The organism is Stutzerimonas stutzeri, assembly GCF_002909485.1.
GTDB lineage: Bacteria > Pseudomonadota > Gammaproteobacteria > Pseudomonadales > Pseudomonadaceae > Stutzerimonas > Stutzerimonas stutzeri_AH.
Genome location: NZ_PPXG01000003.1, coordinates 167,585 through 282,927 on the forward strand (window position 1 = coordinate 167,585; position 115,343 = coordinate 282,927).

The window sequence follows — 115,343 nt, forward strand, 5'->3', positions numbered from 1 at the left end:
CCGCATCGAGATGCAGCAACTGATCGAGCGCTTGTGGCAACGGCATGGCTTCACGGTGCTGCTGGTGACCCACGATGTCAGTGAGGCCGTGGCCGTGGCTGACCGCGTCATCCTCATCGAGGAGGGGCATATCGGCCTCGACCTCACTGTTGATATCCCCCGCCCGCGCAATCGCGGCGCGGCTGCCCTCGCGGCGTTGGAGGCACAGGTGCTCAACCGTGTCCTGGCACTGCCGGAGCTACCGCCCCAAGCGGAACCCGTTTCCCCCTTGCCCACGCAGTTGCGCTGGGCGCTTTGACTTGAACGCGAGAAGCAATCCAACTCAGTAGGAGCAATACCATGACAATCAAAGCCATCAACGTACGCAACCAGTTCAGGGGCACGATTCGCGAAATCGTTCACGGTGATGTTCTATCGGAAATCGACGTGCAGACCGCAGCCGGCATCGTCACCTCGGTGATCACCACCCGTTCGGTGAAGGAGCTCGAGTTGGGTATCGGCAGCGAGGTGATCGCATTCGTCAAATCCACCGAGGTTTCGATAGCCAAGTTGTAGCAGACCGCGACCGGACCGGAGATGGCAGCTTGTAGCAACTGAGAGATGAAGGGCTGCGTCCGCACAGACCTGCACATGGGCGTTGCCTTGATAAAGGCTGGCGAGAGGGTGCCAGGTGGCACCCCCATCAACCATATGCTTTCAACCTCTGTATAGCGGGCGAGCGATAGGTGAGGTGGCGTTACACAGCACTATCCGTCTTCAGCATCGACCGAATCCCGCGTAGTGCCTGGCGAATCCGGCTCTGGTTTTCTATCAACGCAAAACGGACGTGGTCGTCTCCGTACTCACCAAAACCAATCCCAGGAGAGACCGCAACCTTGGCTTCTGACATCAGCTTTTTGGCGAACTCCAGTGAACCCAGATGTTGGTATCGCTCAGGGATTTTCGCCCAGACGTACATGGTTGCCTTGGGTTGCTCGACCATCCAGCCGAGCGCGCGCAATCCAGACACCAGAACATCTCGGCGGGCTTGGTAAGTTTTGGAGATTTCCTTCACGCAACTTTGGTCCCCCTCCAGCGCCGCTATTGCGGCGACCTGAAGCGGGGTGAACATGCCGTAGTCGTGGTAGCTCTTGATACGAGCCAGGGCGTTAACGAGTTCGGCATTGCCCACCATGAAACCAACGCGCCATCCGGCCATGTTGTAGCTTTTCGACAGCGTGAAGAACTCGACTGCTACATCCTTGGCTCCAGGTACCTGCATGATCGAGGGGGCTTGCCAGCCATCGAACACGATGTCCGCGTAGGCGAGATCATGCACGACCAAGATGCCGTATTGCTTGGCGAGCGCGATCACCCGCTCGAAGAAATCGAGTTCGACGCATTGCGCCGTCGGGTTCGACGGAAAGCCAAAGATCATCATCTTCGGTGTTGGAATGGATTCACGAATGGCCCGCTCCAGCTCGATGAAAAAGTCCACGCCTGACACAAGTGGAACGGAGCGAACTTGAGCGCCGGCGATCACCGCACCGTAGATATGGATCGGATAGCTTGGATTGGGCACTAGCACCGTGTCTCCGGCGTCCAGCGTAGCGAGCATCAAATGCGCCAGCCCTTCCTTGGAGCCGATCGTCACGATTGCCTCGGTTTCCGGATCGATCTCGACGTCGTATCTGCTCTGGTACCACTGGGTGATCGTGCGGCGCAGCCGGGGAATGCCTTTTGAACTCGAATACCCGTGCGTATCGTCCCGCTGAGCGACCTCACAGAGCTTTGCCACGATATGTGCTGGAGTCGCGCCGTCCGGGTTACCCATGCTGAGATCGACGATATCCTCCCCCCTGCGTCTCGCTTCGAGCTTCAGCTCCGCCGTGACATTGAAAACATAAGCAGGAAGGCGATCGATTCGACTGAACGCCATCTTGGATGGAATGGGGGCTGACTGACTGTTATTGGACATTTGGATCTCGAGAATAAAGGCGGATATCTTGAACGGGAGCTTGTTTTGTAAATCGGCGGGCTAGCGGATGCCAAACACTAACCCCCCGAAAAAGGTCATCAGAGTGAAATTGAAACGGCCTTGCCCTGAGGAAAAGAACAACATGCCAATGCATAGCCGGCCGCGCGCTCAGCCGCTCTCAACGCAAAATCGGCGCTGCGATGTATGTCGCCACTGTTGATGCGAATCTTGCAACTACCGCAGACTCCGGTCCTGCACTGGGTCTTTATCGGAATGCCGTGAGCTTCGAGCCCATCCAACAAGGATTGATCCGATTGCATGACGAGCTCTTTGTCGATGCCCTCGATGTATAGCGTGACGGGGTGGGGACGACCGTCCGTGATTTCTTCAGTTTCCGGAGCGGAGAATGATTCAATGAGATAGTGCGCCCTCTCATATACTTGATTGCATTGCTCGTGAAGCGACTGAGCGAAGCTATGGCCCCCGCAAATAATCACCGTATCCGGCTGCGCATGTTCAGCGAGCAATGAGGCCTGTATGCGACCGCTTCGGAACTGAACAGTACTGTGCCGGATAGGACTGCGGGTGATGAACAAGCGAATGCTGAACCAGTCGGTGCTCATGTCAAGCTTGAGAAGTTCGCCAAGGAAGGGGATATCAGTTACGTCTGGTGCGCTTAGAAAGAGAGTAGTCTTGGGTACGGGAAGGCTCGCGTTGTGAAGCGTCGAGAGGGATTTTATAAGGCCATAAGGAAGCGTGATCCCAATGCCTCCAGCTAGCAGTACCAGCTCTCTAGCGCCAATCAAGGCTTCAGGTGTGATCTCACCAGCGGCGCCCGTCGCGCCAACCACGACCCCTTCCTTGAGATCGGCATGGAGCCTATCCGAAACGCCACCGCGTCCGGTTCGTTGAACGGCTATGACGATCAAGTCGATTTCGGGCTTTTCGATAACTGTATAGTTGCGTTGCTGACGTATTCCGCTGCAGTCGGGGAACACTATGGATATGTACTGCCCTGGTTCTGGGATGGTGCTGTGACTGATATCTAGAATGCGTAACTTAAATGCCTTCACGTTCCTTGCTACTTCGCAAGCCTGTTCGCATCGAAGAAAGATAATGTCTTCCATGGGAGCCTCTATTGGCTGATAATGCCGAATTGTTTTTATGTGCATATATTAGTGCCATGAACGTTAGGGTTAAAGCCCAATGCGTTCAATGAGGTTCTCGACGGAGTCGGTATAGACGTTGATTTCGCCAAGCTCCGCGCTGTCATTGATAATTTCTTGGTAATAAGGAAGGCCAGCAAGTGCAAAAGCATGTTCCCATGCGTTCAGCTCATTGTTGGCGAACATGGAAACGGTTCTCCGTATAATTTTTTCCAGATGGTTTTTTTCCGATAGAGTCAAGCCGTTTACAATGTCGGCTGCCACGAAGCTGAACACACTGGAGTGACTCCACTCGTCCATTGCGTGGGTTTTGGTTACCTGATGGCAGATTTTCTGGATCGAATCATCTTCGGCCATTGTCTTTAGGTAATCGGTGATCAGCGTTTCGCTCGCACATGCGATACCGAAGCGGGTGAGACGCCGCTCCCACTCTGCCGTACAACTCCCGATTACTTCGTTGCGCCATTTGATTAAATTAAAATCGCTGAAGTCGAAATAATCTAGATTTCTGCGGTCATAGATATAATTGCATGCATTCAACGACATTTTTGTATGAAGCGCTTCGTCCAGCAAAGCTTCTGCCATGACGTTCTGGAGAACTGCACGGTTACCTGTGTTGCTAGGAGGTGTTTTGATTATGTCTTCGCACGCTGGAGTGACAATATCGCATTCGATATATATCGTCTTTAAGTTGTATATGATCCATGCATATGACAGGCACTTGGATTTTATCTGTTCTGGTGCGCTGGTCCATGCCCCGTGGTTGCGGAACGGTAGAAGAGACTCGCTGTAGTCATTTCGGCTTGGATCAAAAACAAGTTCATTGTATTTTCCTTGTGGCTTGTTAACGGCTGCCCTTGTTTCCCAAAGCTCTGACAGCTTATTTAACATGTCTGCTACGGAGTTATGCTGTCCTGCGGGTTGCGCTGCGTGCATGATGTTTCTCCTCTTTTAATGATCTCGTAAGTTGAATAGTTGTCTTTATATGTTGCGACTCTGTTACGAGCTGGTGCCGTTTGTCGGTGTCCTTGTTAATTAATTATTTTGGGCGACCGGAACTGCTGGCGAAACAAGTCGCTTCGCCATAGTTGAAGTTAAGGTGTTCTGGTTTTGTGTTGGCTATGCCTCAAATAATATCTGTGGCTTGTAGTCGGGCTCATCAGCAAATGGGAGTTGGGAGGCGTCTAGGACTTCTTGCTCTGTCATCCTCCGGATTGAACAAGCGAGGAGCCAGAAGCTGGCCAACGTCGCAGCCAGCATCATTAAAAAACTCATTAAATTGCCTCGGCAGCAGAAGGGCGTCGGGCCGGGCTCAACTGCTCCGCAGGGATAACTAACGTGCGCCACGCGTTGTAGGCCATCAATATCATCCCGATCACAAAAAGTGATCCGCCTAGAAGGCGCACTACATAACCCGAATGGCTCGCTTCCAACGCTTCAACGAACGAATAGGTCAGGGTGCCGTCGTCATTTACCGCTCGCCACATCAAGCCTTGTGTGATGCCGTTTACCCACATTGAGGCTATGTAAAGAACGGTTCCAGCCGTTGCGAGCCAGAAGTGCACGTTGATGAGCCCGACGCTGTACATTTTTTTCTTGCCCCATAGCTCGGGGATCATGTTGTACAGCGTGCCGATGGAAATCATCGCCACCCATCCTAAAGCGCCTGCGTGGACGTGGCCGATGGTCCAGTCGGTGTAGTGAGAAAGCGCGTTGACGGTCTTTATTGCCATCATCGGGCCTTCAAAAGTTGACATGCCATAGAATGCGAGAGAAACCACCAGGAAGCGAAGGATTGGGTCAGTCCGCAACTTATGCCACGCACCTGAAAGCGTCATCATTCCATTGATCATCCCGCCCCAACTTGGCGCCAGCAGAATAATTGACATGGCCATACCCAAGCTTTGCGCCCAGTCCGGTAGAGCGGTGTAATGCAGATGGTGAGGGCCGGCCCAGATATATAAGCTGATGATTGCCCAGAAATGCACTATTGAAAGTCGATATGAATACACTGGCCGGTCAGCTTGTTTGGGTACGAAGTAGTACATCATGCCCAGAAAGCCGATTGAGAGAATGAACCCGACAACACTGTGACCGTACCACCATTGGATCATTGCATCGGTCGCTCCCGAGTACATGGAGTACGATTTTAATGCGCTGACCGGCACAGCTATGTGATTAATGACGTGGACCATTGCGGTCACGATAATGAATGCGCCAAAGAACCAATTTGCCACATAGATATGCTGGGTCGTTCGTTTAGCGATCGTCCCGAAAAATAAGTAGCAGTATATCGCCCAGACCACCGTAACCCAGACGGCGATCGGCCATTCCATCTCTGCGTACTCTTTGGATGTGGTATAGCCCAGCGCGTAGCTTACGATCATCGCTAGGATCGCTAACTGCCATCCCCAAAATACGAAACTCGCAGCCGCAGAAGAAATAAGCGGGGTTTTGCATGTTCGCTGCACTACGAACAGCGAGGTGGCGAACAGGACACTGCCGCCAAATGCAAAGATGACAAGGTTTGTATGGATCGGACGAATCCGACCGAAACTTGTCCACGGCAAATCGAAGTTCAACTCTGGCCAGACGAGCTGCGCGGCAATGAGTGCACCCATTCCCATGCCCAGTACGCCCCACACAAGTGCCGCCAACGTAAACTGGCGTACCACCTCATAATTCAGCGTTTCGTTAGTGTTGTTCACGTCTTGCCCTCACCGGTGACTCGGTTGAATCGGCGCGCTCTGGGGGACAGCGCGTCATCATGCGATTCGCCTGCATCGAATCCCGGCCCGCTCAGGCGCTTGGCCCAAGACTCAACGGTGCTGGTCCTGATGCGATTTGCCACAATCTTCTCCCAGGAGGGCGGCAATCGAAGCGACTGCAAGCGCGTCAATGCGTCCAGGTCCATCGGGTTCACGTAGAGGAGTTGAAGCACTCTGCGCAGTGGCCACTCGGCGTTCGGCCGGTCGATCAGGTTCAGCGTCGCGCCGACTTCGATTGCCCCAGGCTCGAGCACCCGGTAGTACCAGCCAACCTTGCCGCTGCGTTGCATTTCGAGGGCAACGCCCCTGGCGGCAAACCGATCATCGAGTTTCCAGCAAGGCTGGCGAGTCTGCGAAACCTCCAGCACTGTGGATCCGCACGAGATGATGTCTCCCATGCAGATGTTCTCTTCGGTTAGCCCTACAGTTGATATGTTTTCGCCAAAGGCGCCCGGGGCTTGCAGTAGCTTTCGATCGCCGAACGCTTGTCTCCAGTGGCGATAATGGTCGTACGGGTAGTGGTGGATTGCCTTGTCAGGCCCACCATGAACACGTCGATCTCCTTGCTCGTCACCTTCGAGGCCCTCAAGCCCAACGCCGACCGAGCCTGTGCGCGGTCTTTTGTCGATTCCACTGAAGGTCTCGGGCCGAGTAAATGGCACCGCTGTTCCGGTCATGATGGTTTGAATCGTCCCGAGTAGCATTTATGCGGCTCCGTCAGTTCCTATCCAGCCAGGATGCAAAGATCGTCTGTGCCGCGGCGAGCAGTTCGTCTGCGCATGCCTGCGCCTGCTCTCTGAGCACTCGGGGGTCGAGCTTGATGCTGTCGAGCTCACCTGCGTGGCCGACCAGCCAATGCTCAATACGCTGCGGATTGGCCTCGAGGTGGAACTGAAGGGCTAGAACCGATGTGCCAACCGAAAACGCCTGGTTTGGGCAGATTTCGGTTTCTGCCAGCCGCGTCGCCCCCGCTGGAATTTCGAACTGGTCGCCATGCCAGTGCAGCACCGGTATTCCGCCACTTAGTGGCTCCAGGCAGGACTGCAAGCCCTCGTCGGTTAGCGATATCGGTGCAAAGCCAATCTCTTTTCTCCCCATGGGGCCGACGTTGCTGCCCAGTGCTCGTGCTATCAGCTGAGCGCCAAGGCAAACTCCCAGTATTTTCTTGCCGCACTGAAGCCGCTGTTCGACGAACGAAAGCACGGATTTGAGGAACGGGTACTTCGCTTCGTCAAAAGCACCGATTGGGCCGCCGAGAACAATCACCAAGTCTGGGGCTGACGGATCTTGAATCGCGAACGAGTCGAGGTTCGCGTCCAGTGTTTCGATTTGGTATCCGCGGCTATCAAGAATTTGCTGCAGCGAGCCGAGATCTTCGAAAGCGAGAAAGCGGATGACGAGGGCGGTTTGCATTTATGTACCAATACAATAGAATGAATGTATGAATACAATAGCTAGCGGATCGACCGCTGTCGAGATCGCTGAATCGATCGAGCAGCAAATTCGTTCGGGTTTTTACTCGGATGGCGCCCTGTTGCCTGCCGTCAGATCACTCGCGCAGCAGCTTCAAGTCAGCCCAAACACTGTGGCGGCGGCCTATAAGCTGCTGCGTGATGCGGCCCTGATAGTTACCGACGGACGGCGCGGTACGCGTGTGGCGAGCGAGATGCCGACGGCCGAGACGCAAACCACCATTCCGGAAGGTTTGCGGGACATGGCCTCTGGAAATATTGACGGGGCTACACTGCCTGCCATAGAGGCTGGCTGGCTCACGGAGAGCCAGTCCGGCTATGACGTGCAAAGTAATGACCCACAGCTGCTTGATGTTGCGGGCCGGTGGCTGGCTGAGCAGAGAATTCCCTGTCAGCAGCTGGGCATCTATTCGGGAGCGCTCGACGCCGTAGAGCGGGCGCTTCGCCTGCGTTGCCGGCCAGGAAACAAGGTAATCGTGGAAGATCCTTGCTGGCCGCCAGCGCTGGCATTGCTGGCGAGCCTGCGACTCAAGGCGGTTCCCGTACCCGTAGACGAAGAGGGCGCGATGGTCCCCTCTACCGAAATCCTTCGCTCCGCGGCGGCGGTTATCTTGACGCCGCGTGCGCATAACCCCACCGGCTTTTGCATAAGCAGTCGCCGTTGGACGCTGTGGGTCGACAGGCTTGCAGATGCGCCCGATACGCTGCTCATTCTTGACGATCATTGGGGGCCGCTCAGCGCTGCCGAACCCTTGAGCTTCAGTCGTGAGCCTCTTAGTTGGATCTACGTTGTGTCGGTCAGCAAATTCCTGGGGCCTGACCTGCGCGTTTCGGTGGTCACAGGCACCCCCAGCGTGCTCAAGAGCATGCACCACCAGCAGACGCTCGGCCCTCGCTGGGTCAGCCTTTTGCTACAAAGACTTGCAGGGCACCTCTGGCAAAAGATGCTCGATAGCAATCGCCTATCGGCAGTGGGGGCTGAGTATTTGCAACGGCGTTCGGCTCTGGTCCAGGGGTTGAACGACTTAAGCATAGCCGTGCCCACTCAGGGGGAGGGCCTGCATGTGTGGCTGCCCGTCTCGGATGAGACCTCTGTGGTCCAGACGCTGGCATCGTTGGGCTGGGCCATCCAGGCGGGCTCGCCGTTCAGGTTGGAAAGTCCGGCGGCTGTACGCATCAGTATCGGCAACCTGAACCCTATCAGCGTGCCTGCTTTAGCGCGCGATGTTGCTCACGCATTGAAGCAGCGTCGCCGAACGGTTAACTGAACGAGTGCAGCAAATCGCCTGGGGCTCTGGGTCATTGCATGCAGAGGCTCAAGTCTTCGGCGAAGCGGGCCGCCTGTTCCGCGTCCATCGTTGAGGTGGTGATACGAATGCCGCGCACCTGCTCTTGCACGGTGAAGCCCGTGCCGCTGCGAACGACCCAGCCCCGCTGGGCCAGATGGAGAATGATCGGTTCGACATCTTCATCAAGCGGCACCCAGACGTTGAGCCCATCACACGGATGTCCGGCCCGTACACCATGGGCGCTCAGTGCAGCGATCAGAAGATCTCGGCGATGCTTGTAGTCTGCTCGAGCGCGTTCGATTTGCGCTGCGACCAGCGGCGAGGTCAGGCAGGTATGAGCGATATCTTGTAGAAGGTGACTCACCCAGGTTGTGCCTGAAGCCAGCCGTAATCGAAGCCGCTGTGATGTTTCCCGATCGCTGCCGATAGCAGCGAGTCGGAGATCCGGGCCAAGCGCTTTGGATACGGACCTGATCAGCGCCCAGCGTCGGCTGGATACGGGGATGACCTGGTGGAATGCTACTTCGGATAACAGTGCGAAGTGATCATCTACGAGCACCGGAACCTGAGGGTGTCGCTCAAGCACGGCGCGTATTTGTGCAGCTCGCTCAGCGCTCAAACTTGAGCCGGTAGGGTTGTGAGCGCGAGGGGTGATCAGAACCGCATGCACGCCCTTCGCCAAGGCAGCCTCAAGCCCGTCGGCTTGCATCCCTTGATCGTCGACAGGCACGCCGACCGCCTGCAGGCCAGCAATGCGCAGCGTGTTGATACTGCTGATGAAACAAGGGCTCTCGACCGCAACCTTGTCGCCGGAAACAAGATAGGCGGCCAGCAGGCGCTCAACTGCGTCGACTGCGCCATGGGCCAGGTCGATTTCCGGAGGCGAAGGGCAATCGTCAACCAGCCATCGATAGGCCACGTCCTGAAAGGTCGGATCAACCGGCGCGTCGCCATAAAGGCGCAGGCGTGACTGCCGTTGTGCCAGTGCGAGAGCCGGGTCAGGTAGCCATAGCGGATTCGGGTTGCCGCTCGATAAGTCGGTCAACCGAGAGTGCCCGATGCCTCCTTCCTGCTCACCGGGCCCGGCCGTTTCACAAACCACCGTGCCCAGCCGCCCCCGCGTTTCAGCAACACCCGCAGCGACCAATCGTTTATACGCCGCGGCGACGGTGTTGCGGTTGACCCCGAGTTCCGATGCCAGCTGACGCACGGGCGGTAGCGACTGACCAGGACTTAGCTGCTGCGCCTGCACTTGGCTTCGTATCGTTTCAAAGATGTCGATTGCGGTCTTGTTTTTAGTTTTCATATTGTCCTATGACAATGTTTACTTGGGCACAGGACAATCTTACACTTTGCGAATGCGGTTGCTACCTCAGGCAGCAATCAATCCACGCAGCTTGAGCAGAGCGCTTCAGCCGTGGCTCACCAGCAGGCTGCAATGGAGTATGTGTTTGATGGCTGTCAGCATCGATTTCGCCGGCGTGTCGGGTACAGAGCCGCTTCCACTGGACGTGATTTCGATTCAGTCGCAGGTTGTCTACGGATGTGTTGGCAACAGCGTCGCCGTGCCCGTACTGAATGCGGGCGGTCTCTCCGTGGGGGCCATACCCACCGTCTTGCTCAGCAATACTCCTCACTACTCCACCTGCCATGGCGGTGCGCTTCCGACTAGCTGGTTCGCTGGCTACCTCAAAGATCTGGAAGCCCGGGACGCGCTGCGCTCGGTAAGAACCGTGCTGGTGGGCTATCTGGGCAGCACAACACAGGCGGCGGTGCTTGCCCGTTGGCTGGGCACGGTACTGGAGAGATACCCCGATATACGGGTTCAGTTGGACCCCGTTCTTGGTGATGATGACTGCGGCATGTATGTAGAGCCGGCCATGGTGAGTGCCTTTCAGACTCATTTGCTTCGGTTCGCCCATGGCCTGACACCCAATGCATTCGAACTGGCTCGGCTATCCGGCCGCCGTGCCGAGACCGTCGAACAGGTTATCGATGCCGCGCGCAGCCTGCTGACCGGGCGTACCCAGTGGGTCGTCGTCACCAGTGCGGCTCAACATGAGTGGCCAAACGAACGTATGTACGTGGTGGTGGCTACGAAAGAGTCTGCAGAGGTGATCGAGCACGAGCGAGTCAGCGTCTCGCCCAAGGGCACCGGAGATTTTTTCAGTGCAGCCCTGGCCGCCGCATTGCTGAGGGGGATGGAGCTTACCCACGCCGTTAAGTTTGCCTGCCGCCAAGTCATTGATTCCCTTGCCCTTACACGCCAAAGCAATTCGGCTGAGCTGCGCTTGCCAGCATTTGGCACCTCTCTCTTCGCCAAGGAATGACTCCATGCCTGTCTATCGTTTAAACATTCGCCGTGATCAAAAGCATCTAGGTCATTTTGAGTCCGATGCGCCATGGGCCTTGGAGGCCGTACAAGACATCGCTCAACGTCTGCCTGCGGCCGAGGGCTATTGCATCGAGATGCAGGTATCCGATGGCGAACGCCGCTACCTGGAGGTCGGGCCCAGCGGAATCCGAGTACTGGGTGCGGAGCGCAGCTTCCGGCCCGTAACGCAGCGTTCAGCGCTTCTCTCGCCGGTGGAGTGACGGGTCATGGACGATCAAAGCTCTCATCTGATGCATGCTTATGCCAGGCAGCCGGTTTACTTCACCCGCGGGAAGGGCGCCCGCCTCTGGGACACTCATGGGCGGGAATATCTCGACGCCATCGCGGGGGTTGCCGTAACCAATCTCGGTCACTCTCACCCTGAAATAACCGCCGCCATTGCCGATCAGGCGGGTCGTTTGATGCATACCTCGAATCTGTTCGGCATCGAGTGGCAGGACTCGCTTGGTTCGAGGCTTTGTGCGATCTCTGGAATGCGTCGAGCGTTTTTCTGCAACTCGGGAGCGGAGGCAAACGAGACGGCGCTGAAACTGGCGCGCTTGCACTCAAGCCGGCGAGGCGTGGCCCATCCGCTCGTAGTGGTAATGGAGAACAGCTTTCACGGCCGCACACTCGCAACGCTGGCCGCAACCGGTAACCCGGGCGTGCAGCGTGGCTTCGAGCCACTTATGCCGGGATTCATACGGGTGCCATACGCCGACATCGACGCGGTAAGGACGCTCGCGTCGCAGTTCTCCAATATCGTCGCGGTGCTGGTCGAGCCAGTCCAAGGCGAGAGCGGCGTACGCATTGCGCCGATTGAGTACATGCAGGCGCTGCGCGATCTTTGCACGACGAATGATTGGCTGTTTATGGTCGATGAGGTGCAGACGGGGTTCGGGCGTACGGGGGCATGGTTTGGCTACCAGCATGCGGGAGTGCTGCCGGACGTGATCACCTTGGCCAAGGGCCTTGGCAACGGCTATCCAATCGGTGCGTGTTTAGCCAGAGGCGTCGCGGCGGATCTCTTTTCGCCTGGTCACCACGGTTCCACCTTTGGCGGCAACCCCTTGGCCTGCCGAATCGGCTGCACCGTCGTCGATGTGATGGAGCGAGATCGCATACCGCAACGTGCGAGAGTCATGGGGCAGCGCCTGGAAGGCGCTCTTCGCCAGGGGCTCGCGGGGTGTGAAGGCGTTGTAGCGATTCGCGCACTGGGGCTGATGGTAGGCATCGAGCTCGATCGTCCATGTACCGAGCTGTTGACCTGCGCATTGAAGGATGAGGCCCTGCTGATCAGCGTTTCGCGGGAAAGGACGATCCGCCTGCTGCCGGCTTTGATCTGCTCCGAAGCGGAGATCGATGAGATAGCCGCCCGCCTGTCTCGCCTGGTTTGGCAGTGGTCGCGGCGCTGCGTCAGCCAGTGCGTAAGGGATGCGGTGTGAGCAAGCTTGCTCCGCATATTTTCCGGCCTTTCCGGCACTGGCGAGTCCGGCCAGTTGATGTGCTGGACGCGTACGGCTTGCCCGAACGCGCCAGCGGCTGGCTGGCAGCCTTGTCCGGGGGATAGAAGTGGTGCAAGCGAGGACGCGCTACTTTTGCAACCCAACGGTATTCGCCCGTAAGGTTTCGTTGCTAAAAAAGCCACTGGGCGCGGATGAAAGCTTATGGGGCTGCCAGATTTGCTGCTGCTTGAGCACGGCAGGGGCGGTCGATGTCCTGTTTTCCTAGGACTCGACCGCTGTGCTCGACGCCGATTGCCTCTGGCCATCGTCCAGCAGCGAAGTCATAGCGGGTCGAGGGGGCCGGCATTTACGGCGTCAATGCCTTCATCTTCCGAGTTGCTCAAGCGCGCCCGCAGATGCTCCAGAAAATAGCGTGTTGTCTGGGTGGTGCTGCGGTACGAGGGTGTTAAGGCGTAGAGCGTTACGGGCATCGGCTGGTCTTCAGGGCACGCCGCTATCAGTACACCGGATGCCAATTCGTCGCGGCACGCATAGACCGGAAGGCATGCCAGGCCTAGTCCGGCCTTGGCTGCATCACGTAGTGTGCTCCAATGGTCTGCGCACATGGCCGGGTTGTTGATGGCTCTCTGACGCCCGTCAAAATGCCAGGCATGGGGAGCCGCGGCGGTACCGGTTGTCAGCAGCACGTCGTCCGTGAGGTTCTCGGTACTAGGTGGGGTTCCGAGCTGCTGCACAAGTACTGGGCTGCCTACGATGGTATTTTGCAGATGCGCCATTGGCCTGACCACGATGTCGCTGCTGTCCTGAGGGGCGCTCCCCAGGCTTAAAGACAGGTCAAGGCGTTGCGCTCGGAGCTCGACCTGCCCATCGGCCAGCATCAGGGTGTAGCTGACCTGGGGGTACTGGGCTTTGAAGTCGCGCAGGCACTCGCACAACCAATCAGAAAGTATCCCCGGGCCTGCCAGGCGAAGCGTGCCGCTAGGACTGCCCAGCGTCTTCTGTGCGCTGTGCGCGGCGGCTTCCGCAGCGGCCAGCATATCCAGCGCGTGGCGGTAGACCTGCTCACCTACCGAGGTCAGGGAGAACGCCCGGCTCGACCTGTTTATCAGTTGGACGCCAAGTTCTTGTTCGAGCTGCGCCAGCCGCCGACTCAGGCTGGACTTTGCGGTGCCCGTTTTACTCGCAGCCGCAGAAAAACTACCTGCTTCGATTACGCAGGTGAACCAGTACAAGTCGCTCAGCATATGGGCCTGCAACATATTCGCACCGTAGATGGGAAGCTGGGTTGTCGTTGCTGCAACGGTCGTACATGTCTCACCGTCTTGTCTTGCGCTATCTTACTTCCCCTTTTCGAGCGGTACTTTTGCTTGAGCGGAAATTGGCTTTGCACGAGCGGAGCTGGCGCCAGAACGCTTAGGGAATCTTCTGCACAGGGCTGTAGTGGAAATGACGCTTGATACGCCTCTCCGTGACCGTACGCCGCATATCCTGGTCATCGATGACTCGCCAAACGAAATTCGTACGCTCTTGAATGTCCTCAGAGCAGAGCCGTGGCGGCTGACGATTGCTCATGATGCGCGTCAGGGGTATCAGCGGGCGCTGGCTCTGCGGCCGGATCTCATCATGCTCGACGTTCGCATGCCGGACATGGATGGCTTCACGCTTTGCCGGTTACTGCGCGAGGCATCAGCCACGCGACAGGTGCCGGTCATCTTTCTCACCTCGGCGGGTGCGCTCCAGGAGAGAGTGGAGGGGTTGAGTCTGGGGGGCGTGGATTACGTTCTCAAACCATTCGCGGCGGAGGAAGTGCTGGCACGGATTCGCATCCATCTGCAGCTGGCTTGGCGAGAGGAGAGCTCTGCATCGATCGAGCAGGCTGTCCCGGCGCAGGATGCCGATCAGGTCGTCCTGCGAGCCGCCATGCGTTTCATTGCGCAGAATCTGGCCGAGCTGCCGTCGCTGGAGCAGATAGCCCGTCGGGTCGGTACGCACGACAAGCGGCTCTCGACCATCTTCCGGGAAAACCTGGGGCTTACCGTCTTCGCTTATGCGCGAGAGGCACGGCTGCGTAAGGCTCAGGAATTGCTCGCCGATAGTATGCTCAGCATCCAGGACATCGCGGATGTCGTGGGCTTCCGCAGTGCCTGTAACTTCACCACGGCGTTTCGTGAGCGCCAGGGTCTGACGCCCAGTCAGTACCGCCAGCAGGCTAAAGGCGACATCGACTGATGCCGCGGTATTTGTCACGGCTGCTTGGTTTTCTGCTCTTGGCAGTCGTCGGCTTCACCCAGGCTGAGCCGATCTGCCAGGAGCTTGGCCAGGATGCTCTCAGCCGGGCTCAGATGCTGGAGGATCCGGGCGGCAAATTGACAGCCGATCAGGTGCTTGCACTCTCGGAGAACGCGTTCCTTCCGGCCACTCGGCAGAATCTACCCCGCCATTACAGCGACTCAGCTTTCTGGTTGCGCTTTCAGCTGCAGGGTAGCGCGCTGGAGTGTCAGCGCTGGCTGACCGTGGGTGATCCGCGTCTGGCTGACGTTCAGGTTCATATCAGCCGAGGCGACGGCTGGGATGTCATGCGGGCAGGAAGTAGATACCCCGTCGAACAGTGGCCGGTCCGCGCTCGGCAGCCCACGTTTCCGCTCAGAATGGACTCTGCAGAGGACGTGACGATCCTGGTGCGCGTCGCCAGTCGCTCGACGGTAATCATAGAGCCACGGTTATGGTCGGAGCTCGGACTCATTGATCACCGGCAACATGGTTACCTCTTCGACGGACTGACGCTTGGCATGACGTTGCTGGTGGTGCCGTTCAGCTTCGTGGTCGGCTGGATCCTGCGCTCGCAGCTGCTGGCGGTTCATGCGCTTTCAGTGCTGGGTTATGCCGCGCTGGTCAGCATGGTCAACGGCTATCTCGTCTATCTACCATCGCTGCTCCCATGGTCTTACGAACTCATGTGGCTGCTTGGCCTGGTGCAGTACTGCCTGTTCCTCGCCTACCTGCGCGTCTTGCTCGATGTGCGTCAGCTGCCCCACGTCTGGGGCATGGCGTACACAGCATTCATGCTAGCGATAGGCGCCTGCTATCTTTGGGTTCTGGTAGACCACATACAGGGTCGAACGCTGATCGACCATGTGCGCCTCATCACTTATGTTCTAGTGCCCGCAACAGTGTTGGCAGGTTGGCGCCGCGGTTTCTCCTTCAGCTGGCTGGTCTATCTGGTCTGTGGGCTGCTCATGTTGCAGGGCCTGATCCGTCTACTGGCGGTTGCGCTGCTGCCCTGGCAGTCGGTGGATGACAGGCTCAGCGTACCCTCGACCCTGCCGGGTCTGTTTCTTCTGGCTTGCACGCTGGTGCTGGAGGTTGGCCGCAGCCGTGAGCGGGAGCGGCGCGCCCTGGTCGATCTGGACAACCAGCAAAAGGCCGAGTACGAACGGCTCGAAAGCACGGTGGCGACCCGTACTGGGCAGTTGCGTGAGTCGCTCAAGGCACGCAGCCTGCTGATGGCGCGGATCAGCCATGATCTGCGCTCGCCACTGGTCAGTATCGTCAACTACGCACGGCTGATTCCATGTGAGTCGGGGCAGGACGTGCCACGCAAGATCGAGCGCAATGCTCGTCAGCAGTTAGAAATGATCGATGAGTTGTTGGAATTTTCCCGCACCGAGCTCCACCAGCTCGAGATCATTCTGGCGCCAGGCTATCTGTATGGGTTCCTGAGGGAGATTGAAGAAGAAGCTGGTTTTCTCGCTGCGCAGCAGAGCAACTCGTTCGAATGCCGCCTGGACGCGCACTTACCCGCTTTGGTGCAGGCCGACTTCCGACGCCTGCGGCAGGTGTTGATCAACCTTTTGGCGAACGCTGCCAAATTCACGCGCGATGGGCAGGTGTGTCTGGACGTCCAGTGCATTCGAGCAAGCGAGGAGTCCGTGTGCCTGCGCTTCAGCGTCAGCGATACCGGCATAGGCATAGCGCCGGGCGAGCACAAGCAGATTTTGCAGCCGTTCAGCCGCGGGCGTGGCGTTGAACGTTACACCGGTAGCGGGCTGGGCCTGTCGATTGTCAGCGAGCTTTTGCAGCAGATGGGCAGTTCTCTCTCGTCGGATGAGTCTCGCGTCTGCGGAAGCTGTTTCAGCTTTGAGGTGGTGTTCGCAGTGGCTCGCGAGGAGGATCTCGATATGAGTTTCGGTGAATACGAGACCGCCAGAGTAGATGGCACAGGGCGGAGCATTCTGCTCGTAGATGATGTGGAGCAGAACCGAGAATGGCTCAGCGACTTGCTCGGCGGATATGGCTTCGACGTGTGCGCCGTTGCCGATCCGCAGCAAGCGCTGCTGCATTTGAAAGGTTCGGACTGCGATCTGCTCATCAGCGATCAGGCAATGCCGGGTTCGGATGGCTGGGCTTTGCTCGCAGCCGTACGAGGGCAATGGCCATCTTTGCCGGTCGTGCTCTACTCTTCCGCGCCGCCACATCGGCCTCTGGATTACCCCGACCATCTGAGCTTCGACGCCGTGCTGCTCAAGCCATCGGACGCTTCCCAGATACTCGCGTTGATCGAACAGCTGACTTGCTCTCACATTGGTGAGGCAAATTACGGTCCGTCGGCGGAGGTGTGATTTGTCGACCATAAACGCTCATAACCGATCTTCTCGCCCGCTTTGCTGGTTGTTCGTGCTCTGGGCAGGATCTGCTGGTGCGGATGATCTCGAAAAGCCCAATGGCGATGCCGTGCTGGTGCTGGACGAGGTCATGGTGAGCGCGCGGCACCGACAGGAGCCTGCCCAGACGGTGCCCATCGCGATCAGCGTGGTCAGCGGCGAGCAGGTGGGCGAAGCCGGCCTCTACCGTACCGAAGAGCTTCAGCAGCGGGTTCCAAGTCTCTTGGTGTCGGTGCCGAATTCCCGCTACACCAGTTATGGAATCCGCGGTTTGGGCTCCAGCTCTTTCAACGACGGGATCGATGGCAGCGTTGGAGTGTTTCTCGATGGTGTGTATCTCGGGCGGCAGGGGATGTCGCTCGCCGATCTGATCGATGTCGATAGAGTGGAGGTACTGCGAGGGCCACAGGGCACCCTGTACGGCAAAAACACCACGGCGGGAGCCATCAACATTAGCAGCCGTGCGCCGACGTTCGAGGTGGAGGGTGCCGCCGAGGCCTCGCTAGGCGAGAACGGCCTGCGCCAGTATCGCGGGACGCTATCCGGTCCGCTCATCGACGGTGTGCTGGCAGGCCGCCTGACAGGCTACGACGTCAAGCGTGACGGCGTGATCGACAACCTCCATGGTGGCGCTGACCTGCGCGATCAGAATCGGCAGGGATTGCGCGGGCAGCTGCTATGGGAACCCAGCGAGGTGTTCACAGCCCGTCTGATTGGCGATTACGCCTGGCAGGATGAGCAGGGCAACGTCTTCACCGCGAGTAACTACAGCCAATCGAGTCGCAAGCGAGCTGCATTTGTTGGCCACCGCCAGCTGCCCATCGATCCCTATGCACGTCGAGTGCAGCAGGACGAGCCGAACGCCATCAAGACACTGCAGACAGGCGTCACGCTGGAGCTCAATCGTCTACTGGATAGCGGGGCCATGCTGACCAGCATCAGCGGTTACCGGGACTGGACTTACGATGGCGACCAGGACGGCGACGGGACGCCTCTTTCCATTGCCAAAAACGTCGCGGTACAACTCAATCACCATCAGGTCAGCCAGGAGCTGCGGTTGGCCGACTCGCCGAACGAGCAGTTCGACTACGTAGTGGGGCTGTATTACTTGCGTCAGAAGCTGAACCGCGAGGTGGGTGTCCGTTTTGGCGAAGACGCCGCCGCCTACTTCCTTGGCGACCGGCCGGAAATCGATCTGCTTGGAATTACCCCGGCAATGATTCCCGCGTCGCTGCTAGAAGGGGCGCAGCAAGCGTTCGACGGAGAGCAGCGCACCGACAGTCGCGCGGTATTCGGCCAGGTCACTTGGCACGCCACCGAGCGCCTATCGATAACGCCAGGGCTGCGATACACCCGTGAACGCAAACAGGGTTGGCTGTCGCGCAGTGTTTCCGGTTTGGCGCCGCTTGGCCCCGACCTGGTTTCGCAGATCGGCGGCACCCTGCTGCGCGATACGACGCTGGGAGGCGAGTACTACCGGCGCGATACGATTGCCGAAAGCAATGTGTCGGGACAACTGGCCGCCGGTTATCAGTTCCGTGAAAATCTGTTTGGCTATGCCAGCTGGTCTCGTGGCTACAAGGCCGGTGGCATAAACCTCGATGTGGTGGGTCCGAATGTCGAGCCAACCTTCGATGCCGAGAGAGTGACCTCGTTCGAGATCGGTCTGAAGAGCGCTTTTTTCAACCAACGCATGATGCTCGATATGGCGGTGTACCAGGCTGAAGCGGAGGATTATCAGGCACTGACCAACCGGGCTCCGGTGAACGAATACGCCCCGCCGATCCGCGACAACCTAATCAACGTGGGCAAAGTTCGGTTGCGTGGGGTCGAGCTGAACGGACTGCTGCGAGCAAACGAAAGGGTCGACCTTAGACTGGGTATCGCTTGGAGCGATGCCCGCTATCGCGACTTCCGCAACGCACCGTGCTCGCCGACCAGCGCGCAATGGTCCTGCGACTTGACGGGTAAACGCCTGTTCAATGCACCGGAATGGAGCGCTACGGCCGGCGTCGACTATCGCTATCCGCTGGAGCAAGGGCTAGAGCTGTTCAGCGGCGTCGATTACAGCCTGCGCACTGGCTACTACGGCACGCTCGAGGGCGGTCCCGGCAGTTATCAGCCGACCTATGCGCTGACTAACCTCCGGCTGGGCCTCCGCCGTAGCGATAAGCGCTGGGAGACCGAGTTGTGGGCTCGAAACATGTTTGACCGCGAGTACATTACCGCCGTGTACGCGCAACTTGGCGCCGGTGACTATGGCGTGTTGACTGGTGACCCAAGGAGTGTCGGCGTGACCCTTCGTACACGCTGGTAGTTTCCTGCCATTCGTCGGGACCTTGCTCTGGCACGTCGTGCGACCAGCTAGGCGCATCCGCTCCAGCAAAGGTCGGGTCGTTTGTGACTCCTCTCGGTAGGCCATATACGGCGGTGCTCTGCGCAAGAGCGCCGTTGCACCCCTGCTTTTTACGGCTTTTCTCCAGCGCGGGACAACGCATCTTTTTGCAACCCTGGTTCCCGCCTGCCCGTCTTGTCGCTATTTCGTTACATCCGCAATCTGCCGCCCTTTCTTTGACGTCAGTAGGTCTGTCGTCCAGGCACGGATCGCCGCAGAAGGCATGTGCATGGACAACGCTGCTGGTGACGCGGACCTGCTGACCAAGCAGGTAGAGCGAGCCAGGAGGGTGCAACAGGCTTACTGCAACCGCAGGAGGCGTTGTGGTGCCAGGTAACGTTCGCAGGAAGCGCCTGTTGCAGGTGTTGGTGGGGAGCCTCTGGGCAGGTCTGACTTTGCTGCCGCTGGGTGCGCATGCAGACCTGGGGGTGAGCAAGACGCGCGCAGCGGGATTTGCCGATCCGAAGTTCATCGGTGATACCGACGGCTTTCTGATTCACCTCACCAACAGCTTCGCCAACGGCGACATCACCAATGTCACGTTTACCGACACCATGCCGGCGGGCTTCCAGGTCGCCGGTGGCGGTCTGGTATTCGCCGAGTGTCGCGACGGCGCGGGCACCGTGACGGGCTCGCTGAGCAACGGCAATTTTCCTGGCACCATCAATGCGCCGCTGGGCAGCAACACCATCGTTCTCAACGGTGGCGTGATCCCGCCCATGAACGGCGGCTCCGAGGCGGGCTTCTGCGACATCGTGGTGCAGGTCACCAGCCTGAGCGGCAACGGCACCAACCTGATCCCCGCAGGTTCGGTTTCCGGCATGCATTTGGGAAATCCGGTGGTCAACGCCGATCCGGCGCAGCAGTCGCTGAATTTCAACACGTTGCCGGTACCGAGCATCAGCAAGAGCTTCTCGCCCAACAGCATCGTCAAGGACGATCAGCCTACCCGGCTGAGCATGACCATCACCAACAACGCCGCACAGCCGCTGCCGCTCAATGGTGCCGGCGATACCCCGTCGTTTGGCATCCGTGACCGCCTCGGCGACTACGGCCTGCGGGTGGCGCCGACGCCGGATGTGCAGATTAGCTGCGGTGCCACGCCGCCCAGCTTCGCGCCGGCGCCGGGCGATACCGAGATTCGAGCTGTTGGCGGAACAGTCCCCGCCAACAGCGGCTGTACCCTGAGCGTGCTGGTGGTGGCCGACGGCTCCGACAGCGCCTATTCGACCACGGTCAACAACGTCATCAGCCGCACCACCGATTTCGCCAACCAGCGCGGCCTGGTGCCGCCGGCAAATGCCTCGGCCAACCTGACCGTCACCGCGCCGCTGCGTGTGGCCAAAACGTTCGTTCCCGCCACGGTAGCCAAGGGCCAGGAAGCGACGCTGCGCATCACCCTGACCAACGCCAGCCCACTAAGCACCATGGTGCTGGGCACCTTCAGTGATGTCATCGACAACGGCGCCGGCCTGCTGACCATCACCTCGGCGCCTAGCGCCAACTGCACCGGCGGCTCCAGTCTTGCCGGTCTGGGCGGCGTCGGCAGCTCGACTTTGCAGATGACTGGCGGAACGCTGGCCCCTAATACCAATTGCGTGATCACCGTGCCCTACACCGCCGATCTGGCGGTGGCCGGTGTACCGCAAGCCTTCACCAACACCATCGCGCCCGGCGATGTGAACGTCATCAGCCCGGCGGATGTGGTCAGTCAGGGGGTAAGCGCCTCGGTCAACGTGGTCGACCAGTTTCTGGTGGAGAAGACCAGTCGCCCGGCCATCGCTGCGCCCGGTAACCCGGTGCAGTTCGTGGTGACCACGCGCAACTATTCGACCAGCCCGCAAAACGGCGTTTCGCTTACCGACAATCTGCCCAACGGCATGCTTCTGCTCGCTCAGCCGGCGCCCGCATTGAGCGGCACCGGTTGCAGCGCGCTCAGCGTCGGCGGCAGCGCCAGCACGCCGGTATTCACCTTCGACATGCCGGCCGGCAGCAATGGCGGCTCGGCGAACTGCAGCGTGACCTTCTGGGCCATGGTGCCGGCCGGCGCGCCCGCCGGTGCCATCGTCAACCAGATCCCGGCCGGTGGCGTCTGCACCCCCGGCAATATCTGCAACCACGTCTCCACCGACGCTTCGTTCAGCGTCAGCAGCAGCGTGCTGACAGTGGAGAAAAGCTTCGACGCCAGCTCCAAGCCCGAGGGAACGGCAGCGACCATGACCATTGAGCTGGTCAACCTGTCCGCCCAGCCGCTCACCAGCGTCAGCCTTACCGACAACCTGCCGCTGGGAAGCAACGGCACGCCGATGCTGGTGGCCTCGCCGAACAACGCATCCAGCACGTGCGGCGGCACCATCACTGCGGTGCCCGGCAGCAATCAGGTGGTCCTCAGCGGCGCCAGTGTACCGGCGCGTGCCGGCGGTGGTCTGGATGCTGCGGGACGCTGCCGTCTGCGAGTAAACGTTACCGGGGCTGCTGGCCAATACGACAACCGTGTGGCCGCCAGCGCCACCCAGACCTTCGCCGACAACAGCACCGACACGTTGACCAGTCCCGAGGTTGTGGCGACCATCAACTTCCTTTCGGCGCTGAGCGGCAGCAAGTCCTTCACCCCGAACCGCATCCAGCCCGGCGGCCGCTCGACCGTCACCCTGACCCTGAGCAACAGCCAGGCGGGCGTGCTGAACGGTGTAGCGATCAGCGACAACCTGCCGGCCGGCATGACCGTGGCCAGCCCGGCCAATGCCTATTCGACGTGCGCCGGCTCGCCGGTGATTGCCGCCGCGCCTGGCACTTCGCTGGTTAGCCTCAGCGGTGCGCAGCTCGCCGGCAACAGCAGCTGTGCGCTGCTGTTCGATGTCACCGCCACTGGCGGCGGCAACTGGATCAACAGCATTGCGCCGGGCCAATTGACGGCCGCAGGCGGTGTGCAGAACGTCGCCCCCTTCGGTGCGACCCTGCAGAACGGCAGCGGCGGGGCCGTCACGGTTGGCGTCAACCACGCCAGCGCCAGCGTAGCGGCGCCGGGTGCGGTGACGCAGCTGACGCTGACGCTGTTCAACGGCGGTGGTCTGGACCTGACGAACCTCAGCCTGGGCAACTTCTTTACCGACACCGGTCTGGCGGGCGGCACCCTCACTGGTGAACGCATCGCCAGCGTGCCCAATGCGGTGACCAACTGCAGTGGCGGAGTGGTCAGTGCCGCGCCGAATTCCACCTCGTTCAGCCTGGGTGGGGTCAGTCTGGCCGTCGGTGAGACCTGCTCGGTGACCGTCGACGTGACCATGGCGACCACCGGGACCGTGATTGCCACAGTCCCGGTTGGCGCGATTACTACTGACCAGGGCGTGAGTAATACGTCCTCTCCATCCACCAGCCTGCAGACCAGCACCGGCCTCGGCGTGACCAAGCAGTTCACCCCTGGTGTGGTGGCGCCAAACGAGCGCTCGCGCCTGCGCATCACCTTCTACAACCCGACCTCGCAACCGATCGACGATCTGACGCTGACCGACAGCTATCCGGCAGGGCTGGTCAGTGCCAGTCCGGCCAACGCCCTGACCACCTGCCAGGGCACTGTCAGCAGCGCTGCAGGCCAGGTCAGCATCAGCGGCGGCAACATCGCCGCGGGCAGCAGCAATGCGCCGGCCAGCTGCTATGTGGAAGTCGACGTGCTCTCGTCGACCCAGGGCGATTACCTCAACGTCATTCCGGCCGGTAGCATCAGTGCCACCACCGGCGGCAGCCCAATCAGCAACAACGAACCGACCAGCGACATCCTGCGGGTCAAGGCGCCGATCATCGTGCATAAGGCGATTGCCACCCGCACGCTGGATGCGGGCAATCCGGTCGGCTTCACCACCGGTACCGCCACTGGCAACGCCGGTACGGCCTACACCCTGAGCATCCGCCTGGACAACCCGAACAACGCGCCGCTTAGCGGCCTTGGCTATCTCGACAGCCTGCCCAGCGGCCTGGTGGTAGCGCCGGTGCCGGCGATCGCCAACAGCTGTGGCGGCAGCGTCACTGCCACGCCTTCGGCGATCTCGGTACGCCTGGCCGGCGGCAGCCTGGCGGCCAACGGCAACTGCGTGGTCAGCGTCGCCGTGCTGAGCAACGTCGCCGGCAGCTACACCAACACCATCCCTGCCGGCGGCGTGACCAGCTTCGAGGGCGTCAGCAACAGCGAACCGACCCGCGCCCGGCTGGTGATCTCCAGTCCGCCTACGGTCAGCAAGCAGTTTGCCCCGGCGGTGATCGCGCAAAACGGCATCTCGCGGCTGACCATCTATATCAACAATCCGAATGCTGCAGCCATCACTCTGACTGCGGCGCTCACCGACAATCTACCGGATGCGCCGGGCCAAGTACGCGTTGCGGCAGTACCGAACCTGGGCGGCACCTGCCCGGCGGCTAACATCACCGCCAGCGCAGCAGCGACCTTCGTGCGCCTGACCAGCGGCACTGTAGTGCCGGCAGGTGGCTGCACCATCGAGGTGGATGTCACCGCGAATACTGCCGGTGAGCACACTAACGTGATCCCGGCCGGCGCACTGCGTACCGATCTGGGCGACAACCCCGAGCCGGCCTACGCACCGCTGACCGTCAGTACCCAGGGTTACATCTCCGGGCGCGTGTACCTGGACAACAACCAGGACGGCGTCTTCCAGGCCGGTTCCGACACGCCGCTGAGCGGGGTTCCGATCGAGCTGCGTAGCGGCACCAGTTGTGCCAGCGGCACGCCGGTCACCGGCATCAATGGCCTGCTCAATCCGATCAATACCGATGCGGCGGGCAACTACCTGTTCGCCGGCCTTCCGACGGGCACCTACTCGGTCTGCCAGGCAACCCAGCCTGCGGGAACGCTCAACGCGCTGCCGGTAGCCGGCAACATTACCCCGGCCAACGGTAGCAGCGGTACACCGGGCTCTGCCGGCAACGCCAGCGAAACCAGCAGCCAGATCGAGGGCATCGTCCTCAATGGCGACGGCGCGAGCGGTGAAGTCAGCGGATCGCAGCGCAACGACTTCCCCGAAGTTGCACCGGCCAGCATCAGCGGCGCGGTCTTCATCGACCAGAACAACGACGGTATCCGTCAGGGCAGCGACAGCGGCCTGGCTGGTGTAGTGATCAACCTAAGCGGTACTGACTGGCAGAACCGCCCGGTCAACGCGACCACCAACACCGACGCCAGCGGTAACTATCGCTTCAGCGGCCTGCAGCCCGGCACCTATACGGTCACCGAGCCGACACAGCCGGCCGGAACCGCCAATGGCCTGACCGTGGCCGGCAATAGCGCCGGTGCAGCGCCAGGCGTGACCGCGGCAGGCACCGTGCCCAGCGCGATCAGCGGCATCACACTGACCTCGGGCTACATCTCGGAAGAGAACAATTTCGCCGAGATCGTCAGCGGCCGAATCATCTATGGACGCATCTTCCATGATCGCGACACCGATGGTGCTCCGAGCAGCGGTGATGGCGGCCTGGGCGGCGAAACGGTGGAGCTGATTGGCCAGGACATCAACGGCAACCCGGTCAGTCTGAGCACCGTGACCGCAAGCGACGGCACCTTCAGCTTCATCGGTCTGCCGCCTGGCATCTATGACTTGCTGCAGCCCAATCAACCCAGCGGGCTGCTCAATGGCTCGACCACTGCAGGCAGCGCCAGTGGCGTGGTCAGTGAAGGTCCGAGCCGCATCAGCAGCATCGACCTGACCAGCACCATGCTCTCGGTCGACAACTGGTTCGCCGAGGTTAGTATTCCCGGTCTGTCGGGCACGGTCTGGATCGATACCAGCCACGACCGAGTTTTGGACCCAGGCGAGACGCGCCTGGCGGGTTGGACCGTCGAACTGGTGCAGGGCGGTGCAGTGGTCGCCACGACTCAGTCCGACGCTAATGGCGCCTATGCCTTCAGTAACCTGACGCCGGGCAGCGGCTACGAAGTGCGCTTCCGCCATCCGGAAACCGGCACGCTGTTCGGCCGGCCAGTACCCAACGAGCAGGGGCTGGCGCACACGCCGGGCACTGCCGGCCCGGGCAACCCGGCTGGTGCTGACAACCGCGACGGCACCCTGAGTAACATCACCATCACCGCGGGCCGCAATGTCGTCGAGCAGAGTCTGCCGATCGACCCCGCCGGGGTGGTATATGACGCCATCAGCCGGCAGCCAGTGCGCGGTGCAGTGGTCAGCATCAGCGGTCCGGCCGGCTTCACGGCTGCTCAAGTGCTGGGCGGTTCGCTGCAGCAGATCACCGCTGCCGATGGCCTGTATCAGTTCCTGCTGTTGTCCAGCGCGCCTGCCGGTACCTACACACTGATGGTCACCGCTCCCAGCGGTTACCTGCAAGGGCCGTCAGCGCTGATTCCGGTGTGCGCCAATACCCTGCAGGTCGGGGCGATTCCCGATCCTGCGCTGGTGCAGACCAGCAACCAGGCACCAGCGGAAGCGGTGACCCTGCACGACGCCGCTACCTGCCCGGCCAGTTCCGCAGGGCTCGGCGCCAACAACGGCACTACTCAGTACTACTTCAGCTTCGTTCTTGGTTCCGGCTCGGCGGACGTGGTCAACAACCACATCCCGCTTGATCCTATCCTCGGCGGCGCCATTGTGATGACCAAGAACACCGCCAAGGTCAACGTGACCCGCGGCGAACTGGTGCCCTATGTGCTGACCGCGCGCAACACGCTGTCCACCACGCTGACGGGCATCGCCATCGAGGACCAGATGCCGCCGGGCTTCAAGTACATCAAGAACTCGGCTCAGATCGACGGCGTGCCGGTCGAGCCGCTGGTCGAGGGTCGGCGTCTGCGCTGGCCTGAACGCACCCTCAATGGCGGCCAGTCGGTAAGGATCAAGCTGCTGCTGGTGGTGGGCTCTGGCGTTGGCTTCAACGAGTACATCAACCAGACCTGGGCGCTGAATCTTGCTGCCGCTGCGCGGGTGTCGAACGTCGCCACCGCCAGCGTGCGGGTTGTCGCCGACCCGACCTTCGATTGCTCGGACCTGATTGGCAAGGTCTTCGATGACCAGAACCGCAACGGCTACCAGGACGAAGGTGAGCCCGGCATTCCCGGTGTGCGCGTTGCCACGCCCAAGGGCTGGCTGGTAACGACTGATGAATACGGTCGCTATCACATCGCCTGTGCCGATGTGCCAAGCGAGCTGCGTGGCAGCAACTTCATCGTCAAGGTCGACGAGCGCAGCCTGCCAAGCGGCTACCGGATCATTACCGAGAACCCGCGTGTGGTGCGCATGACCCAGGGTCGCCTGGTCAAGGCCAACTTCGGTGCGAGCATCCATCGTGTGGTGCGTCTGGACCTGAACAGCGATGCCTTTGGGACTGGCAACCAGCTGACCGCGCAGTACCAATCACGCCTGGAAGAAGTCCTGAAGCTGCTCTATGCCGAGCCGTCGATTCTGCGCATCGCTTACCGCATGCCGGTGGAAGGCAAGATCAGCGATGCCCGCGCCCGGGTTGCGTATGTGAAGGACTGGATAAAGGAGCATTGGGAGCCCCACGACTGCTGTTACGACCTGCAACTGGAGGAAGAAATCGTACCGGCGACTGACAGCGTGGAGGTGATCCGATGAGCATGCGTAATTTGATGGTTTGTGGCGTCGCCGCACTGGCGCTGAACCCGTTGGCCGTCGCTGTGACGCACGCCGCGGAGCAATGTGAAGTGGGCAAGGGTTGTGGGCTGCAAGGGCCACGTGGGGCGATGAAAGACGAGTCGCTGCTGCAGCGCCGTCCCTTTACTCCGGGTGGCTTGCCGGCATTGCCGGCGAACGCCGAGCGTGAACTGCCGAGTGAGCGGCTGATTCTCTGGGAGATCGACGGCGCCCTTGGCGTACGTGAGCAGCTGGTTGAACTGGGTGATGAGCAGATCAGCTCGGTGGTTCTTAAAGACGGGCTTCCGGTGGTGCGTTTCGCCTCGGGACGTTCGGCGGTGCCGATGCAGGATAGCGACGCGCTGGCCAAACTGGTCGAGCGCCTGGCCGGTAAGCGCAACCTGCGCCTGCGCCTGATCGGGCACACCGATCCGCAGCGCCTGTCTGCGCGTACCCAACCCATCTATGGCGACAATCAGGGCCTGGGTCTGGAGCGCGCCCGCGAAGTCGGCGAGATCTTCCGCCAGCGCCTGCATCTGGCGCCGGAACAGATCATGTTGGACAGCCGTGGGCCGAGCGAGCCGCTGATGCAGGGTGACAGCCCCCAGGCATGGGCGCTCAATCGTCGCGTAGAGGTGGAAATCTGGTATGACGAGTCCGTTGTAAGCACGCCGGTCAAACCGCAGGCCTGCGCGGCGGGGAGCATCGCCGGAGAGAGCGTCTCGCCGTTCCGCATCAGCGTCGATGGTCAGCCGCAGGGCGCCGATGGCATTGCCGGCAGCGCCGACAACCAGCGCTGCGTCGACGTGGCCCTTGCGCAGGATCTGTTGCAGGTGCGCTTTGACAATCTGTCGGCGCAGCCGCGCCTGAACCTAGTCTCGGGGGCACGGGTAGCGCGTATCGGCGAGCCGCAGACCTTCAGCGGTTACAGCAACTACCTGCACTGGATCAAGCGCGCCGAGGTGCGCATCCTCGGCAAGCGTCGCCTGTTCGGCGAGCCGCAGCTGCTGGAAACCGTCGAGCTCGACGAGCAGCTCAACGGCAACTGGACGCCGCCGGCAGACACGCCCGAGCGCATCTACTATCAGCTGCGCGTGTATGACGAGCAAGGCCGCTTCGACGAGACCAGTGTGCAGCTGCTCAATGTTGCACGTGGTGAACTACCGGCAGAATCGCCGGAAGATGTCGCCGCCGACCTGCTCGCCGGCTATGGCGGCAATCGCCTGCAGCGACACAACATTCCGGTGGCGGGCGGTACCGTGACCATCAATGGCAAGCAGGTGAAGGACGACCAGCACGTGTTCGTCATGGGCCGGCCGGTGCCGGTCGACGGCAGCGGCACCTTCGCCAGCGCGCAGATCATTCCGCGCGGCCTGCATACTGTGGAAGTGGCAGTGCTCGACGATGAGGGTAAGGGCCGTATCTATCGGCGCGACCTGCGACTGCCGCAGAACGACTGGTTCACCGTGGCCATCGCCGACTTCACCGTTGGCCAGCAGAACACCAGCGGCCCGGCGCGCCTGGTTACCCAGGAAGATCGCTACTACGACGACAAGCTCTACGCGGACGGCCGCCTGGCCTTCTACAGCAAGGGCAAGATCGACGACAAGTACACCGTCACCGCCAGCGTTGATACCGGTGAAGAACCGGCGGAGAGCCTGTTCAGCAACTTCAACGACAAAGACCCGCGCGAGTTCCTCAGGCGCATGAGCCACTCGGACAAGGGCTGGGCGACCTTCGGTGATGACTCGACTCTGGTCGAGGACGCCCCAACGCGCGGCAAGTTCTACGCCAAGGTCGAGGACGAAAAGTCCCACGCCATGTGGGGTAACTTCCGTGCGCAGATCCGCGAGACTGAGCTAACCCAGATCGACCGCAGCCTGTACGGTGCCCAGGCACGCTACCGTGACGACGCGTTCACCGCGTTTGGCGAGCGCCGCCTGCAGGTCGAGGGCTTCGCCGCCGAGCCGGGCACCGCTTCGGCGCGCGAGGATTTCCGCGGTACCGGTGGTTCGCTCTATTACCTTCGCCATCAGGACATCAGCGAAGGCAGTGAGCGGGTGCGTATCGAGGTTCGCGACAAGGATTCTGGACTGGTACTGCACAGCCAAGACCTGGTCGCCGGCATCGACTACGAGATCAACTCGCTGCAGGGCCGGGTGATCCTCACCCAGCCTCTGTCGGCCAGCGCCGATGGCAGCACACTGATCCGCTCCGGCGGCAGCCTGTCGGGCAACCCGGCCTATCTTGTCGTCGGCTATGAATACTCGCCGGGGCTGGAACGCCTCGACGACCTCGCCTACGGCGGTCGCGCGGCCTATTGGGTCAATGACAAGGTGCGTGTTGGTGTCACCGGCAGCATGCAGGAACAGACCGGCCGCCAAGACCAGACTCTGGGCGGCGGCGACTTGCTGCTGCGCCACAGCGACGGTACCTGGCTGAAGCTTGAGTCGGCGCAGAGCGAGGGCGACAGCCTCAATCAGCGCTTCTCTTTCGACGGTGGCTTCGGCTTCGGCGAGGAGTTGGCTGGCACCGATAGCCGCGCCAGAGCCAATCGTATCGAGACGGCGTTTGACCTCAAGGACCTGGTCGAGGACTCCGAGGGTCGCGGCACCTTCTACTACGAGAGCCGCGACGCCGGCTTCTCCGCGCCGGGTCGCCTGTCGGAGCTTGCCAGCGATCAGGTCGGCGGCAGTTATACGGCTCCTCTGGGCGAAAAAACCGAGGCCATCTTCAAGGCCGACCAGACCGAGGAAGATGGTGGTCGCTCGCGGCGCGCCGTGGAAGGCGGCATCGCCCATGACCTGAGCGATGTCTGGCGCCTCTCTGCCGGCCTACGCAACGACCGGCAGACCTACGGCAGCGCCTATAGCAACCGTTACATCGGCACCTATGCTGGCTACGACGACGGCAACTACGACGAAGGTGAGCGCACCGACGCGCTGTTCCAGGCGCTCTATCACGCCGAGAAGGACTGGTCGGTGTATGGCTTCGGCCAAGGCACGGTCAATCGTGATGGCAGCCGTCAGGCCAATAATCGACTGGGCGTCGGCGGTGACTATCGCCTCAACGAGCGCACCTCGCTGAACGGCGAGCTCTCCGGCGGCAACCTCGGCCTCGGCGCCAAGGCTGGCGTCGGCTATGACGCCTCCGACCGCACCAATGTCTACCTCAGCTACGAGCTGGACTCGGATCGCAGCGACGACGGTTTCAGCAGCCGCAGCGGGCTGGGAGGGGGCGGCCGAACTGGCCAGTTCGTCTCTGGCGCCAGGTCGCGTTGGACCGACAGCACCAGCGTCTATGCCGAGCAACGCCTGCAGCATGGCGATCAGGCTGGCCTGATTCAGGGCTACGGCCTGGACTTCGCACCGGATGACCATTGGAGCTACGGTGTGACCGCGGAATTCGGGACCTTCAATGAGGAAACCGATTACGCGCTCAAGCGCCGCGCCATCGGTGGCAAGGTCGGCTACAGCAATAGCGAGCTGCGCTATGCCAGCCGACTGGAATATCGCGAGGACAGCAGCGCGGTACAGGACTTGAGCGTGTGGCTGATGCGCAACAACATCAGTTACAAGGTCAACCCGGACTGGCGCTTCATCGGCAAGCTGGACTTCTCAGTGGGCGATTCCGACCGCGGCGACTACTTCGATGGCGACTTCGTTGAAGCCTCGCTCGGCTATGCCTACCGGCCCGTACTCAACGACAAGCTCAACCTGCTGACGAAATATACCTACCTGGCAGACCTCCCTCCGCCGGATCAGGTATCTACGGCCACCGGTAGAAACGTCGACTACGCGCAGCGCAGCCACGTGTTCGCGGTGGATGGCATCTACGACCTGAGCGAGCGCTGGAGCGTCGGCGGCAAGTACGCCTATCGCCTCAGCGAGCTACGCATGAGTCGTGATACCTCGGCCGACTGGTTCGACAGCCGCGGTCAGTTGATGGCGGCCCGGGTGGACTGGCACGTGGTGAAGAAGTGGGACCTGATGGCCGAAGTCCGGCGCCGTGACGAGTTCGCGGCGAAGGACAGTCGCACTGGCATGCTGGTCGGTGCCTACCGGCACTTCGGCAACCACTTCAAGGCGGGGGTCGGCTACAACTTCAGCGACTTCAGCGATGACCTGACCGACATGTCCTTCCGCAGCCAGGGCTGGTTCTTCAACGCAATCGGAAAGTACTGAGTAACTGAAGTACGCCAAGCCCGCGATGTTGCGGGCTTGGTATCCGAGCCAGTAAGTAACAGAAACGAAAAAGGCCCGCATTTCTGCGGGCCTTTAAATCGTGGTGCCGGCACCAGGAGTCGAACCCGGGACCTACTGATTACAAGTCAGTTGCTCTACCAGCTGAGCTATACCGGCATTTGAGGGTCGCCATTATATCCATTGCGCGCGGCGAGTAAACCGTTTGATTACGGTGACTTGCAGTTGCTTGTTCACGCCGCGTCACTTTTTGCGAAGTCAGCCGCGTTCGGCAAGCAGCAGCAGGTTTCGCGGGGTCAGTTCGCGCGGGCAGAAGGTGCCAAGGCGGACGTGATAGCCCTGTTCTTCGAGCAGCAAGGCACGGTCAAGCAGCAGCCATAACTCGAGCGGGCGGCGGAAAAGGCTGCGCACCAGCTCCAGGTTGCGCACTTCGGCGAGGCGCTGCCAGCCGGTTCGTTCCAGTGCCGCCCAATCTTCTTTGCCTGGCTCAGGTAGCTGCTTGAGTGCCGCGAGGTCGCGGCAATAGTCGGGGAAGTCTTTCTTCAGCCAGGCGCTGGGCAGCGAGGGTGTCGGCAGGTAATCATCCTGCTGGCGCAGGCGGCGTTGCAGCGTATCGAAGCCCAGGCGCCAGGCCATGGATTGGTCGCGGTTGCGTCGCTCGCGAGCGCCGGCGGTGACGGTTTCGCTCAGCGGCAGGCCCAGATCGTCGCGGCTGAGCTGCAAAGACGATGCCCTGGCTGCCTGTGACAACGGGGTGTAGCGCTCGTCGGCGGTGCGGTTGTAGCAGCAGGGTGCCACGGCGAGTTGGCGGCACTGTTTGGCGATGGCCAGGTGCAGCAGCCGAACGTGCAGGTCACCGCAGGCATGCAGGGCGATCGGGGTGTGGGTGGCGTGTAGCTGATCGGCAGCGCTGGCAGCCAGTACATCCTGGCATTGGTGGTTCGCGCCGATGCCCTGTCGTTTGCTCAGCTGTGCCCCAGCTTCTACCAGCGCGTCGTCCCATTCCAGGCAAGTCAACGCTGCACCGCTTCTGGCCAGGTATCGGCCGAGATGACCTTTGCCGGCGCACCAGTCCAGCCAGTGGAGAGGTGTTTCGCGAAACTGCAGACGTGCGCCGAATGCCTGGATCTGCAATGACTTTCGCCCCGGAACGTCGACGTTCTGTCGGTGGTCAGCGCACGGCAAGTCGTTGGCTGGCAACTCGTCGATCTGGCTCAGTTGGTTGGCCATGGCGGCCAACTGCGGGAAGGGTGCGGGGGCTGGCAGGGCGGCTGGCTGATTATGCGCAGCTTCAGCGTCGTCCAGCGAGCGAGCGCGGAGCCAGGCGGCGAGTTCCGGGTGGGCGTTTTCCCAGGGCAGGGTCCGGCAGACGAAGGGGCGTGGGCGCCAGAGAGCTTGGTGCTCGCTTAGGAAACGGTCGAGTGCCTGGAAGCGTTCGAGCAGAGAAGGAGAGGCAGTCATCGGCGGGCCGGGCGTGCAGGCGGGTGCCGATTGTAGCGGGATGGCACTGCAGTAAGCACAACGCCCGTCGAAACGGGCGTTGCGGGCTCAGTTACTTGCCGTAGACCTGCTCCGGCAGCCAGGTGACGATTCCAGGCCACATGTAGGCCACGACCAGCATGCCGATCTGGATCGCGATGAACGGCAGCACACCCTTGTACATCACGCTGGTCGGTACGCTTCGCGGCGTGACACCGCGCAGGTAGAACAGCGAGAAGCCGAAGGGCGGCGTGAGGAAAGACGTTTGTAGGTTGATGGCGAACATCACCCCGAGCCACACCGGGTCCAGACCCATGGCCAGCAGGATCGGGCCAACGATGGGCACCACGACGAAGATGATCTCGATGAAATCGAGGATGAAGCCCAGCAGGAAGATGACCAGCATCACCACCAGGAACGCGCCTAGCACGCCCCCCGGCAGCGAATGCAGGGCATCTTCGATCAGCACCTCACCGCCGAAGCCACGGAACACCAGCGAGAACAGCGACGCGCCAATGAGGATCAGGAACACCATCGAGGTGATCTCGGTGGTACCGAACGCCACCTGCTTGAGCTGGGTGAAGTTCAGCTGTCCCTTGGCGATCGAGAGCAGCGTCGCACCGAGCGCGCCGATCGCGGCTGCCTCGGTAGGCGTGGCGTACCCGGCCAGAATCGAGCCGAGCACCGCGGTTATCAGCAGCAGCGGCGGCAGCAGAGAGCCGATCAGCTTGCCCCACTCGATCGGGCCCAGTTCTTCCTGTGGCAAAGCGGGCAACTTCTTCGGCTGGAAGATCGCCACGGCGATCAGGTAGACGATGTACATGCCGACCAGCAGAAGGCCCGGAATCAGCGCGCCGACGAACAGGTCGCCGACCGAAACGGTTTTCGGCGAGAAGATGCCCAGCTTCAGCTGCGCCTGCTGGAAGGCGCTGGACATCACGTCGCCGAGCAGAACCAGGATGATCGAAGGCGGGATGATCTGCCCGAGCGTGCCGGTGGCGGCAAGCGTGCCGGTAGCAATGGCTGGATCGTAGCCGCGGCGTAGCATTGTTGGCAGCGCCAACAGACCCATGGTGACTACGGTGGCGCCGACGATACCGGTACTGGCAGCGAGCAATGCACCGACGACGCAGACCGAGATGGCGAGCCCGCCGCGCATGGTGCCGAACAGTCGCGACATCGACTCCAGAAGGTCTTCGGCGACGCGGGATTTCTCCAGCATTACACCCATGAAAACGAACAGTGGCACGGCCAGCATCGTCTGGTTGTTCATGATGCCGAAGATGCGGTTCGGCAGTGCATGTAGGTAGCCGACATCGAAGGAGCCGGTGACGACGCCGATGCCGGCGAAAAGCAACGCCATGCCGCCCAGCGTAAAGGCGACCGGGTAGCCAGACATCAGAGCGAAGCAGATGCTGATGAACAGCAGGATAGCCATGAACTCAGCCATGCTTCACCTCCGTCTCTGGGAGGCGGCCGGCGATGCGATAACCCATCTTGATCAGGTCCGAAAGCGCCTGAAGCGCAAGGCTGCCAACCAGCAGCAGGATGATGCTCTTCTGCAGATAAACGAACTTCAGTCCGCCGGATTCGTTTGAGCCTTCGAGTGTCGACCAGGAGTTGCTGACGTAATCCCAGCTGTTCCAGCCGAGAAACAGGCAAACCGGCAGGAGGAACAGCAGGTGGCCCACGCCATCGACGGTCGCCTGCCGGCGACCGCTGAACTTCTGATAGAAGATATCGACGCGGACATGGCCGTTGCGCTGCAGGGTCCAGGCGGCGGCCCCCATGAACACCAGCGCGTGGCCGTACATGACTGCCTCTTGCAAAGCGATGGCGCCGATGCCGAAACCGTAGCGAAGCACGACCACGACGGTGGTACCGATGACGAGAAACAGGGTGATCCAGGCACATAGCTGGCCGAGGCGCATGTTGCACGCATCGATTAGGCCGGCCACACGCAGCAGGGGCGGTGGGCTCTGGGACATTTTTAGTCCTTCTTGTAGACGCAAGGGTTGGCGGGAGACGGCGATTCTTGCAGTACTGGCGCTTTGCAGCAATCGGCCTACGACTTTTAGCGTATGCGCTAGGCTTGAGACGCCAGAGGCTCTAATGTTAGTCGAGCCCGAAATGGTGTCCGCATTTTCGGCACAGGCTTCGCCGCATGAGTCCGCAACCAGCTTGGCCATGAACTCATATGGAGAAAGGCGTTGCGGCCTGGCAAGCGTGGCCATGCCGTTGCGCAAAATAAGAACAAATAACAAGGAGTAACCACATGAAACGTCGTGAAATTCTCACCGCCGCTGGCGTAGGCCTGGCGGCCACTGCACTCGCTGGCTGCAATGACAAGAGCGACAAGCCGGTAGCCGGCGAAAGCAAGCAGGCCGAGCAGCAGACATTCAACTGGAAGATGGTCACCTCCTGGCCGAAAAACTTCCCTGGCGTCGGCGTCGGTGCCGAGCGTTTCGCCAACCTGGTCAACGAGATGAGCGGTGGCCGGCTGAAGATCAAGGTCTATGCCGCCGGCGAGCTGGTTCCGGCCTTGGAGGTTTTCGATGCGGTCTCGCGTGGCACGGCCGAAATGGGCCATGGCGCGCCTTACTATTGGAAAGGTAAGGTCCCGGCCGCCCAGTTCTTCTGCGCTTTGCCGTTCGGTCCGAACGCTCAGGAAATGAATGCCTGGCTGCATCGTGGCGGCGGCATGCAGCTGTGGGAGGAGGTCTACAAACCCTACGGCGTACTGCCGATGGCTTGTGGCGCTACCGGCGTGCAGACCGCTGGCTGGTTCAACAAGGAAATCAACTCGGTCGATGACTTCAAGGGCCTGAAGATGCGTACCCCCGGTCTGGGCGGCGAAGTGCTGACCAAGATGGGCGGGACCGTGGTGAACATGCCGGCCGGCGAAATCTTCACTGCGCTGCAGACCGGGGCCATCGATGCCACCGAGTGGATCGGGCCGTACAACGACCTGGCGCTGGGCCTGCACAAGGCGTCCAAGTACTACTACACCCCGGGTTGGCAGGAGCCGAACGTCACCTTCGAACTCGACGTAAACCTCAAGGCCTGGGATACGCTGCCGGACGATCTGAAGGCCATCGTTCGTGCTGCCGCTCGTGATGTAAACGGCGACATGCTCGATGACTACAACGCCAAGAATATGGAAGCGATGGAGCAGCTGCGTGAGCAGGGTGTTGAGGTACGCCGCCTGCCGGACGAAGTCCTTGCGCGTCTGAAGGAAGTAGCCGCCGAGGTGGTCGACGCCTCCGCCAAGGCAGATCCGGTGGCATCCAAGGTGTGGGAGCAGCAAAGTGCCTATCTCAACCGGCTATACGAATATGCCGAGCTGAACGAGAAGGATATCTACAACATTCGCGGCTGATATCCGCTTCGTAAAAAAACGCCACTCCGGCAACGGCGTGGCGTTTTTTTTGCGCGGGTGCAACAGCCTGACCAGCTGTTCCGGCGGCTCAGCCTTCCAGCGTAGCGTTCAGGCTGATGCGGGCATTGAGAACCTTGGACACCGGGCAGCCTTCCTTCGCCTGATTGGCGATCTGCTGGAACTGGGCGTCGTCTGCGCCCGGAATTCGTGCCTTGAGGGTGAGCTCGACCGCGGTGATGCTGAAGCCTTCGCCATCCTTGTCGAGGGTAACTTCGGCGCGGGTATCGATACGTTCAGCAGTGAGTCCGGCCTGGCCAAGCATCATCGACAGCGCCATTGAGAAGCAACCGGCATGGGCTGCACCGATCAATTCTTCCGGGTTGGTACCTGGAGTGTCTTCGAAGCGGGTATTGAAGCCGTAAGGGTTGTCCTTCAGGGCGCCGCTTTCGGTAGTGATGGTGCCTTTGCCGTCTTTCAGGCCGCCTTGCCAGGCGGCGGAAGCGCTCTTCTTCATGAATTGACCTCGTGGATACGGGTGGGTGGTTTGGCCGCGCGGCTCAGCGAGGCTGTTCGGCTGCCAGGATCGCGCTGGCCAGCTCCATGTCGGAGGCTTGCAGGTGTGGCTGCTCGCTGCGCACTTGCTGCAGCATTGCTTCCAGATAAGGACCGCGGATCGCACCGTCGCTGGCGACGAAGCTGCCTGCGTCTTCTCGCGCCGGGATCACCAGTTTGTTGTCCTTGAAGGTCAGGTAGGTCGACGCGGTGGTCGCGCCGGAAGACAGGATGTCACGTACCAGACCGTCTGCCATGGCACTGCCAAGGGGCGCCAGGGCCAGTGAGAACGCTGCGAACAATATCTTGCGCATGAGCGGAAACCTCCTTGCTGTCGTACTTTTCAGAGTGCGGTGCAGGCGTGAGAGTTCCGGCTGCCGCTCAGCCCCGTTCGTCTATCAGTCGACGGATGCGTGCAGCCAGCATGTCGATGCTGAAAGGCTTGGCGAGGAGGTCCATGCCTGGACCGAGGAAGTCATTGCGCATTTCCTCGTCAGGAACGTAGCCGGTGATGAAGAGTACCTTTAGGTCAGGACGGTGCCCTCTTGCGCTTTCCACCAGTTGCCGTCCATTGAGCCCCGGCAGGCCGAAATCGCTTACCAGCAGATCGATGCGCCGGTCGCCATGCAGATAAGGCAGCGCGCTGTCAGCATCGAAGGCCTCCAGGACCTGATAACCCAATTCCTGCAGGACCTCCACCACCAGCATGCGCACGGCCGCTTCATCTTCCACCACCAGCACTGTCTCGCCGTTCAAGGCGCTGGGTGCTTCAGCGCTTTGCTCTGGCGCCGACTGCACGTCGTCCAGAGCCTGGTTGCGCGGCAGATAGAGAATGACCTGAGTACCTACGCCTAGCTTGCTGTCGATGCGCACGTGGCCGCCGGTCTGCTTGGCGAAACCGTAGACCATCGACAGACCCAGGCCAGTGCCCTGGCCGATTGGCTTGGTGGTGAAGAACGGATCGAAGGCCTTGGCGATGGTTTGTGCCGACATGCCAGCACCATTATCGGTGACGCTGAGCACCACGTAATCGCCTGGTTCGGGTGAGTCCGGCTGGGGTTGCTCAACGCGAAGATTGCGCGTGGTCACGCCGAGTCGGCCGCCATCGGCCATGGCGTCCCGGGCGTTGATCACCAGATTGAGCAGGGCGTTTTCCAGTTGATGGCCATCGGTGTAAGCAAGCCAGGTATCGGCTTGCAGTTCGACCTCCAGCTGAATGTGCTCGCCCATGGTACGGCGCAGCATGTCCTCCATAGACACCACCAACTGGTTCACGTCCACTGGTTTGGGGTCCAGGGACTGGCGGCGGGCAAATGCCAGCAGACGATGAGTCAGCGCGGCGGCGCGGTTGGCTGATGTCGTGGCGGCATCGATATAGCGGTCGAGGTCGCCAGTGCTGCCGCTGGCAAGCCGGCGCTGGATCAGGTCGAGCGCGCCGAGCACGCCGGTCAGCATGTTGTTGAAGTCGTGGGCCAGGCCGCCGGTGAGTTGGCCGATGGCCTCCATCTTCTGTGCGTGACGCAGCGCTTCCTCGGCGCGTTCGCGTTCGGCCATCTCGATATGCAACCGGCTGTTGATTGCCGCCAGTTCACGGGTACGCTCGGCGACGCGGCGCTCAAGATTGTCGTTGAGCTCCCGCAGCGCTTCTTCGGCTGCGACCTGGGCGGTTACGTCGGTATTGGTTCCGAACCAGTGGGTGACCTGGCCGAAATCATCGCGAATCGGCAGTGCGCGCGAGAGGAACCAGCGGTACTTGCCGTCTTTACCGCGTAGCGGGAAGGTTTCTTCCCAGATCGAGCCGATTGCGAAGGCGCGTTTCATCGAGGCGCTGACCCGCTCGTGGTGCTCGGGGTGATTTACCGCCCGCCAGCCCAGTGCGCGCATGGCCTCGCCCGTGGTGCCGGTGTAGTCATACCAGCGTTTGTTGTACCAGTAGATGCGGCCCGCAGGGTCCGCCATCCAGGCGAATTGGCTCATGTTGTCGGCCAGCGTGCGGAACTGCTCTTCGCTTTCGCGCAGAGCACGTTCGGCGCGCATACGCTCATCGGCGGTCCAGGCACGGTCGGCAACTTCACGAATGAAGGAAATGTCTTCGTCGAGCCAGGCCCGCGGCTGGCTCTCAAGCAGCATCATCACGGCGGAAATGCGCCCTTGCTCGAACAACGGGACGCAAACGATGCTGCGGATCTGGCCTTCGGCGAAGTTATCGGCGTGGCTGGCGGTGCGGGCGTCGTGCAGCACGTCCTCTATGACGACCAGTTCGTTCTCTTGCAGATCGTAGAAGAAGTCGCCGTAATCTGCGAAATGCACCACTTCGGTACTGCTGTCGGAACTGCCATCGCTCCAATAGCGCTCGATGGTGGCGCTCTGGCTGGAAGCGTCGATGCTCGCGAACAGCACGCGGGATATGCCGATCGTGCGGCCAATCACGCTGACTGCGGCATGTGCGATGGTCTGGCTGTCGTGCTGCTCGCGAAGCAGATCGCCCAGTTCGATCAGCGCGGTCTGGCGCTGCTCGGCCTGCTGGCGGTCCTTGATCTGCTCTTCGAGCATCTCGTTCATGCGCAGCATGCGCTCGGCAGCATTGCGCTCCGCGGTAATGTTGCGCGCGGTGCCGAGGATGCGTAGCTCTCCGCTGGGGTCGAGCAGCCGGCGGCCGCGATTTGCCAGCCAGACGAACTCGCCGATGCGGGTATCGAAGATCCGATAGTCGAACTGGAACTCGCCGTCGCCTTTGCCGGCTAGGGTGTCACCCAGTGCCTTGATCAGCGTGCTGCGATCGTCCGGATGCACCCGTGCGAGGATTTCATGCACGTCCAGTCCTGGCTGATCCGGCGCTATCCCTGCCATGGCCTTGAGCTGGGTATCCCAGTGCAACGAGTGCTGGCTGTCGCGATACTCCCAGACGCCGATCGAGGCGATTTCGTTGGCCAGACTGATGCGCTGCTCCGCCTCGCGCAGGGCCTTGCTCGCCCGGGTGCGCTCGGCAGCGCCGCGGAGGCGCTCAAGAACCTCACGTACCAGGGCGATGTCGTCCATGCTCCAGGGTTGCGTCCGGCTACGAGAAAACAATAGCGCCGTGTTCGGCATATCGGACTCGACACCCGGCAGCTCGGCCATCAGCAGCGTGGTGCTGGCCAGGCACTGGCGTAGCGTGCTGCTTTGCGGATCGTCTCCATTGAGCAGCATGACGCCGTCGCGCCGCAGCTGTTCGAGGAGCACGGACTTGCCTTGGCTCAGGTTGTGGCGGCCTAGGCAGCTGGGCACGTCAGGCCCCAGCCATTCCTGACGTACCACCAGCGCCTCATCCTCCAGGCAGGCCGAGGCGATGTAATCGCAGCGCAGCAACTGTGCCAGTCGCTGGTCGAGCAAGCAGCAGATTTCTACCCGTTCACTGTTTGCCTGCAGGCAGTCGCTCAGCTCCAGCAGAAACGCCTGCAGCGCCTGGTGCTGGGTACGCTCGCTGATATCGCTGAAGGTGCAGATCGCACCCTGCAGTTCGCCGTCACGATAGATAGGCGCTACGCGGTACTCCACAGGCAGGCTGCTGCCGTCGGCACGAAAGAACAGTTCGTGCTCGACATGACGCGGTTCGCCAGTGAGCGCGGTGTGCTGAATCGGGCAATCATGTACCGGATAAGGGCTGCCGTCCGGGTGGCTGTGGTGAATCGTATGGTGCAGCTGCCTGCCGAGCACTTCCTCGCGACTACCGAAGCCCAGCATGTTGAGAAAGGCATCGTTACACAGGGTGACTGCCCCGGTGCGGTCGATAGAGTAGAAACCCTCATTGGCCGAGTCGAGCAGCAAACGGGTAAAGGCTTCGCTCTCCAGGCGCTTCATTTCCGAGCGTCGGCGGCTGTCGATGTCCTGAGCGACGCATACCCAATGCAGAAGTCGCCCATCGGTATCGTAGATGGGCGCGGCACTGGCCTGGAACCAGCGTGGACTGCCGTCCACGTCGCGCAACGGCAACTCCAGCCTGCACGGCAGCTCCCGGCGCATGGCCTGGCGCCACTGTTCGGCGATGGATTGGCGATCAGCCGCGGCGATTGCCGCAAGCCAGCCGTTGCCGCGTGATGCTTGCGCGCTAAGGCCGGTGAATTCGCACCAGTAGCTGTTGCAGAAACTCAGCTCGCCCTCGGCATTGCATTGCCAGACCACCTGGGGGCTGAGGTCGATCAGGGTGCGGTAGCGCTCCTCGATTTCGCGGGCGGCGGCCTGCTGCAAGCGGGCCTCGGTAAGGTCGCGCAGGATTTTGACGAAGCCATGTACTTCGCCGCCGTCGAGCAGCGGTGTGAGTACGCCGCTGGCCCAGAAGCGTGAGCCATCCTTGCGTTGATGCCAGCGCTCGTCGATGGCTCTGCCCTGTTCCAGCGCCGTGCGCATCTCGTGTTCGTCGGCATTTCGCGCTAAATCTTCCTCGGTGAAGATACAGGCGACATGCTGGCCGATCGCTTCCTCGGCGGACCAGCCCAGCAGCCGTTGCGCGCCGCTGTTCCAGTTGGTGATAAGGCCCTGCAGGTCAGTAGCCAGGATGGCGTAGTCCTGGGCGCTCTCGATCATCTGGCGGCTGCGTTCTTCCTCGACGCGCAGTCGACGCAGTTCCAGCCGGGCCATGACCTGTCGCGCCACTGCCTGTAGCCGGGTCACCTGTTGCGGTGTCAGTTCGCGCGGTTGGTGGTCGAATACGCACAATGTGCCCAGCGGCTGTCCCTGGGGGGCGCGCAATATTGCAGCGGCATAGAAGCTGGCCATCTCACCATCGGCAAGCCGTGGCATTTCCAGCTGGTCTGCGGATTGGGCGGTGCGCTGCTCGACCAGCGCTGCAGTTTGCAGGATCGCTTGGGCCGATGGTGAGCGTTCGCGCGCGATGCGCTGTCGGTCGACCGCGAATGCAGCCGCGCAGTACTGATATGCGGCGTCGATGAAGTGGATTGCCGCTGCTGGGCAGCCGCAGAGATCCGCTGCCATGGCGGCGAGCTCATCCAGATCCGCTTCGCACGAGGCGTCGAGCGCGGCATAGCGAGCCAATGCGGTCAGCCGGTCAGCTTCGTTCCAGGTCGCTGCGGGGGCGCTGTATTCGGCGTTCAAAATGTCCTGCTCGGCTATCCATGGCACTGAGTAATTCAGACGGGTTTATGAGTTAAACACTCGGCAGCGAAGGTCGATGTCGAATGGTCAGCAAAAGACTACGCCGAGCCCGCTTGGTTCAGGCAGCAGGCGGCGAATCTCCCGACGAACGGAGGCCCGGAGCGCTGCGGTTGGTGCTCGGCGCATCCCTTAACCGGCGGTGTTTAGCGCTCGGAGCAGCGCAGCATCACGCTTGTAGATGTCGGGGTGATAACGCGGCCAGCCGTTGTCGTCGGTGTCCGCTGTCCAGTAGGCGATCAGGATCGGCGTAGGCCGCGTGAGGCGGTACTCATGGGTTTTACCAGTCTGCAGCAGTGTCGCGACGGCTTCCCGGTCCCCCTCGGCAAGCAGCAGATCCACCAGCTGCAGCGCTGCCTCTACGCGTACGCAACCTGAGCTGAGGGCGCGCGCGGCGCGGTTGAACAGTGGCTTGCTTGGTGTGTCGTGCAGGTAGACCGAGAAGGGGTTGGCGAAGCGGATCGCGACCTGTCCGAGCGGATTGGACGGGCCGGCATCCTGGCGCAGCATGATGCCGCGGGGGTTGTTCCAGTCTACCTGGTGCGGGTCAAGGCTGTTGCCCTGGGCGTCGATCACGCGCATCTGGTGACGGGCCAGATAGCTGATGTCCTGGCGGATCAGCGGCAGCTTGTCCTGCTGCAGGATCGTCGGCGGTACGGTCCATGTTGGATTCAGCGTCAGCCGGGTGATCTGTGATTTCAGTGGCGGTGTCTGGCGCGCTTCGCGGCCGACCTGAGTGCGTGTCTGCCAGAATGGGCAGCTGTCGCGCATATAGATCAGCCGCGCTCCGGCGATGTCCACCAGTAACGACTGCGGCTCAAGGTCACGAGTGATCCAGCGCATGCGCTCGAGGTTGATGCGTAGTTGGTCGAGGCGGCTGGCCGGGCTGACGTTGAGGGCGGCCAGGGTCCCGGCGCCAACGATGCCGTCGTCTTCCAGGCCGTGCTGAAGCTGGAAGCCCTTCACCGCCTCGATCAGTTCGTCGTCGTAGCGCAGATCCATCAGGGGCGTACTGCCGGCACCGGCCAGCAACAGTTCTCGTAGCAGGGGCACTCGCTCATCGCTCATTCCTGCTCGCAGCGTTGGGCCAGCCGGCAACGGCCGCCAGGCGGGCTTTGGCGCCTGGCGCAACGCGGCGTATGCCGCACGCAGATCGCGGTACAGCGCATGGGCCGGGCGGGCGCGGTCGAATGCAGTTGGCAGGTCGGCGACGCCCTGCACCGCGATCTGCAGAAGCTGTTGAGCATCATCGCGCTCAGGCGCCTCCGGACTGCGCCAGATCGGCTCCACGTCAGCCTGTCGCAGGCGCCCGCGGGCCAGGTGGTGAAGCGCCTCGAGATAGCTATGGCTGGTCAGAATGTCGCCGCATTCGCGATGTAGGGGGGTAGCCGAGACCTGGTAAAGCTGCTCGCGTATCCGCTCTGGCTGATAATGCGCTGGGTCCAGACCATCATCGGCCAGCAGCGCGAGTTGTTGAAACAGGCTTTCGAGCTGGGCGTAGGAGTGCCACACGGGCTGATGGTGTGTTGCCTGATAGAACTCAGTCAGCCGCTTCAGCGCCTCCGGTTTTAGCCCTTGCAGCATCGATGGGCAGCTCTGCGGAAGGGTTTCCAGCGCGCTTTCGAGCGGCGTTGGCAGAGCCTGTAGCGGCTCCGCGAGCGCAGCACCTGGTATCAGGCACAAGCAGACGGCAAGACGGAATGCACATTTTTTGAACAACGTTTCGCTCCAGGCCGTTGCGGTGACTGCTAGACTGCGCGCCTGTAGCCTCAAGGTGCAAGGCGTCTGCCGGCAATCGTTTCGAGGCCATAAAAACATATCGTGCTGGGCAATTGGGGCTCATTCGCTCCGCCCGGCTTTGTTGCGCCGCTGTTGTGATCAGTGGCGAGTATAAGGTGCGAGCCAGACAGGAAGTCTCGGGGGGCGTGCCTGATGAGGTTACTTGCTCATGCTTTCCATGCTTCGACGCACCTGCCTGGCGGTGGGTCTTTCCGTCCTTGCGTCGCCTGTCTTGGCGGCTAGCGCAACCTATCAACCGATGGTCGACAGCCTGGCCCAGTTGGCGCCCAAGCTGGACCGAACGGTGCTGACCCATGCCGTTGCGGCCATGCAATGCGCAGTCAATAACGGAGCCAGTGCGGCTCAGCGGCTAGCAGTGATCGATTTCTCGCTGCCTTCCAGCGAGCGTCGGCTATGGATTTTCGATCTGGAAAAAGAGCAGCTGCTGCTCGAAGACCTGGTTGCTCATGGGCAGAAGTCTGGCGACAACCACGCCACCCAGTTCTCCAATACGGTCGGCAGCCATCAGTCCAGCATCGGCCTGTTCCGCACGGCCGAAAGCTACAGCGGCAAACATGGCTATTCACTGCGGATGGACGGGCTGGAGCCAGGCATCAATGATCGCGCCCGCGAGCGCGCAATCGTCATTCACCCGGCGGCGTACGTGAATCCTTCCTGGATCGCCACTCAGGGCCGAATCGGTCGCAGTCAGGGCTGCCCGGCGGTCCGGCCGGAGGTGGCGCGTATGGTGGTCGATAGCCTCAAGGGCGGCCAGTTCATGTTCTCTTGGTATCCCGATCAGCAATGGCTGCAGTCTTCTGCCTACCTCAACTGCAAGCCCAATCAAGTGGCGACCATTCTCGCGGCACGCTCGGGCGGCTGATTCAGCGCTCAGCCCGTCGCAAGGGCCGGCGTCATCCGCGCAACTGCGGGCACTGACGCTGGCGCGGCGCGAGCTGGCGTAGGGTGGACCACGCTTCACCGATCCCCCGGACGGAGTTGTGGTGGATGTAAAAAGCGACATCCACCCCTACAAACGCCTTGAGCCTTCGGCTATTTCTGCTCGCTCTGCGGCGTCACCCGCAGCACTTCTTCCATCGTTGTCAGTCCGGCGGCGATTTTCTGCGCGCCTGAGAGGCGCAGGCTGCGCATACCGTCCTTGAAGGCCTGGCGGCGCAGGGCGACGATATCGGTATCGGCGGTGATCAGTGGTTTGATCGCGTCGTTCAGCAGCATGATCTCGTACACCCCGGCACGACCGCGGAAGCCTGTATCGCGGCATTCCAGGCAGCCCACAGCCTGCTGCGCGGTGGTTGGCAGCGGGGCATTCCATGGTCGGGTCAGTGCCGTCCAGTCATCGACGTCCAGCTGCATCGGCGCCTTGCAGTGCGGGCACAGTGTGCGCACCAGACGCTGGGCCATGACACCGAGCAGTGTGGCCTTGAGCAGGTAGTGCGGCACGCCGAGCTCCAGCAATCGGGTAATGGCACTGGGGGCGTCGTTGGTGTGCAGGGTGGAGAGCACCAGGTGACCGGTCAGCGCCGCCTGGATGGCCATCTCGGCGGTTTCCAGATCGCGGATCTCGCCAATCATGATGATGTCCGGGTCCTGCCGCATCAGTGCGCGCACGCCACTGGCGAAGGTCAGCTCGATGTTGTGCTGCACCTGCATCTGGTTGAAGGCCCCCTCGATCATCTCGATCGGGTCCTCGATGGTGCAGACGTTCACTTCCGGCGTCGCCAGCTGCTTGAGAGTGGTGTAAAGCGTGGTGGTCTTGCCCGAGCCGGTCGGCCCGGTGACAAGGATGATGCCGTTGGGTTGGCTGGTCATGCTCTGCCAGCGCCGCAGGTCGTCGGCGGAGAAGCCCAACTGGTCGAAGCCCTTGAGCAGCACCTCGGGGTCGAAGATGCGCATCACCATCTTCTCGCCGAAGGCGGTAGGTAGCGTCGACAGGCGCAGCTCCACTTCGCCGCCTTCCGGAGTCTTGGTCTTGACCCGGCCGTCCTGCGGCTTGCGCTTCTCGGCGACGTTCATCCGGCCCAGGGATTTCAAGCGGCTGACCACTGCCATCGTCACCTGCGGCGGGAATTGATAGACGTTGTGCAGCACGCCATCGATGCGAAAGCGCACGGTGCCCTGTTCGCGCCGGGGTTCTATGTGGATATCGCTGGCGCGCTGCTGAAAGGCGTACTGGAACAGCCAGTCGACGATGTTGACGATGTGCGAGTCGTTGGCGTCCGGCTCCTGGTCGCTGGCGCCGAGGTTGAGCAATTGCTCGAAGTTGCCGATGCCGCTGATCTTCTGGTCGGTGCCGCTGGCGCCGCTGACCGACTTGGCCAGGCGATAGAACTCCACGGTGAAGCGCTGGATGTCGGCCGGGTTGGCCACCACGCGCTTGATCGGTCGCTTCAGTACGTGGGTCAGATTGGCTTCCCAGCCATGCATGAAGGGCTGGCTGCTGGCGATGGTGACGGCGCTGCTGTCCACCGCCACGGCGAGGATGCTGTGGCGCTGGGCAAAGGCGTAGGACATCAACGGAGTGACCGCGGCCACGTCGATCTTCAACGGATCGATGCGCAGGTAAGGCTGGCCGGCGCGCTCAGCCAGCCAGACGGTCAGTGTTTCCAGGTCGAGCTTCTTGCCGGGGCGCAGCAGATCATCGAGCTGTTGCGCGGCGAGGAATTCCAGCGGGTGCTGCTGGCTGGCCACCGCACTGCGGCGTACCGTCAAGCATTGTTCGGCGCTGTCCTGAGCGACCCGCCCTTGGGCGACCAGCTCGCGCAGCAGATCGTTGAGATCGAGAGGGCGGTCCTGGGGGGGCGAGTTCAGCACGGACATGGGATTCCTTCGATACGGCGGCGGAAAAGCCAAGCTTGCCGCTAAACCCCGGCGCTGTCTGCCGCCGGGGTCCAACTTTGAGCAGCCTGCGCCGGCTTTCGAGCTTATTTCTCCAGCTGCTTCCAGGCCTTGAGCGTCCAGACCAGGTGCGCCTGTTCGACGCGCAGTTCCAGCGCTTGCTCGTCGATGGGCTGGCGGGCCAGTTCATGCAGCTTGGCCAGCTCGCCGTACAGACGATCGACTTCCGGCAGTTCCAGCACGCTGCGGGCTAGGTGCAGCCAGACCAGCAGCCGTTCCATGCGCGGGCTCTGTTCGGCGAGGTCTTCGGGTTGCTGCTGATAGCGCGGTAGTTGCAGCGCCTTGGCCTCTTCTGCCAACAGATGCACGAGCCACTTGCCCAGCTCGGCGGCGCCCTGCCGATCGCCACGGGCGTTGCGGCCTTCGGTCCAGCTGCGCTGCAGCAGCCACAGCGAGGCTTTGAGTGACAGCAGCCCCCAACGGGTCTGGCCAAGCTCCTCGGCGAATTGCGCCGGCGCAGCCTTGCGTACGCCTTCATCGTCCTGCCCGGCATCGACACGCGGACGCCAGTCATGGATCAGCGCATCGAGCAGCTCACGCAGCTCACGACTGCTGGCGCGAGGGGCGGCTTGGCCGAGGCTACCGAGCAGGGCGCGCAGTTCGATCAGCTGGTGCAGCCACTCGCCGAGCAGTTTCCAGCGGCCATTGAAGCGGTATTGCTCAGCCAGGCGCTGGCTGTTGCCGAGCAGCTGCCAGCCGAGGGCGACCACAGCATCGTCCAGTGGCGTGGTTGCGTCGAGTTCCGGTGGCGGTAGCTGCAGGCTGTAGCCGTCGGCGTCGTGCAGGCGGTAGCCGCGCTCAGCCTTGCTGATGTCGCAAGGCATAAGCGGCAGGTCGGCAGCCAGCTCGGCTGCCAGCTCCAGCAATGCTTGGGGATCGCCCTGGCGCAGCTCCAACTCCAGCTCGCAGATTTCCTCGGACTGTTTGCCAGCTTTTACCTTGCCCAGGTCCAGAGCCGCTTCGATCACCACCTTGGCGTTGCCGCGGCCCCAGGCTATCTCGGCTTTCTCGCGAACAAAATCGGTGGTGAAGATCGGTTTCAGGGTCTTCTTGTCGAGATCGGCCAGGCTGGCCGGCCAGCAATCGTCACCAAGCTTCTTGGTATCGAGCTTGGCCTTGTCCAGGTACCAGTCCCATTCGTTGCGTTCCGACAGGCCTGCGACACTTTGACCGCGGCTCTTCAATGTCTGGATGAACTGCTCACCGTCGCGGCGCAGGCGCAGTGCGACCCGGGCCTGAGCGAGGGCGCGATCGGCGGTGTCGTAATACTGGTTGAACAGCTCATGGCGCGACCAGCCACTCTTGTTGCGCTTCTTCAGCAGCGGATGTTCGCGCAGGGCGAGCAGGGTTTCGCGGCTGGCGCGTAGCTTGATTTCGGTTTCTTTCTGCATGATGCCGACTGGGTGCCTATGATGTGTTGATGTTGCAGCCTGATGACACACGGTAGCAGGCGTGATGGCCTGTCCGTATACTTGCCGCCTCTTTCAAGCCGGGGCCTTACCCTATGCCAGTCAATCCTTTCGTCAGCTTGTTCGGACGTTCGCCAATCGGCCCGATGCAACAGCATATGGCCAAGTCGCACGAATGTGCAGCGAACCTGGTACCGCTGTTCCAAGCGGTCATGGCCGAAGACTGGGAGAAGGTCGAGCAGATTCAGCAGCAGATGGCGCAGCTGGAAAACGAGGCCGACAAGCTGAAGAAGAGTGTTCGCCAGCACCTGCCGAAAAGCCTGTTCCTGCCGGTGCCGCGTTCCGATCTGCTTGATTTGCTGAGTGTACAGGACAAGATCGCCAACCGCGCCAAGGACATCGCCGGCCTGATGCTGGGCCGTTGCATGACCATCCCGCAGGCACTGCAGCCGCAGATGCTGGCCTATGTGCAGCGCACCGTCGATGCCAGTGCCCAGGCGCTCAAGGCGCTGAAGGAGCTGGATTCGCTGCTGGAAACCGGCTTCAGCGGCCGCGAAGCCACCCTCGTCGAGAAGATGGTCGAAGAGCTCGAGGAAATCGAGCGTGAAACCGACCGTATGCAGATCACGGTTCGCCGTGCGCTGTTCCATCTGGAAAAGGATTTGCCAGCTGTCGACGTGATCTTTCTCTACAAGATCATCGAATGGATCGGTGATGTAGCCGACCGCGCCGAGCGCGTTGGCAACCGTCTGGAACAATTGCTGGCGCGCTAAGGCGCCAGCGTCCTTTCTGGGTTCAACAGGTAATTTTTATGTCCTTTATCGCGGATTACGGCTTCGTACTCCTGGTGCTTGCCTGCATGTTCGGTTTTTTTATGGCCTGGGGCGTGGGTGCCAACGATGTGGCTAACGCCATGGGTACCTCGGTAGGCTCCCGCGCGCTGACCATCAAGCAGGCAATCGTCGTTGCGATGGTTTTCGAGTTCTGCGGTGCCTACCTGGCCGGCGGACAAGTCACCGAAACGATCAAGAGTGGCATTGTCGATGCCTCGGCCATTCCGCCGGAGTTGATGGTGCTGGGCATGATGTCGGCGCTGCTGGCAGCCGGTACCTGGTTGCTGATCGCATCGATCAAGGGCTGGCCGGTATCTACCACGCACTCCATCGTCGGTGCAGTGATCGGCTTTGCCGCCGTGGGCGTATCGATGGATGCGGTGCATTGGAGCGGCGTCGGGCCAATCGTCGCCAGCTGGGTGGTGTCGCCCATGCTATCGGGCACCATCGCCTTTGGTCTGTTCATCAGCGTGCAGCGCCTGATCATCGATACCGATGAGCCTTTCCAGAACGCCAAGCGATTCGTGCCGCTGTACATGTTCCTCACCGGCTTCATGGTCGCGCTGATGACCCTGTCCAAGGGGCTCAAACACATCGGGCTGGACCTGAGCAGCGGACAGAGCTTCATGTTGGCGGTAGGGGTGGGTGCTGCGGTAATGCTGCTAGGTATCGCTCTTCTGACGCGCATCAAAGTCGATGTGGAGGCGGACAAAGCCTTTCATTTCTCCAGTGTGGAGAAGGTCTTTGCCGTGCTGATGATCTTCACCGCCTGCTCCATGGCTTTCGCCCACGGCTCCAATGACGTGGCAAACGCGGTGGGCCCGCTGGCTGCGGTGGTCGGTGTGCTGCAGTCCGATGGTGTCGCCACCATCAGTTCCAAGTCGGCGGTACCGGGCTGGGTCCTGCTGCTGGGAGCAGTCGGTATCGTCCTCGGCTTGGCGACCTATGGTTACAAGGTGATCGCCACCATCGGCAAGCAGATCACCGAGCTGACGCCTAGCCGCGGCTTTGCTGCCGAACTGGCCACCGCTACTACCGTGGTTGGTGCATCGGCCATCGGCCTGCCGGTTTCTACCACCCATACGCTGGTCGGTGCCGTGCTCGGTGTGGGTATCGCCCGTGGAATCGGCGCCCTGAACCTGGGCGTGGTCGGCAAGATCTTCATGTCCTGGCTGATCACCCTGCCGGTGGGCGCGGGTCTGGCTATCGTGTTCTTCCTCATTCTGCGCGCCATCTTCACCTGACCGCTCGCGCAGTTCGTTGCTGCCGAAACGCCCCGTCGATCTGACGGGGCGTTTTCGTTCGTGGTCCCGCCGTGGCGCATTTCATGCTTCACTGCATGCTCTTTGCGATTGCATCACGGAGGTGGCAGGTGCCCATACCCTCATTCAAGGAGCAGTTTGCTGCGCTCCTCGCGGCGCCCTCGGTCAGCTGTACGCAGCCTGGCTGGGATCAGAGCAATCGACCGGTAATCGAGTTGCTCGCGGCCTGGCTCGGTGAGTTGGGTTTTGTCTGCGAAACGCCGGAAATCGCGCCCGGCAAGTTCAATCTGCTTGCCAGCTACGGCAGTGGTCCAGGGGGACTGGTGCTGGCTGGACACAGCGATACCGTGCCGTTCGACGCCGGGCTGTGGAAGTCCGATCCGTTAAAGCTGCGTGAGGCCGATGGCCGCTGGTACGGTCTTGGCAGCTGCGACATGAAGGGTTTTTTCGCTCTGATCATCGAGGCGGTGCGGCCGCTTTTGAGCGAGCCGTTTCGGCGCCCGCTGCTGATTCTCGCGACCTGTGACGAAGAGAGTTCGATGTCCGGCGCCCGTGCCCTGGCCGATGCCGGCCAGCCGCTGGGGCGGGCCGCTGTGATCGGCGAGCCTACCGGCCTGCGCCCGGTGCGCCTGCACAAGGGCATCATGATGGAGCGCATCGACATCCTCGGGCAGAGTGGGCATTCGTCGAACCCGGCCTATGGTCACAGCGCACTGGAAGCCATGCACGGCGTGATCGGCGAGATGATCACGCTGCGTCGGCAGTGGCAGGCGGAATACGATAACCCGCTGTTCGACGTGCCCAAGCCGACACTCAACTTCGGCTGCATCCACGGTGGTGACAACCCCAACCGCATCTGCGGCCAGTGCGCACTGGAATTCGATCTACGCCCATTGCCAGGCATGGACCCCCAGCAGCTGCGGGCGATCATCAGCCAGCGCCTGCAGCCAGTGGCCGAGCAGCATCAGGTGAAGATCGACTTGGCGCCGCTGTTCCCCGCGGTGCCAGCCTTCGAGCAGGCGGCGGAAAGCGAGCTGGTGCGCCTGGCCGAGCGCCTCACCGGCCACCAGGCTGAGGCGGTGGCGTTTGCCACCGAAGCGCCTTATCTTCAGCAGCTTGGCTGCGAGACCCTGGTGCTGGGCCCCGGCGACATTGCCTGCGCGCACCAGCCCGATGAGTATCTACAACTCGACCGCATAGAGCCGACCATCCAGTTGCTGCGCCGGATGATCGAGCACTATTGCTTGCAGCCGCAGACTGCCCCGAACTGACTCCATTTCCAGACGAACAGCTTCGCCACAAAGGCTTTCCATGCACGACTACGTCACCTGGCTTCGCGACTCCTCGCCCTACATCAACTCGCACCGTGATCGCACCTTCGTCGTGATGTTGCCGGGCGATGGCGTGGAACACGCCAATTTCGCCAACATCGTTCACGATCTTGTACTGCTGCACAGTCTCGGCGTGCGTCTGGTGCTGGTATTCGGTTCACGCCCGCAGATCGAGGCGCGCCTGGCGGCAAGAGGCATCGAACCGCGATTCCACCGTGACCTGCGTGTCACCGATACGCCGACCATGGAGTGCGTGATCGACGCAGTCGGGCATATGCGCATCGCGCTGGAGGCGCGCCTGTCGATGGATATGGCCGCATCGCCCATGCAGGGTGCGCGGCTGCGCGTGGCCGGTGGCAACTTCGTCACGGCACGCCCGATCGGCGTGCTCGATGGCGTCGACTATCACCACACCGGCGAAGTGCGGCGCATCGACCGCAAGGGCATTGGCCGGTTGCTGGACGAGCGCACAATCGTGCTGCTCTCGCCGCTAGGCTATTCACCGACCGGCGAGATCTTCAACCTGGCGTGCGAGGACGTCGCCACGCGGGCCGCTATCGATCTGCAGGCCGACAAGCTGGTGCTCTACGGCGCCGAGCCCGGATTGCTCGACGAGAGCGGCAAGCTCGTGCGAGAGCTGCGCCCGCAGCAGATCCCAGCGTACGTCGAACGGCTCGGCAGCCAGTATCAGGCCGAGCTGCTCGACGCCGCGGCGCAGGCTTGCCGTGGCGGCGTACGTCGCAGCCATGTGGTCAGCTATGCCGATAACGGCGCTTTGCTCAACGAACTGTTCACCCGCGATGGTGGCGGCACGTTGGTGACGCAGGAGCAGTTCGAGCAGTTGCGCGAGGCGACCATCGAGGATGTTGGCGGCCTCATCGATCTGATTACGCCACTGGAGGAGCAGGGCATTCTGGTACGGCGCTCGCGCGAAGTGCTGGAGCGGGAGGTCGAGCAGTTCAGCATCGTCGAGCGCGACGGTCTGATCATCGCCTGCGCCGCGCTTTATCCGATTGCCGATTCGGATGCCGGCGAGCTGGCCTGTCTGGCGGTCAATCCGGAATACCGCCACGGTGGCCGCGGCGACGAGTTGCTGGAGCGTATCGAGGAGCGCGCGCGCAAGCTGGGGCTGAAAAAACTCATCGTCCTCACCACACGCACCGCTCACTGGTTCCGCGAGCGTGGCTTCGAGCCGATCGACGTGGACCGCCTGCCAGCGGCGCGTGCCTCGCTGTACAACTTCCAGCGCAACTCGAAGATCTTCGAAAAACCGCTTTAAGCCATGCTGGCGGGCGTTGCGCCCGCCAGGGCTGCGCTCAGAGGCTGAGGCTGCGCTGGTACTCGACGACGAAACTGTCGAAATCCAGCTCGTCCGCCGCTTCCATGTCCGCCTGGCGTTGCAGCGATTGGTGTGCAGCGGATTCGAACTGGTCCAGCTCGCTGACACTCGGCGCCCGGCTGCGGAAGTAGTCAGCGTGGGCCAGGGTTTGACGCATGGAGAACTGGCTGAAGCTTTCTCCGCTGCGGCGCAGTTCGTCGAGTACGCGGGCCGACGGCGTAAGGCTGCTGTCAGCGACCTTGGCGCGCTGCTCGGCAAGCGCCTCGACATGCTGCGAATCGCCATGGCTGCGGTCGAGGACGGCGGCAACCTGGCCGATCTCGTCGAGCAACTGGTTGGCCCAGTCACTGAGCAGGACATCCCCACTACAGCGCTGTAATTTGAGCCCGGGACGGCGGCCTTCCTTGACTACCTTGAGGAAGTTGTCGGTAGCTGCGCCACATTCGCCATCGGCCAGGCAGGGGCTATCGTCCAGAGCACAGAACAGCAGGAAGGCGTCGAGAAAGCGCGCCTCGCTGAGGTCGATGCCCAATGGCAGGTACGGGTTGATATCCAGGCAACGCACTTCGATGTACTGAATGCCGCGTGCCCGCAGCGCCTGCAACGGCCGCTCGCCAGTGGCGGTGACGCGCTTCGGGCGGATATTGGAGTAGTACTCGTTTTCGATCTGCAGCACGTTGGTGTTGAGCTGCTGCCAGTTGCCTGCGGCGTCCTTGGTGCCCAACGCCTCGTAAGGCGCATAAGGCGTGGAGACCGCGCGGAAGAGGCTTTCGGTGTAGCTTTCTAGGTTGTCGTAGCAGGGGGTGAGCCCGGCCTGGGCATTGTTCTGATAGCCCAGATCGCTCATGCGCAGGCTGGTGGCATACGGCAGGTACAGGGTGTCGGCGTCGAGTGCTTCGAGCTGGTGCTGGCGACCGCGCAGAAAGCCGGCATCCAGCGCCGGCGACGCGCCGAACAGATACATCAGCAGCCAGCTGTAGCGACGGAAGTTGCGAATCACGCCGATATAGCGCGTCGAGCGGTAGTCCTGCGCCGAGCGGGTATCGCCATCATCGGCCTGTAGCACCGGCCACAACGCCTCGGGAAGCGAGAAGTTGTAGTGAATGCCGGCGATGCACTGCATGGTTTTGCCGTAGCGCAGGGCCAGGCCTTGGCGGTAAACGTGCTTGAGCCGGCCGATGTTCGAGCTGCCGTATTCGGCGATCGGGATATCCGCCTCGGCCGGCAGCGGGCAGGGCATCGACGGGCTCCAGAGAAACTCGTCGCCAAGCTTGGCGTAGGTGAAGCGGTGAATGGCTTCAAGCTCAGCCAGCGTGTTGTTCGGGTCCTGGTCGGTGCCAGTGATGAACTCCAGCAGCGCCTCCGAATAATCAGTGGTGATCTGCGGGTGAGTCAGGGCAGAGCCCAGTGCAGCGGGGTGCGGGGTCATCGCCAGCTGGCCGCGAGCGTCGACGCGCAGGCATTCACGTTCGATCCCGTGCAGGCATTGGCTGAGCAGCGGCAGATGGGAAGGCTCGGCCAGCAACGCCAGGCGGTGGGAGAGAAGTGCGCTCAACTTGTGGATTCCTTCACGCGACAGTCGCCCCAATATGGGGTGGGAAACGGCAAGCTTCAAGCTGCAGGCGTCAAGAATAACCACGCTGGCTTTCGCACGCAGCTTGCAGCTCTACAGGCAGGCGAAGGTCGCCTGGGCCTTGGCGATCAGTTTTTCGCCCTGATGCACCTCGGCTTCGAGCACCTGAGTCCGCCGGCCGCCATGCACCACCCAGGCGCGACAGCGCAGTTCGCCATCGGTCACCGGGCGGATGTAGTTGACCTTGCACTCCAGCGTCATGCTGTTCGGCGAACCGTCGCCCAGGCTGTGGCTGGCCTGGCCCATGGCGGTGTCGATCAGCGAGAACAGCGCACCGCCGTGCAGCTTGCCGTGCAGGTTGCGCAGGCCGTCGTGCATGGTCAGGCCAAGAACGGCCTCGCCGTTGCCGACCTGGTGGATCTCCAGGCCGAGCAGGCGGCCGAAGGCGCTGGAGTTGCCCACCGCCTCGACTTCAGTGCTCATGACTCATTTCCTCAGCTGCTTGGCATTGGCGAACAGCGCGGCCATGGCTGCGTTTGCCGGTGCCGGCTTGTCTTCCTTGGCATGGCGCTCGCTGCGTGGCGCATTGCCGCGTGGCTGCCCGCCGGCACCGCGCGATTGCCCACCTCGTGGACCGTCAGCCTTGGCGCCCGGCGTGTCGCTCATGCGCATGGACAAGCCGACGCGCTGACGCGGGATGTCCACTTCCATGACCTTGACCTTGACGATGTCGCCGGCCTTGACCACCTCGTACGGGTCCTTGACGAACTTCTCCGACAGGGCGCTGATGTGCACCAGACCGTCCTGATGCACACCGATGTCAACGAAGGCGCCGAAGTTGGTCACGTTGGTGACCACACCTTCGAGCACCATGCCCGGCGTCAGGTCGCTGAGCTTTTCCACTCCGTCCTGGAACTCGGCGGTCTTGAACTCGGGGCGCGGATCGCGGCCTGGTTTTTCCAGTTCCTGCAGGATGTCGCTGACGGTCACAAGGCCGAAGCTCTCATCGGTGAACTGCTTGGGGTCGAGGCGCTTGAGGAAGGCCGAGTCGCCGATCAGCGAGCGGATATCGCGACCGGTATCCTGGGCAATGCGCTTGACCAGCGGATAGGTCTCCGGGTGGACAGCCGAAGCGTCCAGCGGATTGCTGCCATTCATGACCCGCAGGAAGCCGGCGGCTTGTTCGAAGGTCTTGTCGCCCAGGCGCGGCACTTTCTTCAGCTCGCTACGGGCCTTGAACGCGCCGTTGGCGTCACGGTAGGCGACGATGTTCTGCGCCAGGGTGGTGTTGAGGCCGGAAATGCGCGCCAGCAGCGCAACCGAGGCGGTATTGACGTCGACGCCGACGGCATTCACGCAATCCTCAACCACGGCATCCAGCGAGCGCGCCAGCTTGAGCTGGGAAACGTCGTGCTGATATTGGCCGACGCCAATCGCCTTCGGATCGATCTTCACCAGTTCGGCCAGCGGGTCCTGCAGGCGGCGGGCAATGGATACGGCGCCGCGGATCGAAACGTCCAGATCCGGGAACTCCTTGGCAGCGAGCTCCGAGGCCGAATACACCGAGGCGCCTGCTTCGGAGACCATTACTTTGGTCAACTTCAGGCCCGGCACCTGCTTGATCAGGTCGGCCGCGAGCCTGTCGCTTTCACGGCTGGCTGTGCCGTTGCCGATGGCAATCAGGTCGACTGCGTGTTTGGCGCAGAGCTTGGCCAGCACGGCCAGCGTGCCGTCCCAATCGTTACGCGGCGCGTGCGGGTAGACGGTGGCGGTGTCCAGCAGCTTGCCAGTGGCATCGACCACCGCCACCTTGCAGCCGGTGCGCAGGCCCGGATCGAGACCAAGGGTGGCGCGTGGCCCAGCCGGGGCGGCCAACAACAGGTCGTGCATGTTGCGGGCGAACACGCCAATGGCGTCATCCTCGGCCTTGTCGCGCAGCTCACCGAGCAGGTCGGTTTCCAAATGGGTGTAGAGCTTGACCTTCCAGGTCCAGCGCACCACTTCGCCGAGCCACTTATCCGCTGCTCGACCGCGGTTGGCGATGCCGAAGCGCTCGCCGATCATCACTTCGCCCGGGTGCATGGCGCCCGGGGTTTCATCACCGACCTTCAGGCTTACGCTGAGCACACCTTCGTTGCGCCCGCGGAATATCGCCAGGGCGCGGTGCGACGGTGCGCTCTTGAGTGGCTCGTCATGCTCGAAATAGTCGCTGAACTTGGCGCCCTCGTGTTCTTTGCCGGGCACCAGGCGCGCACTCAGGGTTGCGTTGTGGGTGAGGAAGTCGCGCAGCTTGGCCAGCAGGTTGGCGTCTTCGGCAAAGCGCTCCATGAGGATGTATTTGGCACCTTCGAGCACGGCCTTGACGTCGGCGAATCCCTTTTCGGAATCGACGAAACGGGCCGCCTCGCTTTCAGGGTTCAGTTCGGGATCGGCGAAGATCGCATCCGCCAGCTCGCCGAGGCCAGCTTCCAGGGCGATCTGGCCCTTGGTCCGACGTTTCTGCTTGTAGGGCAAGTAAAGGTCTTCGAGGCGGGTCTTGGTGTCGGCGAGGTCGATGTCGCGCTTGAGCTCGGCTGTCAGCTTGCCCTGCTCTTCGATGCTGGCGAGGATCGACGCACGGCGATCATCCAGTTCGCGCATGTAGCGCAGGCGTTCTTCGAGCAAGCGCAGCTGGGTATCGTCGAGGCTGCCGGTTACTTCCTTGCGGTAGCGGGCGATGAAGGGCACGGTGGAGCCTTCGTCGAGCAGCGCCACGGTGGCGGCAACCTGTTGCGGGCGCACGCCCAGTTCTGCGGCAATGCGGGTGTTGATGCTATCCATGTGATGTCCTGCGGGCGGAATGACGGCCGGCCGGCCAGAAAAGCGGGCAAGTATAACTGCCCATGCTCTGGCTGGGTCGGTTACCGCGCAGTCATCTGAAGTCTGCGTACGGCAGAAGTGGCTCTATGGGCAGCGCAAGGTCGCCCCGCCAAGGCATGAAGCTGTAGCGCAGATAGAGCAATGCGCGACTGGGCGCATACTCGTCGCTCTGCAGCAGGCTGATGCCACCTCCGAGCACGAAGTGATCGCTGAGCCGGCGCTCGAAAAGGCCTTGTAGCCGATAGCTGACGCCTTGACTGGTTGAGCCCTCGCTCGTGCGGTTCGCGACATCCTCGTTGATCGCCGCCACCTTGCTCCTTAGCGAAGCCAGCGGATAGTCACGGCTGCCATCGCTTTGCGATACGGACCAGCCGACACTGCTTTCCAGTAGCACGGACCAGTCTTCATTGCGCCAGCCGTAGCTGACCGGAACGCTGATGGAGTTGTATTTCTGAGGGCTCCAGTATCCGCCATGGCCCAGAGTGTGGCCGCTCAGGTCCTTGTCATAGCCGAAATGGATGAAGGTCAGTCCCGTTCGGACGCGCTCGTCGGCGCGGTCGACAAGTTTGTAGTAGTAGCCGGTCATTGCCGTGAAGCGGCTATTGCTGGCGACATTGTCCCCTAGCAGCCAGTGGTACCCCAGCGATGACCACAGGCCATGGGCACCGCCTTCGTCCCAGCTCAAGCCCAGGCTCGTGCCGTTTGCGGTTACCGCCCCCCAACTGGTTCCGGTCACCGGGTCGCGGGCGCCGCCGTAGGACAACAGCGAGTTGCTCATCGGGCGCCGTGATGCGCTTAGCGACCAGCTGACGGGATTCAGATCGCCTCTTCCAGTCACGCCACCGTAGACATTGTTTATCTCGAAGCCTTCCGTCAGGCCCAGATCCGCTTCCAGGCGCTCGCTGCGCCAACCACCTGCAAGCAGCATCGCCGTGCCTCGCTGGCTCTGGTCGGCGCAGCCGCCTACTGCCCTACAAGCGCCAAAGGGAGCGTCGTCTTCAAGCCTGCCGGCATCAAGTGCAAGGCGTTCGGCGCGTAGGAAACTGCGTCCGCTCGCTGCCGGGGTTTCCAGGTGCAACAGCGTCGTGTCCGTGAGCAGCTCGGAAATGCCCGGGGTGCCGTCATCGTTACGCCAGCCGTGGTCGTGCTGCAGGGTTAAGGTGGTGTCCTGTTGCTGGTGAAGGGCTGCCGTGTCGCGGCGAAGGCTGCGAACCAGCCAGTCATCCTCTTCGTTCTGTCGGGTGGCCTGGGTCAGCTCCGCGTCGCTGGCGGATGTGGCCAACAGCTCGGCATCAATCAGTGCCTGCCGGTAGTAAGTCATGGCTGCGGCCGGGTCGACGTCTGCGACAAGCCGCGCAGTATCTCGTCGGAACAGGGGATCGGGCCGCTCCAGTCGTGCTTCGGTCTCTAGAAGCATCTGCCGCGCTTTGCGCCGCTCACCGACCGCAGCCCAGCTATTGGCCAGCCGTCGGTGGGCGTTCCAGTCACCCTCCGCTAATGCGGGCGTTGCTGTTTGCAGAGCCTGTCGGGCGTCATCGGTTCGTCCCATGGCAAGCAGCAGCTCGATGCGCATCAAGCGAGCTTCCGGATGAGCGGGGTCGAGGTGCAGCGCGCGCTCCACATAGGGTTCGGCCACTGCGGGCTCGCCGCGTATCGCAGCCCAGTCAGCCAGCACCAGCAGATCGTCTACCGAATCACCGTTTTTGCGCAGCCGCTCCTGCATCAGCTCGACGGCAACCGACTCCCGCCCGCTGTCGCGTAGCTTATCGATGCGCGACATCAGTTCCCGGCGCTCGAGGCGCGTCGCAAGGGAGCGCATGTCGTCATCCCAGTCATGCTCGCTGATGTGATGGAGGCTGGCGATCGCCTGTGCGTCGCGCGCTGTTCCCGAAAGATAGAGCGCATGGGCGTAACGCGAGACCGGATCGCTGGGCTGCCGCTTCAGCAGGTCGTTGAATACCGCATCGGCCTCCGTGAAGGCTTGCTGCTGTTGTAAGGAGCCTGCCAGGCGATAAGCCAGCCAGGGGTCCGCTGGCGCAAGGCTGCGAGCCTGCCGCAGGGCTGTGATCGCCGAAGGCAGATCGTCGCGATCCAATGCCTGTTCGGCGATTAGCTGGTAGCGGGCCAACAGCAGGCTATTGCGCAGTTCGGTGAAGGAACTTCGTTGGCTGATGCTGAGCGTATCGATGAACGCGAGTGCGCGTTCCGGGGACTGTGCCTGGTAAAGACGGAGCAATCCTCGGGCTGCACTGGCATTGCCCGGCTCCCGGCGGAGCAGCTGCTGATATCCGGTTTCCGCTTCGGCTAGTCGGCCTTGTGCTTCGGCGACTTGAGCGAGCCCCAGCTTGGCGAAGGCGCTATCCGGCTGCTGCCTGAGCGCGCTCGTGTACAGGGCCTGTGCCTCGTCGGTGTGTTGCCGTTCAAGCGCCTGATCGGCTTTTTCCAGGGTGAGCCAATAGCGGGTCGAGGTGATCAGGTCGTTCCACTTGCCCAGGTTGTCGATGTCTTCTTCGTGCTTTTTGGCGCGCCCAAAATACACCAGAGCCTCCTGGCGATGACCCGGCCGCATCAAGGCCAGGCCCAGGCCGCCGAGTAGCTCGGGGTCTTGCGGGTGGCCGCGTAGCGCCTGCCTCAGCTTGGCTTCGGCGGCTTCGTCCTGGCCGCGATCAAGCAAGCTCAAGCCCTCCTGCCCGGCGCGCCAGAACGGATCGGCAAGCAGCCGTTGGCTTCGCTCCAGGTTTGCTTGTGCATCTTTGGCGAAACGCCCGGCTGGATAACGCTGCAGAAAGCCTTTCCAGGATTTCGCGCTGGAGTCGTCGATTCGCCGTGTTGCGAGGTATTCGAATTCCCGCTGGGCCGCCGCATCGGTCGCGGCAGGATTGCGGCCCAGCTCGGCAAGCAGTGCCAGCGCGGACTTGTCCTGTCCTTCGTCGAACAGCAGATTGGCCAGGAGCTGCAGTGCGGGCGGGTTTCCGGGGTATTGCTCGTCGATGCGCCGCAGTGCATCGATTGCCTGGGCTCGCTGGCCTGGCTGAGCGCTACGCACACGCCAGTACTCGACCGCCAGCTCCAGTGTCGGTGGGTTGTCGCCATACAGCGCTCTGAATCCGCGCAGCGCGTCTTCGGGGCGACCTGCCATAGCGGCCAGTCGCGCTTCCTGAAGCTGCTGCTGTCCGGTCTTGCCGCTCAGCGCGTAAAGCACGCGCGCGTCGCGTTCGGCTTCGCTGTTTGGCGCTGCTTGCTGCAGCACCTGTTGCAGTGTCTTTACTCGTTGCGAATCCCGCTGGCGCAAGGCAAGCCGCATCTCTGCCAGCACGGCCTGCGGGTCACCAGGCGCAACGAGTTGAAGGCGCGCCAGTGCATCACGCACCAGTTCATCGCGGCTCACCGCTTCGGCTGCTCTGACTTGCGCGAGAAGCCAGTCGGTTTGCCCGGCCCGGTTTTCCGGTACTTGGGCGTGGCACCAAACGGGAAGCAAAGCAGCGACGAGCGCCAGCTGGAATTTACGCATGACGGATCACCCGGCTTACTCCGAGTCAGCCAGGCGCCGACGGGCGGCCCAGCGCAGCGCTCGCCACAGCACGATAGCGAATAGCACCACGCTGACGGCAGCAAGAAATGCCAACAGCACGGGATGCGACGAGAGGTGGAACCACAGCAGCAGCCACCACGGCAGCTCGCCGACGTAATACTGCTCACCGACGAAGTGGCTGCTAACACCGCTGTTGCGAATCAGGGTTACCGTTCCGGCGAAGGCTTCCTGTTTGCCGGAGTCGGTCAACGCGTCGCGGAGCAGGCGATAGTCCTGCGGCCCGGAGGCCAGCAGCGCGACCAGGCTGCGCTGAGCATGGAAGGGCGATTGCTGACCAACGACTGCGGCCAGCGGGCCGTTGGCGGTCATGCCGAGATTTCCGTTTGGCGCGCCATCGGGCGTCGCTCCACCACTTTGCACCCAACTACGGGATGCCTCGAGCAGGACCGGAAATGTCGAGCTGTCCAACAGCTGTTGCGGCATTGGGCCAAGCAGGAGCAAATCGGCATCGACCTCCTGGGCCTTGCTCCAGTCGTCTGTGAGGCGAACGCCGTAGGCGGGGTAGCCGGTATGCGAGCCGATCAGAGCGAGGGTGTCCAGAAGGGTCCCGACCTGAGCCTCGTCGGGCTGCGACGCTACCAGTACCAACGTTTCGGACAGATCTGCCATTCGGCTGAATGGGAAGCCGGTGCGAGCGAAGGCCTTCAGGTCAGGCATGGCCAGGTAGTGATAGTACCCAGACAGGTCGATGGTGGATTGCTCATCGATGGCGGCCTGGATATTGGTCGGCAAGTAGGTCTGGCAGCGATCACGTTGAGCGTTGCCCAGCTTGCTGGCGAAGTTGAATTCGAAGCGCAGCTTGTTGCGCATGCCCATCTTCAATGCTGGCACGAGCAGTGTTTCGCGTTCCGCTGTCCCATCGCTGGTCAGCACGGACAGGCGCAAGTTCTCGACACCGCTGCGAGCGTCGCTGCCTTGCAGGGCGATGCTGCTGATGTACTGGTCGTTGATGCTGATATTGAGGCGCGACTCATCCGTCGTGGTGGGCGGTGTGTAACGGTAGCGAGTCTGTAGCGGAATGCCCTGATTGCGCCAGACGAACAGGTCCGGAGGCAGGTTGACGTCGAGCGTGATCGGGTGGGGCTGCAGGCCGCTAACCTGCAATTGTTGGGGGTAGTCGATCAGCTCCGACAGCTGCACGGCACGGTCGGTCCTGATCCAGTTGGGCGCATCGTACGGCATCCGAACAGGCGGCTCGACACGCTCCAGGCGCACCTTGTCGCCGCGCAGCTGGCCGTTACCCATGGCCAAGGCGGTCGCTGCAGTGACAAGGTCTTTTTCGTCCCGGCCGCTGATGAGCAGCAGTTTGCTGTAGCGGTCCTGCGGGTGTTCGATCAGCTCGACAGTTGGACCCTCGACCGCGGGGTGATCGGCAAGAAACGATGGTCGGCGAGCATTGGTCGCGAAGACTATCGCCGGCTGCGGGCGGTCGTTGATCGACGGTAGCGAGTCGAACATCACTGGAAAGCTTGCGCCCCGCCAACCCGCCAGGCTGCCGAAATAGGATGCCAGGATACCCGCGGCCCGCTGCTCGTCGGTGGTCGGGGAACTCCCGAAAACCACGGGAAGGGTCAGACGCTGGCTGTCGCGCTCGTCGAAGAATGGCAGTGGGAACCAGGCCAGATCGCCGACGACATCCAGTGCCTGCTCGCGCAGGCTGACGCGACTTTGGCGGCCCAGGTTGAGCCACAGGCCGCTATGCGCAGGGTCCTCACAGATATCGCTGTAGTGGCCTACGAATTCGATGCGAACCCGGTTGAAATCACCGAGCAGACGAGGATCAAGCGTCAGGTCCGTACTAACACGCTGGCCAATCTGTTCCTGGGTGATCGGCAGAGTCCCCATCAGCTCGTCGTTCAGATAGATCCGCAGATGCGAAAGCACCGGAATCAAGGCTGGTGACGGCGTGTAGTCCAGGTGCAGTGTGGCATCGGTAGCGATGCGATCATGGCGCAGACGGAATTCGACCTGCTCCGCGTTGCGGATGCCCAGCATCAACTGGTCCCGCGGGCGACCCAGGTCGCTGAAGCTGCGACTGGTGTCCCAGCTGGGCGGCATGAGATCGGCATCGACCGTTGGCTCTGCAGTGGCGCCAGTAGCGATGGCCCAAAGCAGGAAGGTCAGCAGCGTCCGAGGATAGGTTCGGGTGTTCATGACGGGGATACCAGAGGTTTATAGGCAGGGGGGCGAGGGCAGAAGCTGAAAAGCCAGACGGCGAGGCGCACAAGCGGGCGGAGCGGTTTGCTCAGGCTGCTCGGCAGCTGCTCGAACAGACGGTGATAGCCGCGGCCGCCGATACGCAGGACTTCAAAAAAGCTGTGCAGCGGGCGATCGGCTTCGTACTGCTCATGCCGATTCAGCCAGACATCGGCACGGGCGAAGGTGCACTGAACAAGGTCGATCTGTTGGCGCAGGTCCAGATTGTCGAGGCGTACGCCCAGACGCTGGCCAACCTGACGTGATGCGGTACCGGGAAAGCTGAATTCACGATCGCCGCGTTTTAGGATGAGGAAAACCGGCTGGTCCATGCCCACTTGCAAGTCAGTCGGAATCTGCAGCCCGGCACCCCCTTCGGCAAAATCCTTCAGCGTGCAGGGGAAAACGTGGCCATTGCTGAGCTTGAGTGATGCGGGCTGATGAGCCATTACGCGGTGGGCGCGCCTTATCTGCCTAACCTCTGACGCGACGGCCACGGCGGCGCCAATGATGAGCAGGTTGTAGATGACCCAGGCGGAGCTGACCAGAACGGTACCGATCTCGGCGACCGGGCCGGTGAACAGCCGCCACACAGCGAATCCCAGGCCGGCCACGTTGAGCACGGCGAGCACCAGATACGGCCGGGCTATTCGCCAGTCGAACTGATCGTGATCCATCAGACCGCCCTTGGCGGTAACGTTGAACTTGCCTTTGCCCGGGTTGAACAGGGCTACAGTCGTCGGTCGCGCGATATACCAGGCCAGTACCGTCTCGTAGACCTCTCCCCAGAAGGAGTGCCGGTACTCGCCCTGCATGCGCGCATTGGTCAGGCTGGCGTGAATCATGTGCGGCAGCACGTACAGCACGATCATCAGCGCTGGCGCGTAGATGATGTAGGCATGCAGCAGCAGGAACGCCAGCGGCGCCGTCAGATATATGAGCCGGGGCAGCCCTGCGAGGAAATGCAGCATGGCATTGGCGTAGCAGATACGTTGGAAAAATGTCAGGCCGCGTCCCAGCAGCGGATTGTCGGTGCGAAAGATCTGCGCCATGCCGCGTGCCCAGCGTATGCGTTGGCCGATGTGCGCCGACAGGCTCTCGGTCGCCAGACCGGCTGCCTGTGGGGTCGGCAGATAGGCCGAGTTCCAGCCCGCCCGGTGCAGGCGCAAGGCGGTGTGAGCGTCTTCTGTAACGGTTTCGACTGCGAAGCCGCCGACCTCTTCAACGGCTGTGCGGCGCAGCACGGCACAGGATCCGCAGAAGAATGCGGCATTCCACATGTCGTTACCGTTCTGTACCAGGCCGTAGAACAGCTCGCCCTCGTTGGGCTGGCGGCGAAAGGAGCCGAGATTGCGCTCGAATGGATCGGGCGAAAAAAAATGATGTGGGGTCTGCACCAGCGCCAGTTTGGGGTCGCGCAGGAACCAGCCAGTGGTGACCTGAAGAAAAGAGCGCACTGGAATGTGGTCGCAATCGAAAATCGCGATCAGCTCGCCACTGGTCACTTTCAGTGCATGGTTGAGGTTGCCCGCCTTCGCATGGTTGTTGTCCGTGCGAGTGATGTATCCAACTCCCACTTCTTCGGCGAAGCGGCGAAATTCATCCCGTCGACCGTCATCGCAGATGTAGACCTTCAGCTTTTCGCGCGGCCAGTCCAGGCCCAGGGCTGCCAGGACTGTGGTGCGCACCACCGAGAGGTCTTCGTTGTAGGTGGGGATGAGCAGATCGACAGACGGCCAGGCGGCGGTGTCCTCCGGCAGGGAGGCGGGTTTACGGTCAAGCGGCCAGCTGGTCTGCAGATAACCCAGAATCAGCACGACCCAAGAATATGTCTCTGCTGCGAGCAGGATCAGACCGCAGGTCAGGTCGAAGTACGAGTCCCAGTGGAGCGTCGCGGTATAACGCCACCACAGGTAGCGGCAGGAAATGATGGTCGAGAGGACGACCAGCATCAGCACTGCGAAGCGGCCAGGAACGCGCCTGACGAGCAGAGCTATACCCCAGAGCAGCAGTACGAAGGTGACCTGCGCGGTATAGCCAAATGGCTCGGTGATGCAAAGGATGCCAAGCAATACCGCGAGCAGTGCGATGACGACGGTCGAGGCCTGCCTGACAGGCTTGGACAGCTGGGAAAACCAGCGCTCAGCCCCCAGGGTGTTTGCCGGCACGCCTTTTAGTGCCTGCAGTCGCGACACGTGCCTGCCAGCAGCGCGCACCGGTTGGGCCAATCTGGCTGAGACAGTGCGCAGGCGTCTGCCTGCCTGCCGGGCTGGGTGCGTTAACAGCGATACGCTACGTCCGTCCACGGGACGCGTGATGATTAGCCAAGCGCTCTGGAGCAGGATGCGTAGTGGATCACCGGCCTTCGGCCGGGTATCGGCAATGTGCGGATATAGCCGTCGACGTTCAGCCAGCACCCATTGCCAACCGGGCGCTTCCAGGCGGAACAGAAGCCAGGCCAGCATGTAGAAGCTCAGCCAGCTAATGGCGCCCCAAGGGCTCGCACCACGGCGGTACCGGATCTCTTGAAAGTAATGCAGCGGACTGCGCATGATCAGCACTCCGATCGCTGCGAGAGGCACCAGATCGCCAGGCTGCGCAGGTCGCTCGCCGCCTGGCTTTGGGGGGCGTAGTGGCCCACCGGAGATTTGTGGGCCAAGGCTTCCTGGAGCGCTTCGTCTTCATGCACCAGCTGCGGTTGGCGTGGCAACCCGTGCCGCCTGCGCCAGATCATCAGCAGGTCTCGTTGCAGCTGGCTTGCCGGATTGAAGCGGTTGACCAGTAACAGGTCTGCGAGCGGATGTGGCCTTGTCTGTAGCAGCACATGGCATGCAGCATCAGGCATTGCGAGATCGATTAGCAGGTCGGCACGCTGCGTTGCGCACACGCCGAATCGATGGCCGGGTAGCCGCTGTGGCAGATCGAACAAGACCCAGTCGTAGGCATGGGAAATCAGGTTGCACCGCTGTGCCCAGCATTCCCGGTCCGCGCAGAGCGCTGATTCGAGCTGCGCTACTTCAGCGTCGCTCACCCTTCCGTACGGCAGCAGGTGCAATCCAGGTTGGACTTCCAGCGCCGGTTCATTCCACGCCTTTGCGTCCAGTTGCGCTCGCGCCCAGCCCGATTCGAGGCTGATTTCCACGTTGAAGTGCAGACGCAGCATGTTGTCTGGACTGAGGTCGATCAACAGCACGCGCTCGCCCTGCTGGTGCAGGGCCAAGGCCAGATCTGCGAGCAAAGACGTGGCGCCCAGGCCGCCGCGCAGCGCTCGTATAGCCAGGGTTTTCATGCCGGACGCCTGTCAGCGGTCGATGAGCCGATGGTATCGAGCGTTGCAGCGTCCAGCGCAGTGTTGAGGTCGTCGACTACTGAAAGCTCGAGCAGCAGCGGCCAGCGCTGGATGGCCTTGTCCAGTTCCAGTGATGCGGAAATATCCAGGTAGCCGAGATCCGGCAGGCCCAGATAGCGTTCTAGGCGGCCGATATCGTCATTGTGAACCCGCTGGGTCAGGCTGGGCATGTGTCGCTACTCGAAACGGTTCGGATAAGGGAGCCAGACGGTTTGCCCGCCCAGACGTACGTAGGGTTTGCCATCGTGTTCAATGACCTGCGCGGCCGCGGTCTCGGAAACCGGTTCGGTTCTTGGTAAATTGGCTATCAGCGCATTGATGTCCAGCTGGTTGCCTTCGCGTTGCGCGGCATAGAGCCTGGAAACCAGTTCTGAAAGAGCCAGGAAGCTGGAGGGCTGCTGAACATGAAGCGCTTGCCCGGTGCCGGCAGCGGTCATGCCGATCAGCTTCAAGCCGACTGGCACCTGGGTGATGGAGGGGCGTGGAATTTCGCGCATGCCGGCAATCTGCATGCGGTCCCCGTGCAGTGCCGCACCGTGTTCGGGAACCAGCAGCAATGCCACGGGTTTACCGCTGCGCTCCAGCTCATCGATGAAATTCGAAATATCGTCCAGAAGCCGCTGCGCCCTCGGACGGTATTCGGCCGATTGGGCCTTGCCGTCGGCACCGACGATCCGGTTGCCGTCGTGCAGGCTAATGCTGTTGTAGAAGAGGCTGACCCGCTCATCCGGCTGCTGCTGACGCTGCTTCCACCAGCCGCTGAGCACGTCGAGATCTCGGGCAATTGGGGAGCCGTCGAAGCCCGCTAGAGAGCGCGGGAAACGCTGGCTCGAAAGCGCAGGTTGCGGCATCCCTTGCGCAGATATCTCGTCGGCAAAGCCATCGAAACGGCCGTTATGGTTCATCAGTGTTTCGGAACGGAAGCCCAGGTTGGCCAGGTTCTGGAACAACATGCATTGCTCTGGCGCGGGCTCGTACAGCGCTTGATGGCGTGGCTGGCCACAGCTGGCGCGCAGCAATCGTATGGCGGCCGGCCCGCTATATGACGTTGCCGAGTTGAAGCGATCGAAAACGACGTCCATTCGTTGAAGCAGCGCGTTATCGCGCAGGCCAACCGCATCAAGGTCGTCCCAGGCCAGCGAACAAACGTTCAGCACGACGACGTCAAATGCTGCGCTCTGCGGGCTCGGCGGTGGGAATTGCGTCTGGCGAGCAGCTTCGGCTTTGAAGAAGTTTTCCAGCCAGTTGTCGAGTGCGAGGCTGTCATTGCCTTGGCTATTGGTGGCGGCTGTTGCACTGATGCCCTGCGCCGGACTGGCTGGGGAGGCAGCCAAGCTCGGCGTGTAGGCCCACAGAGCAGTGCTGCTGAGGTTCAACCAAAGCAGGCCGCCAAGACAGAACACCGACAGCCGTACCCAGCTGGCAACGTAGCTGTAAGCAATGACCAGCAACGTGCAGAGGCCGATTAGTTTCCAGTCAACGAATCGGCCTGCGAGATCGAGCAGATACGCCGGGGTGAAGTCGAGCACTCCGGGTTGTGCGAGCAGGCGCTCGAACGGGGGGAGCCAGGTATCGTGATAAAGCAGGGCGATACCGACCGGGATGGCGATCAGCTGACGGGCAATTCGCAGGGCCCGGCCAGGCAGGGGTACGACCAGGCAGGCAGCGAACACCAGATTGGGCAGGGGTTGAAAATTCAGCAAGCCAAGGCCAATCAGCAGGAACTTGAGCAGGAAATACAAATTCCATGTGCCGAGCCCAGGCCAGGAGGCAGTCGCTGGTGCTGATACGATCAGAGGTTCATGCGCGCTCATGCGTGCCATCCTCCCGGACCGTGTCGGCTGAACGACGGCGCAGCGCTGTGGTTTTCAGGTAGCGTGGTGGAAGCATTCGATCAATTGAGCGAAAGATGCTCTGGCGGGTTGTTGCGATCAGCCAGCCAAGGCATATCCCGATCATTACGAATAGGGCGGCGACTTCGATCAGTTGCTCGAGTCTCATGTTCGTGCCTCCAGCGAAAGGCTCAGGGGGCGCGGTTTGAAAAGCTGTTTTGGCGTGCTGGAAGCGGTGGATGAGCGCGTGCTATCGGCAGGCGAGGCGTCATTCTGAAAGCCGGGACCGGACAGGAAGTCCAGCTCGGAGAGTGATTCCAGCCCCAGGAACAGCTCTTGCCATTTGACGCCGAATATATTGCTCAAGGCGTCGTCCAGCGATTCTGGGCGGCATGCAAAAAGGAACAGGTAGAGACCACCCTCGACGATACAGGCGATATCGCCGTTTCTGCGCAGCCGAGTCTGACTCAGCACCTGTTCCAGGCTGAGGCCGGGCACCGGCTGCAGACGAATCAGCTGGTGGCTGATGTCGCCAGCGACGCTTCCGGTCCACATCTTCCGAATGGCCTCGGCGAACCTGGCGGGGCTCTGCTGCCCACAAAGCGCGAGCGGCTTCAGTTCATCGAGATTTGCTTCGATTTCTTTCAGCTGCCTTTGCCAGACGTGCCCTTGGGCACTTTCCACCAAGGTCAGAAAACGAGTGAGCGGTGTACCGAAGGGGACCACAAGCGTGGCACCCCCGCTAATCAACAACTGCTCGTCGCGATAGCGCAGGCACGGTGCGATCTCGCGGACGATCAGCTTTAGCTGGTTGCCGCACGTACGCCGCAGCTGATTGAGCAGATGTGCCAGCTCGTCGAGTTGCTCGTTTCGGGATATCGCGAAGAGAACGCTGGCAGCTCTGGCGGTCAGCGCGTGCTCGAGCAGCTCAGCGTTGCTGTCGAACAGCCGCCATTGTGGCGAGAGGTGGAGCGCGCCCTCCAGCACACTGCGTTCGGCGTGGACGCGGCCCTGGTCCGAATACTCCGCGCTTTGCCCAGCGTCGGCGGTCTCCGCGACTTTGAAGCCGCAGGGGTGATACTCAAGCGGGAACTTACGTCCACTCAACACGCCCTCGCTGGCATGCCAGAAGTGCAAAAAGAGCTGGGGGCCGGATGCCGTGCGACTCAACAAGGCGAGGCCTGCAAGTGAATAGGGCAGGTGGCACAGGTGATCGCTCAGGTCATCACTTATGCCATCGCTGATGATGACCATGGTTGCGTGGCGCTTTCTAAGCCAGATGCCAATTCGCTCGATCCACGCAGCCAGCGCTTGTTTGCCGAACAGATTCCATGCCTGGGTGGGAAGCACCAATATAATGTGCTGGCCCCGAACATCTACAGCTCGCTCCAGCTCCGACTCGGTACGCTTCAGAAAGGCGCTAACGTGGTTAGCGGCCAGCGTCAAAAGCAACAGTTCGCGGGGGCCGGCGTCTAGGGGCAGGCTGTCGACCAGGTGCTGGTGTTTTGTGTCGGTTGATATCAGGACCGCAAGGTGGTCTCGGCCGAGCCCCTTGATGACTTGCTGCGATAGCAACGCTGCGTCGCTAGCCTGCTCTGCAATAAGCCAATGAACCCGACCGGTGTTCAAGGTCAGGGCTCCTGCATCGCCATCGCCCAGCCCCAGCGAAGCTGGTTGCTGTTTGGAAAAGCTATCGGTAGGCAAGGTGGCGTGACCTGTTGCGGTTTTTAGTGGGACGCGCTCTGATGCGGCCTTGCCAGATATCGGCATGGTCGTCTCTGGCGTGAGCCAGTCCATTTCACTTCGTCGGGAATGGCAACATGACTATGCTGCCATCATTATGATATCAGTGATTGCGAGCATCAAATAGTTCGAAGCGATGGCCGGTTGCCATGTGTAGCGGTTTTGACGAGCTAAGCTGGCTGAAGTCACTAGAGTTGGGGAAAGCATGAACATTGAAACGGTAAAAGACGCCTCGGGACTCAAGACCAAATCTGGTCTGGGGCGCGTGTTCAAGGCTGCCGGCTACTCTTTTGCGGGCCTTGCCGCGGCCTGGCGATACGAGGCGGCCTTTAGGCAATTGCTTTGCATGGCATGCGTGTTGATACCCGTGGCCTTCTTCGTGACCGATTCGCCTGTCGAGCGGGCGCTGCTGATCCTGCCAGTACTCGTATCGCTAGCCTTGGAGCTGCTGAATTCGGCAATCGAGGCTGTGGTTGATCGCATCTCTCTTGACATTCATCCGCTATCCAAACGCGCCAAGGATCTGGGCAGTGCCGCGCAGTTCTTGGGTCTGTGTTCCATCGTGATCATCTGGCTCGCCGTTCTGATTTGAGCGAGCAGTGAATGGCGCAGCCTGCCTGGTGACGAAAAATCTGCTAACAATGGCTCTCAGTAGGGTCGACCACACTGCGCAATAATGCGCTGTCGACCATCTGGGAGTTCCCATGAGCAGCACTGCGCAAGCCAGCGAAGGCGAAAAAATCCTTATCGTCGATGACGATGCCCGTTTGCGGCGTCTGCTCGAGCGTTTTCTCGACGAGCAGGGCTACCGTGTCCGTACCGTGGAAAACACCGAGCAGATGGACCGCCTGCTCAGCCGCGAGCTGTTTCAGCTGGTGGTGCTCGACCTGATGATGCCTGGTGAGGATGGCCTGTCCGCCTGCCGACGGTTGCGCGAGAGCAATAACCAGATCCCCATCATCATGCTCACCGCCAAGGGCGACGAGGCCAGCCGTATTCAGGGGCTGGAGCAGGGCGCCGACGACTACCTGGCCAAACCCTTCAATCCCCGTGAGCTGCTCGCGCGCATTCGGGCGGTGCTGCGCCGGCAGACGCCGCAGGTGCCCGGCGCCCCCGCCAGCGAGGATGAAACCGTTACCTTCGGTGAGTACGAGCTGTCGCTCGCTACCCGCGAGCTGAAGAAGGGTAACGAGGTGCATATGCTCACCACTGGCGAGTTCGCTGTGCTCAAGGCATTGGTTCAGCACGCCCGCGAGCCGCTGACCCGCGACAAACTGATGAATCTGGCACGAGGTCGTGAGTGGGATGCCCTTGAGCGATCCATCGATGTGCAGATTTCCCGCCTGCGCCGGCTGATCGAGCCGGATCCGTCCAAGCCCCGCTATATCCAGACGGTCTGGGGTGTTGGCTATGTGTTCGTGCCGGACGGCAACAAGTGAGTCGATCACTGCCAGCCTCAGGCCACGAGCGCATTCAGCTTGCGGCTCGTAGCCTGAGGCTCGCAGCCGCTTTTCCATGAAAACTCCTCTGTGGTTCCCACAAAGCTTCTTCGCTCGCACCCTGTGGATGGTGCTGATCGTGGTGCTGTTTTCCAAGGTCCTTACGCTGGTCTATCTGATGGCCAACGAGGATGTGCTGGTGGACCGGCAGTACAGCCATGGCGCGGCGCTGACGCTGCGTGCCTATTGGGCTGCAGACGTCGAGGACCGTGATCGTATAGGGCGTGCTGCAGGCTTGCAGCCGGTAGCCGAGAGGAACGTCCCGCGCAGCGAATACCACTGGCCCTATACCGATATCTTCCAGCGGCAGATGCGTGACGAGCTGGGTGAAGACACCGAAGTCCGGGTGCGTATCCAGCCCTCTACCGCCATCTGGGTGCGCGCTCCGAACCTTGGGCCAGATTGGGTCCAGGTGCCGCTGTACGCTTATCCGCTGCGTGGTCAGCGTATCTGGAGTGTGCTTGGCTGGTTCCTCGGCATAGGTCTGCTCTCGACGGCAGCGGCCTGGATCTTCGTCAGTCAGCTCAACCTGCCGCTGAAACGGCTGGTCTTCGCCGCGCGGCAGATCGGTAAGGGACGCAGGGTAAGGTTGCCGGTCAGCGACACGCCGAGTGAAATGACCGAGGTCTACCGCGCATTCAACCAGATGGCCGAGGATGTCGAGCAGGCGGGTCGTGAGCGGGAGCTGATGTTGGCCGGTGTCTCCCACGACCTGCGCACCCCGCTGACGCGCTTGCGTTTGTCGCTGGAGCTGATGGCTAGCGACGACGAGCTGACCGACGACATGATCCGTGATGTCGAGGACATGAACGCCATCCTCGACCAGTTCCTCGCCTTCGTACGCGACGGTAGCGACGAGCCGGTGGAGACCACCGACCTCGGTGAGCTGATTCGCGAAACGGTGGCGCCCTACAATCAACAGCAGGAAACGGTGCGGCTGTGCGTCGAGCCGATGCCGCCGTTCGCCTTGCGTCGGGTATCGATCAAGCGACTGTTGGTCAACCTTATCGAGAACGCCCTGCGTTACGCGGGAGGTGGGGTGGAAGTGGCGGCTTATGTGTCGGGAGATCAGCACGCCCCTTACGTGGTACTCAGCGTGCTCGACCGCGGCCCGGGCATTGACCCTTCGGAGCTCGAAGGGATCTTCAATCCGTTCATTCGCGGCGATCGTGCCCGCGGCGGCCAGGGCGCCGGCCTGGGCCTGGCGATCGTCAAGCGCGTCGCCTCGCAGCATGGCGGCATCGTCGAGTTGCGCAATCGCGAGGGTGGCGGTCTGGAGGCGCGCGTCAGTCTGCCGCTCGGGTTGCTGTTGCCGCGCGATGCGGTAAGGACCTGACGCCCGCTAGCCCTTGCCTTTGGTACGAGTCAGGTGAGGGCCGCCGTTCTTTTCCAGGTACTGAATGATCAGCCCGGCGACGTCCTTGCCAGTGGTTTCCTCGATGCCGGCCAGGCCCGGCGAGGAGTTCACTTCCATCACCAACGGGCCGTGATTGGAGCGCAGGATATCGACGCCGGCCACGTTCAGGCCCATCACCTTGGCCGCGCGAATGGCGGTCATGCGCTCTTCAGGGGTGATCTTGATCAGGCTGGCGGAGCCGCCGCGGTGCAGGTTGGAGCGGAATTCGCCGGGTTTGGCCTGGCGTTTCATCGCGGCGATAACCTTGTCGCCGACCACGAAGCAGCGGATGTCCGCGCCGCCGGCTTCCTTGATGTACTCCTGCACCATGATGTCCTGCTTAAGGCCCATGAAGGCCTCGATCACCGATTCGGCGGCCTTTTCGGTTTCGCAGAGCACCACGCCAATGCCCTGGGTGCCTTCCAGTACCTTAATCACCAATGGCGCGCCATTGACCATGCGGATCAGGTCGGGAATGTCATCGGGCGAGTGAGCGAACCCGGTTACCGGCAGGCCGACGCCACGTCGTGACAGCAGTTGCAGCGCGCGCAGCTTGTCGCGCGAGCGGGCAATGGCTACCGACTCGTTGAGCGGAAACACGCCCTGCATCTCGAACTGGCGCAGCACCGCGCAACCATAAAAGGTCACCGATGCACCGATGCGCGGAATCACTGCGTCGAAGCCATCCAGCGGTTTGCCACGGTAGTGGATCTGCGGCTTGTGACTGGCAATATTCATGTACGCACGCAGCGTATCGATCACCACCACCTCATGGCCCCGTTGCTGACCGGCTTCGACCAGGCGTCGGGTGGAATACAGGCGCGGATTGCGCGACAGCACGGCGATTTTCATTGAGCACCGGAAGAAGTGAGGATCTGGGGTTTGTCCTGGATATAGGTTCGCGACGGATCGATCAGCCACTGGCCGTCGACCAGCGCCTTGGAGCCAAGCAGCAGACGGTAGCGCATGGTCTTGCGGCAGGTGAGGGTGAACTCCACCGGCCAGACATGGCTGCCGAGGGCCAGCAGGGTACGCACCACGTAGCGCGTCTGTACCTGACCATTGGAGCTTTTGATCAGCTTGCGGGTGACCAGCGGTGCTTCGCAGCGATGGCGGCGCTGTACCAGCGTACCCAAATGGGCCGTGAAGCGAACCCAGCGCTGCCCGTCGCGTTCGAATTCGCTGATCTCGGTGGCATGCAGTGCCGATGTGCTGGCCCCGGTATCGACCTTCGCGCGCAGACCCACCACGCCGAGATCCGGCAAGGCGATCCATTCACGCAGACCGATCACGGTATGGGGGTCGAGACTCTTCAATAGGGGCGTCCGAAGATTTTGCGGGCATTCTAGTCGGCGCGCATGACAACTGCATCCGTCTGTAACACCCTAGAACGACGTGTAGGAGATAGAGCTGGACGATGGCTGAAAAAGACGACGACAAGGTGCGCTTGGATAAGTGGTTATGGGCCGCACGCTTCTTCAAGACCCGCGCGCTGGCCAAAGCGGCCATCGAGGGTGGCAAGGTGCACTGCCGAGGCGAACGTTGCAAGCCGAGCAAGGAGCCCAAGGTGGGAGACGAGCTGGTGGTTCGCATCGGTTTCGACGAGCGCACGGTGCTCATTCGTGCGCTGTCGGCGGTGCGTCGTGGTGCGCCTGAAGCGCAGACGCTCTATGAAGAGACCCCGCAGAGCATGGCCGCACGCGAGGAGGCCGCCGCCCAGCGCAAGGCGGGCGCGCTGGGCATGCAGACCGACGGACGGCCGAGCAAGAAGCAGCGGCGGCAGATTCAATACCTGCGTGACTTCAAGCCCGACTAGTCGCGCAGCACCGCCATTCGCCGCAGTAGCGGTAGCTTCCCGGCAAGCTGCATGGGCGCGCGCGCGATCCATTGCAGCAGAGCGGCGACGTGCGCGCCCAGTGGCGTGCAATAGCCCCAGCCGAGAGCCAGCATGGCGATCAGCAGGCCGCCGACGAAGTCATCGCTGAACCAGTGCGCGCCGGCCACCAAGCGCGGCAGCATGAACAGGACGGTGACGCCGAGTACCACGGCGAGACGGCCACCGCGGGCGAACAGCGCCATGAACAGACCCCAGATCAGCAACACCGAAGCGTGGTCGCCTGGAAAGCTGCGGCTGGAACGATCCTTGAGCTCGAATACCCGTTCCAGCAGGGGGAAATGATCGCTCAAGTGATAGGCTCCGGCGATCTCCAGCGACGGGCTGGCATGCTGCCAGCCGAAGTGCCCGGCCAGTTTTGTCACCATCACGCGAATCACCAGCAGCACCAGCAAAAGCCCGATAAAGGTGAACAGTGCGGGACGCAGTTGCTGTTGGGCAAACAGCCAGTCGCGACGGATCAGTAAGGTCAGCAAAAGAGCGCCAACCAGGACGTCGAACACGCGGACGCTGCTCAGCGCCCACAGCCAGTCCCACCATGCGACGCTGCCCAGCGAACCGTTGAGCAGGTGAAACACCGCATGGTCTATGGCATCCCATAATGTGCGGGTGACCGGCCATAGCCAACTGAGCAGCAACAGCCCAGCGAGCAGGTGGGTGAGAAGCAGCGGCAGCGGGCGCCAGCGCGCCTGTGGAGTGGTCACGGGCATAGGGAATCTCGGCCGGGATTAGCGAAGGCGCGCGATATTAGTTCGCGCCGTTGTGTCTGTCCTGACCACCTGCAAGGCGTTCAGCCAGCATTCAGGTTCGGCATGCTCAGAGTGCCCGCCCGGCAATCGCCCTTGGTCCACGCCGGCTTTGTGCCTAAAATCGCCGGCTTCCTCCGTTGTTTCCTGCGAGCCCCGGCATGTCCGATCAAACTCAGCGCTTTCTCTTCGATGACTCCGACGTTCGCGGCGAAATCGCCACGCTGGACGAAAGCTTCCAGCACGTGCTGGCCAAGCATGTCTACCCTGAGCCAGTCGCCCAGCTGCTGGGCGAGCTGCTGGCTGCCGCCGCGTTGCTGGTTGGCACGCTCAAATTCAATGGGCTGCTGATTCTCCAGGCGCGCTCCAGCGGAGCCGTACCGCTGCTGATGGTCGAGTGCTCCAGTGCCCGTGAGGTGCGTGGCATCGCCCGTTACCATGCTGAGCAGATCGAGACAGGCGCTTCGCTGGCCGAGCTGATGCCCGAGGGCATGCTGGCCATCACCGTGGACCCTGCCAACGGCCAGCGTTACCAGGGCATCGTCGGTCTGGATGGCGTCAATCTCGCCGAATGCCTGACTAATTACTTTGCCGCGTCGGAGCAGTTGCCGACGCGCTTCTGGCTCAACGCCGACAGTCGTCGGGCTTGTGGCCTGCTGCTGCAACAGCTGCCCGCCGATCGCATCAAGGACGCGGAGGAGCGCGACGCCAGCTGGCAGCATCTGCGCACCCTGGCCGATACCCTGACGGCCGAGGAGTTGCTGGGCCTCGACGGCGAGACGGTGCTGCACCGGCTCTACCATGAAGAACAGCTGCGTTTGTTCGACGCCCTGCCGATCCGCTTCCGCTGCAGTTGTTCACGTGAGCGCTCCGCACGTGCGCTGATCAGCTTGGGTGAAGAAGACGCCCAGCAGCTGGTTGCCGAGCAGGGAGGGGCGGTGAGTATCGACTGCCAGTTTTGCAACGAGAAATACACCTATGATGCTGCCGATGTTGCTCAGCTGTTCGCGGGCGGCGGCAGCGATGCGCCCTCGGACACTCGTCATTGACCGAGTGTTGTTCCCTGCTGGCGTTTAGACATACGCTGGCATGGCTGTGTGCCTTAGGTGATTGGAGGTACAGGTAGGTAGTGAACTATTTGGCCATCACGGCCTCATACCCAGCGCGGCGCACTTTCTGGCATAATCGCGCGCACTTTTTTCGATGTAGTTCGCCGTTCGGCGGGCTACAACAGCATGGAGGAATCGGCCCAAAGGCCGACGGGGACACTCATGACGCAAGCCACCAACGCCGTGTACACCGACATCAGCACCGCTCAACTGATTGAAGAAGCCGTCAAGCGCGCAGAGGGCGAACTGTCCGCCAATGGCTCTCTGGTGGTGAAGACCGGGCACCGCACGGGCCGTTCTCCTGCTGACCGCTTCATCGTCGAAGAGCCCAGCACTCAGCACAAGGTTGCCTGGGGCCCGATCAACCGTCCGTTCCCGGCCGGCAGCTTCGAAGCGCTGTGGAACCGCGTCGAAGCCTACATCGCCGAGCGCGACAGCTTTGTTTCCCACGTCCATGTCGGCGCCGATCCCGAGCACTATCTGCCGGTCAAGATGACCACCGAGACCGCCTGGCACAACCTGTTCGGCCGTTGCCTGTTCATCACCCCCGAGCAGTTCAATCCGATTGCCCTGAGCGAATGGCGCATCCTCAATGCTCCCTTTTTCCAGTGCGAGCCTGAGCGCGACGGTACCAATTCCGACGGTTGCGTGATCATCAACTTCGCTGAGAAGAAGGTGCTGATCGCGGGCATGCAGTACGCCGGTGAAATGAAGAAAGCCATGTTCTCCGTGCAGAACTTCCTGCTGCCGGACGTCGATGTACTGCCGATGCACTGCGCTGCCAACATTGGCGAAGACGGCGACACCACGCTGTTCTTCGGCCTGTCTGGCACTGGCAAGACCACACTGTCGGCGGACGAAAGCCGCTACCTGATCGGCGACGACGAGCACGGCTGGGGCGTCGGCCGGGTGTTCAACATTGAGGGTGGTTGCTACGCCAAGTGCATCGACCTGTCCGAGAAGAACGAGCCGGTGATCTGGAAGGCCATCAAGTTTGGTGCCGTGCTGGAGAACGTGGTGCTCGACGACCGCACTCGTCTGCCTGACTACGCCGATGCCAGTCTGACGCAGAACAGCCGTGCCGCGTACCCACTGCAGCATGTCGAGAAGCGTTCCGAGAAGAACCTCGGCGGCGAGCCGAATGCGGTCATCTTCCTGACCTGTGACCTGACTGGCGTATTGCCGCCGGTTTCGATCCTGAACAACGAGCAGGCTGCCTATCACTTCCTGTCCGGCTACACCGCGCTGGTCGGTTCAACCGAAATGGGTTCGGGCAGCGGCATCAAGTCGACCTTCTCCACCTGCTTCGGCGCGCCGTTCTTCCCGCGTCCGGCTGGGGAGTACGCCGAATTGCTGATCAAACGCATCAACGGCTTCGGCTCCAAGGTCTACCTGGTCAACACTGGCTGGACCGGTGGCGGCTACGGCGTCGGCAAGCGCTTCAATATCCCGACCACCCGTGCGGTGATCGCCGCGATTCAGAGCGGTGCGCTGATTGGCGCCGAGACCGAGCATCTGCCAATCATCAACCTGGACGTGCCCAAGACCGTCGCCGGTGTCGATACTCAGCTGCTCAACCCGCGCAACACCTGGGCCGATCAAAGCGCCTACGACCAGGCCGCGAAAGAGCTGGCAACCAAGTTCGTCGAGAACTTCAAGAAGTTCGACGTCTCCGACGCCATCCGCAACGCCGGGCCGCAGCTGTAAGCTAAGTCCTGCGTCACCGTCAAAGCCGCCCTCGGGCGGCTTTTTCGTTTGCGCCAGGCGCTGCTCGCATCAAAGGCGTCGATGATTTACATCGGCCAAACCACGTGGATTCGATGGGTTGTCGCCTTTAGCATGGCGCCCACTGTTGTCCACGAGGAATCGTCATGAATACTGAAGAAGCCATTCGCACTCGCCGTGCCGTCAAGGTTTACGACCCGGCCTACACGTTAACCCGTGAGCAAAAGGACGAGTTGCTGCAGCTGACATTGCTGGCGCCGTCCGCCTTCAACCTGCAACACGTACGACTGGTCGAAGTCAGCGACCCGGCACTGCGTGCGCAGATTCGCGAGGTGGGCTGGAACCAGGCGCAGATGACCGATGCCTCGATGCTGGTGGTGATATGCGCCCAGGTCGATAGCTGGGAAAAGAACGTCCGCCGCGTCTGGGACGGTGCGCCGACGGAGGTGCAGGACTACATGGTCGGCGCTATCGACGCTTACTACCGCGGTAAGCCACAGGTGCAGCGTGATGAAACCATGCGCAGCTGCGGGCTGATGGCCCAGACGCTGATGCTTGCCGCGCGTGCCAAGGGTCTGGATTCCTGCCCCATGGACGGCTTCGATTTCGAGGCAGTCGGCAAGTTGATCAACCTGCCGGACAACCATGTGATCGCCTTGATGGTCGCGGTGGGCAAGCGTGCCGCCGAGCCGAAGCCGCGCATTGGCAAGCTGCCATTCGAAGAAGTGGTGATCCGCGATCGTTTCTGACTCGTGAGAAAGCCGGCGACACGCATCGGTGAAGAGCTCGGCGCCTTGCTGGCGCCCGAGCCTGCTGTGTTTCAGCCCGGCTCGGCTGGTGTTCAGTTCTGATACTTGCAGGCTTCGGACAATGTCCGGTAAGCCAGCTTGCGCTCGGCGCCAGCCGAATCCCGATAGGTCATCACCGCGTCGGTCACTTCGCAGTACGGGGTCGGTTTGATCTTTACCGAAAGGACCGCGGCGACATCCAGCTGGGTGCCGTAGGTGTAGGGCGTGGCTTTGACATCGTTGGCCTGAGCAAGAGCGGAAAACAGCAGGGCAGTGGCAATAAGGGTTGCGCGCATGGCGGTGAATCCTGTTCTAGTTCATGGGTCCGTCCTGTTCGCGCGCAGAATCACCTGATCCGGCGGCGCTTATGTTTGTTTTCAGGAGCACGGCAATCGTAGAGGTAGATAGCTTCCTAACGGTAATTGCCAATTCCAATCCCTTCGATTGATTGAAATGGTTGGCCGTTCGCTGGCTGCTCCGCGCGCGTGCCGAGCGATGACGCCAGCATGATTTCTGGACAGCCGGGCGCATCTGCCTCGCCGCTTTGCAGTACCGTCTCCCTCCTTTTGCTAACCTCCGACCTCCAGTCAAAGGAGTGACTCAGCATGATCGAACAGACCCTCAAGCAGACGTTCGGCTACGACGGATTCCGGCCTGGCCAGGAGCAGGCCATCCGCGCCGTTGTGGCCGGGCGCTCCGCGGCGGCGATCTTTCCCACCGGGTCGGGCAAATCCCTGTGCTACCAGTTGCCGGCACTGTTGTTGCCGCACCTGACTCTGGTCGTTTCGCCGCTGTTGGCGCTGATGCAGGACCAGTTGGCGTTTCTACATCGCCACGGCATCGCTGCAGCCAGCATCGACTCGGCGCAGAGCCGCGAGCAGGCGAGCGCAACGATGGCGCGCGCGAAGTCAGGCGAGCTGAAGATCCTGATGATTTCCGTGGAGCGGCTGAAGAACGAACGCTTCCGCAACTTCATCAGCCAGGTGCCGATCTCGTTGCTGGTGGTGGACGAGGCGCACTGCATCTCCGAGTGGGGGCACAACTTTCGCCCGGATTACCTCAAGCTTCCCGACTACCAGGGCCAGTTCAACATCCCCCAAGTGCTGCTGCTGACCGCCACGGCGACACCGCCGGTGATTGCCGACATGCAGGCCAAATTCGCCATCGCCGCGGACGACGTGGTGACTACCGGCTTCTATCGCTCCAACCTCAACCTGCTGGTCGAGCCGGTCAGTGGCTTCAACAAGCAGCGCCGGCTGGTGGAATGGCTAGGCGACAAAGGTGGACAGCCGACCATTGTCTACGTCACCCAGCAGAAGACGGCCGAGCAGGTCGCCGAACACCTGGCGCAGCGTGGCTTCCCGGCCAGTGCCTACCACGCCGGTATGGCGCACGAGCTGCGTGAGTCGATTCAGCGGCGCTTCATGGACGGCGAGCTGAATTGCATCGTCGCCACCATCGCTTTTGGCATGGGCATCGACAAGTCGGACATCCGCAATGTGGTGCACTACGACCTGCCCAAGTCGGTGGAGAACTACAGCCAGGAAATCGGCCGCGCCGGGCGCGATGGCAAGCCATCGGATTGCCTGGTGCTGGCCAATCGCGACAGCCTCAGCGTGCTGCAGAACTTCGTCTATGGCGACACGCCGGAGCGAGAGGGCATCCGCTGCGTGCTCGATGAATTGCTTCAGGCAGGCGCGGGAGGACAATGGGAGCTGATGCTCAACCAGCTCTCCGACCAGAGCAACATCCGTCAGCTGCCGCTGAAGACGCTGCTGGTGCAACTGGAGCTGCGCGGCATCATCGCGCCGCGCTTCGCTTACTTCGCCGAATATCGCTTCAAGTACCTGCTAGAACCGGAGGCACTGGTTACGAAGTTCGAAGGCGAGCGTCGCCAGTTCGTCGAGGCCATCGTGCACACCTCGGCCCGGGCGCGAACCTGGTGCACGCTGGATTTCGATGCGCTCTACCAGCAGCATGGGGCTGACCGTGGCCGGGTGGTGAAGGCCCTTGAGTACTTCCAGGAAAAAGGCTGGATCGAACTTGAAAGCAAGCAGATGACCGACGTCTATGCGCTACTTGATCCGACCTTCGACGCAGAGGCCTTGAGCGACGAGTTGCATGCCTACTTCAAGCAGCATGAAGCCAGCGAGATCACGCGCATCGAGAACATGCTGGCGCTGTTCGAGTCCTACGAGTGCCTGAGTCAGCGGCTGGCTACCTATTTTGGCGATGACCACGCACCGCAGCGATGCGGGCATTGTTCTGTCTGTCGCGGACAAGTCGCGCAACTGCCCGAACCGCCGCCGTTGGCGCCCCTTGCTGAAATAGATGTCGACGGCCGCTGCATCGAATTCGATCAGCGCTACACGCAGCTAAAGGGCAGCGCGCCCAGCGCCGAGTGTCGGACGCGTTTTCTCTGCGGCATCAGCGTACCGGTGTTCACCAAGCTCAAGGCGCGGCAGATTCCCGGTTTCGCTTCGCTGGAGGCCTATCCCTACGCCGCTATTCGCGAACGGCTGGCGGGATAGCGCCTGGTTGATTCTCCGGTCCGCGGACCGCTTCAGCGTGCCGTCAGGCCAATCAGCATGTCGGCGACGCCCTTGGTCTGGCGCGATGTGCCGGCGGTGAGGTTGCTGGAGTTTTCCAGTGCATCGAGCAGTCCGGTCAGCGAACCGACGCCGGCCGATTGCGTCTCGATGTGTTGCGCCACCGCGCGAATCTCGCTGGCCAGCCGGTCGATATCGGTGCCGATCTCCTCGGCATTCTTGCCGGTGATTTCCGCCAGTTTGCGGACCTCGTCGGCGACCACCGCAAAACCCCGGCCCATTTCGCCGGCGCGCGCGGCTTCGATTGCAGCATTGAGTGCCAGCAGATTGGTTTGCCCGGCAATCTGCTGGATGGTCTGCACCACAGATTGAATGCGCTGGCTCGACTGCGCCAGCTCCCGCGCGCTGCCGACCACCTCGTCAGCCTGCTTGACCATCTGCTTGACCGAGCTGCCGGCCTGTTCGATTACCGCGCCCTGCTGGTTGATGTTCAGCGTCAGGTCGTCCATGGAACCATGCAGTTCGGTGGCGCACTGGCTGACTTGATCGGAAATGGACCGGCGCTGCTCGTCGGCCTGGGACAGAACCTGGCCCAGATCAGCCAGTCCGCGAAACACCGGGCGAATGTGCTCATCCAGCCCGCCGACGTCCACTGCGCTGCTGTAGTCCTGGCGCTTGAACTGCTCGATCTGCTTGACCACCACCTGGCTCAGACCAGTGAGCTTCTTGATCTGCCGGCGCAGGAAAAACGCCTTGAACTCACCGTGATAGGCGATGAAGTTATCGGTGTATTCGTCGTGGAATTCGTCTTTGCCGTTGGTGCGGAAAAAGAACACTGCGGTCAGTGTCTGGTTCAGGTTAAGTCCGAGGATCTCGCCGAATGTGGAATAGCCCGCTACGGGGACGCCATCGAACACCGGGTCCATGCCGCCCAGGGCCTGTTCGTTATTCAACCGGCGCAGGATGCAGTCGTTGAGGATGCCCATCAGTGGCTTGCCAGGTTTGTTGCGCATGAATTGCTGATAGTCGCGGCGGGTAGCCTCGGCCAACGGTGTGCGCTTGACCATGATCAGCTCTTCACCGGGCGCCACATCGCAGAACAGGTGCACGCGCTCGTTGGCAAAGTCGATCTGTGAGATCGAGCGGACGAACACCTCCTCGCCCACGCGAATGGCGAAGGAGTAGTCCGAGAGTCGCTGTTCAAGCTCCTGTGGTGCGCATTTGAGCGCCTCGCACAGGGCCTGGACCATCGTGCGGATATTGCCTTTGGCGTCCACCACCTGGCTGATGTAGCGGTCTTCCAGCGAGGCGCTGAGGACGTTCAGGCTGAGCGTCGTGGGCTCGAAGTTCTGGCTCTTGAACACGCCAAAGCGCACATCCCGCGCGCACTTGAGGAAAACAATCAGCGCGTGGTTCTGGTAGCTGCGCTTGCCGTCGTGTAGCTGGGTCTTCTTGAAATCCAGCTTGCCGCCGGCCGAGCCGCCGACGAACAGGCAGGGGAAGCGCCCAGACTCGTATAGCGCCTCCATGAAGAAGGATTCCGAAGCGGAGAGACCATCGAAGAAGATATTCGCCAGCGTGTCGCGGTAGTCGATCTTCATCGACACCTGTACACGCTTGATTGACGCGGTGAGTCGCGTGATGCGTTCGGCCATCGACAGTCGTTGACCGCCTCCGCGGATGTCCTCGCATTCCAGCGGAACAAGGACGATCTCGGCTGCGGCAATGATGCTGGCATCGAACAGCTGCAGCACCACTCGATCCCACTGTGCACCGGTGGCGCAGTAAAGCCGCTGGCCTTCGCTGGATAGCTCTCCCGCTGTGGTGCACAGGCTGATCGTCGCCCCCGGGAAGCGCTGCGACACCTGTCTGGCGACACCGTCCAGATCCACGTGCGGCGAGACGAAGCCGGCGATGTAGGTCGGGTTGAAACGCAGGGCAGCCAGCTGTTGCGCGAGCTGCTGTGCCGAGCAGAGCAGGCTTGCAGTGCCGTTGGATTGCGTATGGCCAGGCTTGAAACGGGAGAGCGAAATCATGGGTGGTACTCGCGCTTTGAGGTTACGAAGCGGGAAACTCGGCCGCTCCCGCACTGATCAGCCGTCGATCAGAGGCTATTTATTGTTATCGGCACCGAGGGTGCGGTCTGCAGGCCGTTCGGCGGTGTTACTGTCCAGCACGTTATCGGCCGCTGATGGAAAGATCGCCATGCCACCATGGTATTCATCCGAAAGTACTGAGCGGGGAGTTGCAGCGTTACGCGCCGAATAGTCTCGCGATCACCTTGGATGTTGCTCAACGATCGTTGCCTGTGGCCGTGCACTTATCGACCAACGACCTGTTGCTGCAGCCGTTGTGGCCGATAGCCAGGAACAAGCCTCCCAAGGAGCGACGTTATGCCCCGTTTTTTTACCGATCTCGGTTTCCGCTGGAAAATCACCCTGCCCATCTTGGCGCTGGCCTTTTTGCTGGTGCTGATGGGGGCTGTTGGGATGCGCGGCATCGAGCGCGTCACTGGCTCCAGCGAGGTACTGGCCACGCGTCATCTGCCGGCTATCGGCCTGCTGCTCAACGCTGATCGTGATCTGTATCAGGCGTTCGTCGCAGAGCGCAGCCTGCTCGGCAGCGACGCGGACAGCCATGTGCAGGCGCTCAAGGCAAGCCATGCGGAAAACCTCAAGCAGGCCTACGACCGGGTGCAGAAGTATGCGGCCATGCAGCCCGGTGCCGAGGCGCTGGCGTTGGTCGAGCAATTCAATCGCGGCTTTCAGCAATGGGCGGCAATATCCCGGCGTGTCATCGAGCAAATCGATGTCGACCCGCAGGCCGCCAGTGCGCTGAGTTTCGGTGACGGTGAGGCCCGCTTCGACGCCATGCGCGACGCCATCGACAAGCTCGGCGAGCTTGAGGAGGCCGCTGCCGAGGCCGAAGGCAAGGAGGCCATTGCTGAAGGCGCAGCCACGGCTAGACAGCAGGGCGCCGTACTGGTCATCGGCCTACTGGGCTGCGTGCTGTTGATACTGGGTTTGCCGATGGTGGTGTTGCATCCGATGCGCAGGTTGCTCGAACGCTTGAAGCAGATTGCTGATGGTGACGGCGACCTGCGCGCTCGCCTGGAGGTGCGTTCGGCCGATGAGTTGGGGCAGCTCGGCAACGCCTTCAACCGTTTTCTCGACAAGTTGCAGCCGCTGATTGCCGAAGTGGGCCGGGTGACCGCGGAGGTTGAGTCCGCCGCGCGGGGCATGGCTGCCATGGCTGAAACCAACGATAAGCTGATCAGCAGTGAGCATGCTGCGGTCGATCAGGTGACGACGGCGGCTACCGAGATGAGCGCCGCCGTGCATGAAGTTGCGCTCAATGCGCAGAACGCATCGGACGCAGCACGCGCGGCGGAGACTCAATCACGTCAGGGCGCCGCAGTGGTCAGCAGTACGATCCAGTCGATCCGTCAGCTGGCTCAGGAAGTCGAAGGCGCATCGCAGACCATAGGGGCGCTTGCCGAAGAAACCGCCAGCATTGGTGCAGTGCTCGAGGTGATCCGCGGCATCGCCGAGCAGACCAATCTGCTGGCGCTCAATGCCGCCATCGAAGCAGCCCGTGCAGGCGAGCAGGGTCGTGGTTTCGCCGTGGTGGCGGACGAGGTGCGGGCGCTGGCCGGACGTACTCAGGATTCAACCAAGGATATCCAGGCACGTATCGAGCGCCTGCAAAGTGGTGTTAGCAAGGCAGTGCAAGCCATGCAAACCGGCAGTGATAAAGCACGTGACAGTGTCGAGCGGGCATCGGGCGTCGATCAGGTGCTGGCGGAAACGGCCGTGTCGGTGCAGCGCATCAACGACATGGCCGCGCAAATCGCCACGGCGTGTGAGGAGCAGGGCTGTGTCACCGAAGAAATCGCCCGCAACATCACCGATATCCGAGATCTATCCAACGAGGCCGCGACATGCTCGTCGCAGGGCATGGTCGCCAGTCAGCAGTTGTCCGGACTATCGAGGACCCTGGCAGAGCTGGTTGGACGCTTCCGCACCTGAATACACCTGCGCCCTTGTCTACAGCGTGCCCCACAACAGCCTGCCCAGACCGCTGTCGTGGGGTAGCAGAAGCAGGCTGAGAATGAACACCAGCAGCAGCCCTGCGGCATAGCCAAGGCTCGTCAGACCTCGGCGTTGCGCCGCGCGGGGCATGGCTGGCACTACAGGCTCGGGGGCGCGCGGTGGACAAGGGCGACTGGGCATGAATGTCTCATCTGTGCATGCAACATCAAACATGCTGACGTTGCTCGGCCTTCTGATGCGGCGAAGTAAACGCGAAATGGAATCATATTGCCAGTATTTGCAATCTGTCCGTATCTAGCGCCTCTGCTGCCACACTTTTGAAACATTGCGAAAAGCTCCCGCTCGTCGGTCCGGAAATTTGATGGACATGCTCGACCATACTCAGGGATCGATCCCATCGCCTCTGGAGAATTCGCCCATGTCGACGCGCCGCCAGCTACTTCAACGTTCTGCCATAGCCGCCGCGATGTTTGCTCTTGGGCCGCTGCTGCCGTCGTTCGTGCTGGCAGCTGAAACGCTGCGTACCCGCAAGATTCCATCTACCGGCGAGGCGTTGCCGGTGATCGGGCTGGGTACCTCGATCACGCACAATTTGAGCGTTGATGATCCGCAGATGGAGCGTTTGCTAGAGGTACTGCGCGTGCTGGTCGAGGGTGGCGCCTCGCTGATCGATACCGCGCCGAGCTACGGCAATGCCGAACGCGTCGTCGGCGAGCTGGTCAAGCGCTTCGGCCAGCCTGAGAACGTCTTTCTCGCGAGCAAGGTTTCCTCCACCGGCCGCGAGCGAGGCATGGCTCAGATCGAGGCGAGCTTCCAGGCGCTGCAGACCGATACCATCGACCTGATCCAGGTGCACAACCTGCAGGACACCAGCACCCAGCTCGGGCTGATGCGCGAACTCAAGCAAGAAGGGCGCGTGCGTTATATCGGCGTGACTCATTACCTGGAATCCTCCCATGATCGGCTGCTGGAAACGCTCAAGCAGGAGAGGGTCGACTTCGTTCAGTTCAATTATTCGGTCAGTGAGCGTAGCGCCGAGAAAGCGCTGCTGCCCTACTGCGCCGAAAATGGTATCGCCACCCTGATCAACCGGCCCTTCACTCGTGGCAACCTGTTGTCACGGGTCAAGGGCAAGCCATTGCCAGACTGGGCAGCGGATATTGATGCCAGCTCATGGGCGCAGCTATTGCTGAAGTTCATCCTCGCCGAGCCTGCGGTGACTGCTGTGATCCCGGCCACCTCCAACCCGCGCTATATGGCTGACAACCTGATCGCCGGGCAAGGCCGGCTGCCGGACGAGCGTCAGCGAAAGCTGATCGTCGAAGCATTTCGTTGAGTCTGGGGCTTAGTGGTTCTCCGCCCTGGAGGGCGAATGCCTAGTTCACTAGCCATGCGCGTCGCTGCGCTGATCAATGCCCGTCCCGGCGAGCTACGCGCGGCGCTTGGCGGGTTCGGGCTGTTCTTCTGCGTGTTCGCCGGCTATTTCATGCTACGGCCGATTCGCGAGTCGATGGGCATTCAGGGCGGCGTCGAAAACCTGCAGTGGCTGTTCACCGCCACGTTCTTCGCCATGCTGGTGGCCGTGCCAATGTTCGCCTGGCTCAACTCTCGCGTGGCGCGCATCCATTACATCGATTGGGTGTACGGCTTCTTCTGCGCCAACCTGCTCTTGTTCGCCGGGTTGTTCTTCGCCCTGGAGGACAGTGTCTGGCTGGCGCGGGTGTTTTACGTATGGATCTCGGTCTACAACCTCTTCGTCGTTTCGGTAGCCTGGAGTCTGATGGCCGATGTGTTCGATGCGCCTCAGGCACGCCGGCTGTTCGCATTTATAGCCGCAGGGGCCAGCGTGGGTGGGTTGGTAGGCCCTGCAATGAGCGCGTTGCTGGTAGGTGCGCTCGGGCAATTCGGCCTGATACTGCTGGCCGCGCTGTTGTTGGCCGCGGCGGTGGCGATCAAGCACTACCTCATGGCTTGGCGCGAGGTGCTGGGCGCCGGGCGCCCCGGTGCCGAACACGCTGAAAGTCCAAAACGTCCGGTAGCCGGCAATCCATTCAGTGGCCTGACGCGGGTGTTGGGTTCGCGCTACCTGCTGGGCGTCGCTGTGTTCGTGTTGTTGCTTACGACAGCCAGCACCTTTCTCTACTTCGAGCAGGCAAGGCTGGTCGCCGAGCTGTTCCCGGACCGTGCAGAGCAGGTGCGGGTTTTCGGCGCGATCGATTTCGTGGTGCAGGCGGGTGCATTGCTCTCCCAGCTGTTCATCACCGGGCGGATTGCCCAGCGCCTGGGTGTTCGCGTGTTGCTTGCCGCAGTGCCGGCATTGGTTTGCCTGGGATTTATCGGCCTGGCCCTGGCACCGACCTTTGCCGTACTGGCTGCGGTGATGATCGTCCGCCGCATCGGCGAATACGCTTTTGTGCGACCTGGCCGGGAAATGCTCTTCGCGCCGCTGGACGCCGAGAGCAAGTACAAGGCGAAGAACTTCATCGACACCGTCGTCTATCGCGGCGGCGACGCCATGAGCGGCTGGGCCAAGAGCCTGCTCGACAGCCTCGGCCATGGCGCCTGGCTGGTTGCCTTGGTAGGTGCAATCTGCGCAGCGGTCTGGGGTGTGGTGGGCTGGTTTATCGGTGGACGGGCCGATCGCGCCAGCAAGGGGGAGGGCGCGACCGGATCAAGGCGTTGATGGCACAATGCCTGTCTCTTGGTTTTTAGACAGGACGTCATCATGCGCGCCATTCCACCGTTGTTGCTTCTTGCCATTCTTTCCGTCACCGGCTGCAGCATCAAGCAGAACATCACACCCGTCAGCCTCAGCGCAGAGCTGGCCCCGGAGATCTGTGCGATTCCGGCCACAGGGCTTAGGGCAGGCTTCAATACCACCTATCAACAGTTACTCCGCGATAAGGGTTTCAACGTCCGCCAGTTGGCCGCCGGGAGCAGTCCGAATCGCTGCTCGCTGAGCACCACCTACACTGGCATCTGGCGCTGGGATCTGCTGCTGTACATGAGCTACGCCGACATCCGCGTCTATGAGCATGGCCGCCAGGTAGGGCACGCCGAGTATGACGCTCGCTGGGGTGGTGGACGACCGGACAAGTTCATCAGTGCCGAGAACAAGATCGCCGAACTGACTCACCAATTGTTTCCCAACGGCGCCCATGGTCTCGGCGCTGTTGCTGAAACGACCGCCGTTGAAGCACCGATGAGCAAAGATTCGTATCGCCGGCATCAGCTGCAGCAACTGATGAGTGAGAACCTGCCGTACGATCAGTACCAGCAGCGCTACCGCGAGCTGATGCAGGACTGAGGCGACGCTTGGACGGCGCTCGGAAGCGAGCTGGGCTCTGATTACCCCAACCAGACGAAGCACCTGAACCTCGTGGGCGTGTACGCCTCGAATCCTAGTAAGTACGTCATCTATCAGGAGTAGTCGTATGCATGTTCAGGTCAATAGCAACCATATTCCCGGCAGTGTCGAGCTGCACGAGTGGGTCGGCACGACCGTAGAGGATCGTCTCGAGCGTTTCGACGACTTCCTCACCCGCGTCGAAGTCCACATCAGTGATGAAAATGCGCAAAAGGCAGGCGCTGATGACAAGCGTTGCCAGATCGAGGCGCGACCCAAGGGGCATCAGGCCGTGTCCGTGACGCACAAGGCCGAATCGTTGCAGCTTGCGGTCGATGGAGCGGCGGACAAGATGCAGCATGCGCTGGCAAATCTGATGGGCAAGCTGGACACCCGCGTACTGTCCAGCGGTGAGTTGAATGATCCACTGCTCGATGAACAGCCGCAGGCGGTCAAGGATGCGATGCTCGAAGAGGAATTTCTGGAAAAGCAGGACGAACTCGACAAGTGATCTTTGAGCCCCGGCCAAGTGCCGGGGCGAAACCTATTAGCCCCTTACCCGCCCGCCTGCTTCCGCGCGTTCGCCGTGGCGGATCAGGCCTGCGCATCCGGTAAATCTAGATGCAGATCATCCTCGTGCGACACGGAAGACCCGACCACGCCGCGGCGAACTGGAGCACGCCAAAAAACATGAAGGCCTGGGTAGAGCGCTACAACGCTGCCGAGGTTGTTGCCGCGGAACGCCCGGATAGTCTGGTTGAGCTTGCGGGGTCGGTTGGTGTCGTGGTTTGCAGCTCCTTGCAGCGCTGTATCGAATCGCGGTCGCACTTGGAGTGTGATTGCTGTGAGGTACCTGACCCAGTCTTCGCCGAACCACACCTGCCGTACCCGAACTGGGGCTTGCCACTGTTGCCGTCGCGCCTCTGGCGCCTGGCGTTCCGTACGGCATGGTTCTTTGGCTTCGCCAGCCATACCGAGCACATTCGCGAGTCCACCGAGCGCGCCAGCGCCGCAGCAGATCGATTGATCGAACTGGCCGAGGCCCGTGAAAGCGTATTGCTGATGGGCCACAAGATCATGAATGCCCTGATCGCCCGGCAGCTGCGTCAGCGTGGCTGGAAGGGGCCTGCACTTCCGCTGCTCACCGGCTACTGGCAGCCGAGCCGCTATACCAAGGCTTGAAGGCTGCTCACCAGCTTCATCCGTGTGATCACTACTGTAGCTGTTCACCTCCGGTCATTCTGGAGCCGCTTTGGCTTGCCAGATGAAACGTTTCAGCTACCTTGAGCAGGAGTCATAACAACAAAGGGAATCTTCATGACACGTTTGCAGCTTCTCCTCGGCCTCGGCGTTTGCCTGGCCACCCCTGCCATGGCCTGGGAACAGGTGCTGATCGATCACGACAAGCCCGCGCAAAACTGGCGCATCACCAGCCAGGAGCTGGGTATCGATGTGGCGAAACCGTTCTCGGTCAGCATGCGCACCTTGCATGGTGGACGGCAGGAAGGCGTCAGCCTGATCGAGATCGACAACGGCACCATGCGTATGACCGTCGTGCCCACACGCGGCATGAACGTGCTGGAAGCAGTTGCTGGAGATGTGCGCCTGGGTTGGGATTCCCCGGTGGATGAAGTGGTCAACCCGGCCTTCATCGAGCTCAACGGGCGTGGCGGTCTGGGCTGGCTGGAGGGGTTCAACGAGCTGGTCACGCGCTGCGGCTTCGAATGGGTCGGTCATCCCGGCGAAGACAATGGCGACCTGCTCACGCTGCATGGCCGTGCGGCCAACATTCCGGCCTCGCGCGTGGTGCTGCAGATCGATGAACAGCCACCTTATGCCATTCGCTTGCGCGGCGAGCTGCAGGAAAAGGCCTTCAAGAAGCTGGACTTCGCAATTCTCACCGAACTCAGCACCGAGCCGGGCCGTGCTGGCTTCTCGCTGCACGACACACTGACCAACCAGGGCGACTACCCCAAGGAATATCAGGCGCTGTACCACACCAACTTTGGTACGCCGTTGCTGGAGGAGGGTGCGCGCTTCGTTGCGCCGGTCAAACAGGTATCACCCTTCAACGCCCGCGCAGCCGAGGAACTGAGCGACTGGCAGGGATACCGTGGCCCGACCAAGGACTATGACGAGACGGTATTCAACGTAGTGCCCTACGCAGACGAACAGGGCGAGACGCTGACGATGCTGCACAACCGCGCCGGCAATCTTGGTATCAGCGTCGGGTTCAATACCCGTGAGCTGCCCGTGTTCTCGCTATGGAAGAACACCGATACCGAGAAGCAGGGCTACGTGACGGGGCTGGAGCCTGGTACTAGCTATTCCTACAACCGCCGTTATCAGCGACCGCTTGGCCTGGTGCCGAAGATCGGGCCGGGCGAGCAGAAGCACTTCCGGGTGCGCTACGAACTACTGGCCGATAGCGACGCAGTGAACGAGGCCCGCAAACAGATTGAAGCGTTGCAGGCCGGACGCGATACAGAGATACGTAAAGCCCCGCTGGTTGACCTTACCAAGGACTAATACGCCTCCGGGCCACACAAGTGACGATACGCGAACCCTTGGTGAGGTGATGTCGTCCTGACAACCTCTGAAAGACGTCCCGAAGGCTCTAGATATAGGGTTTGACGCATGAGAGGCTGATGGAAAGTTCCCGAGACGGCGCAGGTATAGCGAAAGGCTTACAAGAAGGTGCGATGTTCGCCACTTCTGCGGTCTGCGACAGGTAATTAATCTACACCCACTCTGAAGCGCAGGATGCGCTCAGGATCAGGATGATCGACCATTGCCAGGAGGGCGCTCGAAGGGAATTCGGAAAGGTCAGAAAAAACCCGCTTCGGCGGGTTTTTGCTTTTTGGGCTATCACGTTTGCGGGCCTCGCCGTCTTGGCTATTACGCTTCGCGGTGAACCATCAATAAGCCGTCATCAATTGCTGAGCTAATCAGGTAATTAATAATCGCCTGATTATTTAGGACGAAAAAAAGCCCCGCCGAAGCGGGGCTTTTTTGTATCAGGCGTCTTAGGAGACTTGAACCTGATCAGCCTGCATCCCTTTCTGGCCTTTAGTAGCCATGAAAGAAACCGCTTGGCCTTCGCTCAGGCTTTTGAAGCCTGCGCTTTCGATTGAACGATAATGAACGAAAAGATCTTCGCTGCCATCGGTCGGCGTAATAAAGCCGAAACCTTTTTCATCGTTGAACCATTTAACTGTGCCATTTTGACGAGTAGACATGAGTATCTCCCAGGTGTTTTAAGGCTGCAGCACTGAAGCATTCAGGGCCGAGACTGAGAAGCGAGAATCAAAACGAACCGAGGAGATGAAACAGAGAAACATCATGCCGGGTGTCGAAGTGTTAATTGCGAAGCAGTGGGGGCGAATATACGCACATTTAAATATAAGTACAGCGTTCTTTATTATTTTTTGTGAATTAGGCGCAGCCCAGAGGAGCTGAAACTCTGGGATTTAGAAGTTAACTGGCTGTTGGTAATCAATATTTGTATGAGAAGGCCGGGCAGGAAAGAATGGCTTTAGAAACTTCTTCACCGTCATCGACTATTGGAGATCGCAGGCGATTTTGATCTAGGCAAAAGAGCCGCTCCGGGGTGATAGCTCGGCGCTGAATCATGCTGGCGGAGCGTGTAAGCGCTGGGGCCGGCGGCGAGACATCGAAACAGTGCGATTGTTTCCGCTATAGCGAAAGGCTTACAAAAAACCCAGTTTTTTGCTCTTCAGCGCCTGCATCCAAATGATTAATCTATGCCCACTCTGAAGCGCAGGATGTGCTCAGGATCAGGATGATCGACCACCGCCAGGAGGGCAGCTGGAAGGACTCGGTAAGGTCAGAAGAACCCGCTTCGGCGGGTTTTTTGTTGCCTAGGAAAAAGCGGGTTCAGCATCCGAGGCCTGTCTTTAACACGCTGCTTCAGATGGCACCGAAATGTTCAGCCAGCATCGAGCAGGCCGCGGATCTTTATCAGCAGGTCAGCGCCTTCGAACGGCTTGAGCACCAGGTCCATGCGCTCCTCTATGAAGCCCTCGCGACTCGATGCGTTCTCTGCATAGCCGGTCATAAGCACCACCGGCAGCGTCGGGCGCTCGCGGCGTGCCCATTCGGCCAGCTGACGCCCTGAGAGGCGGGGCAGCCCGACGTCGGTCAATAGCAGATCGATTGACGGGTCGGCCTCTAGCAGGGATTGCGCAGTCTCCACGTCACCTGCCTGGCTGCACCGGTATCCCGCCTCGATAAGCGTCTCGGCGATCAGCATGCGGACGCTGGGCATGTCTTCCACCACCAGCACGTGCTCATGGCCGACCAGGCGTGCCGAGCCATCGAGCACAGCGGTGGGCGTCGCTGCCTGTTCGCCGTTGGCGGCGGGCAGCAGCAGGGTAACCTTCGTCCCCGCACCGAGCGTGCTGCGGATGCTCGCGTCGCCACCTGACTGCAAGGCAAACCCGTAGATGCTGGACAGGCCCAGGCCCGTGCCGCGACCCTGGGGCTTGGTGGTGAAGAACGGATCGAAAACCTTGTCCAGCACACTGGGCTCGATGCCCGTGCCGTCATCGCTGACGCACAGGCCGATATAGCGCCCTGCGGCGAGTTCCGGCTTCTCACTGCCGTCCGATGGGAACGTACTGATGCGGATATGCCCACCTTTGGGCAGCGCGTCGCGGGCGTTGATCACCAGGTTGAGCAGGGCGCTCTCGAACTGGCTGACGTCCACGCGGGCCACCGCGGGCTCGTCAGTGAAGTCGAACGTCAGCGTGATGCGTTCGCCGATCGTGCGCCGCAGCAGGTCTTCCAGTGAGCGGATGCGCTCGTTGAGGTCCAGTGCCCGTGCGTCGAGTGGCTGTTTGCGGGCGAATGCCAGCAGGCGATTGGTCAGCGACGCCGCACTGCGCGCCGAGCTGAGCGATGCATCGGCAAAGCGCAGCACGCTATCGGCACGGCCTTCGATGATGCGCTGCTTCATCAGCTCGATACCGGTGATGATGCCGGTGAGCAGGTTGTTGAAGTCGTGGGCAATGCCGCCCGTGAGCTTGCCCAGGGCGTCCATCTTCTGCACCTGAAGCAACTGTTCTTCGGTGCGCGCCCGCTCGGCGACCTCATGGGCGAGCTGGCTGGTGGTGGTCGCGATTTCCTGCCTTTGAGCGCGTTCGCGGTGGCGTTGCGCGGTGACGTCCTCGACGAACACCAGGCCCAGACCCTGGGCGCGGTACGGAGAAATCTGCCATTCGGTCTCACGCGTTTCGCCATTGACGCGCATCTGCAGCGGCGTGCGCCAGCGCTCGCCAGCCTGCAGATGCGCACGTAGTTCAGCGAGTATCTCTTCCTGGCCGTCAGCGACGCTTTGCGACAGGGGAGAAGAAGGGCTGACGGCGCCAATCAGCAGTTCGAACGCATGGTTGCATTCATGGAGCTGCAGTTCGGCATCGAGTACCGCAATGGGCGCGGCGACATGAAAGAAGATTTCCCGGAAGCGTGCTTCGCTGTCACGCAGCGCGCGCTCGGTGTCGCGTACGCGCAACAGCGTGCGCAGGGTCGCCAGCAGCACATCTGGATCGACCGGATGGATCAGATAGGCATCTCCACCGGCATCGAGTCCGGTGATGATGTCGTTGGTCTCGATGGATGCGGCTGAAACGTGAATCAGCGGCAACAGCGCGGTGTTCGGGTCGGCGCGTAGTTGGCGGGCGATGTCGAAGCCGCTCATATCAGGCAGGTTGACGTCGAGGATCAGCGCATCCGGTATGGCGTTGCTGACCAGTTCCAGCCCTTCGCTGCCGGTACCCGCTTCCAGGACCTGATAGCCGTGGCGCTCCAGCACCCGACGCATCGCATAGCGCGTCGTGGCGTTGTCATCGACTATCAGTAGAAGGCTTTTACGTTCCATCGGATCGCTCCGGTTGGATCGCTAGCGGGAGGATGACGAAGAACTCGGAGCCCTTGCCCGGCTCGCTTTCCAGGCCGACCCGGCCACCGAGCAGTTCAGCAAAACGCTTGCACAGCGCCAGGCCAAGGCCGGTACCACGCAGGCGCTTCTGCAGTGGCGAATCGACCTGGGCGAAGTCCTCGAAGAGGCGGTCGTGCAGCTCGGGGGCGATGCCGATACCCGTGTCGCAGACGGCGAAGCGGACCTGCTGCGGGTTTTCCATTCGCGCCGACACGCGCACCACACCCTGTGGCGTGAACTTCACCGCGTTAGAAATGAAGTTGCGCAGAATCTGTGCGAGCTTTTTGTCATCGGTATAGAGCCGTGGAATGCCGTCCGGCTCTTCGAAGATGAGGTCCACCGGCGAGCCTTCGACGATGGGGCGAAACATGCCGCGCAGCGCCGAGAACAGGTCGAGCATGTCGAACCAGGCCGGGGAAATGCTCACGCGCCCGGCCTCGATCTTGGCCAGGTCGAGCAGATCATCGACCATTTCACTCAGTTCGCTTGCCGCTGAGCTGACGAAGCGCACCTGCTTGTGCTGCTCCTCACTCAGCGGCCCGTCCAGTTCGTCGCTGAGCAGGCGGGTAATGCTGAGTATCGACCCCAGCGGCGTGCGGAACTCGTGGCTCATGTATGACAAGAAGCGGCTCTTCAGGTCCGAGGCCTGGCGTAGTTGCTCGGCTTGGGTGTCCAACTCGGCATACAGCGCCAGCACACCCTGATTAGTTTCTTCGAGCTCGGCGCGCAGCGATTCGTTTGCATGGCGCAGTTGCTCGAGCTGGCCGGCGTAGTCGGATTCGGGGGACGTCGGATCAGCCACGGGAAGCCTCCAGATTGAGCGCCAGCACGGTCACGTCGTCGCGACCGCGACAGAAGTCCCGATGCAACAGAGCGGCGACGATGGCCGGATGACGATGAACCAGCCCAGGGTAGTCGCGCAGGTTCCAGCGCGATTGCAGACCGTCGCTGTAGAGCACCAGCAGCTGAGCATCGCCCCGGGGGTAGTCGAAGACATGCGCCTTGCGAAAGCGCACGCCGACGATGCCGGGGTGCGAAGCCAGGCCGCGCGAGCCTTCGCTGCCGATCAGGCTGGCGCCGATATTGCCGATGCCGGCGAAATCCAGCGTCTGGCGGTGGCCGTCGAAGTGCGCGATGGCCGCCGCACCGCCGCGACTGCCGTTCATCGCCTGATGCATGTTACTGAACAGCGTGAACGGTGAATCGAGAGGGGTTTCTGCAAACGCCTCGGCACCCGCCCGAGCGGCTTGCTGAGCAAGTTCGCCGTGGCCGATGCCATCGATGACCAGTGCGCTGCAGCGTGCCTCGTCGAAGGCCAGGTGCCAGACGTCACCACAGGCCGTTTCGCCTGGATAGGGATGTTGGCTTACGCCGACGCGCCACTGTGGCGGCTGCACACCGCGGGGAAACAGTTGTGCCAGCACCACCGAGCCGCGGCCATCAGAATAGGCGTCGAATACCTGGGCCTGCCGGGCCAGCGCGCCGAGGCCTATGCCCTGGGTGCCGCGGGTAGAAAAACCGTCCGTCAGGCACTGCGCGAGGTCGAAGCCCGGTCCGCGGTCGACCGCGATGATCTCGACACCGCGCCCCTCTTGTCCATGCACCACCCGCAGATGCATTTCGCCGCGTCCGGCGTGCTTGAGCACGTTACTGCCCAGTTCGGTCACCAGCAGCGCGACGCGCCCGGCATCGGTGGCGTCGAAGCCATGCTGCTCGGCCAGCCGCTGGGCGACCCGGCGGGCATGACCGATCTGGCTGTTGTCTTCGATCAGCAGGACCTGGGTAACGCTTCCCTGAATGTTCATATCCACCGCGTGATGGTGATACGGGTACCCACGCCAACCGTGCTGTCGAGTTCGAACTCGTCCACCAGCCGCTTGGCGCCGGTCAGTCCCAGGCCAAGGCCGCTACCGGATGTCCAGCCATCGGTCATGGCCAGCTTGAGGTCTGCGATGCCAGGGCCTTCGTCGCGGAAGGTCAGGCGCACACCGACGCGTACGCCGTCCTCGATGACCTGCCAGTCCATGTCGCCGCCACCACCGTAGACCACCGTGTTACGCGCCAGCTCGCTGACGGCGGTGACCAGTTTGGTCTGGTCGATCAGCCGCATGGCACATTCCTGGGTCAGCTTGCGCACGGTCTGCCGTGCCAGTACGACATCCTGCTCGAGGCGCACCGGCTGGCTGCCGTTGCTGCGCACGATCATTGCGCGGCCACGCGGGCACGCAACAATTGCATGCCTCGTTCGACGTTCAGCGCTGTGCTGACGCCTGGAAGCTCAAGGCCGAGCTCTACCAGGGTGATCGCAACGGCCGGCTGCATGCCGACCACCACGGTTTCGGCGTCCATGATCCGCGACAGACCGGAGATGGTGCCGATCATGCGACCGATGAAGGAGTCGACCATGTCCAGCGCGGAGATGTCGATCAGCACGGCCTTTGCCGAGGTCGCACTGATGCGTTCGGCCAAGTCGTCCTGCAGGGTCATCGCCAGTTGGTCGTGCATATCGACCTGGATGGTGACGAGCAGAAACTCGCCCATCCGCAGAATGGGTATGCGATCCATTAGACGGCCTTCGTCACGGTGAGGCCCGAACGACGCAGGGCCAGTGCCAGGGCGTCGGCCAGGCTGGCCTTGGTCACGATGCCTTGCAGGTCCAGCCCCAGGTGCACGATGGTCTGTGCGATCTGCGGACGTACGCCGCTGATGATGCAGTCGGCACCCATCAGGCGAATGGCGGTGACTGTCTTCAACAGATGCTGAGCCACCAATGTATCGACCGTCGGCACGCCGGTGATATCGATGATGGCGATTTCCGAACCGGTATCGACGATGCGCTGCAGCAACGATTCCATCACTACCTGGGTACGCTGCGAGTCAAGGGTGCCGATCATCGGCAGGGCGAGTACGCCGTCCCACAGTTTGACCACCGGCGTCGACAGCTCCAGCAACTCTTCCTGCTGGCGCTTGATCACCTCTTCGCGGGACTTCTGGAAAGTGCGCACGGTGTACAGCCCGAGGCTGTCGATTAGCTCGGATACCGCCCACAGCTGCTCGGCGAATACCGCCGGCTCGTTGGCGTACTCGCTCTGCAGCAGAGTCATCAGCGGACGCTTGATGGCGAAGATGAAACCGGCGGTCTGCTGCGAGTCGAGACCCAGCAGTGCGCGGCTACGCGAGAGCTTTTCCAGATACAGACGCATGCCATCCCAGGCCGGACCTTGAATGTCGGCAGAGCCGTCTGCCGTTCCGCTGATCAGCTGGCGGACGAAGTCGACGGCCTGCTGAGCAAGCTCTTCGGGCTTGACAGCGTGATAGCCGCCGAGGCTTTGCAGGTCGGACTTCCAGCTGCTGAGCAGTTCGGCCTGGTTGCGGGTGATGGTGTCGAGTGTGCGTTGCAGCAGGGCCGCCATAGGTCTAGCTCCAGATTTGGCTTGATCGTCCATGTTCACCATGGCGCGTTAATAGGAATAGATACCCGCCTTGCGGCGATGTTCCACAGTGCCAGCGGTGGCTTGGCAGCTTTTCGGTATTTCCGACAAAAAAACTGGGAGATAGTAGCAAATGGGCATCAGCTACACGCAGAGATTCGGGACCCGGACGAGCAATCAGCTGGGCGCCACGGCATCGATCTGCTCGGTCAGCCATTGCAGCGCCGAGTCGTTCTGCCGCTGCGCGACGCTGACGATATCCAGCGCGAAGGTGCCGAGATCGAACGGCAGATCGAAGATTTGCAGCGGCAGTAAGGTGGCGAAATAGCGTGCCAGCTGGGTCGGCAGTACGGCGGCGAGGTCGCTGCTGGCCACGATGTGGGCCGCCTGCAGGTAGTTCGGTGTGGTGTAGACGACCTTGCGTTCAAGCCCTTGAGCCTCCAGCCACTGGTCGACCATGCCGCGGGTCTGGCCGCCATGCACCCACAGGTGGCGCAGGCGCAGAAAGCTCTCCAGGTCCAGCCCCGCCCTGAGCAGCGGGTGGTCGCGGCGTACTGCTACCTGCAACGTCTCGCTGGCCCAGCGGCGTACGTGAAAGCGCGACGGCACCTCGAGAAAGCGCCCGAGTACAAGGTCGACTTCGCCATTATCCAGCGCATCGACCGGTAGAGTTGGCGTCAGGTGCTGGATGGCCAACTGGATTCCTGGCGCGTGCTCGGCCAGCCGCCGCATCAGCGCTGGCATGCAGATCAGCTCCACATAATCGGTCACGGCGATGCGGAAGCGCTGCTGGCTGCGCGCCGGATCGAAGGCTTCGCCGGCAATCAGGCTGTGCTCGATCTGCTGCAGCGCATGGCGGATCGGCGCTTCCAGTGCCAGCGCCCTTGGCGTCGGCTGCATGGCACGCCCCGCACGCACCAGAAGGGGGTCGTCGAGCAATTCGCGCAGGCGATTGAGCGCATTACTGACCGCCGGCTGGCTGAGCGACAGCCGCTCGGCGGCACGAGAGACGTTGCGCTCGCGCAGCAGGGCGTCCAGCACGCGGAGCAGGTTGAGGTCGAAGTTGTAGATATTCATTTGGTGAATTCGAAACATCACAAGACTAAATTTCAAAAATAGTAGCGTCTTCGTCTATGGTTGGTCTCCAGTTTTTCCAGCCTTGCAACGAGGACAGCTGCAATGAGCCAAACCCGCTTCGATATCCAGACCGCCGCCGTGATCGGCGCGGGCACCATGGGCCGCGGAATCGTCATGAGCCTGGCCAACACCGGCGTGCAGGTGCGCTGGCTGGACAACAATCCCGAGATGCTCGAGCAGGCAGTGGGCGCGGTGGCCGACACCTACGCACACAATGTGCGCCAGGGCCGCATCGACGAGGCCGAAGCTACCGCGCGGCGCGGGCGTATCGCCAAGGCTGCCGATTACCAGGCGCTGGCGGACGTGGATCTGGTGATCGAGGCGGTCTACGAGAACCTCGAACTCAAGCAGAAGATCTTCCGCGAGCTGGACGGCATCGTGAAGCCGAGCGGCATTCTGGCCAGCAACACCTCGGCGCTGGATATCGACGCCATCGCTGCCGTCACCAAGCGCCCGGAGCAGGTCGTGGGCCTGCACTTCTTCAGCCCGGCGCACATCATGAAACTGCTGGAGATCGTCCGCGGCGCGAAGACTTCGAAAGCGGTGCTCGAGGCTTCTACCGAGCTTGGCAAGCGCATGGGCAAGGTCAGCGTGATCGCCGGCAACTGCCAGGGTTTCATCGGTAACCGCATGCTCGCCACCTACGTGCGCGAGGCGCGGATGATGCTGCTCGAAGGCGCCTACCCGCATCAGGTGGACGCCGCGCTGCAGGGCTTCGGCTTCGCCATGGGCCCGTTCCGTATGTACGACGTGGTCGGTATCGACCTGGAGTGGCGCGCCCGCGAGCTGGCCGGCAAGGACCAGGACGAAGCCGAGGTGCAGGTGGATAACCGTCTCTGCGAGCTGGGCCGCTTCGGCCAGAAGTCGCGGATGGGCTACTACCGCTACGCCGAGGGCAGCCGCCAGGCCGAGCACGATCCGGAAGTGGATGCGCTGGTGCAGCGTGAGTCCGAGCGGCTCGGTTATGAGCGTCGCGAGATTGGCAGTGAGGAAATCCTCGAGCGCTGCCTGCTGGCGCTGGTTAACGAAGGCGCGAAGATTCTCGAGGAAGGCATGGCTGAGTCCAGCGCCGATATCGACACTGTCTACCTCTATGGTTACGGCTTCCCCGCCGAAGTCGGTGGGCCGATGACCTGGGCCGATCGTCAGGCCTTACCCGCTATCCGTGATCGCTTGAATGCCCTCGCCGAGCAACACGGCGAGCACTGGAAGCCTGCCGAGCTGATCGACAGCCCGGCCACCCTCGGCGGCCGCTTCGCTGACTACAAGAAGGAGGCTTGAGCATGGAATACAAGGCCCCCCTGCGTGACATGCGCTTCGTGCTGCACGAGCTGTTCGACGCCACCAGTCATTGCGAATTGCTCGGCAACGGCCTGGACCGCGAGCTGATCGACGGCGTGCTGGAAGAAGCCGCGCGCTATACCGGCGGCGAGATCGCCCCGCTCAATCGCAACAGCGACGAAGAGGGCGTAACCCTGGAAAACGGTGAGGTCCGCACGCCGCAGGGTTTCGTCGAGGCGTACAGGCAGTACGTCGACAACGGCTGGGCGAGCATGACCGGGCCGACCGAGTACGGCGGCCAGGGCTTTCCGCAATTGGTAGCCTGCAATTTCCATGAGATGCTGATGGCGGCGTCCCTGTCCTTTCGCATCTACTCGGGCCTGACCGAGGGCGCGGTGCTGGCGCTGTACAAGCACGGCAGCGACGAGCTGAAGAACGCCTATCTGGAAAAGCTGGTCAGCGGCAGCTGGAGCGGCACCATGTGCCTGACCGAGCCGCAGGCCGGCACCGACCTCGCGCTGCTGCGCACCAAGGCCGAGCCTCAAGTGGACGGCAGCTACAAGGTCAGCGGCAGCAAGATCTTCATTTCCGGCGGCGAGCACGACATGAGCGAGAACATCGTGCATCTGGTGCTGGCGCGGCTGCCGGATGCGCCAGCCGGGGTGAAGGGCATCAGCCTGCTGCTGGTGCCCAAGTTCATCGCCAACGTCGATGGCACGCCAGGCGAGCGTAACGCGCTGTCCTGCGGTGCGATCGAGCACAAGATGGGCATCAAGGGCGCGGCCACCTGCGTGATGAACTTCGATGGCGCCACCGGCTGGGTCGTCGGCGAGCCCAACCAGGGCCTGGCGTGCATGTTCACCATGATGAATGACGCGCGTTTCCAGGTCGGCCTGCAGGGCCTCGGGATTGCTGAACAGGCTTATCAGGGTTCGCTCGCCTATGCCCGTGAGCGTCTGCAATCGCGCGGACTGGCTGGCGTGCAGCACCCGGACAAACCGGCCGACCCGATCATCGTGCACCCGGATGTGCGCCGCATGCTGCTGACGCAGAAGACGCTGGTCGAAGGCAGCCGCATGCTGGCCGCCTACTGCGCCCGGCAGCTGGACCTCGAGCACGGCCATCCCGAGCCGAGCTATCGCAAGGCAGCAAGCAAGCGCGCTGCGTTGCTGATACCCATCGTCAAAGCCTTCTTCACCGATATGGGCCAGGAAGTCGCGAGCCTCGGCGTGCAGGTCTATGGCGGGCACGGTTATATCCGCGAGTGGGGCATGGAGCAGCTGATGCGCGACAGCCGCATCACCCAGCTCTACGAGGGCACCAATGGTATCCAGGCGCTCGACTACATTCGTCGCAAGCTGCTCGGTGATGGCGGCGCGGAGCTGTCCGCGTTGCAGGCGGAATTCAGCGAGGTTTGCGACCGCCAGATCGACCGGCCGGCACTGCATGAGATGGCCAGCAAGGTGCAGGCACGTATCGGCGAGTGGCGCGAGTTGAGTGCCGAGATTATTGCGGCGACAGGGCGCGATCCGCAGGAGATCGGTGCAGTGTCGATGGATTTCCTCCAGTACTCGGCCTATGTCCTGTTGGCCGGGCTGTGGCTGCAGGCGGCAGGTCGCGCGCAGGATGCGTTGGGGCAGGGCAGCGGTGAAGAGGCGTTCTATCAGGCCAAGCTGGCCAGTGCGGATTTCTACCTGCGCCGTTTACTGCCGCGGGCGAGTGCGCATCGGGAAGCGATTCAGGGTGGTGCCGGGTGTTTGATGGCGTTGCCTGAGGCGGATTTTGCGTTTTGAGTGAGGCTGACCCGCGCGGGGCTCGCAGTAGATCAAAGTCGGTTTACTAGCGATGCCTAGTTTTGTCCGAGGCCATTCCTTGCTCCCTTCACCCCTAAGCCGGACGCCCCAACCCTCTCCCCAGTGGGGAGAAGAATTGACGAGTGACGGTAGGACGCGGTGCTGGGCTACAACACAGAACTACCCCCTCTCCCTCCGGGAGAGGGCTGGGGTGAGGGCGCTTTTTTACTTGACCGCCTTTGCCAAAGCCGAAACAAAACAATCAGGAGGCAGCATGCATCCGTTCAGCTTTGCCACAACCGCTCAATTGATCTGTGAGCCCGGCTCTTCTCGCCGTTTGGCCAGCCTCTGCAAGGAGCGCGGCGCGCGTTCCGTATTGGTCGTCACCGATCCGGGCATCACCCGTTTCGGCCTGCTCAACGAAGTATTGCCTGGCTTCGAGACCGAAGGATTGCAGGTCGCCGTCTACGACCAGGTCATCGCTGATCCGCCAGAAAATATCGTGATGGCTGCGGTCGAGCAGGCTAAAGCGTGCGGTGCCGATCTCATCATCGGCTTTGGCGGCGGCAGCTCCATGGACGTCGCCAAGCTGGTGGCGTTGCTGGCGCATCCGGCCTGTGGCCAGTCACTGCAGGACATCTATGGTGTCGGCAACGCCAAAGGCCAGCGCCTGCCCCTGATCCAGGTGCCGACCACCGCCGGCACCGGCTCGGAAGTCACGCAGATCGCCATCATCACCACCGGCGAAACCACCAAGATGGGCGTGGTATCGACTCTGCTGCTGCCCGATCTGGCGCTGCTCGACGCCGATCTCACCCTCGGATTGCCGCCTGCGGTCACCGCAGCGACAGGCATCGATGCCATGGTGCACGCGATCGAGGCTTACACCAGTGCGTTGAAGAAAAACCCCATGTCCGACCTGTTGGCCCGCGAAGCGCTACGCCTGCTGGCCGCCAACCTCGACGAGGCCGTGCATAACGGCAGCAACCGCGAGGCACGCCAGGCCATGCTGCTTGGCGCCTGCCTGGCCGGGCAGGCATTCGCCAATGCGCCGGTGGCGGCGGTGCATGCCTTGGCCTATCCACTGGGTGGCAATTTCCATATCCCGCACGGGCTGTCGAACGCACTGGTGTTGCCGCAGGTGTTGCGCTTCAACGTCAGCGCGGCGACCACGCATTACGGTGAGCTGGCGCCGATCATTCTCGGCGATCGTCTGCGCACGGATGACCCTTCGACCTACGCCGAACAGCTGATCGAGGAATTCGAGCAGATGAGCGCTCGCGTCGGCCTGCCGACTCGTCTACGCGATGCCGGCGTGCCGGAGGAGATGCTGCCGCAGCTGGCCAAGGAGGCGATGCTGCAGCAGCGCCTGCTGGTCAACAACCCGCGCGAAGTCACCGAAGCCGATGCGCTGGCGATCTATCGCGCTGCCTATTGATTCGGTCGGCACACGCCATTGACTGCGGTGTGCCGGTCTGCTGAACAAGGATTTTACGAATGGCCGAACAACCGCAGCCCCTGCGCGCTGATTACCTTCACTTCCAGCCCATCACCACGCGCTGGCACGACAACGACATCTATGGTCACGTGAATAACGTCGTCTATTACAGCTATTTCGACAGCGCGGTGAATGCCTATCTGATCGAGCGCGGCGGGCTGGATATCCACGAAGGGGGCGTGGTTGGCTTCGTGGTCAGCTCCTCCTGTGACTACTTCGCCTCCATTGCCTTTCCGGATGCGCTAGATGTCGGCATGCGGGTGCGAAAACTGGGCAACAGTTCGGTGCAGTACGAGTTGGCGATCTTCAAGCAGGGCGAAGACGAAGCCTGCGCAGCGGGCCGCTTCGTGCATGTCTTCGTGGATCGCGCGAGCAATCGGCCCACGCCGATCCCGGATGAGCTGCGTCAGGCGCTGGAAGCATTGCAGGTGTGACGGTGTAGCTTAGAGGGCGTGGCACGGCCGAGGCTCGGCCGAGGCTCGGCCGTGCAGTTCAGTGGGCCAGTTGGATCGCCCTACAGATCGTTTGAGCCAGAGGGCGGGGCAGCTGCGCCCACTCAATGGCGATGCTTGTGCTTATGTTTGTAGTGCCCCTTGGCTTTGCCCGGATGCCCGTAGTAGCGGCGGTCGTCACGGTAGCGGCGATCATTGCGATAGTCATCATCGTCGCCGTAGGCATTGCCGATGGCGCCGCCGGCTCCACCTCCGACCGCAGCACCGATGAGACCACCCGTGCTGCCGCCGACACGCTGGCCGATCACGTTGCCACCCGCCGCGCCCAGGCCGCCGCCGATGGCCGCTTCGGTGCGGCTGCGTTTGTCCGCGCCGACCATGCCGCCCGCAGCTCCGCCAACGCCTGCACCGATCGCAGCACCGGTAGAGCCACCCAGATGCTCGCCGACCACGGAGCCCAGAGCGCCGCCAAGTGCGCCACCGACGGCGGCTTCAGTGTTGCTGCCGGCGAATGCCGCGCCGCTGAGCAGGCTGGAAGACAACAGGAAAATCGAGGCGTACTTCATGGTGTGATCCCATATGTGGAATTGCGCCGTGATCCTCACGTGCCGTTCCGCTTCGGGCAAGAGCGTCCCGACGAAATGCGTGATGCAGTTCCCGTTTGCTAACTCTTTGATTTGGCTCGGGAACTAGGGCGCTTTTCGGATGGTCTCAGCTCGCTTGTGGAGCCTAGATTAACCCGCTCCATACTTAATCAAATTGCGCGGATAGCGGCGCGGCGGGGCTGTAGACCCGCGGTGGGCTGTGGTGCGGTAGGTGAATCAGATTAAGGTTATGCCGCTGCGCCCATTGGGCGGCCAGCCCGGTTGGTGAGGACAGACTTACCAGCGTCGGAATGCCGGCTCGCTGTACCTTGTGCACCAACTCCAGACTGCAGCGGCTGGTAACGATAGCCAGGCCGCTATCGGCGACGCAGCCGGAGCGGGCCATGGCGCCAATCAACTTATCCAGAGCGTTATGTCGACCGATATCTTCGCGGCCCAGGCTTATCTCTCCATTGGCACCCATGAACAGCGCTGCGTGGACTGCGCCGCAATCGCGGCCCAGCGGCTGAAATGCCTCGATACGTTGGCGCAGGTCCTGTAGCCAGCTCGAAGGCGGAAGCGCTGACGCCGGCATTACCGGAAGACGGGGCAGCGCGTGCTCCAACGCTTCGACACCACATAGTCCGCAGCTGCTGGTGCCCGGTAGCTGGCGACGCTGCTGCTTGAGGCGCCAGAACGCGCGGCTGGAAATCTCCAGCTCGGCGCGCCTTGCGCTGCCCCGGCCGAGCAGACGAATGTCGTAGATATCGTCCAGCGAATCGACGAAACCATTGGCCAAGCTGAAACCGACCACGAAATCTTCCAGATCGGCCGGCGAGATCATCATCACCGCCTGGCTGAGCCCGTTGTAGGCAATTGCCAGAGCGCACTCTTCGGCAAGGTCGACTGCGCACTGCCCATCCTCGTCGATGGGCTGGTAGCAATAGCGCTGACTGGCGCCGCTGGGAGGTTGCGTGGCACCTGCAAAGCCAGCGGACAGGCGAGACGGTGCGTTCATCGGCAGCTGGGTCCCTAATGATCCTGCAGGGCCGGCGTGCCTGAAGGCAGGCCGGCAGATAGGGTTATGACCCCGGCCGGCCGTGGACGATTCACCGTTTGTCGTTCTCTGCCAGCATGTCGCGCACTCGTTTAGCGAGCGCATCCAGGTTGAACGGCTTGCTGATCATGTCCATGCCCGGCTCGAGAAAATCTGCACTGGCAGCCTGCTTGGCGTAACCGGTCATGAATAGCACGGGCAGGTCAGGATGCCGTTGACGTGCGACGTCGGCCAGCTGGCGGCCATTCATGCCCGGCAACCCGACATCGGTGACCAGCATGTCGATGGCAGGCGCGCTTTCGAGAAGGCGAATCGCCGCGTTTCCGTCAGCTGCCTCCAGCGCCTGATAGCCAAGCATCTGCAGTACGTCGATGACCAGCAGGCGCACCGCAGGGTCATCCTCGACTACCAGCACGGTTTCACCCTGTTGCGCATGCAGCGTGCCCTCCGGCTCCATTGCCGCTGCAGCAACCGCAGCGGCGGCCTGATCCTCGAAAACGGGCAAATACAGGCTGACCTGCGTGCCTTCGCCAGGCTCGCTGGCAATCTGGATATGGCCGCCCGCCTGGCGAGTGAACCCGTACACCATCGATAGCCCGAGACCGGTGCCCTGGCCGATCGGCTTGGTGGTGAAGAATGGTTCGAAGACACTGGCCAGCACTTTGGCGCTCATGCCGCAGCCGCTGTCGGTCAGGCACAGGATGACGTAACGCCCTGCGGGTAGATCGCCGACTTCGCCTTGTCGCTGCAGTTCGGTATTGCGGGTTTCGAGCAGCAGGGTGCCGCCGTCGGCCATGGCATCGCGGGCGTTGATGACCAGATTGAGCAGCGCGCTTTCCAGTTGGTTCTCGTCGCTGGAAACGGGCCATAGCCGTTCCTGCAGCTGATTGCGGATCTGGATATGGCTGCCCAGTGTGCGGCTGAGCAGGTCGTGCATCGACTCGATCAACTGGTTCAGCTCGACACGCTTGAGATTCAATGGCTGGCGCCGGGCAAAGGCGAGCAGACGGTGGGTCAGCGCCGCGGCACGGTTGGCCGAAGTCACGGCGGCATCGATAAAACGCTGGGTTTCGCCATGGCGGCCGGACTGGATGTAGCGCTGGATCAGGTCGAGGCCGCCGATGATGCCGGTCAGCATGTTGTTGAAGTCGTGAGCGATACCGCCGGTCAGCTGGCCTACCGCTTCCATCTTCTGCGCCTGACGCAGTGCTTCCTGCGCCTGTTCGCGGCTGGCCATTTCCTTGAGCAGCCGCTCGTAGACTTCCGCCAGCGCCTGGGTGCGCTCCTGAATGCGGCTCTCCAGCGTCTCGTTGAGTTCTCGCAGGGCCTGTTCGGCGCGCCAGCGTTCGGTGACATCCAGCGCCATGACAAAGAAGCCCAGTACGGCTCCACGACCATCGCGACGGGGCAGGTAATGCACCAGCATCCTGCGCATTTGCCCGTCCCGGTGCGGGCTGTAGGCTTCGAAGGTCACGTCCTTGCCGGCGAGCGCGTCGCGAATGCTCGCCTGGCGTTCGACATAGCCTTTTTCGCCGAGCACTTCGCGTGCAGTCTTGCCCAGCAGCCATTCGGTCGAGTGGCCGAACCAGTCGGAGTAGTAGCGATTGTTGAAGCGAAAGCGCTCTTCTGCATCGACATAGCCGATCAACACTGGCAGCGCGTCGGTGACCATCTTCAGTTCGGCTTCGCTCTGGCGCAGGGCGTCTTCGCTGGTTTGCTGACGGGTAATGTTCATTACCGCGCCGGGGAAACGCAGCGGCCGGCCTTGCTCATCGCTGTGGCAGCGGCCGCGGGCCAGTGCCCAGCGTGTCTCGCCATCGGGCTGCTGAAGTCTGTAGCGTACGTCGAGGTTGCCGCGTTCGGCGATACAGCGCTCGAGTGCCATTCGCAGTTGTGGCACGTCGTCGGGGTGGACGTGCTCGAAAAAGGCTTCGCTGCTCAGCCCCTTTGGCCCGGATTGCTCCACGGGCAGGATTCGTGAAAGCTCGGCGCCAGGTGGTATTTCGCTGGCATGGATGGCCCAGTCCCAGATGCCGATCAGGTCGCTGGCTTCCAGTGCTAGTTGCAGGCGCTGCTCGCTGGCGCGGTGCACCTCGGCGCTCAGCTTGTAGTGCAGGGCGGTCTGCGAAAGGCGGGTTTCGGTGCGCACCCGTTCGCTGGTTTCGCTGAGGCACAGCAGCAGGCCACCAACACTGTGTGGCGCGTCGCGAATGGGGCTCAGGGCGAGATCGAACCAGGCTTCTTCCAGCTGGCCCGCCCGCTCGATGGCCAGCTGCTGATTGCGCAGCACCCGGGCTTCGCCTCGGTGCTTGCTGTCGCAGGCCGGATCGAGCAACTCCCAGGTTGCGCCCCAGCGCTGGCAGGCAGGCTGGCCGAGTTCGCCGGGGTGACGATCGCCGATCAGTGCCGCGTGGGCATCGTTATACAGCTGCAGCGCCTGGTCGCCCCAGAGGATGCACATCGGCAGAGGTGCTTCGAGAATGGTGTCGAGTAGCAAGCGCAGCGAGGCCGGCCAGGTATCGGGCGTGCCCAGCGCAGTCGCGCCCCAGTCGTACCGGCGAATCCGCTCGCTCATCTCGCTGTGACTGTGGGGCCAGAGTTGGGCGCCTACTGCTGCCATGTTGCTTCCTATCGATCATCCGTGGCTTAACTACGAGCGTTGGCAGCTACGCCACAGCTTCGCTGTTTCAATGTGCGTCGACCCTGGCTCTTCCTGAGCCGGTTTCCGCCGACGGCAACTGTTGCGTAGTGTAAAGCTTCCGGCTGCCGGACGGCAGCGCCAGCCGTCACGCCAGGGCGTTGCGAAGGCTGCTGGCAAGGTCGAGGTAGTCGCCGACCGCGGCAAACTCCTCAGTATCCTTGGGTGCGCGGCGGCTGTCCGGCTCGCGCACTGCCAGCAAATGAGCGATGCCGAAGTGTCTGGCACTGCGCAGGATCGGCAAGCTGTCGTCGATGAATAGCGCGCGCGCCGGGTCGAAATCCAGATCCTGACGCAATGCATACCAGAACTGCGGCTCCTCTTTAGGGTAGCCATAATCGTGCGAGCTGATCAGCCGATCGAACCACGGTGCCAGCTCGATCTTTTCCAGCTTCAGCGACAACGAGTCGCGGTGGGCATTGGTGATCAGCACCACGCGCTTACCTGACTCGCGCAGCGCGGCGAGAAATTCGTCGGCCGAAGGGCGCAGTGCGATCAGCTCGGCGATCTCGCGCTTCATCTCGCGAATCGGCAAGTTGAGTTCGCGGGTCCAGTAATCCAGGCAATACCAGGTGAGCTTGCCGACGTGTTCGTTAAACAATGGTGCCAGCTCCAGCTCGGCCATGGCACGGCTGATACCGTGCAGTTCGGCGTAGCGTTGCGGCAACAGTTCGAGCCAGAAATGATTGTCGAAGTGGAGATCCAGCAGCGTGCCGTCCATGTCGAGCAGAACGGTATCGATTTCGGACCAAGGCGGATTGGCAGTCATGGGCAGGCTCGGGGTGGCGGTGGATGAGGAAGGGCGGCAGCGGTCAGTTGGTCGCAAAGCACTCGCGGCCAGCGCAAAAAGCCGGGTTATGATAGCTGCTCGCGTTTCCAGGAGTTCCCCATGCGCCAGAAACCCACTGTGCTAGCCCGTGAGATCGTCGCCAGCAGCCGCCTGTTCCGTGTCGAGGAGCTGCAACTGCGCTTTTCCAACGGCGTCGAGCGTACATACGAACGCCTGGTTGGCAAGGGCAGCGGCTACGGCGCGGTGATGATCGTGGCGCTGGCCGACGCGGAGAATGCGCTGTTGGTCGAGGAATACTGCGGCGGAACCGACAGCTATGAGCTGTCGCTACCCAAGGGCCTGATCGAGCCGGGTGAAGACGTTCTAGAAGCGGCCAACCGCGAGCTCAAGGAGGAGGCCGGTTTCGGCGCGCGTCGTCTGGAGCTGCTGACCGAACTGTCGCTGTCGCCGGGCTACATGAGCCAGAAGATCCAGGTGGTGCTGGCTCGCGATCTCTATCCCGAACAGTTGCCTGGTGACGAGCCCGAGCCGATGCGCCTTGAGCAGGTGAGCCTGCATGAGCTGTCGAGCCTGATCCAGCATCCTCAGTTCAGCGAAGGTCGTGCGCTGGCCGCGCTTTATCTGGCCAGGGACCTTCTGACCCAGCGCGGAGAGTTCGGTCAATGAGCCATCCTTATCTGTCCTCAGTCATCGATCTGGTGCGTCAGGCCGGCGACGCAATCCTGCCGCACTGGCGCAGCGAGCTGGTGGTGCAGGCCAAGGCTGACGAATCACCGGTGACGGTGGCGGACATGGCCGCGCACCAGGTTCTGGTGGACGGGCTGCGCGCATTGGATAGCGGCATCCCGGTGCTCTCGGAGGAGGATTGCGAGGTGCCGCTGGCCGAGCGCGCCAGTTGGACGCGCTGGTGGCTGGTCGACCCGCTGGATGGCACCAAGGAATTCATCGCCGGCAGCGATGAGTTCACCGTCAACGTCGCGCTGATCGAAGAAGGCAAGGTGCGCTTCGGTGTGGTTGGGATACCAGCCTCCGGGCGCTGTTACTACGGTGGTGAGGACTTCGGCGCCTGGTGCAGCGAGACGTCCGGCGCGACGGAACCGTTGCGCGTGCGTCAGCAGCATGCAGACGCCTTCACGGTGGTCGCCAGCCGGCGTCACAGCAGTCCCGCGCAGGAGCAGCTTTTGAGCCGTCTGGGTGAGCGTTTCGGTGAGCTGACACTGGTCAATGTGGGCAGTTCGCTGAAGCTCTGTCTGCTGGCCGAAGGAGCCGCCGATTGCTATCCGCGCCTGGCGCCCACCTCGCAATGGGATACGGCTGCAGCGCAGGGTGTCCTGGAAGGCGCCGGCGGGGAAGTGCTGGATGTCAGCGGTGCGGCGTTGCGCTACGAGGCACGGGAAACCTACCTGAACCCGTCATTCCTGGCTCTGCCCAAGGGCGTCGATTGGCGCGACTGGCTGATCGAACTGGCCAATCGCGAGTAACCCGGCGCGCCTGCCTTGAGCGGGCATTGCCGACTAAGCAAGCCGCCGCAGACGCGTGCAATGCAATCCTTCGCTTATTTGTGCAGTACGAACTGCCCGGTGAAGCGTACGGCATCACGGCCGTCGGCCGCGAGGATGCGGCTCTTCAGCTCCAGGCGCGAACGGCCGCGTCGGCGATAGATGGACTCGAAACGCTCCCAGGCCTCGGGGCTTGGTGCTGAGCATATCGCTATCGCATCGTCCACCACGGGCAGCGGATATTCGATCTGCCCTTCGTGAATGACGATGTGGCCGTCCTCGATGCCCGCCTCGCGCAGGCGCAGATGCAGCCAGCCCCAGCCTGCCAGCACCGAAGCGCAATACAGACTGCCACCGAACATGCTGCTCTTGTGATTGATGTTCGGCTGCAGTGGTACCTGCAGGCGCAACTCGTGGTTTTTCCACTGCTCGACGCGCAGCCCGAGTGATCGGGTCAGCGGGATGTCGTGATGGAGGATGGCTTCCAGGTAGCGGCTATCGCGGCTCATGCCGGGGAGGTTCCTAAACGTTACGAAGATACAGACAGACGCCAAGCATGACTCCTGAGTCACGCTTTGGCCAGTCCGTTCTCGCCATTTGCAAGGCCGACAGAGGCCGCGCCGCGCCTGCGCTGCGGGTGATCCGGATCAGTGCTTTTGGGGGCTGCAGCGATGCTCGATGGTGCGCCGAATTAGCCAGCGGTTTTGCTTCGGTAGGCGCAGTAACCCGGGCGCGGACCAATGCGCGGGTGGTTGCGACAAGTGTCCGGGCGCTTGGCATAGACCGTGCAAAGGCGGGTCTTGTGGTCCAGGTAGAGGCAGTCGCCATTGGTCAGGCGTGTCAGCGTGAAGATCTCATGCTTGTGATTGAAGTGTTCGACGATACCGGCTTTGCTCAGGCGCTTGGCGACGTTCTTCGCCGGCTCGTCGCGCTCGAAGGCATCGACGAGCTCCAGGCGGATCAGGTCATCGATGCGCACCTCTACCGGCAGCGTGCAGCAGGTTGCATGGCAGTCTCGGCACAGGCCGGCGCTATAACGCACCCAGGTTTCCAGGCGTTCCGGGTCGGCGGAGGCGATCACTTTGTTCTTCACGGGCTGTCTTCGGACAATTGAGGCGCGCGGATCATAGCGAGTCGCCCGACGATTACCAGTGCCTTCCGACGGCGGTGGTGACCGGACAGGCGGTAGCGCAGATGTAAAGGAAACCTGCAAACCTTTCAGGAACGTTTTAACGGAGGTGAACGGGCGCGTCTGCCGCGAGTCCCTCTTGTGTGTCTTCGCTAACCGAGGTCTGTCCATGACGCAGGAATCAGCCATTGCCACCGCCGAAGAAGTTGCCGCTTTCCGTGAGCGGGTGTTGCGCAAGCTCACCTATTCGGTGGGCAAGGACCCGGAGAACGCCTCCGATTACGACTGGTTCCATGCGGTAGCCCTGGCCACGCGCGACAGCACCATCGACCGCTGGATGGAGTGCACCCGTGATGCTTATACCGGTGGGCAGAAGCGGGTCTATTACCTCTCGCTGGAATTTCTGATCGGCCGGCTTCTGGTCGATAGCCTGAGCAACCTGGGTTTGTTCGATGTCGCCCGCGAGGCACTGGCCGGGCTCGATGTGGATATCGACCGCATCCGTCTGCTGGAGCCTGACGCAGCGCTGGGCAACGGTGGTCTAGGTCGCCTCGCCGCCTGTTTCATGGAGAGCATGGCGACCCTCGGCGTGGTGTCCCACGGCTACGGCATCCGCTATGACCATGGCCTGTTTCGCCAGGCTATCGTCGATGGCTGGCAGCACGAGCAGACCGAAACCTGGCTGGATTTCGGCAACCCCTGGGAGTTCGAGCGCTCCGAGGTCAAGTACCTGATCGGTTTCGGTGGCAATGTCACGGCGACCACCAACGAGAAGGGCGAAGTGCAGCATTTCTGGCATTGGGCCGAGGGCGTGCGAGCGATCGCCTATGACACGCCGATCGTCGGCTGGCGTGGCGCCGGGGTGAACACCTTGCGCCTTTGGCGTGCACGCCCGGAGGCGGATTTTCACCTGGCGCGTTTCAATGCCGGCGACCATATCGGTGCCGCGGCGGAAGAGGCCCGTGCCGAAAGCATTTCGCGCGTGCTCTATCCCGCCGACAGCACCGAGGCCGGCCAGGAGTTGCGCCTGCGCCAGGAGTATTTCTTCGTCGCCGCCTCGCTGCAGGATCTTCTGCGCCGCCACATCAAGCAGCGCGGCTCGCTGGACAGCCTGCCGGAGTACACCGCCATCCAGCTCAACGACACCCATCCGGCCATTGCCGTGGCTGAGCTGATGCGACTGCTGGTCGACGTCCACAGTTACGAGTGGCAGCATGCCTGGCGGCTGACGACGGCGACGCTGTCCTACACCAACCACACGCTGTTGCCCGAGGCGTTGGAAACTTGGCCGGTAGGCTTGATGGAGCGCCTGCTCCCGCGACACATGCAGATCATCTATCTGATCAACGCCCACCATCTCGACCAGCTGCGCGAACGCGGCATTCAGGATGCCGAACTGCTGCGCTCGGTGTCGTTGATCGAGGAAGACCACGGCCGTCGCGTGCGCATGGGTAATCTGGCGTTCCTCGGCTCACACAGCACCAATGGCGTTTCCGGACTGCACACCCAGTTGATGCGCAAGACCGTTTTCACCGATCTGCACAGCCTGTATCCGCAGCGGATCAACAGCAAGACCAATGGAATCACCTTCCGCCGCTGGCTCTACCAGGCCAATCCTGAGTTGACCCGGCTGCTCGTGGAGCACCTTGGCGAGGAGGTGCTCGATGCACCGGAGACGCGCCTGCGCGACCTCGAACCCTACGCCGAGCAGGCGCATTTCCGTCAGCGCTTCGCCGAGCAGCGGCTGGCCAGCAAGCGCCACCTGGCCAACGTGATCCAAGAGCGGCTGGGCATCAGCGTCGACCCGACGGCGCTGTTCGATGTGCACGTCAAACGCATCCACGAGTACAAGCGCCAGCTGCTCAATCTGCTGCACACCGTTGCGTTGTACCAGGCGATTCGCTCCGACCCGGGCGGCAACTGGGTGCCGCGGGTGAAGATATTCGCCGGCAAGGCGGCGGCCAGCTATCACCAGGCCAAGCTGATCATCAAATTGACCAACGACATCGCCAATACCATCAACGCTGACCCCACCGTTCGCGGGCTGCTGAAGGTGGTATTCCTGCCCAACTACAACGTCAGCCTGGCCGAGGACATCATTCCGGCGGCTGATCTGTCCGAGCAGATTTCAACCGCCGGCCTGGAAGCTTCGGGAACCAGCAACATGAAGTTCGCCCTCAACGGGGCACTGACCATCGGCACGCTGGATGGCGCCAATGTCGAGATGAGCGAGCAGATCGGTCTGGAGCATATGTTCATCTTCGGCCTCACCGCCGCACAGGTGAATGCGCGCAAGCAAGCCAACGAGTACAACGCCGAAGCCATCATCGCTGCTTCGCCGCGACTCAGCGAAGTGCTCTCGGCGATTCGTGGCGGCGCGTTCTCTTCGGGCGACCCGGGGCGCTATGTCGGATTGGTAGATGGCATCAGCTGGCACGATACCTTCATGGTTTGTGCCGACTTCGAGGCCTACTGGCAGGCGCAACTGGACGTAGAAGAGTGCTGGCGCGACTCGGATCGCTGGTGGCGTTCGTCCGTGTTGAACACGGCACGCACCGGCTGGTTCTCGTCCGATCGGACCATTCGCGAGTACGCCCGCGAGATCTGGAAAGTGATCTGATGGCGGTGCGCGCCGAAGTCGATCTTCGGCGCGCCGCCACGGCTGGTGCGGGCTGGCGGCCGTGCTGGCAATCTGGCTGCCGCTGCGCTGAACTCTGCAGGGGGCGGACCTGTCTGAGGGGAGTTAGTTTTCCTACGGCCTGCTAAACTGCGCGGGTTTATCCTTCCTCCGGAGTCATTTCCATGTCACGCGTAACCCTCAGCCGCTACCTCATCGAACAGACTCGCAGTAACAATACCCCCGCGGATCTGCGCTTTCTCATCGAGGTCGTGGCACGAGCGTGCAAGGAAATTAGCCACGCGGTCTCCAAGGGCGCCCTTGGCGGTGTGCTGGGCAGCAATGACAGTGAGAACATTCAGGGCGAGGTGCAGAAGAAGCTC

At 61.8% G+C, this 115,343-nt stretch carries 88 protein-coding genes and 1 tRNA gene (2 of these 89 running past the window's edge); 40 read left to right on the forward strand and 49 right to left on the reverse strand.

Annotated features, from left to right (window positions below):
* Both ssuB and CXK91_RS08255 read left to right on the forward strand, forming a co-directional pair.
* Positions 1 to 298 carry the 3' end of an aliphatic sulfonates ABC transporter ATP-binding protein gene (gene ssuB, locus CXK91_RS08250; protein WP_103455685.1) on the forward strand. 503 nt of this gene lie to the left of the window's left edge, so only the last 298 of its 801 coding nucleotides appear in the window; the start codon falls outside the window, past its left edge; the stop codon is at positions 296 to 298.
* Positions 299 to 339: 41 nt separating this feature from the next.
* Positions 340 to 555, forward strand: coding sequence for a TOBE domain-containing protein (locus tag CXK91_RS08255; protein ID WP_103455686.1), 216 nt, complete (start codon positions 340 to 342; stop codon positions 553 to 555).
* A 181-nt stretch (positions 556 to 736) separates the two neighbouring features.
* Here the strand turns inward: CXK91_RS08255 and alaC are convergent, their stop codons facing one another.
* The 6 genes from alaC to CXK91_RS08285 all read right to left on the reverse strand — a co-directional run bounded on the left by alaC (position 737) and on the right by CXK91_RS08285 (position 7,304).
* Positions 737 to 1,957, reverse strand: a complete 1,221-nt coding sequence (alaC, locus tag CXK91_RS08260; RefSeq protein WP_258035663.1) for an alanine transaminase — start codon at positions 1,955 to 1,957, stop codon at positions 737 to 739.
* Between the two features lie 98 nt (positions 1,958 to 2,055).
* Positions 2,056 to 3,084, reverse strand: coding sequence for a 2Fe-2S iron-sulfur cluster-binding protein (locus CXK91_RS08265; protein ID WP_181003931.1), 1,029 nt, complete (start codon positions 3,082 to 3,084; stop codon positions 2,056 to 2,058).
* Between the two features lie 69 nt (positions 3,085 to 3,153).
* Positions 3,154 to 4,059, reverse strand: a complete 906-nt coding sequence (locus CXK91_RS08270) for a diiron oxygenase (RefSeq protein WP_256055750.1) — start codon at positions 4,057 to 4,059, stop codon at positions 3,154 to 3,156.
* A gap of 338 nt (positions 4,060 to 4,397) precedes the next feature.
* Complete coding sequence (gene ccoN, locus CXK91_RS08275) at positions 4,398 to 5,831, reverse strand: cytochrome-c oxidase, cbb3-type subunit I (protein ID WP_103455688.1); 1,434 nt, start codon at positions 5,829 to 5,831, stop codon at positions 4,398 to 4,400.
* The gene (locus CXK91_RS08280) at positions 5,828 to 6,595 is read right to left on the reverse strand and encodes an MOSC domain-containing protein (protein ID WP_256055751.1); all 768 of its coding nucleotides are present in this window, start codon (positions 6,593 to 6,595) and stop codon (positions 5,828 to 5,830) included. Before CXK91_RS08280 ends, ccoN begins: the two co-directional genes overlap by 4 nt.
* A gap of 13 nt (positions 6,596 to 6,608) precedes the next feature.
* Entirely contained in the window at positions 6,609 to 7,304 is a 696-nt protein-coding gene (locus CXK91_RS08285; protein ID WP_103455689.1) for a glutamine amidotransferase, read from the reverse strand.
* Positions 7,305 to 7,332: 28 nt separating this feature from the next.
* Between CXK91_RS08285 and CXK91_RS08290 the strand changes: the two genes are divergently transcribed.
* Complete coding sequence (locus CXK91_RS08290; RefSeq protein WP_103455690.1) at positions 7,333 to 8,631, forward strand: aminotransferase class I/II-fold pyridoxal phosphate-dependent enzyme; 1,299 nt, start codon at positions 7,333 to 7,335, stop codon at positions 8,629 to 8,631.
* 31 nt (positions 8,632 to 8,662) lie between these two features.
* On the opposite strand, the gene ptsJ is transcribed toward CXK91_RS08290, so the two are convergent.
* Positions 8,663 to 9,958, reverse strand: coding sequence for a transcriptional regulator PtsJ (ptsJ, locus tag CXK91_RS08295; RefSeq protein WP_103455691.1), 1,296 nt, complete (start codon positions 9,956 to 9,958; stop codon positions 8,663 to 8,665).
* 148 nt (positions 9,959 to 10,106) lie between these two features.
* Here ptsJ and pdxK point away from each other — a divergent pair, with 148 nt between their 5' ends.
* From pdxK to CXK91_RS08310, 3 genes are read left to right on the forward strand one after another with little or no spacing between them, the layout of a single operon-like run.
* Positions 10,107 to 10,982, forward strand: coding sequence for a pyridoxine/pyridoxal/pyridoxamine kinase (gene pdxK, locus CXK91_RS08300; RefSeq protein WP_103455692.1), 876 nt, complete (start codon positions 10,107 to 10,109; stop codon positions 10,980 to 10,982).
* Positions 10,983 to 10,986: 4 nt separating this feature from the next.
* Positions 10,987 to 11,247 (forward strand): cytoplasmic protein, encoded by a 261-nt coding sequence (locus CXK91_RS08305; RefSeq protein ID WP_103455693.1) that lies wholly within the window; start codon positions 10,987 to 10,989, stop codon positions 11,245 to 11,247.
* Between the two features lie 6 nt (positions 11,248 to 11,253).
* Entirely contained in the window at positions 11,254 to 12,471 is a 1,218-nt protein-coding gene (locus tag CXK91_RS08310; RefSeq protein ID WP_103455694.1) for an aspartate aminotransferase family protein, read from the forward strand.
* A gap of 341 nt (positions 12,472 to 12,812) precedes the next feature.
* Here CXK91_RS08310 and CXK91_RS08315 read toward each other — a convergent pair whose 3' ends face one another.
* The gene (locus tag CXK91_RS08315) at positions 12,813 to 13,751 is read right to left on the reverse strand and encodes a LysR substrate-binding domain-containing protein (RefSeq protein ID WP_103455695.1); all 939 of its coding nucleotides are present in this window, start codon (positions 13,749 to 13,751) and stop codon (positions 12,813 to 12,815) included.
* A 187-nt stretch (positions 13,752 to 13,938) separates the two neighbouring features.
* Here CXK91_RS08315 and CXK91_RS08320 point away from each other — a divergent pair, with 187 nt between their 5' ends.
* The 5 genes from CXK91_RS08320 to CXK91_RS08340 all read left to right on the forward strand — a co-directional run bounded on the left by CXK91_RS08320 (position 13,939) and on the right by CXK91_RS08340 (position 31,342).
* On the forward strand, positions 13,939 to 14,721 hold the full coding sequence (locus CXK91_RS08320; RefSeq protein ID WP_103455696.1) for a response regulator transcription factor: 783 nt from the start codon (positions 13,939 to 13,941) through the stop codon (positions 14,719 to 14,721).
* The gene (locus CXK91_RS08325) at positions 14,721 to 17,111 is read left to right on the forward strand and encodes a hybrid sensor histidine kinase/response regulator (RefSeq protein ID WP_103455697.1); all 2,391 of its coding nucleotides are present in this window, start codon (positions 14,721 to 14,723) and stop codon (positions 17,109 to 17,111) included. Before CXK91_RS08320 ends, CXK91_RS08325 begins: the two co-directional genes overlap by 1 nt.
* Position 17,112: 1 nt before the next feature.
* Entirely contained in the window at positions 17,113 to 19,470 is a 2,358-nt protein-coding gene (locus CXK91_RS08330; protein ID WP_256055753.1) for a TonB-dependent receptor, read from the forward strand.
* A gap of 404 nt (positions 19,471 to 19,874) precedes the next feature.
* Positions 19,875 to 27,140 (forward strand): SdrD B-like domain-containing protein, encoded by a 7,266-nt coding sequence (locus CXK91_RS08335; RefSeq protein WP_146048125.1) that lies wholly within the window; start codon positions 19,875 to 19,877, stop codon positions 27,138 to 27,140.
* Positions 27,137 to 31,342, forward strand: coding sequence for an OmpA family protein (locus CXK91_RS08340; RefSeq protein ID WP_103455699.1), 4,206 nt, complete (start codon positions 27,137 to 27,139; stop codon positions 31,340 to 31,342). The genes CXK91_RS08335 and CXK91_RS08340 overlap by 4 nt, the downstream gene beginning before the upstream one ends.
* 101 nt (positions 31,343 to 31,443) lie before the next feature.
* Here CXK91_RS08340 and CXK91_RS08345 read toward each other — a convergent pair.
* From CXK91_RS08345 to CXK91_RS08360, 4 genes are all read right to left on the reverse strand, one after another.
* Positions 31,444 to 31,519: transfer RNA gene (locus tag CXK91_RS08345), tRNA-Thr, on the reverse strand.
* Between the two features lie 99 nt (positions 31,520 to 31,618).
* Positions 31,619 to 32,821, reverse strand: a complete 1,203-nt coding sequence (locus CXK91_RS08350; protein WP_103455700.1) for a methyltransferase — start codon at positions 32,819 to 32,821, stop codon at positions 31,619 to 31,621.
* 91 nt (positions 32,822 to 32,912) lie between these two features.
* Complete coding sequence (locus tag CXK91_RS08355) at positions 32,913 to 34,289, reverse strand: TRAP transporter large permease (RefSeq protein ID WP_103455701.1); 1,377 nt, start codon at positions 34,287 to 34,289, stop codon at positions 32,913 to 32,915.
* Positions 34,282 to 34,827 (reverse strand): TRAP transporter small permease subunit, encoded by a 546-nt coding sequence (locus CXK91_RS08360; protein WP_103455702.1) that lies wholly within the window; start codon positions 34,825 to 34,827, stop codon positions 34,282 to 34,284. Before CXK91_RS08360 ends, CXK91_RS08355 begins: the two co-directional genes overlap by 8 nt.
* 287 nt (positions 34,828 to 35,114) lie before the next feature.
* Between CXK91_RS08360 and CXK91_RS08365 the strand changes: the two genes are divergently transcribed.
* The gene (locus tag CXK91_RS08365) at positions 35,115 to 36,218 is read left to right on the forward strand and encodes a TRAP transporter substrate-binding protein (RefSeq protein ID WP_103455703.1); all 1,104 of its coding nucleotides are present in this window, start codon (positions 35,115 to 35,117) and stop codon (positions 36,216 to 36,218) included.
* An 88-nt stretch (positions 36,219 to 36,306) separates the two neighbouring features.
* On the opposite strand, the gene CXK91_RS08370 is transcribed toward CXK91_RS08365, so the two are convergent.
* From CXK91_RS08370 to CXK91_RS08385, 4 genes are all read right to left on the reverse strand, one after another.
* Positions 36,307 to 36,732, reverse strand: coding sequence for an OsmC family protein (locus CXK91_RS08370; protein WP_103455704.1), 426 nt, complete (start codon positions 36,730 to 36,732; stop codon positions 36,307 to 36,309).
* Positions 36,733 to 36,775: 43 nt separating this feature from the next.
* On the reverse strand, positions 36,776 to 37,084 hold the full coding sequence (locus CXK91_RS08375) for a DUF2388 domain-containing protein (protein ID WP_103455705.1): 309 nt from the start codon (positions 37,082 to 37,084) through the stop codon (positions 36,776 to 36,778).
* A 67-nt stretch (positions 37,085 to 37,151) separates the two neighbouring features.
* Positions 37,152 to 41,861: a PAS domain S-box protein gene (locus tag CXK91_RS08380; RefSeq protein WP_103455706.1), complete on the reverse strand. Its 4,710-nt coding sequence runs from the start codon at positions 41,859 to 41,861 to the stop codon at positions 37,152 to 37,154.
* Between the two features lie 189 nt (positions 41,862 to 42,050).
* Positions 42,051 to 43,637: a L,D-transpeptidase family protein gene (locus CXK91_RS08385; RefSeq protein WP_103455707.1), complete on the reverse strand. Its 1,587-nt coding sequence runs from the start codon at positions 43,635 to 43,637 to the stop codon at positions 42,051 to 42,053.
* Positions 43,638 to 43,866: 229 nt separating this feature from the next.
* On the opposite strand from CXK91_RS08385, the gene CXK91_RS08390 reads away from it, so the two are divergent.
* Entirely contained in the window at positions 43,867 to 44,580 is a 714-nt protein-coding gene (locus CXK91_RS08390) for a murein L,D-transpeptidase catalytic domain family protein (RefSeq protein ID WP_103455708.1), read from the forward strand.
* Between the two features lie 170 nt (positions 44,581 to 44,750).
* On the opposite strand, the gene CXK91_RS08395 is transcribed toward CXK91_RS08390, so the two are convergent.
* Together CXK91_RS08395 and CXK91_RS08400 are read right to left on the reverse strand one after the other, a co-directional pair.
* On the reverse strand, positions 44,751 to 46,535 hold the full coding sequence (locus tag CXK91_RS08395) for a GspE/PulE family protein (protein WP_103455709.1): 1,785 nt from the start codon (positions 46,533 to 46,535) through the stop codon (positions 44,751 to 44,753).
* Between the two features lie 104 nt (positions 46,536 to 46,639).
* Positions 46,640 to 48,004: an inorganic triphosphatase gene (locus CXK91_RS08400; RefSeq protein WP_103455710.1), complete on the reverse strand. Its 1,365-nt coding sequence runs from the start codon at positions 48,002 to 48,004 to the stop codon at positions 46,640 to 46,642.
* Between the two features lie 113 nt (positions 48,005 to 48,117).
* Here CXK91_RS08400 and CXK91_RS08405 point away from each other — a divergent pair, with 113 nt between their 5' ends.
* The 4 genes from CXK91_RS08405 to argA all read left to right on the forward strand — a co-directional run bounded on the left by CXK91_RS08405 (position 48,118) and on the right by argA (position 52,727).
* The gene (locus tag CXK91_RS08405) at positions 48,118 to 48,795 is read left to right on the forward strand and encodes a TIGR00153 family protein (protein ID WP_014821982.1); all 678 of its coding nucleotides are present in this window, start codon (positions 48,118 to 48,120) and stop codon (positions 48,793 to 48,795) included.
* 38 nt (positions 48,796 to 48,833) lie between these two features.
* Positions 48,834 to 50,099: an inorganic phosphate transporter gene (locus tag CXK91_RS08410; protein ID WP_103455711.1), complete on the forward strand. Its 1,266-nt coding sequence runs from the start codon at positions 48,834 to 48,836 to the stop codon at positions 50,097 to 50,099.
* A 128-nt stretch (positions 50,100 to 50,227) separates the two neighbouring features.
* Positions 50,228 to 51,388 carry an acetylornithine deacetylase gene (gene argE / locus CXK91_RS08415; RefSeq protein WP_103455712.1) on the forward strand — a complete coding sequence of 387 codons (1,161 nt, stop codon included), beginning with the start codon at positions 50,228 to 50,230 and terminating at the stop codon, positions 51,386 to 51,388.
* 40 nt (positions 51,389 to 51,428) lie between these two features.
* The gene (argA, locus tag CXK91_RS08420) at positions 51,429 to 52,727 is read left to right on the forward strand and encodes an amino-acid N-acetyltransferase (RefSeq protein ID WP_103455713.1); all 1,299 of its coding nucleotides are present in this window, start codon (positions 51,429 to 51,431) and stop codon (positions 52,725 to 52,727) included.
* 37 nt (positions 52,728 to 52,764) lie between these two features.
* On the opposite strand, the gene gshA is transcribed toward argA, so the two are convergent.
* The 11 genes from gshA to bcsE form a co-directional block, all read right to left on the reverse strand.
* Positions 52,765 to 54,342: a glutamate--cysteine ligase gene (gene gshA / locus CXK91_RS08425; RefSeq protein WP_103455714.1), complete on the reverse strand. Its 1,578-nt coding sequence runs from the start codon at positions 54,340 to 54,342 to the stop codon at positions 52,765 to 52,767.
* Between the two features lie 111 nt (positions 54,343 to 54,453).
* The gene (locus tag CXK91_RS08430) at positions 54,454 to 54,843 is read right to left on the reverse strand and encodes a PaaI family thioesterase (RefSeq protein WP_003281051.1); all 390 of its coding nucleotides are present in this window, start codon (positions 54,841 to 54,843) and stop codon (positions 54,454 to 54,456) included.
* Positions 54,844 to 54,846: 3 nt separating this feature from the next.
* On the reverse strand, positions 54,847 to 57,180 hold the full coding sequence (locus CXK91_RS08435; protein ID WP_103455715.1) for a Tex family protein: 2,334 nt from the start codon (positions 57,178 to 57,180) through the stop codon (positions 54,847 to 54,849).
* Positions 57,181 to 57,271: 91 nt separating this feature from the next.
* Complete coding sequence (bcsC, locus tag CXK91_RS08440; protein ID WP_103455716.1) at positions 57,272 to 60,730, reverse strand: cellulose synthase complex outer membrane protein BcsC; 3,459 nt, start codon at positions 60,728 to 60,730, stop codon at positions 57,272 to 57,274.
* 15 nt (positions 60,731 to 60,745) lie between these two features.
* Positions 60,746 to 62,965, reverse strand: a complete 2,220-nt coding sequence (bcsB, locus tag CXK91_RS08445) for a cellulose biosynthesis cyclic di-GMP-binding regulatory protein BcsB (protein ID WP_103455717.1) — start codon at positions 62,963 to 62,965, stop codon at positions 60,746 to 60,748.
* Positions 62,962 to 65,559 (reverse strand): UDP-forming cellulose synthase catalytic subunit, encoded by a 2,598-nt coding sequence (gene bcsA / locus CXK91_RS08450; protein ID WP_103455718.1) that lies wholly within the window; start codon positions 65,557 to 65,559, stop codon positions 62,962 to 62,964. The genes bcsB and bcsA overlap by 4 nt, the downstream gene beginning before the upstream one ends.
* Before the next feature lie 2 nt (positions 65,560 to 65,561).
* Positions 65,562 to 66,296 carry a cellulose biosynthesis protein BcsQ gene (gene bcsQ / locus CXK91_RS08455; RefSeq protein ID WP_003281059.1) on the reverse strand — a complete coding sequence of 245 codons (735 nt, stop codon included), beginning with the start codon at positions 66,294 to 66,296 and terminating at the stop codon, positions 65,562 to 65,564.
* Positions 66,293 to 66,526 carry a cellulose biosynthesis protein BcsR gene (gene bcsR / locus CXK91_RS08460; protein WP_003281061.1) on the reverse strand — a complete coding sequence of 78 codons (234 nt, stop codon included), beginning with the start codon at positions 66,524 to 66,526 and terminating at the stop codon, positions 66,293 to 66,295. Before bcsR ends, bcsQ begins: the two co-directional genes overlap by 4 nt.
* A 6-nt stretch (positions 66,527 to 66,532) precedes the next feature.
* Entirely contained in the window at positions 66,533 to 68,170 is a 1,638-nt protein-coding gene (gene bcsG, locus CXK91_RS08465; protein WP_103455719.1) for a cellulose biosynthesis protein BcsG, read from the reverse strand.
* On the reverse strand, positions 68,157 to 68,357 hold the full coding sequence (gene bcsF / locus CXK91_RS08470) for a cellulose biosynthesis protein BcsF (RefSeq protein ID WP_003281064.1): 201 nt from the start codon (positions 68,355 to 68,357) through the stop codon (positions 68,157 to 68,159). Before bcsF ends, bcsG begins: the two co-directional genes overlap by 14 nt.
* Entirely contained in the window at positions 68,354 to 69,892 is a 1,539-nt protein-coding gene (gene bcsE / locus CXK91_RS08475; protein WP_258035664.1) for a cellulose biosynthesis protein BcsE, read from the reverse strand. Before bcsE ends, bcsF begins: the two co-directional genes overlap by 4 nt.
* Positions 69,893 to 70,136: 244 nt before the next feature.
* Between bcsE and CXK91_RS08480 the strand changes: the two genes are divergently transcribed.
* The 3 genes from CXK91_RS08480 to CXK91_RS08490 all read left to right on the forward strand — a co-directional run bounded on the left by CXK91_RS08480 (position 70,137) and on the right by CXK91_RS08490 (position 72,766).
* Positions 70,137 to 70,523, forward strand: coding sequence for a diacylglycerol kinase (locus CXK91_RS08480; protein WP_103455720.1), 387 nt, complete (start codon positions 70,137 to 70,139; stop codon positions 70,521 to 70,523).
* Between the two features lie 112 nt (positions 70,524 to 70,635).
* Positions 70,636 to 71,370 (forward strand): two-component system response regulator OmpR, encoded by a 735-nt coding sequence (gene ompR, locus CXK91_RS08485; protein WP_103455721.1) that lies wholly within the window; start codon positions 70,636 to 70,638, stop codon positions 71,368 to 71,370.
* 76 nt (positions 71,371 to 71,446) lie between these two features.
* Positions 71,447 to 72,766, forward strand: coding sequence for an ATP-binding protein (locus CXK91_RS08490; RefSeq protein WP_103455722.1), 1,320 nt, complete (start codon positions 71,447 to 71,449; stop codon positions 72,764 to 72,766).
* A 6-nt stretch (positions 72,767 to 72,772) separates the two neighbouring features.
* On the opposite strand, the gene rimK is transcribed toward CXK91_RS08490, so the two are convergent.
* Positions 72,773 to 73,678 carry a 30S ribosomal protein S6--L-glutamate ligase gene (gene rimK, locus CXK91_RS08495; protein ID WP_103455723.1) on the reverse strand — a complete coding sequence of 302 codons (906 nt, stop codon included), beginning with the start codon at positions 73,676 to 73,678 and terminating at the stop codon, positions 72,773 to 72,775.
* The gene (locus tag CXK91_RS08500) at positions 73,675 to 74,142 is read right to left on the reverse strand and encodes an ATP-dependent zinc protease (RefSeq protein ID WP_103455724.1); all 468 of its coding nucleotides are present in this window, start codon (positions 74,140 to 74,142) and stop codon (positions 73,675 to 73,677) included. The genes rimK and CXK91_RS08500 overlap by 4 nt, the downstream gene beginning before the upstream one ends.
* Before the next feature lie 101 nt (positions 74,143 to 74,243).
* On the opposite strand from CXK91_RS08500, the gene CXK91_RS08505 reads away from it, so the two are divergent.
* Complete coding sequence (locus CXK91_RS08505) at positions 74,244 to 74,642, forward strand: RNA-binding S4 domain-containing protein (RefSeq protein WP_103455725.1); 399 nt, start codon at positions 74,244 to 74,246, stop codon at positions 74,640 to 74,642.
* Here the strand turns inward: CXK91_RS08505 and CXK91_RS08510 are convergent.
* Entirely contained in the window at positions 74,639 to 75,430 is a 792-nt protein-coding gene (locus tag CXK91_RS08510; protein ID WP_103455726.1) for a phosphatase PAP2 family protein, read from the reverse strand. The two genes, CXK91_RS08505 and CXK91_RS08510, sit on opposite strands and share 4 nt — an antisense overlap.
* 197 nt (positions 75,431 to 75,627) lie before the next feature.
* On the opposite strand from CXK91_RS08510, the gene hslO reads away from it, so the two are divergent.
* The 3 genes from hslO to CXK91_RS08525 all read left to right on the forward strand — a co-directional run bounded on the left by hslO (position 75,628) and on the right by CXK91_RS08525 (position 79,049).
* The gene (gene hslO / locus CXK91_RS08515) at positions 75,628 to 76,515 is read left to right on the forward strand and encodes an Hsp33 family molecular chaperone HslO (RefSeq protein WP_103455727.1); all 888 of its coding nucleotides are present in this window, start codon (positions 75,628 to 75,630) and stop codon (positions 76,513 to 76,515) included.
* A gap of 222 nt (positions 76,516 to 76,737) precedes the next feature.
* Positions 76,738 to 78,282, forward strand: coding sequence for a phosphoenolpyruvate carboxykinase (locus CXK91_RS08520; RefSeq protein ID WP_103455728.1), 1,545 nt, complete (start codon positions 76,738 to 76,740; stop codon positions 78,280 to 78,282).
* 164 nt (positions 78,283 to 78,446) lie between these two features.
* Positions 78,447 to 79,049, forward strand: a complete 603-nt coding sequence (locus CXK91_RS08525) for a nitroreductase family protein (protein WP_103455729.1) — start codon at positions 78,447 to 78,449, stop codon at positions 79,047 to 79,049.
* 92 nt (positions 79,050 to 79,141) lie between these two features.
* On the opposite strand, the gene CXK91_RS08530 is transcribed toward CXK91_RS08525, so the two are convergent.
* On the reverse strand, positions 79,142 to 79,384 hold the full coding sequence (locus tag CXK91_RS08530) for a DUF2790 domain-containing protein (RefSeq protein ID WP_103455730.1): 243 nt from the start codon (positions 79,382 to 79,384) through the stop codon (positions 79,142 to 79,144).
* 309 nt (positions 79,385 to 79,693) lie between these two features.
* Between CXK91_RS08530 and CXK91_RS08535 the strand changes: the two genes are divergently transcribed.
* The gene (locus tag CXK91_RS08535) at positions 79,694 to 81,619 is read left to right on the forward strand and encodes a RecQ family ATP-dependent DNA helicase (RefSeq protein ID WP_103455731.1); all 1,926 of its coding nucleotides are present in this window, start codon (positions 79,694 to 79,696) and stop codon (positions 81,617 to 81,619) included.
* A 32-nt stretch (positions 81,620 to 81,651) separates the two neighbouring features.
* Here CXK91_RS08535 and CXK91_RS08540 read toward each other — a convergent pair whose 3' ends face one another.
* Positions 81,652 to 83,673, reverse strand: coding sequence for a methyl-accepting chemotaxis protein (locus CXK91_RS08540; RefSeq protein WP_103455732.1), 2,022 nt, complete (start codon positions 83,671 to 83,673; stop codon positions 81,652 to 81,654).
* 357 nt (positions 83,674 to 84,030) lie between these two features.
* On the opposite strand from CXK91_RS08540, the gene CXK91_RS08545 reads away from it, so the two are divergent.
* Positions 84,031 to 85,665: a methyl-accepting chemotaxis protein gene (locus CXK91_RS08545; RefSeq protein ID WP_103455733.1), complete on the forward strand. Its 1,635-nt coding sequence runs from the start codon at positions 84,031 to 84,033 to the stop codon at positions 85,663 to 85,665.
* Positions 85,666 to 85,683: 18 nt separating this feature from the next.
* On the opposite strand, the gene CXK91_RS08550 is transcribed toward CXK91_RS08545, so the two are convergent.
* Positions 85,684 to 85,869, reverse strand: coding sequence for a hypothetical protein (locus tag CXK91_RS08550; RefSeq protein WP_103455734.1), 186 nt, complete (start codon positions 85,867 to 85,869; stop codon positions 85,684 to 85,686).
* A 238-nt stretch (positions 85,870 to 86,107) separates the two neighbouring features.
* Here CXK91_RS08550 and CXK91_RS08555 point away from each other — a divergent pair, with 238 nt between their 5' ends.
* From CXK91_RS08555 to CXK91_RS08580, 6 genes are all read left to right on the forward strand, one after another.
* Positions 86,108 to 87,025 (forward strand): aldo/keto reductase, encoded by a 918-nt coding sequence (locus CXK91_RS08555; protein ID WP_103455735.1) that lies wholly within the window; start codon positions 86,108 to 86,110, stop codon positions 87,023 to 87,025.
* Positions 87,026 to 87,061: 36 nt separating this feature from the next.
* Entirely contained in the window at positions 87,062 to 88,372 is a 1,311-nt protein-coding gene (locus CXK91_RS08560) for an NTP/NDP exchange transporter (protein ID WP_103455736.1), read from the forward strand.
* 42 nt (positions 88,373 to 88,414) lie between these two features.
* Positions 88,415 to 88,996 carry an Sbal_3080 family lipoprotein gene (locus CXK91_RS08565; RefSeq protein WP_103455737.1) on the forward strand — a complete coding sequence of 194 codons (582 nt, stop codon included), beginning with the start codon at positions 88,415 to 88,417 and terminating at the stop codon, positions 88,994 to 88,996.
* A gap of 127 nt (positions 88,997 to 89,123) precedes the next feature.
* Positions 89,124 to 89,546, forward strand: a complete 423-nt coding sequence (locus CXK91_RS08570) for an HPF/RaiA family ribosome-associated protein (RefSeq protein ID WP_103455738.1) — start codon at positions 89,124 to 89,126, stop codon at positions 89,544 to 89,546.
* Between the two features lie 110 nt (positions 89,547 to 89,656).
* Positions 89,657 to 90,217: a fructose-2,6-bisphosphatase gene (locus tag CXK91_RS08575; protein WP_103455739.1), complete on the forward strand. Its 561-nt coding sequence runs from the start codon at positions 89,657 to 89,659 to the stop codon at positions 90,215 to 90,217.
* Positions 90,218 to 90,352: 135 nt separating this feature from the next.
* Positions 90,353 to 91,564 (forward strand): aldose 1-epimerase family protein, encoded by a 1,212-nt coding sequence (locus tag CXK91_RS08580; RefSeq protein ID WP_103455740.1) that lies wholly within the window; start codon positions 90,353 to 90,355, stop codon positions 91,562 to 91,564.
* 497 nt (positions 91,565 to 92,061) lie between these two features.
* On the opposite strand, the gene CXK91_RS08585 is transcribed toward CXK91_RS08580, so the two are convergent.
* The 8 genes from CXK91_RS08585 to CXK91_RS08620 form a co-directional block, all read right to left on the reverse strand.
* On the reverse strand, positions 92,062 to 92,274 hold the full coding sequence (locus CXK91_RS08585; RefSeq protein WP_003281102.1) for a cold-shock protein: 213 nt from the start codon (positions 92,272 to 92,274) through the stop codon (positions 92,062 to 92,064).
* A 710-nt stretch (positions 92,275 to 92,984) separates the two neighbouring features.
* Positions 92,985 to 94,934 (reverse strand): response regulator, encoded by a 1,950-nt coding sequence (locus tag CXK91_RS08590; RefSeq protein ID WP_103455741.1) that lies wholly within the window; start codon positions 94,932 to 94,934, stop codon positions 92,985 to 92,987.
* Positions 94,924 to 95,796, reverse strand: a complete 873-nt coding sequence (locus tag CXK91_RS08595) for a sensor histidine kinase (protein ID WP_103455742.1) — start codon at positions 95,794 to 95,796, stop codon at positions 94,924 to 94,926. The genes CXK91_RS08590 and CXK91_RS08595 overlap by 11 nt, the downstream gene beginning before the upstream one ends.
* Positions 95,789 to 96,799 carry an ATP-binding protein gene (locus CXK91_RS08600; RefSeq protein ID WP_103455743.1) on the reverse strand — a complete coding sequence of 337 codons (1,011 nt, stop codon included), beginning with the start codon at positions 96,797 to 96,799 and terminating at the stop codon, positions 95,789 to 95,791. Before CXK91_RS08600 ends, CXK91_RS08595 begins: the two co-directional genes overlap by 8 nt.
* Complete coding sequence (locus CXK91_RS08605) at positions 96,796 to 97,200, reverse strand: ATP-binding protein (protein ID WP_103455744.1); 405 nt, start codon at positions 97,198 to 97,200, stop codon at positions 96,796 to 96,798. Before CXK91_RS08605 ends, CXK91_RS08600 begins: the two co-directional genes overlap by 4 nt.
* A complete protein-coding gene (locus tag CXK91_RS08610; protein WP_041015300.1) occupies positions 97,197 to 97,559 on the reverse strand; it encodes an STAS domain-containing protein in 363 nt (120 codons plus the stop codon). Before CXK91_RS08610 ends, CXK91_RS08605 begins: the two co-directional genes overlap by 4 nt.
* On the reverse strand, positions 97,559 to 98,407 hold the full coding sequence (locus CXK91_RS08615; RefSeq protein WP_103455745.1) for an STAS domain-containing protein: 849 nt from the start codon (positions 98,405 to 98,407) through the stop codon (positions 97,559 to 97,561). Before CXK91_RS08615 ends, CXK91_RS08610 begins: the two co-directional genes overlap by 1 nt.
* A 195-nt stretch (positions 98,408 to 98,602) precedes the next feature.
* Entirely contained in the window at positions 98,603 to 99,502 is a 900-nt protein-coding gene (locus tag CXK91_RS08620; protein WP_103455746.1) for a LysR family transcriptional regulator, read from the reverse strand.
* A 102-nt stretch (positions 99,503 to 99,604) separates the two neighbouring features.
* On the opposite strand from CXK91_RS08620, the gene CXK91_RS08625 reads away from it, so the two are divergent.
* The 4 genes from CXK91_RS08625 (at position 99,605) to CXK91_RS08640 (ending at position 104,568) form a co-directional block, all read left to right on the forward strand.
* Positions 99,605 to 100,843: a 3-hydroxyacyl-CoA dehydrogenase gene (locus tag CXK91_RS08625; protein WP_103455747.1), complete on the forward strand. Its 1,239-nt coding sequence runs from the start codon at positions 99,605 to 99,607 to the stop codon at positions 100,841 to 100,843.
* A gap of 2 nt (positions 100,844 to 100,845) precedes the next feature.
* Positions 100,846 to 102,636, forward strand: a complete 1,791-nt coding sequence (locus CXK91_RS08630) for an acyl-CoA dehydrogenase C-terminal domain-containing protein (RefSeq protein ID WP_103455748.1) — start codon at positions 100,846 to 100,848, stop codon at positions 102,634 to 102,636.
* 274 nt (positions 102,637 to 102,910) lie between these two features.
* Positions 102,911 to 104,074, forward strand: coding sequence for an iron-containing alcohol dehydrogenase (locus CXK91_RS08635; RefSeq protein ID WP_103455749.1), 1,164 nt, complete (start codon positions 102,911 to 102,913; stop codon positions 104,072 to 104,074).
* Positions 104,075 to 104,133: 59 nt separating this feature from the next.
* Entirely contained in the window at positions 104,134 to 104,568 is a 435-nt protein-coding gene (locus CXK91_RS08640) for an acyl-CoA thioesterase (RefSeq protein WP_103455750.1), read from the forward strand.
* Positions 104,569 to 104,690: 122 nt separating this feature from the next.
* On the opposite strand, the gene CXK91_RS08645 is transcribed toward CXK91_RS08640, so the two are convergent.
* From CXK91_RS08645 to yrfG, 4 genes are all read right to left on the reverse strand, one after another.
* The gene (locus CXK91_RS08645; RefSeq protein ID WP_103455751.1) at positions 104,691 to 105,152 is read right to left on the reverse strand and encodes a YMGG-like glycine zipper-containing protein; all 462 of its coding nucleotides are present in this window, start codon (positions 105,150 to 105,152) and stop codon (positions 104,691 to 104,693) included.
* Between the two features lie 184 nt (positions 105,153 to 105,336).
* Positions 105,337 to 106,188, reverse strand: a complete 852-nt coding sequence (gene fdhD / locus CXK91_RS08650) for a formate dehydrogenase accessory sulfurtransferase FdhD (protein WP_103455752.1) — start codon at positions 106,186 to 106,188, stop codon at positions 105,337 to 105,339.
* 91 nt (positions 106,189 to 106,279) lie between these two features.
* Complete coding sequence (locus CXK91_RS08655; RefSeq protein ID WP_103455753.1) at positions 106,280 to 108,847, reverse strand: PAS domain-containing protein; 2,568 nt, start codon at positions 108,845 to 108,847, stop codon at positions 106,280 to 106,282.
* Positions 108,848 to 109,013: 166 nt separating this feature from the next.
* Entirely contained in the window at positions 109,014 to 109,694 is a 681-nt protein-coding gene (gene yrfG / locus CXK91_RS08660) for a GMP/IMP nucleotidase (protein ID WP_103455754.1), read from the reverse strand.
* Positions 109,695 to 109,814: 120 nt separating this feature from the next.
* Here yrfG and nudE point away from each other — a divergent pair, with 120 nt between their 5' ends.
* Positions 109,815 to 110,381 (forward strand): ADP compounds hydrolase NudE, encoded by a 567-nt coding sequence (gene nudE / locus CXK91_RS08665; RefSeq protein WP_103455755.1) that lies wholly within the window; start codon positions 109,815 to 109,817, stop codon positions 110,379 to 110,381.
* A complete protein-coding gene (gene cysQ / locus CXK91_RS08670) occupies positions 110,378 to 111,196 on the forward strand; it encodes a 3'(2'),5'-bisphosphate nucleotidase CysQ (RefSeq protein WP_103455756.1) in 819 nt (272 codons plus the stop codon). Before nudE ends, cysQ begins: the two co-directional genes overlap by 4 nt.
* Before the next feature lie 74 nt (positions 111,197 to 111,270).
* On the opposite strand, the gene CXK91_RS08675 is transcribed toward cysQ, so the two are convergent.
* Together CXK91_RS08675 and CXK91_RS08680 are read right to left on the reverse strand one after the other, a co-directional pair.
* Entirely contained in the window at positions 111,271 to 111,723 is a 453-nt protein-coding gene (locus CXK91_RS08675) for a thioesterase domain-containing protein (RefSeq protein ID WP_103455757.1), read from the reverse strand.
* A gap of 182 nt (positions 111,724 to 111,905) precedes the next feature.
* Complete coding sequence (locus CXK91_RS08680; protein ID WP_103455758.1) at positions 111,906 to 112,307, reverse strand: YkgJ family cysteine cluster protein; 402 nt, start codon at positions 112,305 to 112,307, stop codon at positions 111,906 to 111,908.
* 205 nt (positions 112,308 to 112,512) lie between these two features.
* Between CXK91_RS08680 and CXK91_RS08685 the strand changes: the two genes are divergently transcribed.
* The gene (locus CXK91_RS08685; protein WP_103455759.1) at positions 112,513 to 114,963 is read left to right on the forward strand and encodes a glycogen/starch/alpha-glucan phosphorylase; all 2,451 of its coding nucleotides are present in this window, start codon (positions 112,513 to 112,515) and stop codon (positions 114,961 to 114,963) included.
* 182 nt (positions 114,964 to 115,145) lie between these two features.
* A protein-coding gene (locus CXK91_RS08690) for a class 1 fructose-bisphosphatase (RefSeq protein ID WP_103455760.1) crosses the window boundary here: on the forward strand, positions 115,146 to 115,343 show its beginning. The gene runs 813 nt beyond the window's last position; the window shows 198 of its 1,011 coding nt (coding positions 1-198); the start codon lies at positions 115,146 to 115,148; its stop codon lies off the right edge, out of view.

Excerpts from the sequence above, each read along its gene's own strand:
- CXK91_RS08360 (WP_103455702.1), bottom strand. The coding sequence starts at position 34,827 with ATGTCCCAGAGCCCACCGCCCCTGCTGCGTGTGGCCGGCCTAATCGAT.
- CXK91_RS08545 (WP_103455733.1), top strand. The coding sequence starts at position 84,031 with ATGCCCCGTTTTTTTACCGATCTCGGTTTCCGCTGGAAAATCACCCTG.
- CXK91_RS08320 (WP_103455696.1), top strand. The coding sequence starts at position 13,939 with ATGACGCTTGATACGCCTCTCCGTGACCGTACGCCGCATATCCTGGTC.
- CXK91_RS08350 (WP_103455700.1), bottom strand. The coding sequence starts at position 32,821 with ATGACTGCCTCTCCTTCTCTGCTCGAACGCTTCCAGGCACTCGACCGT.
- CXK91_RS08435 (WP_103455715.1), bottom strand. The coding sequence starts at position 57,180 with ATGGATAGCATCAACACCCGCATTGCCGCAGAACTGGGCGTGCGCCCG.
- CXK91_RS08370 (WP_103455704.1), bottom strand. The coding sequence starts at position 36,732 with ATGAAGAAGAGCGCTTCCGCCGCCTGGCAAGGCGGCCTGAAAGACGGC.
- CXK91_RS08640 (WP_103455750.1), top strand. The coding sequence starts at position 104,134 with ATGGCCGAACAACCGCAGCCCCTGCGCGCTGATTACCTTCACTTCCAG.
- CXK91_RS08615 (WP_103455745.1), bottom strand. The coding sequence starts at position 98,407 with ATGGCGGCCCTGCTGCAACGCACACTCGACACCATCACCCGCAACCAG.
- ptsJ (WP_103455691.1), bottom strand. The coding sequence starts at position 9,958 with ATGAAAACTAAAAACAAGACCGCAATCGACATCTTTGAAACGATACGA.
- ompR (WP_103455721.1), top strand. The coding sequence starts at position 70,636 with ATGAGCAGCACTGCGCAAGCCAGCGAAGGCGAAAAAATCCTTATCGTC.
- CXK91_RS08570 (WP_103455738.1), top strand. The coding sequence starts at position 89,124 with ATGCATGTTCAGGTCAATAGCAACCATATTCCCGGCAGTGTCGAGCTG.
- CXK91_RS08630 (WP_103455748.1), top strand. The coding sequence starts at position 100,846 with ATGGAATACAAGGCCCCCCTGCGTGACATGCGCTTCGTGCTGCACGAG.
- CXK91_RS08590 (WP_103455741.1), bottom strand. The coding sequence starts at position 94,934 with ATGGAACGTAAAAGCCTTCTACTGATAGTCGATGACAACGCCACGACG.
- CXK91_RS08280 (WP_256055751.1), bottom strand. The coding sequence starts at position 6,595 with ATGCTACTCGGGACGATTCAAACCATCATGACCGGAACAGCGGTGCCA.
- bcsA (WP_103455718.1), bottom strand. The coding sequence starts at position 65,559 with ATGCGCAGTCCGCTGCATTACTTTCAAGAGATCCGGTACCGCCGTGGT.
- bcsB (WP_103455717.1), bottom strand. The coding sequence starts at position 62,965 with ATGAACACCCGAACCTATCCTCGGACGCTGCTGACCTTCCTGCTTTGG.
- CXK91_RS08505 (WP_103455725.1), top strand. The coding sequence starts at position 74,244 with ATGGCTGAAAAAGACGACGACAAGGTGCGCTTGGATAAGTGGTTATGG.
- CXK91_RS08685 (WP_103455759.1), top strand. The coding sequence starts at position 112,513 with ATGACGCAGGAATCAGCCATTGCCACCGCCGAAGAAGTTGCCGCTTTC.
- CXK91_RS08600 (WP_103455743.1), bottom strand. The coding sequence starts at position 96,799 with ATGAACATTCAGGGAAGCGTTACCCAGGTCCTGCTGATCGAAGACAAC.
- CXK91_RS08285 (WP_103455689.1), bottom strand. The coding sequence starts at position 7,304 with ATGCAAACCGCCCTCGTCATCCGCTTTCTCGCTTTCGAAGATCTCGGC.
- hslO (WP_103455727.1), top strand. The coding sequence starts at position 75,628 with ATGTCCGATCAAACTCAGCGCTTTCTCTTCGATGACTCCGACGTTCGC.
- CXK91_RS08675 (WP_103455757.1), bottom strand. The coding sequence starts at position 111,723 with ATGAGCCGCGATAGCCGCTACCTGGAAGCCATCCTCCATCACGACATC.
- yrfG (WP_103455754.1), bottom strand. The coding sequence starts at position 109,694 with ATGACTGCCAATCCGCCTTGGTCCGAAATCGATACCGTTCTGCTCGAC.
- CXK91_RS08560 (WP_103455736.1), top strand. The coding sequence starts at position 87,062 with ATGCCTAGTTCACTAGCCATGCGCGTCGCTGCGCTGATCAATGCCCGT.
- CXK91_RS08305 (WP_103455693.1), top strand. The coding sequence starts at position 10,987 with ATGCCTGTCTATCGTTTAAACATTCGCCGTGATCAAAAGCATCTAGGT.
- CXK91_RS08525 (WP_103455729.1), top strand. The coding sequence starts at position 78,447 with ATGAATACTGAAGAAGCCATTCGCACTCGCCGTGCCGTCAAGGTTTAC.
- CXK91_RS08530 (WP_103455730.1), bottom strand. The coding sequence starts at position 79,384 with ATGCGCGCAACCCTTATTGCCACTGCCCTGCTGTTTTCCGCTCTTGCT.
- CXK91_RS08580 (WP_103455740.1), top strand. The coding sequence starts at position 90,353 with ATGACACGTTTGCAGCTTCTCCTCGGCCTCGGCGTTTGCCTGGCCACC.
- CXK91_RS08620 (WP_103455746.1), bottom strand. The coding sequence starts at position 99,502 with ATGAATATCTACAACTTCGACCTCAACCTGCTCCGCGTGCTGGACGCC.
- argA (WP_103455713.1), top strand. The coding sequence starts at position 51,429 with ATGCACGACTACGTCACCTGGCTTCGCGACTCCTCGCCCTACATCAAC.
- CXK91_RS08290 (WP_103455690.1), top strand. The coding sequence starts at position 7,333 with ATGAATACAATAGCTAGCGGATCGACCGCTGTCGAGATCGCTGAATCG.
- CXK91_RS08400 (WP_103455710.1), bottom strand. The coding sequence starts at position 48,004 with ATGCAGAAAGAAACCGAAATCAAGCTACGCGCCAGCCGCGAAACCCTG.
- CXK91_RS08625 (WP_103455747.1), top strand. The coding sequence starts at position 99,605 with ATGAGCCAAACCCGCTTCGATATCCAGACCGCCGCCGTGATCGGCGCG.
- CXK91_RS08645 (WP_103455751.1), bottom strand. The coding sequence starts at position 105,152 with ATGAAGTACGCCTCGATTTTCCTGTTGTCTTCCAGCCTGCTCAGCGGC.
- CXK91_RS08265 (WP_181003931.1), bottom strand. The coding sequence starts at position 3,084 with ATGGAAGACATTATCTTTCTTCGATGCGAACAGGCTTGCGAAGTAGCA.
- CXK91_RS08325 (WP_103455697.1), top strand. The coding sequence starts at position 14,721 with ATGCCGCGGTATTTGTCACGGCTGCTTGGTTTTCTGCTCTTGGCAGTC.
- CXK91_RS08375 (WP_103455705.1), bottom strand. The coding sequence starts at position 37,084 with ATGCGCAAGATATTGTTCGCAGCGTTCTCACTGGCCCTGGCGCCCCTT.
- CXK91_RS08390 (WP_103455708.1), top strand. The coding sequence starts at position 43,867 with ATGCTTTCCATGCTTCGACGCACCTGCCTGGCGGTGGGTCTTTCCGTC.
- CXK91_RS08355 (WP_103455701.1), bottom strand. The coding sequence starts at position 34,289 with ATGGCTGAGTTCATGGCTATCCTGCTGTTCATCAGCATCTGCTTCGCT.
- bcsQ (WP_003281059.1), bottom strand. The coding sequence starts at position 66,296 with ATGAAAACCCTGGCTATACGAGCGCTGCGCGGCGGCCTGGGCGCCACG.
- fdhD (WP_103455752.1), bottom strand. The coding sequence starts at position 106,188 with ATGAACGCACCGTCTCGCCTGTCCGCTGGCTTTGCAGGTGCCACGCAA.
- CXK91_RS08410 (WP_103455711.1), top strand. The coding sequence starts at position 48,834 with ATGTCCTTTATCGCGGATTACGGCTTCGTACTCCTGGTGCTTGCCTGC.
- CXK91_RS08340 (WP_103455699.1), top strand. The coding sequence starts at position 27,137 with ATGAGCATGCGTAATTTGATGGTTTGTGGCGTCGCCGCACTGGCGCTG.
- CXK91_RS08405 (WP_014821982.1), top strand. The coding sequence starts at position 48,118 with ATGCCAGTCAATCCTTTCGTCAGCTTGTTCGGACGTTCGCCAATCGGC.
- CXK91_RS08550 (WP_103455734.1), bottom strand. The coding sequence starts at position 85,869 with ATGCCCAGTCGCCCTTGTCCACCGCGCGCCCCCGAGCCTGTAGTGCCA.
- rimK (WP_103455723.1), bottom strand. The coding sequence starts at position 73,678 with ATGAAAATCGCCGTGCTGTCGCGCAATCCGCGCCTGTATTCCACCCGA.
- CXK91_RS08605 (WP_103455744.1), bottom strand. The coding sequence starts at position 97,200 with ATGATCGTGCGCAGCAACGGCAGCCAGCCGGTGCGCCTCGAGCAGGAT.
- cysQ (WP_103455756.1), top strand. The coding sequence starts at position 110,378 with ATGAGCCATCCTTATCTGTCCTCAGTCATCGATCTGGTGCGTCAGGCC.
- bcsF (WP_003281064.1), bottom strand. The coding sequence starts at position 68,357 with ATGAGACTCGAGCAACTGATCGAAGTCGCCGCCCTATTCGTAATGATC.
- CXK91_RS08520 (WP_103455728.1), top strand. The coding sequence starts at position 76,738 with ATGACGCAAGCCACCAACGCCGTGTACACCGACATCAGCACCGCTCAA.
- CXK91_RS08585 (WP_003281102.1), bottom strand. The coding sequence starts at position 92,274 with ATGTCTACTCGTCAAAATGGCACAGTTAAATGGTTCAACGATGAAAAA.
- CXK91_RS08655 (WP_103455753.1), bottom strand. The coding sequence starts at position 108,847 with ATGGCAGCAGTAGGCGCCCAACTCTGGCCCCACAGTCACAGCGAGATG.
- CXK91_RS08315 (WP_103455695.1), bottom strand. The coding sequence starts at position 13,751 with ATGTTGCAGGCCCATATGCTGAGCGACTTGTACTGGTTCACCTGCGTA.
- bcsR (WP_003281061.1), bottom strand. The coding sequence starts at position 66,526 with ATGCCCAGCCTGACCCAGCGGGTTCACAATGACGATATCGGCCGCCTA.
- CXK91_RS08365 (WP_103455703.1), top strand. The coding sequence starts at position 35,115 with ATGAAACGTCGTGAAATTCTCACCGCCGCTGGCGTAGGCCTGGCGGCC.
- bcsG (WP_103455719.1), bottom strand. The coding sequence starts at position 68,170 with ATGAGCGCGCATGAACCTCTGATCGTATCAGCACCAGCGACTGCCTCC.
- CXK91_RS08540 (WP_103455732.1), bottom strand. The coding sequence starts at position 83,673 with ATGATTTCGCTCTCCCGTTTCAAGCCTGGCCATACGCAATCCAACGGC.
- CXK91_RS08270 (WP_256055750.1), bottom strand. The coding sequence starts at position 4,059 with ATGCACGCAGCGCAACCCGCAGGACAGCATAACTCCGTAGCAGACATG.
- CXK91_RS08395 (WP_103455709.1), bottom strand. The coding sequence starts at position 46,535 with ATGTCCGTGCTGAACTCGCCCCCCCAGGACCGCCCTCTCGATCTCAAC.
- alaC (WP_258035663.1), bottom strand. The coding sequence starts at position 1,957 with ATGTCCAATAACAGTCAGTCAGCCCCCATTCCATCCAAGATGGCGTTC.
- nudE (WP_103455755.1), top strand. The coding sequence starts at position 109,815 with ATGCGCCAGAAACCCACTGTGCTAGCCCGTGAGATCGTCGCCAGCAGC.
- CXK91_RS08555 (WP_103455735.1), top strand. The coding sequence starts at position 86,108 with ATGTCGACGCGCCGCCAGCTACTTCAACGTTCTGCCATAGCCGCCGCG.
- pdxK (WP_103455692.1), top strand. The coding sequence starts at position 10,107 with ATGGCTGTCAGCATCGATTTCGCCGGCGTGTCGGGTACAGAGCCGCTT.
- CXK91_RS08510 (WP_103455726.1), bottom strand. The coding sequence starts at position 75,430 with ATGCCCGTGACCACTCCACAGGCGCGCTGGCGCCCGCTGCCGCTGCTT.
- CXK91_RS08565 (WP_103455737.1), top strand. The coding sequence starts at position 88,415 with ATGCGCGCCATTCCACCGTTGTTGCTTCTTGCCATTCTTTCCGTCACC.
- CXK91_RS08610 (WP_041015300.1), bottom strand. The coding sequence starts at position 97,559 with ATGGATCGCATACCCATTCTGCGGATGGGCGAGTTTCTGCTCGTCACC.
- bcsC (WP_103455716.1), bottom strand. The coding sequence starts at position 60,730 with ATGCGTAAATTCCAGCTGGCGCTCGTCGCTGCTTTGCTTCCCGTTTGG.
- CXK91_RS08490 (WP_103455722.1), top strand. The coding sequence starts at position 71,447 with ATGAAAACTCCTCTGTGGTTCCCACAAAGCTTCTTCGCTCGCACCCTG.
- CXK91_RS08535 (WP_103455731.1), top strand. The coding sequence starts at position 79,694 with ATGATCGAACAGACCCTCAAGCAGACGTTCGGCTACGACGGATTCCGG.
- CXK91_RS08635 (WP_103455749.1), top strand. The coding sequence starts at position 102,911 with ATGCATCCGTTCAGCTTTGCCACAACCGCTCAATTGATCTGTGAGCCC.
- CXK91_RS08480 (WP_103455720.1), top strand. The coding sequence starts at position 70,137 with ATGAACATTGAAACGGTAAAAGACGCCTCGGGACTCAAGACCAAATCT.
- CXK91_RS08310 (WP_103455694.1), top strand. The coding sequence starts at position 11,254 with ATGGACGATCAAAGCTCTCATCTGATGCATGCTTATGCCAGGCAGCCG.
- CXK91_RS08430 (WP_003281051.1), bottom strand. The coding sequence starts at position 54,843 with ATGAGCACTGAAGTCGAGGCGGTGGGCAACTCCAGCGCCTTCGGCCGC.
- CXK91_RS08255 (WP_103455686.1), top strand. The coding sequence starts at position 340 with ATGACAATCAAAGCCATCAACGTACGCAACCAGTTCAGGGGCACGATT.
- CXK91_RS08575 (WP_103455739.1), top strand. The coding sequence starts at position 89,657 with ATGCAGATCATCCTCGTGCGACACGGAAGACCCGACCACGCCGCGGCG.